This is a genomic window from Anoxybacillus kestanbolensis, assembly GCF_001996285.1.
GTDB classification, from domain to species: domain Bacteria; phylum Bacillota; class Bacilli; order Bacillales; family Anoxybacillaceae; genus Anoxybacillus; species Anoxybacillus kestanbolensis_A.
Genome location: NZ_MQAD01000010.1, coordinates 1 through 115,343 on the forward strand (window position 1 = coordinate 1; position 115,343 = coordinate 115,343).

Here is a 115,343-nt window from a genome sequence, read left to right on the forward strand (position 1 = left end):
CCGCTAACGAATCAAAAGCAAGCTTTCGATTCGTCCGCTCGACTTGCATGTATTAGGCACGCCGCCAGCGTTCGTCCTGAGCCAGGATCAAACTCTCCATAGAAAGTTTATATCTCTAGCTTTCACGCTGCTGTTTTGTTCAGTTTTCAAAGAACATCAAGCACAAGATATATCATACAAGAGCATATTGTTATTGTCAACACTTTTTTATAAAAAAATAAAATGACATGGACAATTGCCATTGTCATTTTATAATCTCTTCAATACACAAATCTTTTTCATGTTTCAGTGAAATGATTTGGTTTGTATCAATTATCTTAATCATCGGACACATAGGTAAATCTTGTTCGAAAAAGATGATTTCCCCAATTTGTTCATTTGATAATTTTACTTTTGCTCCTAAAGAAAGGGTCATTAAAAGCGACGCTAGCGCTTGAACGACAGAAAGATCGAATTTCCCAAAACAATCTTTATGAATTTGTTCAAACACCTTAAAAGGCGATTGCTTATTACGATAAGGTCGTTCAGAAATCATCGCATGATAAACATCTGCAACGGCAACAATTTTACTATAAGGGTGAATTTTTTCTTCTTGAACACTAAGTAAATATCCGCTGCCGTCATTTCGCTCATGATGTTGCAAAACGGCAAGTTTCACCCCTTCTTGTAATGCAGTAATCTTTTGAACCATTTTATATCCATAAACGGTATGTTGACGCATATCTTTATATTCCATCGGAGTAAGCGCTGCACTTTTGTGAAGTATTTTCGGGTCAACTTTTGCCATGCCACAATCACTTAATAACCCGGCAATTGCAATTTGACAATAGTCCCCTTTTGTATATTGCATTCTTTTCGCCAATGCACCTGAAAGAAGGCCGACTGTTACTGCATGATGAAATAAATACTCCGATTTTGTAGAGTAGTGATGAAAAAAGAGCAATTCTCTTTCTGATCCCAACACTTTTTCAAACAAAGGCATAAACATTTTACGTACTTTGCCAATATCAACAGGTAACCCAGCCTGCCACCCTTGAAACATTTGTTTATATTGTTGAACGACTTCTAAATATAACGTCAATATATCTTTATTGTCTGTAGCTTTTGTTTTCGGTACATCTTCTTGAACAATTTCACTGGGCCGAAATGTGCCGCCATCAACGAGAACTGACTGTACACGTACTTGGTCAACAAGAAATTTTTGTAGCACGATCAACAGTTTTGCGTTTAATACAGTATTTTTCGGAACGATGACACGATTCGATTTTCCGACAACGTCTTCTGCTAAAATGCATCCTTCTTGTAATTGAGCCGTTTTTACTAATAACACGTCTTTCTCCCCGCCTTTGTAAAGCATAGGGGGGAACCCCCCCTCTATTCTTCTTGCAATTGTTCTTTTTCTTCTTTTGGCACCTTTGCTACTGTTGCGACATACTCCTGCTCGTTTTCTTCATCAAGACGAATGAGTTTCACACCTTGTGTATTGCGTCCCATGACAGAAATATCGCTCACTGCCATGCGAATCATTACACCACTTGCGGTCATTAGCATTAAGTCTTCTTCGCCTGTAACTGTTTTGACAGCAACAACGTCTCCGTTCTTTTCAGTAATGTTACACGTCTTAATTCCTTTTCCTCCACGGCTTTGGACACGGTACTCTGAAGCTGGTGTCCGTTTTCCATAACCATTTCGCGTTACAATTAAAATTTCCTCGTCGCCATTCAAACTCTCCATACCAACGACTTCGTCACCCGGACATAACGTAATGGCTTTTACACCTGCAGCCGTCCGTCCCATGGAGCGGACATCTGTCTCTGGAAAACGAATTAACATTCCGTTTTTCGTCCCTACAATTATATGTTTATGACCATCTGTTAGTTTTACAGATATTAATTCATCACCTTCATGTAAATGAATAGCAATTAAACCATGGTTACGGATGTTAGCAAACGACGACAACGGAGAACGTTTAGCAGTCCCTTGCTTTGTTGTAAAAAATAAAAATGCGTCTTCTCGGAACTGTTCGATGGCAATAACTGTGTTAATCACTTCGTCTTTTTCAATGTTTAATAAGTTAACAATTGGAATGCCTTTTGCTGTTCGACTGAACTCTGGAATTTCGTATCCTTTTGCTTTATAAACTTTCCCTTTGTTTGTAAAAAATAAAACGATATCGTGTGTCGATGTAATAACTAAATGTTCAACAAAATCGTCCTCATTCGTATTCATCCCTTGAATGCCACGACCTCCACGTCGCTGGCTTCGGTATGTCGAAACTGGAAGACGTTTAATATATCCTCTATGCGTCAATGTAACAACGATATTTTCACGAGTAATTAAATCTTCATCGTCAATAGTTTCTAAACCGCCATTTACAATTTCTGTGCGACGATAATCGTTGAACTTCTCTTTAATTTCAAGCAATTCATCACGAATGATTTGTAAAACTTTTTGTTCATCGGCTAAAATGGCTTTTAAATGCGCAATGAGCTTGACTAATTCCTCATACTCTTGTTCAATTTTTTCACGCTCTAGTCCCGTTAAACGTTGTAAACGCATATCTAAAATAGCTTGCGCTTGCTTTTCGCTTAGCTGGAACTTTGTCATTAACCCTTCTTTTGCTACATCTACGGTCGCGGATTGACGAATGAGCTCAATCACTTCATCTAGGTGATCGAGGGCAATGCGTAGTCCTTCTAAAATATGGGCGCGAGCTTCCGCTTTGTTTAACTCAAACTGAGTTCGACGACGAATAACAATTTTTTGATGGTCTAAATAATGTTGTAAACATTGTTTTAAATTTAATACTTTCGGTTGCCCATCAACAAGCGCGAGCATATTGATACCAAAGCTCGTTTGTAAAGCCGTTTGTTTGTATAAATTGTTAAGTACGACATGAGCACTCACATCTCTTCGTACTTCAATAACGATACGCATACCGCTTCGATCGGATTCATCACGTAAATCTGTAATTCCGTCGATTTTCTTTTCGCGCACAAGTTCAGCAATCTTTTCAATTAACTTCGCTTTATTGACTTGATAAGGTAACTCACGGACGATAATCACTTCTTTTCCGTTCTCTTTTTGCTCGATCTCTGCTTTGGCACGCAACGTAATCGAACCTCGTCCTGTTTCATACGCTTTTCGTATACCGCCTCTCCCAATAATTTGCGCACCTGTCGGAAAATCAGGTCCTGGCAAATATTCCATCAATTCAGCAATCGTCATGTCGGGATCTTTCATCAGCTCCAATAAAGCGTCAATGACTTCTCCAAGTTGATGCGGCGGAATGTTTGTTGCCATCCCAACCGCAATCCCTGAAGATCCGTTCACAAGCAAATTCGGGAAACGAGCTGGCAAAACAATTGGCTCTCGTTCTGAACCGTCATAGTTGTCTTGGTAATCAATCGTGTCTTTGTTAATATCTCGCAACAGCTCCATCGAAATTTTCGACATTCTCGCTTCTGTATAGCGCATTGCTGCTGCAGCATCCCCGTCAATTGATCCGAAGTTTCCATGTCCATCTACAAGCATATATCGATAGTTGAAATCTTGTGCCATCCGCACCATCGTATCGTATACCGCTGCATCTCCGTGCGGATGATACTTCCCGATCACTTCACCGACAATACGTGCCGACTTTTTGTAAGGCTTGTCCGCCGTCATTCCTAAATCGTGCATTGCATATAAAATACGACGATGTACCGGCTTTAGACCGTCACGCACATCAGGGAGCGCGCGAGATACAATGACGCTCATCGCATAGTCAAGAAACGATGCACGCATTTCTTGACTAATACTCACTTCTTTTACTCGTTCAGACATACAACAACGAACCTCCCTTACTTACCAAAATAATAAAACAAGGGGAGGGTGAACAAACACTCTCCGACATGTTTAAATATCCAGGTTTTTTACATATTTAGCATTTTCTTCAATAAATTGTCTACGCGGCTCGACTTTGTCCCCCATTAAAATTTCGAACGTTTCGTCCGCCTCCATCGCATCTTGCAAACTCACTTTCAACAACGTTCTCGTTTCTGGATTCATTGTTGTTTCCCAAAGTTGTTCAGGATTCATCTCCCCAAGACCTTTATAACGTTGAATGACCGGTTTTGGTTGTTCAGGTAACCGCGTTAATATTTCTTCAAGTTGTCGATCACTATATGCATATTCGATTCGTTTTCCTTGCTGAATTTTATATAAAGGTGGTTGAGCGATGTAAACGTAGCCTTGTTCAATGACCTCGCGCATGTAGCGATAAAAAAATGTCAATAACAATGTGCGAATGTGTGCACCATCGACATCGGCGTCCGTCATAATAATGATCTTATGGTAACGAGCTTTTGTAATATCAAAATCTTCCCCGATTCCTGTGCCAAGAGCTGTAATAATCGCACGTACTTCATTGTTGGATAAAATTTTATCTAAACGTGATTTTTCAACGTTAATAATTTTTCCGCGCAACGGTAAAATCGCTTGGAAATGACGATCGCGTCCTTGTTTTGCAGAACCACCTGCCGAGTCTCCCTCAACAACATACAGTTCACATATCGCTGGGTCTCTCGATGAACAATCTGCCAATTTCCCAGGCAAACTTGATACTTCAAGGGCGTTTTTTCTTCTCGTTAATTCTCGCGCTCGCTTCGCTGCTAAACGTGCTCGAGAAGCTAAAATTCCTTTTTCAACGATTTTTTTTGCAACGGATGGATTCTCGAGTAAAAACTTCTCAAATTGTTCAGCAAAAATGGACTCTGTCGCCGTACGAGCATCACTATTTCCGAGTTTCGTCTTCGTTTGCCCCTCGAACTGTGGTGCTGGGTGTTTCACCGAGATGATGGCCGTTAATCCTTCCCGTACGTCCTCACCTGTTAAATTAGCATCTTGTTCTTTAAACATATTGTTTTTACGGCCATAATCATTAATAATTCGCGTCAGAGCTGTTTTAAACCCTAACTCGTGCGTACCACCTTCATGTGTATGAATGTTATTCGCAAATGAGTATATATTACTTGTATAACCATCGTTGTATTGTAGGGCAATTTCGACTTGAATCCCGTCTTTCTCCCCTTCAATATAAATTGGTTCCTCGTGAAGCGTTTCTTTTGTCCGATTTAAATGTTTAACGTATGAAGAAATTCCGCCTTCATAGTAGTATTCGTTGCGTCGCTTTTCACCGCGTCGATCTTCTAGCGTAATACGAATGCCTTTGTTTAAAAAAGCAAGCTCCCGTAAACGGTGCGCGAGTGTATCGTAATCATACTCCGTCGTTTCTGTAAAAATTTCCGGATCTGGCTTAAAATGAATCGTTGTTCCTGTCCGATCTGTCTCACCTACAACTTGTAAATCAGAACAAGGCACACCGCGCTTATATTTTTGATAGTGAATGTTTCCATCGCGATGTACATATACTTCTAGTTCTTCTGACAACGCATTAACAACAGACGCACCGACCCCATGCAAACCGCCAGATACTTTATATCCACCGCCGCCGAATTTCCCTCCAGCGTGCAACACAGTCATAATTACTTCAACAGCTGGTCTCCCCATTTTTTCATGAATGCCAACTGGAATCCCCCGACCGTTATCGATAACTGTAATGCTATTGTCTTCTTCAACAATGACGTTGATTTCCGTACAAAATCCAGCTAGCGCTTCATCAATACTGTTGTCGACAATTTCCCAAACGAGATGGTGTAATCCTTTCGGTCCAGTTGATCCGATATACATCCCCGGTCTTTTTCGTACTGCTTCTAATCCTTCGAGCACTTGAATTTGACTTTCATCATAAACAATTTGTTCCCTTTGTTCCATCGTCACTATTGATCACCTACGCTTTCCTTTTCGGACAATACGTCCGAGTTTGATAAACAACTATCGTCTCATCATTTGTCCCGAGACAACTTCGTACACATCTGCATCACGAATAACGCGATGCTCAATCCCATCTATGCTCGTTGTTGTTACGAATGTTTGCACTTTGCCTTGTATAGCATTTAACAAATGCGTTTGGCGAAAATCATCCAGTTCTGATAGGACATCGTCAAGTAAAAGAATAGGGTACTCTCCAATTTCCGAAAAAATTAAATCAATTTCAGCTAGTTTCAATGAAAGGGCCGTCGTTCGTTGTTGTCCTTGTGAACCGAACGTTTGTACATCCTTTCCGTTAATTGTGAACGATAAATCATCTCGATGTGGCCCGATAAGTGTTGTGCCTCGTTCGATTTCTTTTGTTTTTATTTGTGCGAACTTGTCGTTATACACTTCTACTATTCTCGACCATTGTTGTTTGTCTAATACATGAACCGAAGGACAATAGTGAATAGCTAATTGTTCATTACCTCGACTAATTTCAGCATGAATCGGTTTTGCCCACGTTTGTAATAATTCGATAAATTCGTATCTTTTAAGCGTGATCTTAGCTGCAAGTTCTACCAGTTGTTCTGTAAGCACATCAAGAAACGTTTCATCCGTCTGTTTTTTCGACTGAAGTAGTTTCAAATATTGATTTCTTTGTTGCAACACTTTTTGATATTGACCAAGCTCATGCATGTAAACAGGAGATACTTGACCGATCTCCATGTCGATAAAACGTCTTCGAATTTGTGGGCTCCCTTTTACAAGGTTTAAATCTTCTGGAGCAAACATGACGACGTTCATGTGCCCGACATATCTGCTTAACTTCGCCTGTTCAATATGATTGAGTTTTGCTTTCTTGCCTTTTTTTGACACAGTTAGTTGCAGAAAAATGGACCCGTTTTTCTTTCCTACTTTACCTTCTATTTTAGCATAATCTTCGTCCCAACGAATTAAATCTTTATCGTTCGTCGTTCGATGTGATTTCGCCATAGATAAAACATAAATGGATTCCATGATGTTCGTCTTACCTTGGGCATTTTCGCCTAAAATGACGTTTACTTTATTTTGAAATTGCCAACAACCTTGTTCATAATTGCGGTAGTTTTTTAAAGTTAATTGTTCCAAAAACAAAGGTGCTCCCACCTTCACGAACAAATCGTAAATGTACCGATTGTTTTGATGTCGACAACGTCCCCTACCTTCAGCTTTCGCCCGCGACGTTGTTCCTGCTCACCATTAACAAATACATCGTTTGTTTGTAAAAACCATTTCGCCATCCCACCTGTTGAGATGACGTTCGCTAGTTTTAAAAATTGTCCGAGTGTAATGGTTTCTGTTGAAATTTTTATTTCTTTCATCCATCATCCGCTCACTTTCTATAAAAAGTGTCCATTCTTTCATTGTACTAAAAAAGAAAGGTGAAGAAAAGGAAAGCTGCTAGTTCATCTAGCAGCTTTTAATATGTGCGCACAGGTAAAATTAATTGGAGCATCGAATCGTCATGAAGCGGACGAATTAAAAATGGTCGCATTGCACCAGTAAAACTAATTTTAATTTCTGTCCCTTCTAACGCTTTTAGTGCATCCATCATATATTTTGCGCTGAAAGAAATTTTTAATTCTTCTCCCTCAACTTGTTCACACTGCACTTCTTCAACCACTTTTCCGATTTCAGGTGAGTTCGAAGAAATTTCAACGATTTTGTCGGCTAGTGTCGATAAACGAACAACGTTGTTTCTTCCTTCACGCGCTAATAAAGATGCACGGTCGATCGCTTGTAGAAACTCCTTCGTTTTTACAATCACATCTGTCTGACTGTCTGTTGGAATAAGTCGAGACGTATCCGGATAGTTCCCGTCTAATAAACGTGAGAAAAACAACAAATGTTTTGTTTTGAATAATATTTGATTTTCTGTCACGACAATGTGCACAAGTTCATTCGACTCTTCGAGGATTTTATTTAGTTCGTTCAAGCTCTTTCCCGGAATGACGATATTGAAGTACGCTTCTGATTCCGTTTCTACTTTTGCTTTTCTCATAGCTAGCCGATGGCTATCTGTTGCAATACACGTCAGTTCATTATTTTCAATTCGCCAGTTTACACCTGTCAAGATCGGACGTGTTTCTGAAGTCGATACTGCGAATACAGTTTGACGAATTACATGTTTTAACAAATCAGCTGGAACTTTAAACATGTTTTCCTCTTGAATTTGTGGTAAGCGCGGATATTCCTCTGGATCCAATCCGTTTAAGTGAAATTCGGCTTTTCCGGAACGAATTGTTGTGACAAATTGATCTTTTACTTCGATTTGTACGGTTTCTTTCGGTAGTTTCCGAACAATTTCGCTAAAAAATCGTGCTTGGAGAACTACGCTTCCTTGTTTAATGACGTCAACAATAATACGATCCTTTTCCTCCGCTGGAATAAACGATTCAATCGAAATATCTGAATCGCTCCCTGTCAATGTAACTCCTTGCTCAGAAGCGACAATTTTAATTCCAGTCAAAATAGGAATGGTCGTTCGGGATGATACAGCTTTCATAACATCTTGCACGCTTCTCACTAAGTGCTCGCGATCGATAGTAACTTTCACAAAGAAAACCTCCCTAATTATTAATTATATTTTTTTAAAAAACTATTAATCATAATAATAGGCGCTGTGATTATGTGGATAAGTGAGTAAAACAAAGGAAGCACAGACTATCCACATGTGGACAGACTGTGCACAAACACAAAGTAGTTATTCACATTATTTCAGTTTCTCCATAATTTCTTTCAGCTGTTTTTGCAATTGAACGTCAGTCTGAATGAGAGCTGAAATTTTTTCATGGGCATGGATAACAGTCGTATGGTCACGCCCTCCAAATTCTTCACCAATTTTCGGGAGCGAACAGTCCGTCAGTTCGCGTGAAAGATACATTGCAATTTGTCTTGGAAAAGCAACAGATTTTGTCCGCTTTTTCGCCTTGAAATCTTCGAGTTTTACATTAAAATGCTCCCCGACAACGCGTTGAATATCTTGGATCGTAATAACTTTTGGTTTGGAGCTCGGAATAATATCTTTTAATGCTTCAGCTGCCAAATCTGCGTTAATTTCTTTATTAATTAAAGAAGAGTAAGCAACGACGCGAATGAGCGCCCCCTCTAATTCACGAATGTTCGAATCAATTTGATTAGCAATGTACAACATCACTTCGTTCGGTATGTCGAATCCTTCCGCTTTCGCTTTTTTGCGCAAAATAGCGATTCTTGTCTCTAAGTCAGGAGGGGTGATGTCTGTAATTAAGCCCCATTCAAAACGTGAACGAAGGCGGTCTTCTAACGTCGGAATTTCTTTTGGAGGTCGGTCACTCGATATAACAATTTGCTTACTTTCCTCGTGAAGCGTGTTAAATGTATGGAAAAACTCTTCTTGTGTTTGTTCTTTCCCAGCTAAAAACTGAATATCATCTATTAGTAACACGTCCACATTGCGATATTTGTTACGAAAATCATCCGGACGGTTGTCACGAATGGCATTAATAAATTCGTTTGTAAACTTTTCAGAAGATAGATAAACGACTTTCGCTGATGGGTTGTGTTCAAGAACGTAATGACCGATTGCGTGCATGAGGTGCGTCTTGCCTAGGCCTACACCACCATAAATGAAAAGGGGGTTGTATGCTTTGGCCGGTGCTTCTGCCACAGCTAAAGAGGCAGCATGAGCAAAGCGATTTCCAGATCCAATGACAAAAGTATCAAACGTATACTTCGGATTGAGCATGCTTTGTGGAAATTCTGTTTGTTCGTCATCGTGTTTGCGCGGTTTGCTTGTCGGCTTTAGAGCGAATTCTTCCGTTGTTTGATGATTAGGGATGGTACATTTAATCTTTAATTCTTCTCCGGTAATGTCATAAAGTGTTTGTTCGATCAGCCGGGTATAGCGAGATTCGAGCCAGTCTTTTGTAAATTCGTTTGGGACGGTAATAATAAGGATATCGCCCTTTAACGAATGTGCAGTCGTTGATTTTAACCATGTTTCAAAACTCGGTTTGCTAATTTTTTTCTCAATTTCGGCCAATGCTTTATTCCATAAGTCCGAAATATTTTCCACGCCGCTCTCCCTCCTTCTCCGCGCGGGTGTTTAACTTTTGTATAACTTTGTCTATAAAAAAATTTTTTTCGACAGTTTTCACCGATTGTGGACAAATATTTACACAGGATGTGGATGGGACTGTCCACACATTATCCACATTTTGTGGATAAAGAAAAAAATGCACACCATTATCCAGAGTAAAAACAACAATATAATAGCAGATAAATACATATGTTGCAACGGTTTTTAAAAATTATCCACAAAATAAAAAAGTTGTGAAAAAAATTTATCCACAAGGTTATAAGATGTGAAAAACTTGTCGATAAATGTTGTGGATACAGAAAAAGCGACAAAAAAATTATCCACATCCATAATCACAATATATTCAAAAAAAGATACTCCCGGAGTAGTTGACATTTCTCTAAATTTCTCACTATAATTAGAAAGACTGTCTTTTAACAGTTATTCCTCAGGGAGGTGTCATATATGAAAAGAACGTATCAGCCAAACAAACGGAAGCGCAGCAAAGTACACGGTTTCCGTGCACGTATGAGCACAAAGAACGGAAGAAAAGTTCTTGCTCGCCGTCGTCGTAAAGGAAGAAAAGTATTATCTGCATAGGCCACTGAACGATCAGTGGTCTTTTTTCTAACGGGAGTTACGATCGAGGTGTTATTGGAGCACATGAAAAAAAAATATCGCATTAAAAAAAATGACGAATTTCAAGAAGTGTTTAAAAAAGGTAAATCGGTAGCGAACCGACAGTTTGTTTTGTATGTTCTCGATAAACCAGAGCAACCGTATTTTCGCATCGGGTTGTCCGTTAGCAAGAAAATAGGGAAAGCGGTCGTTCGGAATCGTGTGAAGCGCTATATTCGCCAAGTATTTCAGGAAGAACGTGATCGAGTTCAAGTTGGAAAAGATTATGTGATCATCGCGCGAGTGCCGGTAGCTACAATGGAGTATGAAGAGGTGAGAAAAAGCTTAGTGCACGTCTTGAGACGGGCGAACGCTTTTTATTAAACGTTGAGTTGATTATATGTTAAAATGTTGTGAGGAATGCATTTACAGAGTAGGGAGGAAGAACGAGTGAAAAAAAGGCAAGTCGCATGGCTATTTTTACTTCTTGCTGTTGTGTTAGCAGGATGTACAGAAATCAATCAGCCAATTACTGCAGAAAGCAAAGGGTTTTGGAACGAGTATATCGTTTACCCACTGTCTTGGTTAATTACATATACATCTGAAATGTTTGGTTCTAATTATGGACTAGGTATTATCATCGTTACAATTCTCATTCGCTTAGCTATTTTGCCGCTAATGATTCAACAAACGAAGAGTTCAAAAGCAATGCAAGCGTTACAGCCTGAGCTACAGAAACTTCGAGAAAAATATAGCTCTAAGGATGCACAAACGCAGCAAAAACTTCAACAAGAGACAATGTTGCTTTTCCAAAAGCATGGCGTCAATCCGCTAGCCGGTTGTCTTCCAATACTCATTCAGATGCCGATTTTAATCGGTTTTTACCATGCAATCATGCGTACAGAGGAGATTGCACGTCATAACTTTTTATGGTTTGATTTAGGTGAGAAAGATCCGTTTTTTATTTTACCGCTTGTGGCGGGAATAACGACGTTTATTCAGCAAAAAATGATGATGGCCGGCATCGAGCAACAAAATCCACAGATGGTTATGCTCCTTTGGTTAATGCCAATTATGGTCGTTATATTTGCGATTAACTTCCCAGCAGCACTTTCACTTTATTGGGTAGTCGGTAACTTATTTATGATTGCACAAACGTACTTTATTAAAGGGCCGGAATTAAAAGCAACGAAACAAGCTGGGGGAACAGGAAAGTGAAACGAATCACGATGAGGGGCCAAACGGTAGAAGAGGCAGTGGACAAAGCGTTAGCGCAATTACATTTGTCGAAAGAAGCGGTCGATATTGTTGTTGTGCAACAAGAAAAAAAGCCGTTTCTTGGTTTGTTCGGTGGACAAGAAGCAATCGTGGAGATTGTGATCCGTCATCCGTTTGATTGTGTCAAATCGTTTTTAAAACATGTTATTGAGCAGATGGGTGTGCGTGTCCATCTCGCTTTCGAACAGAAAGATGAACATCTCGTCGTCTTGCTTTCAGGTCCAGAGGTTGCACGGGTGATTGGAAAGCATGGCCAAACGTTGAATGCGTTACAATTATTGGCGCAAGGAGTGTTAAATCGCTATACGGATCGTCCGCTTCGCGTTGTTATTGATGCGGAAGGATATCGAAAACGAAGAGAAGAAACACTTGTTCGTTTAGCGAAAAATATGGCGAAAAAAGCGATACAAACGGGGAAAGATATTTCGTTAGAACCGATGAGTGCATGGGAACGAAAAGTCATTCATACGGCGCTAAGTGATGACGATAGAATACAGACGTTTTCAGCTGGGACGGAACCGCATCGTCATGTCGTTATTTCACTAAAAAGATAAACATTCTCTAGGGGAAGTCGTTCCTAGAGAATTTTTTTTGTAAATTCAAACGCAGTGTGTATGTTGTTATTCACATGTGGATAAGTTAAAATTTATTTGATTACCATTGTGAATAAAACACGAATGATATAGATGTGGATAATTTTGTTTCAAGAAAGAAGGTGAATAGCGTGGAATTCGATACAATTGCAGCGATCTCGACCCCGATGGGTGAAGGGGCGATTGCTATCGTCCGTTTAAGCGGGGATGAAGCGATAAAAATTGTTGATCAACTGTTTGTTGGTGTAGGGGGAAAGAAGCTAAAAGACGTCCCATCTCATACAATTCATTATGGACACATAGTACATCCGGAGACGAAAGAAACGATTGAAGAAGTGATGGTTACGGTGATGAAGGCTCCGAAGACATTTACGCGTGAAGATGTTGTCGAAATTAACTGCCACGGGGGGCTCGTTTCCGTCAACCGCGTTCTTCAACTCGTGTTAGCGTATGGAGCTCGTCTAGCGCAACCTGGAGAATTTACAAAAAGAGCTTTTTTAAATGGGCGTATTGATTTATCCCAAGCAGAAGCGGTCATTGATCTTATTCGCGCCAAAACAGATCGTGCCATGGCTGTTGCATTGAATCAAATGGAAGGTCGTTTATCGAAACTGATTCGTCGCTTGCGCCAAACGATTTTAGAAACGTTGGCGCATGTCGAAGTAAATATTGACTATCCAGAATATGATGACGTCGAGGAAATGACGCATCGACTGTTGCTTGAGAAGGCAACAGAAGTGAAAAATGAAATTGAGCGGCTGTTACAAACGGCACAACAAGGAAAAGTGTTACGAGACGGACTAGCGACAGTGATTATCGGTCGTCCAAACGTTGGGAAATCATCGCTGTTAAACAGTTTAGCTCATGAAAATCGTGCGATCGTGACGGATATTCCAGGCACAACTCGTGATGTCATTGAGGAATATGTAAATGTTCGTGGTGTACCGCTCCGTTTGCTAGATACAGCGGGCATTCGTGAAACAGAAGACATTGTCGAACGTATTGGAGTCGAGCGGTCACGGAAAGTGTTAAAAGAAGCTGATTTAATTTTGCTCGTACTTAACTACAATGAGCCGCTAACAGTAGAAGATGAGCAGTTGTTTGAAGCGGTCAAAGGAATGGACGCCATTGTTGTTGTTAATAAAACAGACTTACCGAAGCGAATTGATATGGACCGAGTGAAGCAATTGGCGCAAGGATTACCAATTATTACGACATCTCTTTTAGAGGAAAGAGGGATCGAGCAACTTGAAGAGGCGATTGCCTCATTGTTTTTCAGTGGAGATGTAGAGGCGCGTGATTTAACATATGTATCAAACTCGCGTCATATTGCATTGTTGACGCAAGCAAAAAAAGCGATAGAAGAAGCGATTCACGGCATCGAAGCGGGGATGCCGATCGACATCGTGCAAATTGATTTAACGAGAGCATGGGAATTGTTAGGTGAAATCGTTGGAGATACGGTGCACGAAAGTTTGATTGATCAATTGTTTGCACAATTTTGTTTAGGAAAATAAGGAGGGTGTTTATGCATTACGAGGCAGGATCTTATGATGTTATCGTTGTCGGTGCCGGTCATGCCGGATGTGAAGCGGCGCTTGCTGCTGCACGCATGGGAGCAAGTACGCTAGTGATTACGCTCAATCTCGATATGATTGCTTTTATGCCATGTAACCCATCAATCGGCGGACCTGCAAAAGGGATTGTCGTTCGGGAAATTGACGCATTGGGCGGAGAAATGGGGAAAAACATCGACAAAACGCATATTCAAATGCGAATGTTGAACACAGGAAAAGGACCTGCGGTGCGAGCTTTGCGTGCACAAGCAGATAAATTTTTATATCAACAAGAAATGAAAAAGACGTTGGAAAACCAAGAGAATTTAACGTTATTACAAGGAAAAGTAGAAAAATTAATCGTAGAAGACGGTGTATGTAGAGGTGTCATTACGCATACAGGTGCTCGCTATTATGCTAAAGCTGTCGTTATTACGACAGGAACGTTTTTACGCGGTGAAATTATTATTGGTGACATTAAATATTCAAGCGGTCCGAACAATCAACAGCCATCGATTAAACTTTCAGAGCATTTAGAGGAACTTGGTTTTGAATTAGTTCGCTTTAAAACAGGAACACCACCGCGTGTAAATAGCCATACGATTGATTACAGCAAAACAGAAATTCAGCCGGGAGATGACGTGCCACGAGCGTTCTCCTATGAGACGAAACAATACATTACCGACCAACTTCCTTGTTGGCTCACTTATACGACAGAAGAAACGCACCGAATCATCGATGAAAATTTACATTTGTCACCGATGTATTCAGGAATGATTAAAGGGACAGGCCCGCGTTATTGTCCATCAATTGAAGATAAAATCGTCCGTTTTCATGATAAACCACGTCATCAAATTTTCCTTGAACCAGAAGGAAGACATACGCAGGAAGTATATGTACAAGGTTTATCGACAAGTTTGCCGGAGCATATTCAACGTCAAATGTTAGCGACAATACCGGGGCTAGAGAAGGCACAGCTCATGCGTGCTGGTTATGCGATTGAGTATGATGCTATCGTTCCAACACAGCTATGGCCAACGTTAGAAACAAAAGTTGTTCAACGATTATATACAGCAGGCCAAATTAACGGGACATCTGGATATGAAGAAGCAGCTGGTCAAGGGCTTATTGCCGGCATTAATGCCGCTTGTAAAGCGCTTGGAAAAGAGGAGTTAATTTTAAGCCGCTCAGAAGCATATATTGGTGTTTTAATTGATGACCTTGTGACAAAAGGAACGAACGAGCCATATCGCTTGCTAACATCACGTGCAGAATATCGTCTTTTATTACGTCACGACAATGCCGATTTACGTTTAACAGAAATTGGCTATAAAATTGGTTTAATTTCACAAGAGCGATATGAGAAGTTTGTCGCAAAGAAAGAAGCGATCGAAGCGGAAAAGAAACGCTTAAAATCTTACATCATTAAGCCAACCCCACAAGTACAACAACTTATTCGGGATGTCGGGGGAAGCGAGTTAAAAGACGGCATTCGCGCAGCTGACTTGTTAAAACGTCCAGAAATGACGTACGAGCACATTCAAATGATTGCACCAGCGGAACAGCCAATTGATCCTGAAGTAGCAGAACAAGTAGAAATTCAAATTAAATACGAAGGATACATTGAAAAATCGCTACAACAAGTTGAAAAATTAAAGAAAATGGAAAACAAAAAAATTCCAGAAGACATTGATTACGATGCGATTACAGGATTGGCGACAGAGGCGCGTCAAAAACTAAAACAAGTTCGTCCGCTTTCCATTGCACAAGCGTCACGCATTTCGGGAGTCAATCCGGCAGACATTTCGATTTTATTAGTGTATTTAGAGCAGGGAAAAATCGCACGTGTGTCAAATGAATAAAGAGGGATGAATGATGGATGTAAAGGTATTTCAACAAATGTTAGAGGAGAAAGGAATTTCGCTTTCTCCTCAACAACTTACTCAATTCGAAACATATTATCAATTGCTCGTTGAATGGAACGAGAAAATGAATTTAACGGCGATCACAGACGAAGAAGGCGTGTACTTGAAGCATTTTTTTGATTCCATCACACCTGCTTTTTATTATGATTTTTCGCAATCATTATCTATTTGCGATGTTGGAGCAGGGGCTGGTTTTCCGAGTATACCGCTAAAAATTTGCTTTCCTCATCTACATGTATCAATTGTTGATTCATTACAAAAACGAATCACATTTCTGAATCATTTAGCGGCACAACTTGGGCTTGAAGGAGTAGCCTTTTATCATGATCGCGCCGAGACGTTTGGACAAAAAAGTGTACGTGAGTCATTTGATGTCGTCATGGCTCGTGCTGTTGCTCGTTTATCTGTCTTAAGTGAGCTCTGTTTGCCACTTGTGAAAGTGGGAGGAACGTTTATTGCAATGAAAGGTGCATCAGCACAAGAAGAGCTTGAACAAGGAAAAACGGCTATTCGTGTGTTAGGTGGCGAAGTGGCGAAAGTCGAACAATTTTTATTGCCAATTGAAGAAAGTGAACGAGCAATCGTTTTTGTCGAGAAAAAAAGAAAAACACCGAAGAAATATCCACGCAAACCAGGGGTACCAAACAAGCTTCCGATTGAATGAATGTTTTGAGTTCTCAAAGGTGGTGTCAGGGGGAAATGAAGCATCCTTTTTCGCGATTTTTCAGCTTTGGTGAAAAAGAGCAAGAAGAAATTGTCATACCGAATGAAGAAATAAAACGAATCGCCATTTCACAAATTGTTCCAAACCGTTTTCAGCCGCGAACCATTTTTGTTGAAGATAAAATTGACGAACTTGCTCAAACGATTCGAACACATGGGATGATTCAACCGATTGTTGTTCGAGAATGCGAAGATGGAAAGTTCGAAATTATTGCCGGGGAACGAAGATGGCGGGCAGCACAAAAACTTGGTTGGACAGATATACCTGCCATTATTAAAAATTTAAATGATACGGAAACAGCCTCTGTCGCTTTAATTGAAAACCTACAGCGAGAAGAGCTAACTCCGATTGAAGAAGCGGTTGCTTATGCTCGTTTGCTAGAATTGCACAATTTAACGCAAGAAGCGTTAGCGCAACGGCTCGGAAAAGGACAATCAACGATCGCCAATAAACTTCGTTTATTAAAGCTGCCTCAAGAAGTGCAAGATGCATTGTTACAACGTCAAATTACAGAACGCCATGCGCGCGCTTTAATTGTTCTGAAAGATTACGACAAACAGTTAAAATTGCTTGAAGAGATTATTCAAAAGCAACTCAACGTGAAACAGACAGAAGATCGAGTCGCGAAAATGCTAGAAGAAAGCGACGATGAAAAGCGCCCGAAGCCGAAACGAAAATCGTTAAGCAAAGACATGCGCATCGCCGTCAATACGATTCGTCAGTCGTTGACGATGGTCGCTGATAGCGGTGTTGCGATCGATTCAGAAGAAGAAGAGTTTGAAGACTATTATCAAATTACCATCCGCATCCCGAAGAAACAAAAATAACACCTCATCCAAAATGACGATGAGGTTTTCTTTTTGTATATGAAAATATTGAAAAATTCGTGATACAATAAAAGTATTATAAGTAAAGGATGGGGAGCATTGTGGGGAAAATTATTGCGATTGCCAACCAAAAAGGCGGTGTTGGCAAAACGACAACAGCGGTAAATTTATCGGCTTGTTTAGCCCATATGGGAAAAAAGACGTTACTTGTCGATGTCGACCCGCAAGGAAATGCGACAAGCGGGATTGGTGTGGAAAAACATGACATCGAACAATGTGCATACGACTTATTAGTTGAGGAAGTAGATGTACGCCAAGTCATTCGTCCGACTAACATCGAACGATTGCACATCATTCCTGCCACAATCCAACTCGCGGGCGCTGAAATTGAACTTGTTCCAATTGTTTCGCGGGAAGTGCGCTTACAGAAAGCGTTAAACCCGATAAAAGATGTGTACGATTTTATTATTATTGATTGCCCGCCGTCGCTTGGACTGCTGACAATCAACGCTTTAACTTCAGCAGATACAGTATTGATCCCCGTTCAATGTGAATATTACGCATTGGAAGGACTGAGTCAACTATTAAATACAATTCGTCTCGTACAAAAACATTTAAATTCCAACTTACGCATTGAAGGTGTGTTGCTGACGATGTTTGATGCGCGTACAAATCTTGGTATTCAAGTCATTCAAGAAGTGAAAAAGTATTTTCGTGAAAAAGTGTATGAGACGATTATACCACGCAATGTTCGACTAAGTGAGGCGCCAAGCCACGGGAAGCCGATTATTTTGTACGATGCGAAATCACGGGGAGCGGAAGTATACGCGGATTTTGCGAAAGAGGTGATCGCGAATGGCTAAAGGGCTCGGGAAAGGCATACATGCGCTTTTTACGAATTTAGAAGCAGAAAAAGGGGAAACGGTTCAAGACATTGGAATTCAACAACTTCGTCCAAATCCATATCAACCGCGTAAAACGTTTCATGAACAAGCGCTAGAAGAATTAAAGCAATCCATTATGGAACATGGGATCATCCAGCCGCTTATCGTTCGCCAAACAATTAAGGGATATGAAATTGTCGTAGGTGAACGTCGCTTTCGAGCGGCACAACTAGCAGGATTAAAAACTGTCCCGGCCGTTGTACGTGAACTTTCGGATGAAAAAATGATGGAAATTGCATTGCTTGAAAATTTACAGCGTGAAGACTTAAATCCGATTGAGGAAGCGACAGCATATCAATTATTGCTTACAAAATGCAAATTGACGCAGGAAGAGTTGGCGAAACGATTAGGGAAGAGCCGTCCACATATTGCCAACCATCTACGTCTTCTTTCACTTCCAAGTGATGTGCAACAAATGATTGAAGAAGGTACATTATCGATGGGGCACGGTCGAGCATTACTTGCATTAAAAAACAAACAAAAACTTTCAGCGGTTATTGAACGAGTTATTCAACAATCGCTCAATGTTCGCCAACTTGAGGCGCTTATTCAACAATTGAATGAAAATGTTCCACGTGAAACATTGAAAAAGAAAGAAGAGAAAAATATATTTTTAACGCAAAGCGAAGCGCTGTTACGCGAACGGTTAGGAACGTCAGTATCCATTAAAAAACATCGAAAAAAAGGGAAAATTGAAATCGAATTTTTCTCGGAAGAAGATTTGACACGTATTTTGCAGTTGCTAAATGCATACGATGAATCGATTGAAGAATGAATAGGATGTGACATACGTTGGCTTTACTCGGTACGGTTGTGAACGGCATATGTATTCTTATTGGAGCACTGTTAGGGGCCATATTTCGGAATATTCCTGAACGCATAAAATCAACGGTAATGAGTGGGATTGGGCTTTCTGTCGTCGTTCTTGGTGTCAAAATGGGATTAGAAAGCAAGCAATTTTTAATTGTGATTATTAGTTTAGTTGTCGGTGGGGTATTAGGAGAAATATGGGACATTGAAGAAAAACTCGAAAGGCTAGGGAAATGGGTGGAGAAACGAGCAGGATATGGAGCAGAAGGAGCGATTTCTAAAGGATTTGTGAGCGCTACGCTCCTGTTTGTCGTCGGTTCGATGGCTATTGTCGGTGCGTTACATAGCGGGTTAAGAGGTGATCATCTCGTATTGTATACAAAGTCGATTTTGGACGGCTTTGCGAGCATCATCTTAACCGCTACGTTTGGCATCGGCGTTATTTTTTCCGCTATTCCTGTTGTCGTTTATCAAGGCTCCATCGCCTTAATGGCTACGCAAATCGATCGGTTCATTCCGCCAAGCGCCCTTGAGGCATTTATCGCTGAATCGACCGCGACAGGCGGAATTTTAATTGTTGCGATCGGATTGAACATGTTGAATCTTACATCTGTTCGTGTAGCGAACTTATTGCCAAGCATTTTAGTCAATGCCTTGATCGTTGCGTTTATGCATGTGTTATTCGAATAACTTATATTTCAGTTCGTTTGTCTGCAATGATGCAAGCCGCTGATGTTTCTTTAGTTGCATACCTGCTTCATAAATACCTGTGGCGATCGTTTCCGCCATACTCATGACTAAATGAAGTCTCGTGTTTTGTAATACGAAAAATTCCATAAATCCACTCACATTGACGATCCCAGTGATGTGAGCATCGCCGACAGAAGGGAGATTTTTATTGACAGCGGCACCTGGTTTGATCGGACCTTTTTCAATGGTAACCATCCCAACGTTTTTCACACGACCAAGGCAAGCATCGACAGCAATGATGAATGCGCGTTTATGTTGTTGGTGAATGTCTTTTAGTCTATCTTCTAAATTAACAGCATGAATCGGATCTTTTAACGTTCCATATACGTGAAAAGGCAATATCCCTTTTTGTTCAAGCATTGTGCCGACAAGTGGTCCGAGCGAATCGCCAGTTGAACGATCTGTACCGATACACATGATGACAATTGGTGTATGTGTAGAAGCTGGTAGTAAGCGTAAAATGGATGATGAAAGTTGAGCTGCCGCGTTTGGCTCATCGTAAAAAAATTTATTTTGCATATGTCCGTTCCCTCCTTCGATTCAATGACGTGGTAACAGTATACGGAAAAATGTGAATATATATACATTGAGTGTCGTAGAAAGTTCGTGCGCTACAAATGTAAGCAAAATACTGTTACAATAACTTATGCGCGGGCAAAGAAGCTTGTATAGGTGATTTTGCTACAACGGAGGTGGTTGGATGGAACAAATGAAGAAAATATACGGTCGTGTTGTTGAACAAATAGTAGAAGGTGACTGGCTCGTTACAGTCGGTGTCAATTTATTTAAAATTGTCACGATTGTTTTTTTTGCATCTATTTTGTTAAAAGTTATAAAATTAACGATTGCAAAGTTTTTTGCTGTCCGACAAAAAGCACCGATCCGCTTGTCTGAGCGAAGAGAAGCGACGTTAATGCGTTTGCTGAACAATATGGCGACGTATACCATTTACTTTATTACGTTTATGATGATTTTAGACGCTGTAGGCGTCAATATTCGTGCGATTCTAGCGGGAGCTGGAATCGTTGGATTAGCGGTTGGATTTGGGGCGCAAAACCTTGTTCGTGATATTATTACAGGATTTTTTATTATCCTTGAAGATCAGTTTGCCGTCGGAGATTATGTGCGCATCGGAACATTTGAAGGGCATGTTGAGGAAATCGGATTGCGCACAACGAAGTTAAAAAGTTTTACAGGTGAAGTGCACATTTTGCCAAATGGAACGATTACACAAGTGACAAACTTTTCTTTAAATAATAGTGTTGCTGTTGTTGATGTGAGCATTGCCTATGAAGGAGATTTAGAAAGGGCGGAAGCTGTTATTCGTGAAGTGCTAGAAGAAATGCCAAGCAAATATGAAGACATTGTGAGTACGCCAGAACTGTTAGGCGTTCAAAACTTAGGGCCGTCTGAAGTTGTCATGCGCATTACGTGTGAAACGAAGCCGATGCGCCATTGGCATATTGCCCGCGCCTTGCGAAAAGAAATTAAGCTTCGTTTGGACGAGTGTGGAATTGAAGCTCCGTTTCCTCGCTTAGTTCTTTATAATCGCGAACAGCAGGCAGAGCGTGCTTAAACAACAGAAAGGAGTGTGCTATATTGAATAAGGAGTATGGCATGCATGATATTGTTGAAATGAAAAAGGCGCATCCTTGCGGTACAAATCGTTGGAAAATCATTCGAATGGGCATGGATATTCGCATCAAATGCGAAGGATGTGGTCATAGCGTTTTGTTACCGCGGAAAGAATTTGAGAAAAAAATGAAAAAAGTGCTCGTAAAGCACGAGGAATAGACGAAGAGAGGAGTTTCATTATGGGTTTAACAGCAGGAATTGTTGGTCTTCCGAACGTCGGAAAATCAACGTTATTTAATGCAATCACAAAAGCGGGCGCTGAGTCTGCCAACTATCCGTTTTGTACGATCGAACCAAACGTTGGCATTGTTGAAGTGCCAGATGAGCGTCTAAAAACATTGACGGAATTATTTAATCCAAAACGTACGGTTCCAACTGTATTTGAGTTTACGGATATCGCAGGAATCGTGAAAGGCGCAAGTAAAGGCGAAGGATTAGGAAATAAGTTTTTATCGCACATCCGCCAAGTTGATGCCATTTGTCAAGTTGTGCGATGCTTTGCTGACGAAAATATTACGCATGTGGCGGGGAAAGTAGACCCGATTGCTGACATTGAAACAATTAACTTAGAACTTATTTTTGCTGATTTAGAGACGGTAGATAAGCGGATAGATCGCGTTGGGAAAATGGCAAAACAAAAAGATAAAGAAGCAGTATTTGAATATGACATTTTAAGTCGCTTGAAAGAAGCATTCGAAGCAGGAAAACCAGCTAGAACGCTTTCATTTACGGAAGAAGAAATGAAAGTCGTGAAGCAACTGCATTTATTAACGATCAAACCGATGTTATACGTCGCTAACGTCGGAGAAGAAGATTTAGCGGACCCGAACAGCAATGATTACGTGCAACAAGTAAAAGCATTTGCGAAAGAAGATAATGCAGAAGTCATCGTTGTATGTGCTAAAGTTGAGGCGGAGATGGCGGAGTTAGATGATGAAGAAAAAGAGTTATTTTTACAAGAACTTGGCATTGAACAATCAGGATTAGACCAACTTATTCGTGCATCATACAGCTTGCTCGGGCTTGCTACGTACTTCACAGCGGGCGAACAAGAAGTGCGGGCATGGACGTTCCGGAAAGGAATGAAAGCACCGCAATGTGCGGGAATTATTCACTCTGATTTTGAACGAGGATTTATTCGTGCAGAAACGGTATCATATGACGATTTAGTTGCGGCAGGATCGATGGCGGCTGCGCGTGAAGCAGGAAAAGTACGACTAGAAGGAAAAGATTATGAAGTGCAAGATGGCGATATTATTCATTTCCGTTTTAACGTCTAATCTTGCATATGGACGACGTTCATGATATAATCATCAAATGTGAGTAATGATATATTGCTCCTTGCTCTGTAGAGAGCCGTGTAGACCAAAAGGAGGTGACTGTGATGAGAAAGTACGAAATTATGTACATTATCCGTCCAAACATGGAAGAAGAAGCGAGAAAAGCAGTTGTTGAGCGTTTTAATAACGTGTTAACTGAAAATGGCGCAGAAATTACAAACGTAAAAGAATGGGGCAAGCGTCGTCTCGCTTATGAAATTGAAAAATTCCGTGACGGTTACTACATGATCTTAAATGTTGTTGCGAAGCCAGCAGCGGTTCAAGAGTTTGACCGTTTAGCGCGCATCAGCGAAGATATCATTCGTCATATCGTCGTGAAGGAAGAAGAATAATTTCCTCATGAATAGGAGTGGTTCTGATGATTAATCGCGTAATTCTCGTCGGAAGACTGACGAAAGATCCGGAATTACGCTATACTCCAAATGGAGTTGCTGTTGCCACGTTTACGCTAGCGGTGAATCGAACGTATACGAACCAACAAGGTGAACGTGAAACAGATTTTATTAACTGTATCGTTTGGCGCCGACAAGCTGAAAATGTGGCGAACTATTTGAAAAAAGGTAGTTTAGCTGGAGTGGAAGGTCGAATTCAAACGAGATCGTATGAAAACCAAGAAGGAAAACGAGTGTACGTAACAGAGGTTGTCGCCGATAGCGTGCAGTTTTTAGAGCCGCGAAGTGGCGGTGAACAGCGTGGCATGGCATCAGGCAGCTATGGCGAGCCGTTTCCATTTGGATCAAATCAGAACCCGAACCAAGGACGTAACAGCGGATTTAGTCGAATTGATGATGATCCATTTGCGAACGATGGACAACCAATCGACATATCGGATGATGATTTGCCGTTTTAATATACACACGATAAGTGAAGGGAGGATATACGATGGCAGGACGTAAAGGTGGACGCACAAAACGTCGTAAAGTTTGCTACTTTACAGCAAACGGAATTACGCACATCGACTACAAAGATGTGGACACATTAAAGAAATTCATTTCTGAGCGCGGTAAAATTTTACCTCGTCGCGTAACGGGTACGAGCGCGAAATATCAACGCAAATTAACAGTTGCGATCAAACGTGCTCGTCAAATGGCTTTATTACCATACGTTGCGGGCGAATAAAAAGAGAAAGCAGTAAGGGGGACGGAGCCTTACTGCTTTTTGCTTTCAAGGAGGGAAAAAGGTGAAAAACGCTCGTGTATTGACGGAAGGAGCTGTGCAACTCGCTATTTTTACGGTTCTCCTCTTGCTCAGTTTATACATGCCGGTGTTTGGAATGGTTACAACATTTTTTTTGGCAATTCCATTTCTTTTATTTACGATGCGCCATACATATAAAAACGGCTTGTTTTTACTTGCTGCATCATTTATTCCATCTATTTGGTTTGGTTCACTTTTCTCTGTTCCGATGACATTTATGTTTGCAAGTAGCGGAGTTGCGATGGGACATGTGTGGCAAAGAAAAGGTGGAAAATATGTCGTTTTGCTCGTTGGGACGCTTTCTTTTTTAGTGAGCATGATCATCATTTATGCAAGTTCTGTTTTGTTTTTCGATATTCACATTGGCAAACAAATTGAAGAAATAATGCAACAATCATTTCAAAGTGCACAAATAGTGTTAGAAAGAATCGGACAACCAGCAAATGAGCAATTCGAAAAAACAATGAGACAAACGATGGACATTGTTATTGACTTATTGCCGACTGCGTTCGTTTTCGCGGCTGCATGTTTTGCTTGGATTACTCAACAAGCTGCCTTGCCCATTTTAAAACGATTAAATATGCCGATTGGTAACTGGCAGCCGTTTCGCGAGCTCGTTTTACCGAAAAGTTTGTTATGGTACTATTTAGCGGTTATGCTTTTGTTATTTTTCCCAATCGAGCATGGTTCATTTCTTTATATTGCGTTGCTTAATTTGTTTCAAATTTTACAGCTACTTATGACCATTCAAGGATTCTCGTTCATTTTTTATTGGATGCATCAAAAAAATATTGGGCGTAAAGGAGCTATTGCGATTGTTGTTCTATCGCTATTTTTCCCTTTTTTACTTCACCTCGTGCGAATATTGGGTATAATTGATTTAGGATTTGATTTACGAAAGAAGCTGAAAGATTAATGACGCAAGGAGCTGACGTTCATGTCGAGTTTATATGAAAAGCAGAGGCATCGCTATCCCTTGTATGTTTTAATCGGTATTACGTTTGTACTGCTTATCATTGTTACGTATTTTGAATGGATGATTGGGATAGTCGCTGCTGTGCTCCTTGGCCCTACGTTATTTCACGTATTTCGATCGTATAAAGTTGCTCAAGAGGAAATTGAAGATTACATTTCTACTCTCTCTTACCGGATAAAAAAAGTTGGGGAAGAAGCGTTAATGGGGATGCCAATTGGTATTATGCTCATTAACGATGAGTTAGAAATTGAATGGACGAACTCTTTTTTATCTTCTTGTTTCGGAGTGGATACGCTCGTTGGGCAATCATTATATGATGTTGCTGAACAACTTGTTCCGCTTATAAAAACAGAGGCAACAGAAGAAGTCGTTACATTTCACGATCGAACGTTTAAAGCAATCATTCGCCGAGAAGAGCGATTGCTTTACTTTTTTGATATTACCGAGCAAGCACAATTGGAGAAAAAATACGAACAAGAAAAAATTGTATTAGGTGTCATTTTTCTTGATAATTACGACGATGTGACGCAAGGAATGGATGATCAAACGAAAAGCCAACTCAATAGTCAAGTGACATCTATCTTAAATAGATGGGCGAGCGAATATGGTCTATTTTTGAAACGGACGTCGTCGGATCGATTTGTTGCTGTGTTAAACGAACATATTTTACAGCAACTCGAAAAAAATAAATTTTCTATTTTAGATGAAGTGCGTGAGCAGACAGCGAAAAATCATGTGCCGTTAACACTAAGTATCGGAATAGGAACAAATTCCCCGTATTTGCCAGAACTCGGTACGTTAGCACAGTCTAGTTTAGATTTAGCGCTTGGACGCGGCGGTGATCAAGTCGCGATTAAACAACCGAATGGAAAAGTAAAATTTTATGGTGGCAAAACGAATCCGATGGAGAAACGGACAAGGGTTAGAGCTCGCGTTATATCACATGCATTGAAGGAGCTCATTTTAGAAAGTGAGCAAGTGTTTATTATGGGGCATAAATATCCTGATATGGATGCGATCGGTTCGGCGATCGGTATTTTAAAAGTGGCTCAAATGAATCAAAAGGAAGCGTTCATTGTGATTGATACAAGCCGTATTGACTCTGGGGTCCAACGTTTGCTAGAAGAAGTGAAAAAGCAGACAGAACTCTGGTCGCGTTTTATTTCTCCCGAGCAAGCATTAGAGTTGGCGACGGAAGATACGTTACTTGTTGTCGTAGATACGCATAAACCTTCGCTCGTTATAGAAGAACGGTTGTTGTTACGATTAGATCGGGTTGTTGTGATTGACCATCATCGTCGTGGCGAAGAGTTCATTGAAGATCCGATTCTCGTATATATGGAGCCATATGCTTCGTCTACATCAGAGCTCGTAACAGAATTGTTACAATATCAACCAAAGCGTTCAAAATTATCTATGCTCGAGGCAACAGCTTTGCTAGCAGGCATCGTTGTCGATACGAAAAGTTTCACATTACGCACAGGATCAAGAACGTTTGATGCAGCTTCATATTTACGCGCCCAAGGAGCGGACACGACACTTGTCCAAAAACTGTTAAAAGAAAATATTGAGCATTACATTAAGCGTGCTAAAATAATTGAGAACGCTATCATTGATGAGCACGGGTTTGCGATTGCAAAGGGAAGCGCCAATGAAACATATGATCCGGTTTTAATTGCTCAAGCAGCGGATACGCTATTATCTCTAAATGGTGTTGTCGCTTCGTTTGTTATTTCGAAGCGAAACGATCAAATGATCGGGATTAGTGCCCGTTCGTTAGGAGATGTGAATGTGCAGTTAATTATGGAAAAACTTGATGGTGGTGGTCATCTCACGAATGCGGCCACTCAGCTTGCCAATATTACAATCGATGAAGCAGAAAAGCGATTGAAGGAAGCCATTCGAGAATATATTGCAGGAGGTAAGGACACATGAAAGTGATCTTTTTAAAAGATGTGAAAGGAAAAGGAAAAAAAGGGGAAGTAAAAAACGTTGCTGATGGTTATGCGCAAAACTTTTTATTTAAACAAGGGTTAGCGATCGAGGCAACCCCAGCCAATTTAAAAGCATTAGAAGCCCAAAAAAATAAACAGAAGAAAGAAGCGGAAGAAGAATTAGCTCGCGCAAAAAAATTGAAAGAAAAAATTGATACGTTAACTGTTGAATTATTTGCGAAAGCTGGTGAAGGTGGTCGTCTATTCGGTTCAATTACGAGCAAGCAAATTGCGGAGGCGCTTCAGCAACAACATGATATTAAAATTGATAAACGAAAAATTGAATTAGATGACGCCATTCGAGCGCTTGGCTATACAAATGTACCAATTAAACTTCATCCAGAAGTAACTGCTACATTAAAAGTACATGTACAAGAGCAAAAGTAATGAAATGTGATTTTATGCCGGATTTTTTCCGTGCATATAATCACATTTTTCTTATGAGAAAGGACGGTGAGCGTACATGACAGACATATTTGCTGATCGACTCCCCCCACAAAATATCGAAGCTGAACAAGCTGTGCTCGGAGCGATTTTACTAGAGCCATCCGCGCTCACAACCGCTTCAGAAATATTAATTCCCGAAGATTTTTATCGAGCGGCACATCAAAAAATTTTCCGAACGATGTTACAACTATCTGATCGTGGCGAGCCCGTTGATTTAGTGACGGTTACATCGGAACTAGCAGATGCAAATGCGCTTGAAGAAGTAGGAGGCGTGTCATATTTAACAGAACTTGCCAATGCCGTTCCAACAGCGGCGAATGTGCACTATTATGCGAAAATTGTAGAGGAAAAATCTATTTTGCGCCGTTTAATTCGCACGGCTACATCGATTGCTCAAGACGGTTATACGCGCGAAGATGAAGTAGACGATGTGTTAAATGAAGCGGAGCGAAAAATTTTAGAAGTATCGCAACGAAAAAATACGACGGGATTTCAAAATATAAAAGATGTGCTTGTTCAAGCGTATGACAACATCGAAATGCTTCATAACCGAAAAGGTGAGATCACGGGAATTCCAACAGGTTTTATTGAACTTGATCGAATGACAGCAGGATTTCAACGAAGCGATTTTATTATTGTTGCTGCTCGTCCGTCTGTCGGGAAAACAGCGTTTGCATTAAATATTGCCCAAAATGTGGCGACACGTACAGGTGAGAACGTGGCAATTTTTAGCTTAGAGATGGGGGCACAGCAACTCGTCATGCGTATGCTTTGCGCAGAAGGAAACATTAACGCCCAAAACTTACGAACCGGCAAACTAACGCCAGAAGATTGGGGAAAGTTAACGATGGCGATGGGTAGTCTATCAAATGCTGGTATTTTTATTGACGATACGCCGAACATTCGTGTTAGTGAAATTCGTGCCAAATGCCGTCGCTTAAAACAAGAACAAGGACTTGGTATGATATTGATCGACTACTTGCAGCTCATTCAAGGAAGTGGACGCAATCGTGAAAATCGTCAACAAGAAGTATCGGAAATTTCCCGCTCGCTAAAAGCGCTAGCTCGTGAATTAGATGTTCCTGTTATCGCTTTATCTCAGCTTTCGCGTAGCGTGGAGCAACGTCAAGATAAGCGACCAATGATGTCTGACTTGCGCGAATCGGGAAGTATTGAACAAGACGCGGATATTGTTGCTTTTTTATATCGTGATGATTATTACGACAAAGAATCAGAAAACAAAAACATTATCGAAATTATTATTGCGAAACAACGGAACGGTCCTGTTGGTACTGTACAACTTGCTTTTGTAAAAGAGTACAACAAGTTTGTCAACTTAGAGCGCCGCTTCGATGATACGAACGTTCCACCGGGAGCGTAATGTATACGAATAAAAATAACATATAACTATATAAATGTTCGGTTTTTTGTTGATTTTTCATAGTTGATTTGGTACACTTACTATGTTTGGAATTGATGAAGCGGAGGTGCTCGCTATGTCTTCAGTTGTTGTTGTTGGAACACAATGGGGCGATGAGGGAAAAGGAAAGATTACAGACTTTTTATCACAGCATGCAGAAGTGATTGCGCGATATCAAGGTGGAAATAACGCCGGACATACGATTGTATTTAACGGCGAAAAGTATAAATTACATTTAATCCCTTCTGGTATTTTTTATAAAGATAAAATTTGTGTGATTGGAAATGGAATGGTTGTTGATCCGAAAGCGCTCGTGCAAGAATTAGCGTATTTGCATGAGCGTGGTGTAAGCACAGACAATTTACGCATTAGCAACCGTGCGCATGTCATTTTGCCTTATCACTTAAAGCTAGATGAAGTAGAAGAAGAGAGAAAAGGGGCTAATAAAATTGGGACGACGAAAAAAGGCATTGGCCCTGCTTATATGGACAAAGCCGCGCGTGTCGGCATTCGCATTGCAGATTTGCTTGATCGCGAAGTGTTTGAAGAAAAGTTAGCTCGTAACTTAGCTGAGAAAAATGTGCTTTTTGAAAAAGTGTACGGTGTAGAAGGGTTTCAGTTAGAACACATTCTTGATGAATATTACGAATACGGACAGCAAATTGCCAAATATGTTTGTGACACATCTGTCGTATTAAACGATGCACTTGATGAAGGACGCCGTGTTTTATTTGAAGGTGCTCAAGGCGTTATGTTAGATATCGACCAAGGTACGTACCCATTTGTTACGTCGTCAAATCCTGTTGCTGGTGGGGTTACCATTGGGGCTGGTGTTGGCCCGACAAAAATTAAACATGTTGTGGGGGTAGCGAAAGCATATACAACACGTGTTGGTGACGGTCCGTTTCCAACAGAGTTAAACAACGAAATTGGTGATCGTATTCGTGAAGTAGGTCGTGAATACGGAACGACAACCGGGCGTCCACGCCGTGTCGGTTGGTTTGATAGCGTCGTTGTTCGTCATGCGCGTCGTGTTAGTGGAATTACAGACTTATCATTAAACTCGATCGACGTGTTAACAGGTATTGAAACGTTGAAAATTTGTGTTGCTTATCGTTACAAAGGACAAATCATAGAGGAGTTTCCGGCGAGTTTGAAAGTATTAGCGGAATGTGAGCCGGTATATGAAGAATTGCCGGGATGGACGGAAGATATTACGGGTGTAAAAAGTTTAGACGAGCTTCCAGCTAATGCACGTCGTTATGTTGAGCGCATTTCGCAATTAACGGGTATTCCGCTTTCGATTTTCTCGGTCGGACCAGACCGCTCTCAAACGAATGTTGTCCGCAACGTATATGCATAAGAAAAAACGTCGATGACTCGTTCGTCGGCGTTTTTTTAAAAAAACTATTGTCTTATTACTAATTATATAATAGAATAATAGATGTCTGTTGAAATACGGTTCCGTGGTGTAGGGGTTAACATGCCTGCCTGTCACGCAGGAGATCGCGGGTTCGAATCCCGTCGGAACCGCCATTTTTATTGAAATAGCAATGCGATAAAAATTGGGAAGTCAGTTATACATATGGCTCGGTAGCTCAGTCGGTAGAGCACGTTCGAATTGGCTTCTGTGCCAAGGCCTCAGCGTACCGCTCGAACTGTATCTTGAGTAAGCAAACGGAGAGCGGGACGAAGGACGTTGTTTCAAGTGGAATAGTATGGTGGAGAAAATTGTTTATATGGCTCGGTAGCTCAGTCGGTAGAGCAAAGGACTGAAAATCCTTGTGTCGGCGGTTCGATTCCGTCCCGAGCCACTTGCAAGCATAGATACGTATATGTGTCTATGCTTTTTTGTTTTATAATGGTGACATGGTACACTATATGTAAATATGCCTTTGGGGGAGTGAACGTACATGGAAAAAAAAATTTTAGTTGTCGACGATGAAAAGCCAATTGCTGATATTTTGCAATTTAATTTAAGAAAAGAAGGGTACGACGTACATTGTGCATATGACGGTGTAGAAGCGCTGCAAAAAGTAGAAGACATTCAACCAGATTTAATTTTATTAGATATTATGCTACCTCAAAAAGATGGCATGGAAGTATGTCGTGAAATTCGTAAAAAATACGATATGCCTATTATTATGCTAACAGCAAAGGACTCTGAAATAGATAAAGTGCTTGGGCTAGAACTTGGCGCAGACGATTACGTGACGAAACCATTTAGCACACGCGAGCTGTTAGCGCGCGTCAAAGCGAATTTACGTCGCCACCAACAAAGACAAGAACAAGATGTAAAAGAAATGAGCGAAATAAAAATTGGTCCGCTCACGATTCACCCAGATGCTTACACGGTATCGAAACGAGGAGAACAAATTGAGTTAACCCATCGAGAATTTGAACTACTTCACTATTTAGCAAAGCATATCGGACAAGTGATGACGCGCGAACATTTACTGCAAACGGTATGGGGATATGACTATTTTGGCGATGTGCGTACCGTGGATGTCACCGTTCGACGTTTGCGTGAAAAAATCGAAGATAACCCTTCGCACCCGACATGGATTGTAACAAGACGAGGGGTCGGGTATTACTTACGAAATCCGGAACAGGAGTAACCGCATGAGAAAAGTGAGCATATTTCAATCGATTCATGTGAAATTTGCCTTGATTTACATTTTACTTATTTTAATTGCGATGCAAATTATTGGGGCTTATTTTGTACGTCAGTTGGAAGCGCAGCTTGTTGAAAACTTTAAAAATTCATTAAACGAGCGCGTTATTTTACTTGCTTATAACATTGAACAAGAAATGAACAAAGAACGCGATAAAAAGAGTCCGACGATCGAGGAAGAAATTCGTTCTATTTTACAAGACTTCGTTTCGCAAGATATTTCCGAAGTGCGCGTCATTGATCATAAAAGTAAAGTGTTAGGGACATCGAACCCATATAATCAAAATATTGTCGGAAAGCGCACGACAGACTTATTAATTAAACGAACGTTAGTGGCCGGTGAAATGACAGAAAAAATGCTCGTTGACCCGAAAACAGGTCATCGCATGTACATTTCTTCTACGCCTATTAAAGTGAAAAATGAAATTAAAGGGGCGATTTATGTCATCGCCTCGATGGAGAACGTTTTTGCGCAAATGAGGCAAATTAATAACATTTTAGCGACTGGAACGGGCATTGCTTTAGTCATTACGGCGTTATTAGGCATTTTATTAGCACAGACGATTACACGACCAATTTCAGATATGCGTAAACAAGCATTGGCAATGGCAAAAGGTAATTTTTCTCGAAAAGTAAAAGTGTATGGATACGATGAAATTGGACAACTCGCGCTCAGTTTTAACAACTTAACGAAAAAATTGCAAGAAGCGCAAGCAACGACAGAAGGAGAGCGACGTAAATTAGAATCGGTATTAACGCATATGACAGATGGGGTTATTGCAACAGACCGAAAAGGACGAATCATTTTAATTAACGATGCCGCCCTCAACATTTTAAATGTTTCACGTGAAACAGTGCTTTCAGCACCGATTGTGACGGTATTAGGATTAGATGAACAATATACGTTCGAAACGTTAATTGAAGAACGTGAAACGTTAATTTTAGACTTTAGTACGGACGACGAAATGTATATTTTGCGCGCTTCTTTATCTGTCATTCAAAAAGAAAAAGGGCTTGTGAATGGCTTAATTGTCGTACTGCATGACATTACAGAGCATGAAAAAATTGACCGTGATCGTCGCGAGTTTGTAGCCAATGTGTCCCATGAATTGCGAACGCCGTTAACAACGATGCGCAGTTATTTAGAGGCACTGGCGGACGGAGCGTGGCGAGATGAAGAAATTGCTCCGAGATTTATTGAAGTGACACAAAACGAAACAGAACGAATGATTCGTCTCGTTAACGATTTGTTACAGCTTTCTAAGCTCGACAGTAAAGACTATAAATTGAAAAAGACGCGCGTTCATTTTATTCCATATTTTCATAAAGTGATCGATCGATTTGAATTAACAAAAAAAGAAAACGTTTCGTTTGTTCGAGATTTTCCAAATGAGAAAATGATTGTGTATATGGATGAAGATAAAATTACCCAAGTGCTCGACAATATTATCTCTAACGCGTTGAAGTATTCTCCACAAGGAGGAACAATTACGTTTCGGGTGAAGAAAAAAGGCGAATATATTGAAGTGAGTGTAAAAGATGAAGGTGTCGGTATTCCGAAATCCGATTTATCGAAAATTTTTGAGCGTTTTTATCGTGTCGACAAGGCACGTTCGCGTAAACTAGGTGGAACAGGATTAGGTCTTGCGATTGCAAAAGAGGTTGTTGTTGCACATGGTGGGCGTATTTGGGCAGAAAGTCAAGAAAGAAAAGGGACAACCATTTACTTTACTTTGCCGATTGAACAACAGAAAAAAGGATGAAAACGATGAGATACGAAACGATCAAGTCAATTGTATTGACGATTCTTGTATGTACGAGCGTTTTTTTAACGTGGAGTTTATGGACGTATCAACCGAAATATGATTTCATCGAAAACGCAAAATACATTCAAAATGTTCCTGTCAGTAATGTCGCCGTTGATTATGGCACAGTCATTCAGCCTCGTTATATTTTCATTCATAAAAATGAACAACATTATGGGATAACACATCATTCGGACATTTATAAATTTATGAAAGAGATGAAAAATTGGACATTCGATCATTTCGAAAACATATCAAGCACGATAAAGAAAGAACAATTTCTTTCCTTTATCCGTGGAAAAGGAAAAATTGAAATTATTTATCCCGATGACATACCGATTGAAATGTATCGAACGATGTTTCAGTTTGAAGATCAAGATGTCGAAAAAGTTCAGTTCGATCGCATCATCATTCCGATGAATGAAAACGAAGGAGAGGTGACTGTCTATTTCGTATCTGTCAATGAAAAGCGTATATATAAAGCGGTTGTTCAAGATGCAGCAATCGAAAATTTGAAACAAACATATTATGCGCGGGCAGAACGTTATACCCCGTTTTTATCTTATGACATTAGCGAAACAAAATCGTTGTTTTTACCAGCGCGTCCGCTCGTATTAAACCGATTGCAATATTATATGGATGAGTTAAGTACAGATCGTTTTAAAGATGCATTATTTACAGACCCAAGTTTTGTGAAAAAAGATGTACTCAATTTTGGCGAGGAATACACAGATGGATCACGCTTAATGGACGTTGATTTATCTAAAAAATTACTGTTGTACGTCAATCCAGCAGCTCGTGGTGAAACACAAACGTTTGACCCAACTATTTTGCAAAAAAGTATTGATTTTGTGAACGATCATGGCGGTTGGACAGACACGTATTATTTTGATCGCTTAGACGAAAACGGGAGAAAAGTAACTTTTCGTTTGTTCGCCAATGGCTACCCTGTATTTAATCGTTACGGAATGGCGGAAATTGTGCAAATATGGGGGGAAAACGAGATTATAAATTACCAACGTCCGTTATTCACATTAGCGATTCCCGACCGCGTGAGTTTGCCAATTACACTTTCGTCTGGATATGAAGTCATCGATCAGTTGAAAAAACAAAAAAATATTCAACATGAATTTATTGACGACATTTCAATTGGCTACGAACTTGTTCGCGATTCAGAGCGAGAAAATATCGTCATTTTAGAACCATCTTGGTATTGTTTGTATAACGGAACGTGGCGGAAAATTGTGATGACGACAGATGAACGAAGAGGGGATATCATTGGATTGGAGTAAAACGAAAACCATTTTTATTATTACATTCCTCATTCTTGATATATTTTTAGGTTATCAATTTATCCAGAAAAAAAATAGTAGCCAGCTTGATGTCATTTTAGAAGCGACAATCGAGGAACAGCTCGAAGCGGATGGCATTACATATGTCGATTTACCAAAAGAGATCACAAAATCGACATATGTGAGTGGGAAAAGTAAAACATTCACAGAAGATGAAGTGAAAAAATTAACGAACCAACAAGTCGAAGCTGCAAATGAAACGGTGTTACAAGCCCACTTTATTCAGCCTGTTCCGCTACAAGATCCAAAGGATGGTTATCGCTTAACAGAGTTTTTAAAACAAAATATCATTGCAGGTGATCAATATACGTTTTGGAAATATGATGAGCATTTACAAGCGCTCATTTATTTTCAGCAATATGACGGAAAAACAATTTATAAAAATGTGAGCAGTATGTTACTTATTTATGTGAACGATCAAAATGAGATGGTCGGCTATGAACAAACGTTGCTCGTTGATTTAGAAAAAAACGAAAAAAAGCAAGAAATTTTACCAGCGATTAAAGCGTTAGAAACGTTGTATAAACGAAATTACTTAAAGCCGGGTGATCGCGTAACGAAAATTGATCTCGGCTATTATGCGCTCGTTCAGTTTACAGCTTCCCAGGTGTTAACGCCAACATGGCACGTTGTTGTGAACGGAAAAACAGATTATTATGTCAACGCCTTTGAAGGACAAGTCATTAGCGATGAAAATAAAGTGTTGGAGTGAATTAGATGAAGTTTAGTGTTTTAGCAAGCGGTAGCACAGGCAATGCTTTTTACGTAGAAACGAAACAAGAACGATTGCTTGTTGATGCTGGATTAAGCGGGAAACAATTAGAAAAACTATTTGCCGACATTGATCGTCATATTGAAGATATAACCGGTGTTTTAGTAACGCATGAACATAGCGACCATATTAAAGGACTAGGTGTGATCGCCCGTAAGTATTGCCTTCCGATTTATGCGAATGAAAAAACGTGGAGAGCGATGGAAGGTCTTATTGGTGATATCCCATCTGAACAAAAATTTATTTTTCCGACAGGTTCTGTTCGTACGTTCGGAGATTTGGATGTGGAATCGTTCGGTGTGTCTCACGATGCTGCAGAGCCGATGTTTTATGTGTTTCATTATGAAGGAAAAAAGTTAGCTCTCATTACAGATACAGGATATGTGAGTGAACGCATGAAAGGTGTCATTCGCCATGCCGATGTATTTGTATTTGAAAGTAACCATGATGTAGAAATGTTACGTATGGGAAAATATCCTTGGAACATTAAACGGCGTATTTTAAGCGATGTTGGACATGTATCGAATGAAGACGCAGGTCTCGCTCTAGCAGATGTCATTGGTGACAAAACAAAGCGCATTTATTTAGCGCATTTAAGCCAAGATAACAATATGAAAGAATTAGCACGCATGACGGTCGCTCAGACGCTTGAAAGAAAAGGGATCATTGTAGGGGAATCTTTTCAACTGTACGATACAGATCCGGCTCGTCCAACGGAGCTTATTTCTGTATAAATTTCATCGTTTTTTCACCAATATATTGTATGTATATCATTAGATTAGATAGTTAGGAAAAAAGAGTATTATAATGAAAAAGGGAGCAACATGTTATAAAGAAAGGACGGGTGAAAGATGGGTTATTATGATGATCATTATGAACATATTCGTCAAAAACAAAAAGGCAATCGTGGAGGAACGTTCTTAGCAGGTTTTGTTGGAGCTGTATTAGGTGGAATGCTTGTTATCGTTGCCGTTCCTTCTTTAGTGAAATGGGACGTGCTTCCTTATCATGTTGAACAAACGGAAGAAAAACAGACAACGGTGACGGAGCAACCAAAAGTAGATAAAAGTGTAGCTGTCGATGTTGTGACTCAAGTAACAAAAGCGGTGAATAAAGTATCGGATGCTGTTGTTGGCATTGTCAATATTCAAGAGGCGAGCTTTTGGTCGGAAGGTGGAGAAGCGGGAACTGGTTCGGGAGTCATTTATAAAAAAGAAGGAAACAAAGCATATATTGTTACCAACCATCACGTCGTTGAAGGAGCAAGTCGTGTGGAAGTGAGCTTAAGCGACGGAACAAAGGTGCCAGCGCGATTGCTTGGGAGCGATGTGTGGACGGATTTAGCTGTATTAGAAATCGATGCGAAACATGTCACAAAAGTAGCTGAATTTGGCAACTCCGACGTCATAAAAGTAGGAGAACCGGTCATTGCGGTCGGAAACCCACTTGGCTTGCAATTTGCAGGTTCTGTGACGCAAGGAATTATTTCTGGAGTAAATCGTACGATTCCGATCGACATTGATCGCGACGGTATTCCAGATTGGCATGCCGAAGTACTACAAACAGACGCTGCCATTAACCCAGGAAACAGCGGGGGCGCACTCGTAAATATCGAAGGTCAAGTCATTGGAATCAACTCGATGAAAATTGCGCAAGAAGCTGTGGAAGGAATCGGATTATCGATTCCAATCAATTACGCTAAGCCAGTTATCGCTGACTTAGAAAAATTCGGACAAGTTCGTCGTCCGTACATGGGAGTGGAACTTCGCTCATTAAGTGACATCCCGGCATACCATTGGCAACAGACACTTCATTTGCCAGCAAGCGTCAAAGAAGGAGTAGCGATCTTACAAGTCGTACCGGGATCACCTGCTGCGCAAGCTGGATTGCGTGAATTTGATGTCATCGTTGCGTTAGATGATGAAAAAATCGCCGATGTGGTTGAATTAAGAAAGCATTTATATAATCGCAAACAAATTGGTGATACGATGAAAGTGACATTTTATCGCGATGGTAAAAAACAAACGGTGACATTAAAATTAGCGAAACAATCGTTGTAACGAAACGACAGGGGAGACCTGTCGTTTCATTCATGAACAAGGGGTGATGGGACGTGTGGAAATGTTGTGAACAACATGTTGAACTGGCAATTGATATGTATGTGGATGAAAAACAACAAGCACCAGAAATATCAACAACACCTGTGGATAAAAAAGAAGAATTATGCGATTTTTGTAAACAACGAGCTACATATATAGTAGGGAACTAATGTTTCTACACAATATGTGGATTTGTGTTGTGGATATGTGGATAAATCTTGTGGATATCATGTTTGTAAAGTGGGGATCACTTGTGAATATATACATTATTGCTGTGGGTAAACTGAAAGAAAAATATTTAAAACAAGGGATTGAAGAATATACGAAACGATTATCAGCCTATGCGAAAGTCGACATCATTGAAGTAGCAGATGAAAAAGCGCCAGAGCAGTTAAGTGAACAACAAATGGAGCTCGTCAAGAAGAAAGAAGGTGAGCGTATTTTAGCAAAAGTGACAGATGATATGCACGTGATTGCTTTAGCGATTGATGGAAAAATGATGTCATCTGAACAGTTTGCTCAAACGCTTGATCGGTTAGCGACATACGGAAAAAGCAAGATTGCTTTTATTATCGGTGGGTCACTAGGCTTAAGCGACGACGTCATGAAACGAGCAAACGAATCGCTCTCGTTTTCAAAAATGACATTTCCTCATCAACTCATGCGCCTCATTTTAACCGAGCAAATTTACCGCGCTTTTCGGATTAATCGTGGAGAACCGTATCATAAGTAAAATAAGCGGCCGAATCCAGCCGCTTATTTTACCCCTTTCATAAAGCTTTCAATTTTTGGTGAGATGATGAAAAGAATGACGCTAAAGGCGATGGCGATTCCACCGATCGTTCCGAAATAAGCCATTTCTGTTTCTGGTGTATAAAACTTTACGATTTGCGCGTTAATCGCTTGAGCGGCTGCGCTTGATAAAAACCATAAGCTCATCGTTTGAGCTGAAAATGCCGCTGGAGCGAGCTTTGTCGTTGCCGATAAGCCGACCGGTGATAAACATAGCTCACCAAACACAACGATTAAGTAGCTTAGCACGAGCCAAAGAGGGCTCACTAATGAGTCGTTTCCACCGAGATAAGCCGGCAATAAAATGACGACAAACGATAACCCAGCAAACAATAAAGCTAAAGAAAATTTCTTTGGAATGGATGGTTGTTTATCTCCTAGCTTCACCCATAGCCAAGCGAAAATCGGCGCAAACGTAATAACAAACAACGGATTCAACGATTGGAACCAAGCTGGTGAAAGATCGATACCAGCAAAATGTAACTGCGTTCGTTTATCTGCATACGTTGCTAAAATAGTGGAACCTTGTTCTTGAATCGACCAAAACATCGCTGATGCGATGAATAACGGGATATAAGCAATAATGCGTGAACGTTCCACATCTGTCGTTTTCGGACTACGATACATCACGACGAAATAAATCGTTGGAATGACGATACCGAAAATGCCAACGAGTGAGACGAACAAATCGATCGTTAATACATTCATTGATGAGCCGATGAAAACGAGTAAAGCGATGATCGCTGCGCCAATTGCTCCCCATGTGAACACTTTTTTCTTTTCATCTGCAGATAATGGGTTTGGTACATGCGTTCCCGCAAGACCGAGATTTTTCTTTTTCGTTGCGACAAATACGAGAAGTCCGAAAAACATTCCGATCGCGGCAATCCCAAAACCGAGATGGAAATTATATTTCATGCCAACCGTTCCGACAACGAGCGGAGCTAAAAAGGCACCGAGGTTAATCCCCATGTAGAAAATGCTAAACCCCGCATCGCGACGGTGGTCCCCTTCAGCATATAAATCTCCAACGACGCTTGAAACGTTTGGTTTAAGCAATCCTGTCCCAAGAACGATTAACACCATCGAAACAAAAAACATTGTCACACTTCCCGGAACAGCTAGAGCAATGTGACCGAGCATAATTAAAATGCCCCCGTAAAACACAGCTTTTGCCGTTCCAAACAATCGGTCAGCAACCCATCCGCCAATGATTCCTGACATATAAACGAGAGAACCGTAAATCGACATAATTGCTAGAGCAGTCGTTTGATCCAGCCCTAAACCGCCCTTTGATACTTCATAGTACATGTAAAACACGAGAATGGCGCGCATGCCATAGTAGGAGAAGCGCTCCCAAAACTCCGTAAAAAATAATGTAAAAAGTCCTTTTGGGTGGCCGAAAAAGCCGCGTTGGGGAACGCTCTCGATCATTCGTTGTCTGCTTTGTGACATAACGAAACCCCTTCCATTTTTGAAAATAATAATTTTTATTTTCTGTATTTTCTATATGAAGCCAATCCTTAGTAATAAAAAGGCTTCACAAATAATGATTTTAAAACAATATACAGATTAAGTAAATAAAAAAAATTCTAAAATAATATAAGAGGATAGCTTTTCGCCATCCTCTTATTTGCGATGCATTTTAAACTGTAAAAATAATTCATTGTAATAGGCAAGCATGCTTTTTCCGAGGTTTTCATACACTTCCAGTTTATTAGCTAGTTGTTCGCTCGGATAAAAACGTTCGTCTTCAACGACTTCTTTCGGCAAATATTCGAGCGCTTTTTTATTTGGTGTCGAGTAGCCAACGTATTCGGCATTTTGGGCTGCATTTTTCGGATCAAGCATAAAATTAATGAATTGATGGGCTCCTTCAATGTTTTTTGCCGTCTTTGGAATAACCATATTATCAAACCATAAGTTTGTTCCTTCTTTTGGGATGACATAATCGAGTCGCTCGTTTTCCCACATGATTTCTGCCGCATCCCCTGACCAAACGATACCGATCGCTGCTTCTTCGTTCGCAAGTAGCATTTTAATTTCGTCTCCGACAATCGCTTTTACGTTTGGCGTGAGGGCATCTAGTTTTTGTTTTGCTTGTTGTAAATGAGTTTTGTTCGTATCATTTAAGGAATAATGCAAACTATTTAACGCCATGCCGATAATTTCACGTGCGCCGTCAACAAGCAAAATTTCATTTTTAAACGCCGGATCCCATAAATCGTTCCAACTCGTTATTTCCTTTCCACCAAGTAGGGCACGGTTATAGATGATGCCGACCGTTCCCCAAAAGTAAGGAATGGAATATTGATTCCCTGGATCAAACGATAAGTTAAGAAAACGCTCATCAATATAGCGTAAATTTGGGATTTTTGCATGATCGATCGGGAGCAACAATCCTTCTTCTTTCATTTTACTGATGGCATATTCTGAAGGAACAGCGACATCGAATGTCGCGCCGCCTTGGGAAATTTTCGTCATCATCGCTTCATTTGAATCAAACGTTTGATAAATGACTTTGAGACCTGTTTCTTTTTCAAATTTTTTAATAAGCGCAGGATCAATATAATCGCCCCAGTTATAAATCGTTAACGTGTTGTTTCCTCCATACCCTTCGGATGATTCGATCGTTTTTGTCACATAAAGCAAACTAAAAGTAATGAGCCAAACAAGCAAAAAAAGCGACAGTACTTTTTTCATTTTTTTCCCCCCTTTACGCTAGCACGTTGTGTCATTATGTAATACACAACGACGAGGAAAAGCGTAAATAAGAAAAGAAGGGTAGATAAAGCGTTAACGGATAAAGAAATCCCTTGGCGTGCACGTGAATAAATTTCGACAGATAATGTTGAGAAACCATTTCCTGTTACGAAAAACGTAACCGCAAAATCATCGAGTGAATATGTGAGCGCCATGAAAAAACCAGCAAAAATGCCCGGTGTCACGTACGGGAGAACGACTCTCGTCAATACGTTCCATTCGTTTGCCCCTAAGTCGCGTGCTGCGTCAATTAATGTTGGGCTCATTTCTTGTAGCTTCGGTAATACCATTAACACGACAATCGGGATGCTGAAAGCAATGTGCGACAAAAGAACGGACGTAAATCCGAGTTGAATGCCAGCAATCGTAAACAAGATTAGAAACGATGCCCCAATAATAACGTCAGGGCTGACAATTAAGATGTTATTTAACGTAAGCAACGTTTGTTTCCAACGATGCTTCGCATAATAAATGGCGATGGCGCCAAATACGCCAATGATTGTCGCAAGCGATGATGACAATAAGGCGATAATAATCGTATGCAATACAATAATGAGCAGGCGTGTGTCGTCAAACACTTCTTTATACCAATCAAGTGTAAACGATTCGAAATGGTGCATCGTCCCGCCGCTATTAAACGAATAGTAAATTAAATAAAAAATAGGCATGTATAATATAAAAAAGACAAATGCTAAATAGAGGCGAGAAATTTTCATTGTCTCACCCCCCATTTTTTATTTCCTGTGATCGCCATAATGCTAGCCATAGCGATCATTAAAAAGACAGCGATTGTCGCACCCATTCCCCAGTTTTGCGTCACGAGAAAATGTTGCTCAACCGCGGTGCCGAGCGTAATGACGCGGTTTCCAGCGATCAGTCTCGTCAACATAAAGAGCGAGAGCGACGGAATGAACACTGCTTGACAGCCTGCTTTCACGCCATCAAGCGTAAGCGGAAAAATGACGCGACGAAATGTCGTCCATCCGCTTGCTCCTAAGTCGCGCGCTGCATCGATCAAAGAAGGGTTTAATTTTTCAAGCGCATTAAAAATCGGCAAAATCATAAACGGGATAAAAATATAAACAGATACAAAAACAAAACTAAAGTCCGTAAACAATAGTTGTTTCGTTCCAATTCCAATCGTTTCAAGCAGTGCATTGACAGCTCCGTACGTGCCGAACAGTCCGAGGAAAGCGTATGCTTTTAACAACAAATTGACCCATGTCGGCAAAATAATAAGCAACAACCATAACTGCTTATGCTTCGTTTTTGTCAACAAATATGCGGTTGGATAAGCAATAACAAGCGAGATTGCTGTAATGACAAAAGCATACCAAAACGAGTTTAGCGTCATTCGTAAGTAAACAGGTGTGAAAAAAGTTTCATAGTTAACGAACGAGAAATTCCCTTCAATATCGAAAAACGAATAATAAACGATAAGAATGATCGGTGCAATAACAAACAATGCGATCCATAACCAATACGGAACAGCATAAGCGTAGCGGCGCATATTATTCACCTCCACTCCGCTTCATGACATGAATCGCTTCTGGTTCAAAATGAAGGCCGATTTCTTCCCCAATTTCTGCTTTTTTTGTCGAGTGAACGAGCCACTCGTTCCCATACGCATCATAACAACAAAGCTCATAATGCACACCACGGAATAAAACAGAATCGACGCGCACACGCAATTTGCCACGCTCAACAGTTGTTAACTCTAAATCTTCAGGACGAATAACAATGTCGACGCGTTCGTTTTTCGCAAAACCGCGATCAACGCATGTAAATTGTTGATTAGCAAATTCCACAACAAAATCGTCCATCATCACCCCAGTAATAATATTTGATTCCCCAATAAAATCAGCAACGAAACGGTTGACAGGTTCATCATAAATGTCTTTTGGTGTGCCACGTTGTTCAATCTTCCCTTTATTTAATACGAAAATTTCATCCGACATCGCAAGCGCTTCTTCTTGATCGTGAGTAACGAAAATAAACGTAATGCCAAGTCTTCGTTGTAATTCACGCAACTCATATTGCATTTCTGTTCGAAGCTTTAAATCGAGCGCAGAAAGCGGTTCATCTAGCAACAGTACGTCCGGTTCGTTGACGATCGCGCGGGCGATGGCGACACGTTGTCGTTGTCCACCTGACATTTCATGAATCGCGCGCTGTTCATAGCCTTCCAAGTTGACGAAACGGAGCGCCTCTTTCACTTTTCGTTCAATGTCTGCCTCCGGTATTTTTTTAATACGTAAGCCAAAAGCGACGTTTTCAAATACGTTTAAGTGAGGAAAAAGTGCGTAATCTTGAAACACCGTATTCACTCGTCGTTTGTTTGAAGGCACGTGGTTTATCCGTTGGCCATGAAAATAAATATCGCCTTTTGTCGGCTCGATAAACCCAGCAATTAACCGGAGAATGGTCGTTTTTCCGCAGCCGGACGGACCAAGAAGCGTATAAAACTTCCCGCGCTCCATTTCAAAGCTCACATCATCGAGCACAGGAGCATCATCATCGTATCGTTTTGTGACATGTTCAAAGCGAATGATGACACGATCATCCATCTTTTTTATCTCACCTCATTTTTCGCATGTTTAAGTTTATTATGAATGATCGGCCTATATTGAGCAACTTTTTTTCGCTATTGGAGAACGCCATAATTAACGATTTCAACGGTCGGACGAATGTTGACGTCCGCCTTCGCAAATGCTTTTGCCCAGCTTTTTTGTTTTTTAAATGCTTCGTACTCATAAGCGCGAGCGTATAAGCCGAATCCGATCGGATCGACTTCATATGTTTGCATTTTTTTACAATTGACTCAAGCTGTTTTTGTATTTCTTTGGCGAGCAATTTTTCAACTTTCTCCTTAATCTTTTTTCATATTTAGGTACGTTGTAGATTCCGTTAAGACGGCGCTTAATTTCATACGCACATCAAAACGAAATGTTCCGTGTTGAAACGACGGTTTATATGAAACATCGCCATATTCAATAGAGATGCTTACGTATTCCGTTCGTTTTGTTAATGTTTTAATTGGTGACGTAAGTGAGGTTGTCGGTTTGACACGCTTTTGCAATATCGCAAAATATGGGCTTTCTTTTTGTAATAACGAGCCGACATATTTTCGTTTCTCATTAAATAAAGCGATCCCGCCTGCGACGAGATCCCCTTTATATACTTTCATCATCGGCGCAAAAGGCGTTTGAGCGCGATCAATCGATAAACGACGAAATTGAAGAAGATTGATTTTTGTCGTTTGCTTCCCTTTATCAGCTGTCAGCAATACGTCTCGAATGGCGACAGATAGACGAGGCTTATCATCAGGCCGAATGTACATTAAATTTTTTAACGGGCCGTCAAAAACGATAAAGTTCGCAGTAGTTGAGTTTTTCGGATCACGATATAACACGTCGTGGAACGCGTTCGCGCGATTCGCCGACCGTTAACAATAAATTGAGCGGAATAATCCCGTAATGGGACGAAAGAGCCGCAATGTAAGCTGACGGTAAAAAATCGCCATGAAAAAGGCAAGCAGGCGCAGTAAGCGTAAAAACGAAGCGATCATCCAACGTGTACTATAGTCATTTCGCACGTTTCAATAAACCTTTGGTGCGATCCTTTCAGCGATGATTCAATTTGCGGTTCAGTGATCGCTCGTTGCGGCCATCCTTGTGTATCCAAAACAGCAATACGCGGTTATCGCCATCGAGCAATAGCGCGGTTTCTCCTTGAAACACATGTTGAATGACGTGTTCCCATTTTGTCGTATATGATTTCGACCCGATCGGCAATTGAATGTCCGTCGTCTCTTCAATTTGTTTCGTTTCAAATAAAAGCGGATCAATAATGTTATTGTTAATCGAATTTTTATCAACGAGCGTGTTGAGGTATACGAGCAATGCTCTTTTCTTCGGCTCGCCAATCCATATATGACAATAAATGAGGTCGGGAGTTTTTGTGAAATAGTCACGCAACGTTTGTTCATTCATATCAAGCGAATGCGTAAGCGTTTGTTGTATGCTGTTCATCATTCATCCCCTTCAAGCTGTCGAAGTGGTTCAGTTGCTGGCCCTTCTAGTACTTTTCCGCTGAAAGAGAAGCGTGAACCGTGACAAGGACAGTCCCATGACCGTTCGCTATTATTCCATTCGAGTTCACATCCCATATGTGTACATGTCGTATCGACGACATATAGCCTTCCTTGTTCGTCGCGGTATGCACCTGCCCGTTTTCCGTCTACATTGACTACAGCTCCTTCTCCTGGCGATATGTCGCGAGGGGTACGAAGGGCGTATTCAAGCTTTCCGATTAAGAAGTGTTTCGCGACATCGATTCCTTCCGTCAGTAAGTGATTGAGTGATGGATCAGCGACAAAGCGTGACGGGGCAAACAGTTGAGCGTAACGATTTTCTTTTTGTAACGCTAAATCGGCTAACAGATGAGCAGCAACTGTACTTGTCGTCATGCCCCATTTACGATATCCTGTCGCGACAAGTATGTGTGGAAGGCTTGTGCGAATCGGACCGATGTATGGGAGATTGTCTAGTGTGACAAGATCTTGCGCCGACCAGCGATATTGCACGTCCGACAATCCGAATATATGTTTTGAAAATGATTGTAACGCTTCATAGTGACGAATCATGTTGGTTCCTTGTCCGACTTTATGTGACTCGCCACCAACGAAAAGAAGAGGTTTTCCGTCTATCATCGTATATCGCAACGATCGCTTTGGCTCATTTGCGCTTAAATACATGCCTTGCAATCGTTCATGCGACTCGACTGCAATGACGTATGATCGTTCTGCATGCAGTCGTGCGAAGTAAAAAGCAGGATCGAAAAACGGAAAATGAGTACAAATGACAACGGTGTCACAAGTGATCGTTGCTCCATTTTTCGTTTGTACAACCGGTCTTGTCGATGTCTCAATATGTTGTGCAACGGTTTGTTCATAAAAAGATGCCCCATGTTTGACAGCGAGTTCCACTAATGTTTTTAAATAATGGAGCGGATGGAATTGCGCTTGGTTGCGCATCATGATTGCACCTTGAACGGAAAAAGGAAGCGACAGTTGATCGACATATGCTCCGTCAATGCCGATCGTTTCATATGCTTTCCATTCCGCCTCGAGCTTATATAATTGCGTTTCTTCAGTCGTATATATGTATGCATCTTCTAGCGATACGTCGCAATGCATATCGTTTTCTTTTATTGTTTGCAAAATAAACTGTATTGCCTCGCTATTTGCTTCGTAATATTGACGAGCGCTATCCTCACCGAAGTGAGCAATCAGCTCATGATAAATGAGATCATGCTGGGCAGTTATTTTTGCCGTCGTATGCCCTGTTGTGCCGTGACATAGCCGATTTGCTTCGATGACGGCGACACGCACGCCTTGTTTAGCGAGCAAATAAGCGGTTGTAATACCTGTTATTCCTCCACCAATAATCGCTACATCCGTTTCAATCGGTTGCGTCAAAGATGGAAAAGACGGAAGCGTTGTTGTTTGTAGCCAATACGATTGAGATAACTTTGGTAAAGACATGTTTTTGTTCCTCCATACCCATGTTTTTCTTAATTTTCCCCAAATCGAAAAGTTTATGATGAACATTTGCAAAGATGATAAAATGGAAATAGACGAGTATCGAAACGTTTTAATAACATAACGTAAGAGGGAGAGTTAAAGTGAATAAAGATGCAAATATTCGTTTACAAGATAACGTCGTGTTAGAACATTATGGGCTTAATGAGCTGCATTTAGAATCTGTTCGCCATTATCGCGAACAATTTGCAAAAGTGAAACCAAACCACCCGTGGAACGGATTAGAAACAAAAGATTTTTTATATAAAATCGGCGCATGGGGAAAAATACGAGACACAAACAAAGAGGGACTCACACTCGCAGGACTTCTTATGTTTAGCGAAGAGCGAATGATTACAGAAGTTTTACCACAATACTTTTTAGAGTATCGTGAATATGGAGATGATGAGCTGCATTGGTCAAACCGTTTTACTTCACAGGACGGAACATGGTCGGGAAATATTTATGATTTTTATTTTAAAGTGATGCACGAGGTCAACGACGTATCACAAGTTGAAAAAGACGCTGTCCATGAAGCGTTAATGAATGCAATCGTCCATGCTGATTATAGCGGTGATGGAGGGATTATTGTTGAACGGCAGCGATCATGTATTCAAATGTCTAACCCTGGTTTGTTTGGTATTCCTTTAGAACAAGCAAATAGTGGTGGAGTCAGCTATTTGCGCAATCCAAATATGTTTAAAATGTTTATTTACATTCAGTTTTGTAAACGTGCTGGAGTCGGTTTAAAAACGATGGAGACAATTTACTCACAACAATTTGCTGTTGAGCAATATGATTTTCAAAAACGAACGGTTGTTACATTGCCTATTGTGTCCTTCCCAGAAAGACACGACTATATAAATGAGATCGAGGTATTGAGTGATTGGATGGGCGATGCACCATTATCAAACTCCATAAATAAAGAAAACAACTCCTATAATAACGACCAAAACTCCGTAAATAATGAGTTTGAGTCCGTAAATAAAGACCCAAACTCCTTAAATATTGAAATAAACCCCGTAAATAAAGTGCTTGACTCCATAAATAAAAAGGATAGCTCCGTAAATAAAGATGATAACTCCGTAAACATCTCATTCAACTCCGTAAATAAATTGGATGAGGAAGAAGAAAGAAATATCGATCAGGAGCTATGGAGCATTGCTGAAATTGCGCGTAAGAAAAAAAGACTTGCACCGGCTAAGATGGAAGAAGTCATTTTGCAGTTATGTGCCCGTCGACCATTAATGTTAAAACAGTTATCCCATTTACTAGATCGAACGCCAGACGGATTGCGCAATAATTATTTAGGAAAGCTATTAGCGGAAGGGAAAATGCGCTTAAAGTATCCAGATCAACCAAATCATCCAAAACAAGCGTATATAACGAATAAGTAATATTCATGATTTGTTCAATATTTCACAATTTAAATTAGGGAAAAGAATGTTACAATGATGGTAACAAAAGAAAAGTTGAGGTGACAGCTGATGCTTATATGCGAATGGAGAAACTTTTCCACAGATGCGGAAACATATACATTGGAGCTATTCGAAGAAATGATTGGTGATGAATTTGAAGCAATGATGTTTGAAGATGATCAAGAAATTCCTTCTTATATATGGACAGTAAATTATGTCGTCATTGTTAAGCGGAATACGCGTATGTACAACGATATTTCTTTTACAAAAATTCCACGCAATCCAGTATGTGAGTAACCGTCTTCTTCATGAGAAGCGGTTCTCTTATACAATACAATTGCTCAATATTTCACAAAGTTGACACACACAAACAAAGCCTAATTCACTAAAATAAAAATGTGAAAACAATCACATTTTTATTTTCAACTAATTTGTGAAGTTTTTCACAAAAATGATTATGGGAGGGGCTTATATGGCTGTGGAGGAAAAAGTATTAGACCAAAAGAAAGAAGTTACGAAAATGATTGATACGCTTGTAGCCAATGCGCAAAAAGCGTTAAAAGCGTTTCGTGACTATGATCAAGAGACGATCGATCATATCGTCAAGCAAATGGCGTTAGCTGGGCTTGATAAACATATGTATTTAGCGAAACTAGCCATTGAAGAAACAAAGCGCGGTGTATATGAAGATAAAATCATTAAAAATATTTTTGCGACAGAATATATTTACCATAACATTAAATACGATAAAACCGTCGGCGTTATTCGCGAAAATGAACAGGAAGGCATCATTGAAATTGCTGAGCCTGTTGGCGTTATCGCCGGGGTAACCCCAGTCACGAACCCGACTTCAACAACAATGTTTAAAGCGCTCATTTCTATTAAAACGCGCAATCCAATCATTTTTGCGTTCCACCCATCCGCTCAAACATGCAGCAGTGAAGCGGCACGCATTTTACGGGATGCGGCGATTGCTGCAGGTGCGCCAGAACATTGTATTCAATGGATTGAAACTCCTTCTGTCGAAGCGACGCAACAATTGATGCATCACCCTGGTGTTTCACTCATTCTTGCGACAGGTGGAGCAGGCATGGTGAAAGCGGCATATAGCTCAGGAAAACCAGCGTTAGGGGTCGGACCTGGTAACGTACCTTGTTATATTGAAAAAACAGCAAACATTAAACGTGCGGTGAACGATCTCATTTTGTCCAAAACGTTTGATAACGGGATGATTTGTGCATCGGAGCAAGCGGTCATTATTGATAAAGAGATTTATGATGCGGTGAAAAACGAAATGATCGCAAATAAGTGCTATTTCTTAAATGAAGAAGAAAAGAAAAAAGTTGAAAAGCTTGTCATCAATGAAAATACGTGTGCAGTCAATCCGAATATCGTCGGTAAACCAGCGTATGAAATCGCAAAAATGGCAGGCGTTGATGTACCAGTTGATACAAAAATTCTCGTAGCCGAGTTAAAAAGCGTCGGTCCTCAAGAACCGCTTTCTCGTGAAAAATTAAGTCCGGTATTGGCTTGTTATAAGGTGAATAGCACAGAAGAAGGATTAAAGCGGGCAGAAGAAATGCTTGAATTTGGTGGACTTGGCCACTCCGCTGTCATTCATTCGGAAAATCAAGACGTCATTCTTGAATTCGGTAAGCGAATGAAGGTGGGACGAATTATTTCGAACGCGCCATCTTCACAAGGAGCGATCGGGGACATTTATAACGCATACATTCCGTCGTTGACGCTCGGTTGCGGTACGTTTGGAGGCAACTCCGTTTCGACAAACGTCGGTGCGACACATTTAATTAATATTAAAAAATTAGCGAGAAGGAATGTAAACATGCAATGGTTTAAAGTTCCACCAAAAATTTATTTTGAAAAACATGCGACACAATATTTAGCGAAAATGCCAAACATCTCACGTGCCTTTATCGTTACAGACCCAGACATGGTGAAGCTCGGCTATGTTGATAAAGTGTTATACTATTTGCGTAAACGTCCAGATTATGTGCATTGCGAAATTTTCTCGGAAGTGGAACCAGATCCATCGATTGAAACAGTGATGAAAGGTGCCGACATGATGCATGCGTTCCAGCCAGACGTCATCATCGCGCTCGGCGGTGGTTCGGCGATGGACGCGGCGAAAGCGATGTGGTTGTTCTATGAACATCCAAATACCGACTTTAATGGCTTAAAACAAAAGTTTTTAGATATTCGTAAACGCGTATTTAAATATCCAAAACTCGGTCAAAAAGCGCAATTTGTCGCGATTCCAACAACATCTGGTACAGGTTCAGAAGTGACATCGTTTGCGGTCATTACAGATAAGAAAAATAACGTCAAATATCCGCTTGCTGATTATGAGTTAACACCAGATGTCGCCATCGTTGACCCACAATTCGTCATGACGATGCCAAAACATATTACAGCGGATACAGGTATGGACGTATTAACACATGCGATTGAAGCGTACGTATCGAACATGGCAAACGACTATACAGACGGATTAGCATTAAAAGCGATTCAACTCGTCTTTGAATACTTGCCGCGCGCATATAAAAACGGCAACGATGAAGTCGCGCGTGAAAAAATGCATAACGCATCAACGATCGCTGGTATGGCATTTGCGAACGCATTTTTAGGCATTAACCATAGTTTAGCGCATAAACTTGGGGCAGAATTCCATATCCCACACGGACGTGCGAACACAATTTTAATGCCGCATGTCATTCGTTACAACGCGCAAAAACCGAAGAAGTTTACAGCGTTTCCGAAGTATGAACATTTCGTCGCTGATGAGCGTTATGCTCAAATTGCTCGCCTGCTTGGCTTGCCAGCAAAAACGACAGAAGAAGGTGTCGAAAGCCTTGTTCAAGCAATCATTAAGCTAGCGAAAGAACTCGATATGCCGCTAAGCATCGCAGCTACAGGTGTGAAAAAAGAAGAGTTTGAAAGCAAAGTCGATCAACTCGCTGAACTAGCTTTTGAAGATCAATGTACAACAGCTAATCCAAAATTACCGTTAGTCAGCGATCTTGCCGACATTTATCGCCAAGCGTATAAGGGGGTTTAAGAGGATAAGGGACGTCCGATGAAGGATGTCCCTTCCTTTTGTTTATGGTACACTAATAGAGGAAAGTGAGGGACGGATCATGAAACAAGCAAAGACGAATGCTGTGCGCATGCTCGATCGTGCACGTGTACCATATGAACTGTTTACTTACGATTATACGGATGGACAAATTGATGGAATATCGGTTGCGAAAAAAATTGGGCAACGTGAAGAACTAGTGTATAAAACGCTTGTCACAAAAGGGGCAAGCGGTCAACTTTACGTATTCGTCATCCCTGTCGCAGCAGAGCTAGATTTGAAAAAAGCGGCGAATATTGTCGGTGAAAAAAGCGTGCATATGTTGCCTGTGGCAGACATCGAAAAAATGACAGGGTATGTGCGTGGCGGTTGCTCGCCCATTGGGATGAAAAAACTATATGCGACATATGTCGACGAATCGGCGCTTTTGCACGAGCAAATCATTGTGAGCGCAGGAAAAATTGGCATGCAAATGAAGCTTTCTGTTCAAGACTTATTAAAGTTGACAAATGGGAAAACCGCACATGTCATTAAAGCGTAGGAGGGTTGTCGCATGCGAATGGCAAAAGAGGAAGAACAGCAATGGTTAGCACAACGTATAGAAGAAGGATTGTTAACTGACGACAATCGCTTGCTTTGGGAAATGATTTTGCCAAGTCGCTTAAAGCGCATGTACGATGTGCTAAGCGAACGAACAAGATATATCACCATTTTGACGGAAGCGGTTGATGACCCGCACAATCAAGCCGCGGTGTTACGTTCAGCCGAGGCGTTCGGTATTCAAGACGTTCATGTCGTCACCGGAGCGGCTCCATTTGAACCGAATAAATGGGTGACGCGACATGCGGACAAGTGGCTCAATGTGCATAAACATTCATCGATTGAACAGGCCATCCGCCATCTCCAACAAAACGGCTATCAAGTATATGCAAGCTATTTAGGAGAAGGAACAATTCCGCTTGAACAAATTGACGTAGCGAAGCCGACAGTGCTTTTGTTCGGAAATGAGCATCGTGGTGTATCAGAAGAGGCGCTTGCTTTGGCAGATGGAAAGTTCGTCATTCCGATGAATGGATTTGTGCAAAGTTTCAATATTTCCGTTGCAGCAGCTATTTCTCTTTACGATGTGACGAAGCGAGCAAAACAAGTGGCAGGGGAGCGTTATCATTTGTCGCTAGCGGAAAAGAAAGAAATATATGAACATTGGATGAAGCTTTCGCTTAGCCCGCGGCTAAGAAAAATGGTGGAAAGTCAAATGGGAGGACGCAATGATTGAAGCAGTTATTTTTGATTTAGATGGCGTCATTGCAGATACGGTTGAGCTATATTATATCGCGACAAAACGTGTCGCCGATGAAATTGGGGTACCGTTTGATCGACAGCTCAATCAAAAGCTACAAGGCATGAGCAGACAGGCGATGGTCGAGGCGCTTCTCGGTGAAACAGTACATGAATGGACAGAAGAAGAAAAACGAGCCCTTGGCGACCGCCGTGGCCAATATTATCGGGAGTTGATCGAGCAATTGTCGCCAAACGACGTGTTGCCGGGGATGTTGGCGCTTCTTTGCGACATTCAGCGCGACGGTGTCCCGATGGCGCTCGCATCGTCAAGCTCAAACGCACGTACGGTTGTCGAACGGCTTGGCGTACGTTCTTTTTTTGACGTCATTGTCGATGTGAAAACAATTACGCGCATGAAGCCAGATCCAGAAATTTTTTTAACAGCTGCGGAAGAGCTTCATGTCGATCCGTCTTGTTGTATTGCCATTGAGGACGGAGAGGCAGGCATGAAAGCAATTAAGCAAACAAATATGTTTTCCGTTGGTATCGGAGCTCATTTAGCTCCGCTGTCGCCTGATTGGCTCGTTCAGCGGACAACACAATTGACGTGGGGCGAGTTAAAACAACGGTTTATGCAAAGAGCTGGTCAATGACGACCAGCTTATTTTACGCCTAATATTTGTTTTGCTTTTTCAACACTTTCTTCTGATGGTGTCGGGATGCCTTCAAGCGGATACGTCAGTCCAAGTGCTTTCCATTTGTAAACGCCGAGTTGATGATACGGAAGCACCTCAATTTTTTCGACGTTGCGCAACGTACGAATGAAGTCAGCTAAGCGATGCAAATCTTCTTCATCGTCTGTGATGGTTGGAACGAGCACATGGCGAATCCAGACGGGTACGTTTCGTTCTGATAATAGACGTGCAAAAGCTAAAATATGTTCGTTCGTTTTTCCTGTTAGTTTTCGATGTTTTTTTTCGTCGATATGTTTTAAATCTAGCAAAATTAAATCCGTATATTGAAGCAATTTATCAAGCTTTTGTTGGAACGATGCCTCCGTCGTATAACATCCGCCAGACGAATCAATCGTTGTATGAATGCCAAGCTGTTTACAGCGACGGAATAGTTCCGTTAAAAAGTCGATTTGTAAAAGCGGTTCGCCACCGCTGACCGTTATTCCACCACCGGATGCCTGCATAAAAGGCAAGTATGTTTGGGCATCAGCGATGATTTCATCAACAGACATTTGTCTTCCTTTGCCAATTTCCCACGTATCTGCGTTGTGGCAATATTGACAACGCAATAAACACCCTTGTGTAAAAATGACGTAACGAATACCAGGACCGTCAACTGTTCCGCACGATTCGACTGAATGAATAAATCCGTTCATGATGTTTTCCTCCTAGGTAGAAAGCTCCCACGCATCGTGGGAGCTTCCGTTACATTGTTTCATGGAACGTCCGATTAATGACGTCAATTTGTTGTTCACGTGTTAATTTAATAAAGTTGACCGCATAACCTGATACGCGAATCGTTAGTTGCGGATATTTTTCAGGATGTTCCATCGCGTCGAGCAACGTTTCGCGGTTAAAGACGTTGACGTTCAAGTGATGACCGCGTTTCAGTGCATAACCATCTAAAATGGCGACAAGGTTTTGAATGCGTGTCGCGTCATCTTTACCGAGCGCTTTTGGCACGATTGAGAACGTATTTGAAATGCCGTCCAATGCATATTCATACGGTAATTTTGCGACAGAGCTTAATGACGCAAGCGCTCCTTTTGTGTCGCGACCGTGCAATGGGTTAGCGCCAGGTGCAAACGGTTCGCCTGCGCGGCGGCCGTCAGGTGTATTTCCTGTCTTTTTCCCATAGACGACGTTTGACGTGATTGTTAAGATCGATGTTGTATGTTTTGAATCGCGGTACGTTTTATGTTTGCGCAATTTTGTCATAAAGCGTTCAACAATATCGACAGCAATCGAATCTACACGATCATCGTTGTTACCGTATTTCGGGAAGTCGCCTTCAATTTCAAAGTCGATAGCTAAGCCGTTTTCGTCGCGAATCGTTTTTACTTTTGCATATTTCATTGCGCTCAATGAGTCGGCGACAACAGAAAGGCCGGCGATTCCCGTTGCCATTGTACGCATGACATGTGTGTCGTGGAGCGCCATTTCAATGCGCTCATAACAATATTTATCGTGCATGTAATGGATGACATTTAATGTATTAATATACAATTCAGCAAGCCATTCCATGACGTTGTCAAATTTGCGCATCACTTCATCGTAATCTAAGTATTCAGATGTGATTGGCGCAAATTCTGGACCGATTTGCACTTTTAGTTTTTCGTCAATGCCGCCGTTAATCGCATATAATAATGCTTTCGCAAGGTTTGCGCGCGCGCCGAAAAATTGCATTTGTTTGCCGATGCGCATGGCGGATACGCAGCACGCAATGCCGTAGTCATCGCCGAACTCAGGGCGCATTAAATCGTCATTTTCATATTGGATAGAGCTTGTTTGAATCGACATTTTCGCGCAATATTTTTTGAACGCTTCTGGCAATTGTGTGGACCAAAGCACCGTTAAGTTTGGTTCCGGTGCAGGCCCTAAGTTGTCGAGCGTATGCAGGAAGCGGAACGAGTTTTTCGTCACAAGCGGACGGCCGTCAACCGCGACACCGCCGATCGACTCGGTTACCCACGTCGGGTCGCCGCTAAATAGCTCATTATATTCTGGTGTTCGCGCGAATTTGACGAGGCGTAACTTCATAACGAAATGGTCAACGAGCTCTTGTGCTTCCCGTTCTGTTAATGCCCCTTCTTGCAAGTCGCGTTCGATATAAATATCTAAAAACGTAGAAACGCGACCTAAACTCATTGCTGCACCGTTTTGTTCTTTAATCGCCGCAAGATAAGCGAAATATAACCATTGGAACGCTTCGTGTGCGTTGCGCGCCGGCTTTGAAATATCGTAGCCGTAGCTTGCCGCCATTTCTTTTAGTTCTTGGAGGGCGCGAATTTGTTCAGCTAATTCTTCGCGGAGACGAATGATATCTTCACTCATTGTACGCGCGCCTGTGTTGCGTAAATCTTTTTTCTTCTCTTCAATTAAGCGATCGACACCGTATAACGCGACGCGGCGATAGTCTCCGATAATGCGACCGCGTCCATAGGCGTCAGGAAGCCCTGTAATGATGCCTGCTTTGCGCGCCGCTTTCATTTCGTCCGTATACACGTCAAATACGCCTTGGTTATGCGTTTTCCGATATTGTGTGAAAATTTTCTTTACTTCGTCGCTCACCTGGTAACCGTATGCTTCGCATGCTTGTTCAGCCATACGAATGCCCCCAAATGGCATGAGCGCTCGCTTAAATGGCTGATCTGTTTGAAAACCGACAACTTTTTCAAGTTCCCTGTTTAAATAGCCTGGTCCGTGCGACGTGATGGTCGATATAATTTCTGTATCCATGTTGAGAACGCCGCCTTTTTCGCGTTCAAGTTTTGAAAGTTCCATCACTTGTTCCCAAAGTGTTTTTGTCGCTTCCGTTGGACCTTGTAAAAACGATTCATCCCCTGTGTAAACGGTTACGTTATTTAAAATAAAATCGCGAACGTCAATTTCTTTTTTCCACTTATCGCCTTTGAACGTTCTCCAAGCGTCCATTAAAGCTTCGTTCACAGTAAGTAGCGCCATCATAATCTCCTCCCAATCATTAAGGAATAGTAACCCCCTATATAAAGAATACTACTTTATTACACGCACGGGAGAATAAAGTGTTGAAAAATTTGTGAAAGATTGAGCGAAAACATTTTTTAAAATAAAGATTTTTCAAAAAATTATTTTTATAAAATTTGTTGCATAAAAAATAAAAAGCTGATAATATGTGAAACATAGAGAGCATAACATGTTTATACACAAGCGTTTATTATTTTACAGCAAATAGTAAGGGGGAGTAACAATGATAAAAAAAGGAATGATTGCAACACTTGTTTTTATACTTATGTTTGCGCTTGTCGGATGCGGCGGTTCGACAGAAAAAACGGAAACAACAGAAAAGAAAATTACCGTTGTAACAGATGCAGCATTTGCCCCGTTTGAATATATGGATAAAGGAGAAATTGTCGGATTTGATGTCGACTTATTAAAAGCAGTCATGGAAGAAGCAGGGTTAGAATATGAATTAAAAAATATCGGCTGGGATCCACTGTTTGCGGCCATTCAAGGAAAGACAGCAGATATGGCCGTTTCGGGCATTACGATTAACGACGATCGGAAAAAAACATACGACTTCTCTATTCCGTACTTTGAATCGACACATATGATTCTCGTGAAAGAAGGAAGTTCAATTAAAAGCGCGAAAGATTTACAAGGAAAAGTAGTCGGAGTGCAAAATGGTACAACTGGACAAACGGCGGTTGAAAAAATTTTAGGAAAAGAGAATCCAAATATTAAAAAGTTTGAGAATTCAGTCGTTGCGATTATGGATTTATTAAACGGTGGTGTCGAGGCGGTTGTGACAGATAATGCTGTTGCGAACGAATATGTGAAAAACAACCCAGATGCGAAAATTGTAGCATTTGAAGATCCAGATCATTTTGAATCTGAATTTTACGGTTTCATGTTCCCGAAAGGTAGCGAGCTCAAACAAAAAGTAGACGAAGCGTTGAAAAAAGTCATTGAAAATGGCACGTATACAGAAATTTATAAAAAGTGGTTTGGCACAGAACCGAATATTGAATCATTACAACAACAGCAATAACGTCGACGAAAAATTGCGTAACTGTAGACAGTTACGCAATTTTTACAGGAAGAAAGGTGAGGGATGATGGATTTTCGTTTCAACATGATTGTAGAATATGCCCCGTTTTTTTTGAAAGGGGTATTATGGACGATCGGCTTATCTTTGATCGGTATCCTTTTCGGAACGATTCTCGGCTTGGCGATTGGGCTTGGGAAAATGGTTCAAAATCGTCTTGTTCGTTTGCCGTTTGATTGGTACGTTCATTTTTTCCGTGGCACGCCATTATTTGTACAAATTTTACTTATTCATTTTGGTGTGATGCCTATTTTTACCTCTCAACCGAATCCGCTCGTATCTGGCGCGATTTCGTTATCTTTAAATGCCGCTGCGTATATCGCAGAAATTTTTCGGGCCGGCATTCAATCGATCGATCGTGGTCAAATGGAAGCAGCTCGCTCGCTCGGTATGACACATGTGCAAGCGATGCGTTACATTATTTTGCCACAAGCGATCAAGCGCATGATTCCGCCGCTTGGCAACGAATTTGTCGTTCTTATTAAAGATTCATCACTTGCAGCAATTATTGCGGCACCTGAGCTTATGTATTGGGGACGAGCGATGCAAGGGCAATATTATCGCGTCTGGGAACCGTACTTAACGGTTGCGCTTATTTATTTAGTGCTCACCCTTTCAGTAAGCAAGTTGCTACACCGGTTAGAAAGAAGGTATGATGCATGATTAAAGTCACAAATCTGAAAAAATCATACGGATCACTACAAGTGTTAAAAGGTATTGACGCACACATTCGTGAAAAAGAAGTGGTCGTTGTCATCGGTCCGTCTGGATCGGGAAAGTCGACATTTTTACGTTGTTTAAACATGTTGGAAGATTTTGATGAGGGGGATATCGTCGTTGACGGATTTCATTTGAAAGATCCGAAAACGGATTTAAATAAAGTGCGTGAAGAAGTCGGCATGGTGTTTCAACGATTTAATTTATTTCCGCATATGACGGTACTTCATAATATTACACTCGCCCCGATGAAAGTGCGCAAATGGTCGAAAGAAAAAGCGACAGAAAAGGCGATGCAATTGCTTGCGAAAGTCGGTTTACAAGATAAAGCGCACGTATATCCGGATTCTTTATCAGGCGGACAGGCACAGCGTGTAGCGATCGCTCGTGCGCTCGCGATGGAGCCGAAGGTGATGTTGTTTGACGAGCCGACGTCTGCGCTCGACCCCGAAATGGTCGGGGAAGTGCTTGCCGTCATGAAACAACTGGCAAAAGAAGGAATGACAATGGTCGTCGTGACGCATGAAATGGGATTTGCTCGTGAAGTTGGGGATCGCGTTCTCTTTATGGACGGTGGAGTAATCGTCGAAGAAGGAACGCCACAACAAATTTTTGATGCGCCACAACATGAGCGAACGAAGTCGTTTTTATCGAAAGTGTTATAAGAAAAAGGTGTCCCGTTTGTCAGGACACCTTTTTCTTTATGCTAACAATTGTTTATCTAACGCTACTTCGACAGGAACGTAATCGTAACCGAGGTCGCGTGCGACTGCTTCGTATGTGATTTCTCCGTTTGCTACGTTTACACCAAGACGTAATGCCGGGTTATCTGCAACAGCTTTGTGTACACCTTTATTTGCGATTTGTAGTGCGTATGGCATTGTGACGTTTGTCAATGCGAGTGTAGATGTGCGTGGAACCGCCCCCGGCATGTTCGCGACTGCATAGTGAACGACGCCGTGCTTCACGTATGTTGGGTTGTCGTGTGTTGTCACATGGTCGCTCGTTTCCACAATGCCACCTTGGTCGATCGCTACGTCAACGATGACCGAGCCTGGTTGCATCGCTTTTACCATTTCTTCTGTCACAAGTTTTGGCGCTTTTGCTCCTGGGATTAATACGGCACCGATCACAAGGTCAGACTCCGCAACAGCTTGTGCGATGTTCATTGGATTAGACATAAGCGTATTAATTTGGCTTCCGAAAATATCGTCAAGTTCACGTAAACGTTCTGCGCTTAAGTCGATAATCGTTACGTTTGCACCTAAGCCGATCGCCACTTTTGCAGCGTTTGTTCCGACGACACCGCCACCAATAATTGTCACTTTTCCACGACTAACGCCAGGAACGCCTGAAAGAAGAATTCCTTTTCCGCCTTTTGGTTTTTCAAGGAATTGTGCGCCAATTTGTGCTGCCATGCGTCCTGCTACTTCGCTCATCGGTGTTAAAAGTGGCAATGTACGACCAACTTGTACTGTTTCATAAGCGATCGCAATGACACCTTTTTCTTTCAATGCACGTGCCAACTCTGGCTCAGCAGCAAGATGTAAGTATGTGAATATCACTAATCCTGGACGGAAATACTCGTATTCGCTCGGTAGCGGCTCTTTTACTTTCATCACCATATCTGCTTGTGCCCAAACGTCTGCAGCGTGCTCAATGATTTGCGCCCCTGCCTGAACGTAATCTTCATTCGTGAAACCGCTTCCAATTCCTGCATCTTTCTCAATGATAACAGTATGTCCATTGCTGACAAATGACATAACGCCAGCTGGCGTAATCGCTACGCGATTTTCGTTATTTTTAATTTCCTTTGGAACACCAATAATCATGTGCTGTTTCCCCCTTCATGTTGTCTTTCATTATTATTTACAGTATAAATGTTTTTTATCATTTGTTGTTTGTTTAGAAAAGAAAAAGAAAAAACGAGCTTTTGTGGAAATCCACAAAAGCTATGTTGCCCGATATTTGTCTAATTTCATATCGATATATAGTTTCACTTTTTCGCTCATGTTTCCTAGGTCGATGTTTCCGATTTCACTAATTCGCTTTAGCCGATAAGCAAGCGTATTCGGGTGAATATTGAGCATTTTCGCCGTTTCATTGACGTTGCTGTCACAGTCGAGATACGTTTCGATCGTCTCAACTAAGTTTGTATGATGCTGTGCATCGTATTGTTTCAGCTTTTCGAGTGCTGCGTTGTGGAAATCCCCATGTCGTTTTTTCTCAAAAAGTAAATCGAAAAACTGATACATGCCGAGATGTTGGTAACTTTGAACATCGGCAAGTTGATGAGGAAATGCGCGCTTCATTTTTAATACGGTTTGTGCTTCTTCGTAGCTTTTAGCAATTTTTGTATAGCACTCATATACATTTCCGAATGCTCCCATCATAATGTCAACGCGAAATCGTTCTTTCATTTGCGTCATAAATGAACGGAAAAATCGTTCAATATGCGCTTCACCGTAGACGTTCGAACTTGGCGCAACGAGCACAATTAAGCGCTGACGATCAATCGTATAAAGCGGAATAGCGAGTTGTTGTGTCGTTTTTAATAAGTAATCAATTTGCCGCTCTACTTGCGTTTGAATGTGTTGTTGAAATTGAAAAATGCCGACAGAAAAAAACGGATACACATGTACGTTTAGTTGATGGCATTGTTCAACGATGTCATGGGGAGATGAAAAATGTCCGGTGAGTAGTTTCCAAAAAAACTCTTGAATGCGCTCTTCTTTTTTATGTTTGCGAATTTGTAATTGCAACAATAAATTTTTTGCTGCTTTCGCTGCTTGTTTTAACAAATCAAACTGATGTTCTGTCCACGGCTCATTCATTTCAATTGCCCAAATAAATCCGAGCACCTCTTTATTTTTCCAAATCGAGATAGCGATGCGATTGCCTAGCCCTACTTCTGAAATTTCAGCGACACGAACAGGCTCCTCACTTTGTAAAAGTTTTGGAATCACCCCTTCGCGCCACAAACTATTAATGACGCGCTCTGGCACACGACGATGAATGATGGTCGCTGTACGGGCGGGATCGGTATAATGCTCATGTCCACTGTAAGCAATTAAGCGATGGTTTGCATCTTCAATCGTAATCGGACATTGCAATAACTCGCTCACACGATCGGCAAACTCCTCTAAACTTTCAAAATGAGTGGCAAAAGGATTCATGACATCCACTCCGTTTCTTACGTTGTTTTACGATTATTGTAGCATATTGACAAATGAAAGAGCTTACCTTAATCTACAAGTGAGAAAGTCGTATATTGTGGGATTGTGACTGCGTTGCAGGCAAGACCTAAAACGGATGAAGGAAGGTTTCTTTCTTGCGTTTTAGGTCTTTTATTTTTTATCCAAATAATTCCTAAGGAAGGAGATATTTCAAATGTTTCGCTTGTTTCGTAAGCGTGAAGAGGTCATTGTTTCTCCGTTAACAGGAAATGTACGATCGCTTGAAAATGTTCCAGACCCTGTGTTTGCCCAGAAAATGATGGGCGATGGTTTTGCGATTGAACCAACAGATGGCGTTGTTGTTTCACCGATCCATGGAGAAGTAGTGCAAGTGTTCCCAACAAAACATGCTGTTGGTTTACGTTCGGATCAAGGATTAGAAATTCTTATTCACGTTGGCATTGATACAGTTCATATGCATGGAGAAGGATTTGAAGCGTACGTGAAAGCAGGGGATCGTGTGAAGGCTGGGGATTTACTTTTGTCGTTTGACTTGACGCTTGTGCAACAAAAGGCGAAAAGTTCCCTTACCCCAGTAGTGATTACAAACGGGGAGGTGGTAAACGAGTGTCATCGAGAGCATATAGAACAAGCAGAAAGAGGAAGTACTGTTTTAATGAAAGTGAAATTGAAATAATATATATGTGATAAAACAATCGGTGTTAAGGGGACGAAGATGACGTTGCGAATCCATAAAATTTTGAACAATAACGCTGTCGTTGTATTGGATGAAGGGCAAGAGAAAATTGTAATGGGACCGGGAATTGCTTTTCAAAAAAAGAAAAATGATATTGTACCTCGTGCAAAAATCGAAAAAATTTTTGTGATGGAAGAAGAGAATGAAAAGTTCCAAGAGTTGTTACGTACCCTTCCAGAAGAGCACATTGATATCGCGGAAGAAATTATTAGCTATGCAGAAGGACAGCTGCAGGCACCGTTGAATAACCACATTCACATTGCATTGACAGACCATTTATCATTTGCGATTGAACGCATTCAGCAAGGGTATCAAATTCAAAATAAATTGTTAAATGAAATTAAAGTGCTGTATAAGAAAGAGTACCAAATTGGTCTTTGGGCAAAGCAGCTTATTCGCGACCGTCTCGGTATTGACATTCCGGATGATGAAGTTGCCCATATTGCTCTTCATATTCATACAGCGAAAATGGACGCAGCTAGCATGAACAGAACGTTAAAACAAACCACTTTAATTCGAGAAATGATCGATTTGATGAAACAAACATTACATGTTCATATTGATGAAGAAGGAATATCTTACCAAAGACTTGTGACACATTTGCGCTTCGCACTGAACCGAATTGAAAATGGTGAGTTGTTTCATTCGATGGATGAAGAGATGTTAACGCTCATTCAAACGAAATACGAAAGAGAGTTTGCATGCGCTGTTGCGATGGCTGAATATGCAAAAAAGGAATACGGAATCCAATTTCCTGTCACCGAGTTAGCTTATATTACGCTACATATTCAACGCTTAACCACAAAATAATCATTTTGTAGAATGTTGACGAATTTTGAATGATAAGCTAAAATGAAAGCGCATAAAAAATGAAATATCGTAGGATTGTGACTGCATAAGCAGGCAAGACCTAAAATGTACGACCATGTTTAAAAAGCATTCGTATGTACATTTTAGGTCTTTTTGTTTTTATCATCTTTATACGAGGAGGAACTTATATGAATTATGAACTCGTCACAAAGCAACTTTTGTCCTTGCTTGGTGGAAAAGAAAATGTCATTAGTGCGGTTCATTGTGCAACTCGTCTTCGTCTTGTGCTAAAAGACGAAAAGAAAGTGGACCAACAAGCAATTGAACAACTTGATGGGGTAAAAGGTGCATTTTCTAGTTCCGGTCAGTATCAAATTATTTTTGGTACAGGTGTTGTCAACAAAGTATACGAACAGTTTGTCAAAGAAGCAGGTTTACAAAACGTAAGTGCTGATGTGCACCAAGAAGCAGTCAAGCAAAAAATGAATCCGCTGGCTCGTCTTGCGAAAACGTTATCAAATATTTTTGTTCCAATTATTCCGGCTATTGTAGCTAGCGGATTGCTTATGGGATTGCTTGGGATGATGAAGGCATTTAAATGGGTAGCGCCAGATAGTGCATGGATTGTATTACTTGATATGTTCTCAAGTGCGGCTTTCATTATTTTGCCGATCTTAATTGGTTATAGTGCTGCGAAAGAATTTGGGGGAAACCCGTTTCTAGGAGCAGTGATCGGGGGAATTATGACCCATCCTGCTTTGTTGAATCCTTGGGGGTTAGGAAGTGCTGAACCAGAGTATTTGCATTTCCTCGGCTTTGATATCGCAATGATTGGATATCAAGGAACGGTCATTCCAATTTTGCTTGCAACATATGTCATGAGTAAAATCGAAAAAAGCTTGCGCAAAGTCGTTCCACACGCAGTCGACTTACTTGTTACACCATTTATTACAGTTATTTTAACAGGCTTCACTGCGATTTTAGTCATTGGTCCACTTGGAAATATAGTTGGGAAAGGAATTACAACAACGTTAAACTTCGTATATGACACAGGTGGAGCGCTTGCAGGCCTCATTTTCGGTGGTCTGTATTCGATGATTGTAATTACAGGTGTTCATCATAGTTTCCATGCGATCGAAGCCGGATTACTTGCGGATATTGGTAAAAACTATTTATTGCCTATTTGGTCAATGGCAAACGTTGCTCAAGGTGGAGCGGGTTTAGCAGTATTTTTAAAATCAAAACGGACGAAAACGAAGGAAATCGCTTTGCCAGCTGCATTTTCCGCTTTTCTCGGCATTACTGAACCTGTTATTTTTGGGATTAACTTAAAATATCGAAAACCGTTTATTGCAGCAGCTATTGGTGGTGCTGTCGGTGGAGCGTATGTTGTATTTACAAACGTTGTCGCAAACGCGTACGGATTAACTGGTATTCCAATGATTGCGATCGTGGCACCGATGGGGATGGCGAACTTAATAAACTATTTAATCGGCTTTGCAATTGCAGTTGGTACAGCGTTTGTGGCAACATGGATATTAGGATTTAAAGAAGAATAAGAGGCGAGCGAATACTCGCCTTTTTTTGTAGGAGGGAATAACGATGAAGAAAGGAATTATTAGTCTTGGTGAAGCGTTAATCGATTTTATTCCGCTCGATGCAACAAATCAGGCTTACCAAAAAAGTCCTGGTGGGGCGCCAGCGAATGTCGCGGTCGGTGTCGCACGGCTTGGCATACCATCGACATTTGTTGGAAAAGTCGGATGTGACGTACTCGGTGTTTTTTTGAAAGAAACGCTCGATGAATACGGTGTCAACACAACTTCGCTTCAATTTAGTGACGATGTTCGTACCGGTGTTGTTTTTGTGACATTAGCCGAAAACGGAGAACGGAGCTTTGATTTTTACATTAACCCGAGCGCTGATCGCTTTTTGTGCGAAGAAGAAATTGATGAGTCGTTATTTCGGACACATCGCATTCTTCATTTTGGTTCGATCTCACTCATTAGTGAGCCAGCACGAAGCGCGACAAAGCGGGCTGTTATGTTAGCTAAAGAAAATGGAATGATCGTCTCGTATGACCCGAATTTACGTCTCGGTCTGTGGGAAAGCGAACAACAAGCTCGCCAAATGATTGTGTCGATGTTACCAGAAGCGGATGTACTTAAAATTTCTGAAGAAGAGTTGACATTCATTACAGGAGAGCAAGATATCCAAAAAGGTATTGATGCCCTTGCCCTATACAATATTCCCCTCATCGTTGTTACGCTAGGAGAGAATGGTAGTTATGCGTTTACGAAAGAAGGATCCGTATTTACGCCAGCGCTTAAAGTAGAGGCGGTTGATACGACAGGGGCAGGAGATGCGTTTGTTTCCGGTATGCTTTATTGCTTGCATGAGCGAGAAGGGGCGATCGACGACTTGTCGCTTGCGGAAGTTGAACAAATGGCGCGTTTTGCGAGTGTTTCAGGGGCGCTAGCTGCATCAACAAAAGGGGCGATGACAGCTTTACCGACGCGTGATGAAGTCGAACGAATTTTACGAGAAGGTTGGTCGAGATGAAATCATTGAACGAAAAAAAACAAATACAGCTCGCGGAAGAAGAAATAAAAAAATATGCTTCAATTGTTGAAAGTGACCCAAATCGTTTGCGTTATCATTTAATGCCTCCTGTCGGATTAATGAACGATCCAAATGGACTGATTTATTGGAAAGGGACGTACCATGTGTTTTATCAGTGGATGCCGTTTCAAACGACACATGGAGCAAAATTTTGGGGACATTATACATCGCATGACTTTGTTCATTGGGAAAGACAAGCGCCTGCATTAGCTCCAAGCGAATGGTTTGATCGAAACGGTTGCTACTCTGGAAGCGCCGTGGACAATGATGGTGTACTTACACTTTTTTATACAGGGAATGTCAAAGGCGATGACGGAACACGCCATACGTATCAATGTATGGCAATATCAAGTGACGGCCTTCACTTTGAAAAAAAGGGGGTTGTTGTTCATCTCCCAGACGGTTACACGGCTCATTTTCGTGACCCAAAAGTGTGGAAGCATGAAAACAAGTGGTATATGGTGATTGGCGCACAGAGCGAGCAATTAGATGGAAAGGCAGTATTATTTCGCTCTGATGATCTCATGCATTGGGAGCATATCGGTGCTATAGCAGGAGGAGAGGACGGGAACTTTGGGTACATGTGGGAGTGCCCAGATGTATTCCGTTTGGGTGGAAAAGATGTTCTCATCGTCTGTCCACAAGGATTACAACCAGAAGGTATGCATTACCAAAACGTATATCAAGCAGGATATTTTGTTGGACAGTTAAATTATGAAACAGGACAATATGTACACGGTACATTTACTGAGCTGGATCGAGGGTTTGAATTTTATGCGCCACAAACGATGGTCGACGAGCATGGGCGTCGTGTGATGATTGCTTGGATGGGGGTACCAGATCAAGACGAAGATCAGCACCCGACAATTGCTTATCGATGGGTACATGCATTGACATTACCGCGTGAACTCGTTTTAATCGGAGATAAATTATATCAGCGTCCGATTGAGCAGTTGCAGTTGCTTCGGAGTGACGAAGTTCACCATCCAAATGTATTCTTGCAGAAGGAAGTTAGACAATTTGATGGTGTAAAAGGAAAAACGATTGAACTGCTACTTAAACATATCGATGGTAAAGGCGTTTTATCCATTCATATACAAAACAATGTTTCATTCTCATATGATTTTGAACAAAAAGTTGCGACGTTAGAGAGAGAAAGCTTTGCTCGAAATGGCATGAAAGAGAAACGACAATGTTTATTATCACAATTACACACGATTCACATGTTTATCGATACGTCGTCTATTGAAATTTTCTTAAATGATGGAGAAGAAGTATTTACGGCACGGTTTTTCACGAAAGAAGAAAATGAACATATCTCATTTCAGACAAATGCAGAAGCTTCGTTTCATTTATCTAAATGGAAATTATGTTAAAACTTTTGCTTGTCAAATGTTCAACTGCTTTCGTATGATGAAAGAAAAGGGAGTATTCCTTCAAATATGGAAGGTTGCTCCTTTTTTCAGTCAATAATAAAAGGTGATGAAGCGATGGAGCAAGATAAGCTAAAAAAAGTCGTTGAAGCAGCGAAATTGTATTATTTACTAGACTACAATCAAAACGATATTGCGAAAAAGCTTGGTGTATCGCGGCCGACGGTGTCGCGTTTACTACAACAAGCAAAGGAAGAAGGGATTGTAGAAATTAAAATTAACGATCCGGCTGAAGATATTCAACAGCTAGCAAAACAACTTGAACAAAAGTTCAATCTAAAAAAAGCAATTGTTGTGTCGGTCCCTGAACATCAAGATGGCATTATTAAAAAATATTTAGGAAAAGAAGCGGCAGAATATTTACGGTCGATCGTCAAAGACGGCGATGTGATCGGTGTCACATGGGGAACAACGTTATATCACGTCGCATTACAGCTAAGGCATAAACACGTCAAAGATGTGAAAGTTGTGCAATTAAAAGGTGGCGTCAGTTTGTCGGAAACGAATACGTTCGCTTCTGATATTTTACATTTGTTTGGAAGCGCATTCAATGCAACGGTACATCACTTGCCTCTCCCGGCCATCGTCGATCATGTCGTTGTCAAGCAAGCGATGGAAGCGGATCGCCACATTCGTAAAATTCTCGATCTTGGACGACAAGCGAATATTGCTGTATTTACGATTGGACCAATTAAATCGGAGTCGCTATTGTTCCAGCTTGGTTATTTTACAGAAGAAGATTTGCAAACGATTTATTCAAAAGCAGCCGGTGACATTTGTTCACGCTTTTTTGATCAAAACGGAAAGCTATGTAGCGAGGAGTTAAATGCCCGCACGCTTGGCATTGAGTTAGAAGAGTTGAAAAATAAGGAATACTCGATTGTGATTGCGGGAGGTATTCATAAAGTTGCTGGCATATACGGAGCATTGAAAGGAAAATATGCAAACGTATTAGTAACAGATCAATTTACTGCCGAATGTTTGTTAGAAAAAGAATAAAGGAAAGGGAAGAGGGGGAAAAGAATAAAAGCCCCCTTTATTTATGTAAAAAGGAAGAAAGATTTAGCGAAACCATGAATTTTCTTTTACATTTGTTCATGTTAACGTTTACATACGTTCATTTTCTTGTTATATTGATTACGTAACAAAAAAACTTATTAGGAGTGTGCAACATGAATATCGTTTGGGGACTTGTTGGTATCTTTGTTGTTCTTGGGATTGCTTTTCTTTTTTCAAATAACCGCAAGGCGATTAATCCACGAACGATTTTAGGTGGTCTTGCGATTCAAGTGTCTTTTGCGTTTATCGTTTTAAAGTGGGAAGCAGGAAAAGCTACATTGCAATGGTTAACGGATAGTGTGACGAACATTATTAACTATGCGAACGAAGGAATTAACTTTTTGTTCGGTGGTGTGTTTGCGGCAGAAGGAATCGGATTCGTCTTTGCGTTCCAAGTGTTGCCTGTCGTCATTTTCTTCTCAGCATTAATTTCTGTTCTCTACTACATTGGGGTGATGCAGTGGATCATTAAAATGATCGGTGGCCCGCTCGCGAAATTGCTTGGGACGAGCAAAGCGGAGTCAATGTCAGCAGCAGCAAACATTTTCGTCGGTCAAACGGAAGCGCCGCTTGTCATTCGTCCGTATTTGTCCAAAATGACACAATCTGAATTGTTTGCAGTTATGACGGGAGGATTAGCGTCTGTTGCTGGTTCTGTTCTTGTCGGTTACTCGCTTTTAGGTGTTCCGCTTGAATATTTGCTTGCGGCAAGCTTCATGGCTGCCCCAGCCGGATTAGTTATGGCGAAAATGATCGTGCCTGAAACGGAGCCGATTAAAGAAGATGAACAGTTTGAAATGGAAAAAGATGAACAATCGACAAACGTCATCGATGCGGCTGCGCGCGGTGCAAGCGACGGTTTAAAGTTAGCATTAAATATCGGTGCGATGTTGTTAGCGTTTATCGCCCTTATTGCTTTAATTAACGGATTGCTCAGCGGAATCGGTAACTTGTTTAATTACGATGGGTTAACGCTTGAGAAAATTTTAGGTTTCTTATTTGCGCCTATTGCATTTGCGATTGGTGTGCCGTGGTCTGAAGCAGTAACAGCTGGTGGGTTTATCGGCCAAAAATTGATTTTAAACGAATTCGTCGCTTATTCATCTTTTGCACCACAAATTCCAGATTTATCAGTGAAAACAGTAGCTGTAATTAGCTTTGCACTATGTGGATTTGCTAATATTTCTTCGATGGGAATTTTACTTGGTGGTTTAGGAAGCTTAGCGCCAAATCGTCGTAGCGATATTGCACGCATGGGCTTAAAAGCTGTCCTTGCCGGGATGCTCGCTTCGCTGTTAAGTGCATCCATTGCGGGTATGTTTATTTAACGACGAAGCGCCTCGCGCACTTCGATCACTTCTAATTTTAAGGGGGAATGAATGATGAACATTGCTAGCATGATCGATCATACGTTATTAAAGCCAGAAACGACGAAAGCGCAAATTGAAAAGTTGGTAGAAGAAGCGAAAAAGTACGAATTTGCATCTGTATGCGTAAATCCAACGTGGGTAAAATTTGTGGCTGAACGTTTGCAAGGAACAAAAGTAAAAGTATGTACTGTCATTGGCTTCCCGTTAGGAGCAACAACTCCAGAAGTAAAAGCATTTGAAACGAAACAAGTGATTGAAAACGGTGCGCAAGAAGTCGATATGGTCATCAACATCGGTGCGTTAAAAGATGGTGACGATGATCTTGTAGAGCGCGACATTCGTGCTGTTGTCGAGGCTGCAAAAGGAAAAGCGTTAACAAAAGTTATTATTGAAACGGCGTTGTTAACAGATGAAGAAAAAGTGCGCGCATGCGAAATTGCTGTTCGCGCTGGTGCAGATTTTGTGAAAACATCGACAGGATTCGCAAGCGGTGGGGCAACAGTAGAAGACGTTGCATTAATGCGCAAAACAGTTGGTCCAAACGTTGGAGTGAAAGCGTCTGGTGGTGTGCGTAGTGCGGCAGATGCAAAAGCGATGATTGATGCAGGTGCAAACCGTATCGGTACAAGTTCTGGACCAGCGATTATGGAAGGAACAACTTCAAACGAAGCATACTAATGGAGGAATTGACCGATGAAAGAAGTAGTACTTAGCTTACTTGCTGGGCTTGTTGTTGGGATTTTATTTAAATTTTTACGTTTGCCATTGCCAGCCCCGCCTGTATTGGCAGGAATGATGGGGGTATTTGGCGTATATTTAGGTGGCGTCGTTGCCGATTGGTTAATGAAGACGTTTTTTAACTAAACAGCCCAAGAAGGGATGATCGACAATGAGTAAACAGCGGTTAATTGAAGCGGCAAAACAAGCGAGAGAACGGGCGTACGTTCCGTATTCCAAGTTTAAAGTTGGAGCAGCGCTATTAACGAAAGATGGGAAAGTGTATGGAGGTTGCAACATCGAAAACGCATCATACGGTTTATGTAACTGTGCTGAACGTACAGCTTTATTTAAAGCGTACTCAGAAGGAGACCATGAGTATGCGATGTTAGCTGTTGTTGCGGATACAGAGCGTCCTGTTCCGCCATGTGGCGCATGCCGTCAAGTCATTGTTGAATTGTGTGACCCGAATATGCCTGTTATTTTAGCCAATATGAAAGGCGATGTACAGGAAACGACGGTGAAAGAACTTCTCCCTGGAGCTTTTTTAAAAGAAGATTTGCGATAAGCGTCGGCTTTTCCGACGCTTTTTGCATTGATACATAACAAAAAAGGAAATATAATCGTGTAGAGGATAATTTGACAGCTGACAACGGAGGGGTGACATGAGTCAAGATGTATCAAGAAACAAGTTGCTTTGGATCGCGGGGCTTGGATGGTTGTTTGATGCGATGGATGTTGGGATGCTTTCATTCATTCTTGCGGCTTTGCAAAAGGAATGGGGATTAACAGCTGAGCAAATGGGTTGGATTGGGAGCATGAACTCGATCGGTATGGCCGTCGGTGCTCTTGTGTTCGGATTGTTAGCTGATCGTATCGGTCGAAAGCAAGTATTTATTATTACGCTTTTATTATTTTCGATCGGAAGCGGCTTATCTGCTTTTGCGACAACGTTAACGGTATTTTTAATTTTACGCTTTTTTATCGGTATGGGACTTGGCGGTGAACTTCCGGTTGCTTCCACGCTCGTATCGGAAAGCGTACCCGCTCATGAGCGCGGGAAAGTTGTCGTTTTATTAGAAAGCTTTTGGGCAGGTGGCTGGCTATTAGCTGCGCTTATTTCCTTTTTCGTTATTCCTGCATATGGATGGCAAATGGCGCTCATTTTAGGGGCTTTACCTGCGTTATACGCCATTTATTTGCGTATTAACTTGCCCGATTCACAAAAGTTTATTGCGGTAAAAACGGCAGAGCGTCGTTCTGTTTGGCGCAATATCGCAGACGTATGGGCAAAACCTTATGCGAAGCAAACGACGATGCTTTGGATTTTATGGTTTGCGGTCGTCTTTTCGTACTACGGCATGTTTTTATGGCTGCCGAGCGTGATGGTGATGAAAGGATTTAGTTTAATTAAAAGCTTTGAATATGTGCTAATTATGACGTTGGCACAGTTGCCGGGCTATTTTAGCGTGGCTTGGTTGATTGAACGCATCGGAAGAAAAGCGGTGCTCATTATTTATTTAGTTGGGACAGCGTTAAGCGCTTATTTCTTCGGAAATGCCGAGTCGGTTGCGATGTTAGTGACGTTTGGAGCGCTGTTATCATTCTTTAATCTCGGCGCATGGGGAGCGCTTTATGCCTACACGCCAGAACAATACCCAACGGTTATTCGCGCGACAGGGGCAGGCATGGCAGCTTCATTCGGACGCATCGGGGGCATTTTAGGACCGCTTCTTGTCGGTTATTTAGTTGCACAAAACGTGTCGATGACGATGATTTTTGCGATTTTTTGCGTCGCCATTTTTATCGGTGTACTCGCCGTTCTTTTTCTCGGGAAAGAAACGAAACAACAAGAACTCGCATAATTGTACAAAAAGAAGCTATAATGGTATCATTGTAGCTTCTTTAATTTTTGAAAGGAGACATGTCATTTGGGTGTTTCTGTAGTCATTGCAACATATAACCGACTACTTCCATTAGCGGAATTGTTAGAGTCATTAAGTAAACAAACGTATAAGCCAACGCAAGTGATTATTGTTAACGATGGAGGTTCATCTGTACAAGTTGCGGTTGATGCATATCCTGAGCTCCCGATCGAACTCATTGAATTGCAAGAAAACGTCGGGCATGTTGAAGCGCGGAATATCGGTGTGCGTGTAGCAACAGAAGATTTTATCATGCTTTGTGATGACGACGATTTACTATTGCCGTGCCATATGGAGCGAATGATCGCGAATATGAATGATGCGGATTTTGTATATTCGGACGTAGAAATTTTTCATTATCGCACGGAAAATGGTATGCGTATACCGACCGATCGCTTTTTATTTGCATATGAATATGATTTACAAGCAATGCGTACATTTTCGACGTATGTTCCTTCAGGGAGCATGTATCGGCGCACCATTCATGATGTAATCGGGTATTTTGATTCATACGTTCATAATTATTGGGATTGGGATTTCTTTTTACGTGTAGCGAAAGAGTTTTGTGTCAAACGCGTACCGACAGCGAGTGTTCTTTATGCTTTTTCCAATGAAGGAGATCATTTATCGAAACAAATGAATGAAACGAGACAAATGTATTTAAACCGATTAAGTGAAAAACATGGGTTGGGTGATTTACCGACGAAAAACTTTTGGCTCCTTTTATCAGAGCCGGATGTGCAAAAACGGCAAGCAAAGAGTGAAGTCATATGGGATGGTGAACCGTTTCGTTCGCGGCTCGCTCATCTCGTTCGTCGCTAGGAGGGAGCGGGATGTATTGGTGGAGCATCCAGCAATTATTTGTTTTACTTTTGTTGTCACCACTTCTTGTTCGACATGTGTTTGATGGACGGATCGCATTATTTTTATCATTTATTTGTTTCGCTTTCTTAACTGTTGTATTTGCAGAATATATCGTCAAGAAAAAAAGGAAACAAAAGTGGATTTTTGTCGTTGCAGTATTATTTAATGTTCTCCTTTTGCTTAGTTTCACTTTTATAACGTGAGAAAGCAGAGTCGCTGTGCAGGCTCTGTTTTTTTATTAGTGAAAAAGGAATAAAAGAGGTGTATGTCGAAAAACTAAGATGGTTCGATAGTTCCTACTTGACAAATAAACATTCCTATATGATAATTTATATCGCATTGTAATTGTTATAATTTTATTATTGTTTCAGTCATAAATTTCGAATGACTGGGACAAGCTATGCATATGCAAAAAAAATACAACGAGGAGGATGATTCACAATGCCATTAGTAGGAAAACAAATTCAACCATTTAAAGCGATGGCGTATCATAACGGTGATTTTATCGAGGTAACAGAAGAAAATCTAAAAGGAAAATGGAGCGTTGTTTGCTTCTATCCAGCAGACTTTACGTTCGTTTGCCCAACAGAATTAGAAGATTTACAAAACGAATATCCGAAATTAAAAGAGCTTGGTGTTGAAGTATACTCTGTTTCAACAGATACACACTTCACGCATAAAGCATGGCACGATCATTCGCCAGCTATTAGCAAAATTGAATACGTAATGATCGGCGACCCTTCACAAAAATTATCACGCATGTTCGAAGTGCTTGATGAAGAAACAGGTCTTGCGCAACGCGGTACGTTCATTATCGATCCAGATGGCGTTATTCAAGCAGTTGAAATTAACGCTGACGGCATTGGTCGCGACGCAAGCACAATTGTAAACAAAATTAAAGCAGCACAATACGTGCGCAACAATCCTGGCGAAGTATGCCCAGCAAAATGGCAAGAAGGCAGAGAAACGCTTAAGCCAAGCCTTGACCTTGTAGGCAAAATTTAAGGAGGCTTATGTCAATGATATTGGATGCGGAAATTAAAGCACAGCTCGCCCAATATCTACAATTGATGGAAAATGACATTGTGTTAAAAGTGAGCGCGGGAGACGATAAAGTTTCCCGCGATATGCTTGCTTTAGTCGATGAGCTTGCGACAATGTCATCGAAAATCAAAGTAGAGAAAACAACGCTAGAAAGAACACCAAGTTTTAGCATCAATCGCGTTGGTGAAGATACAGGCGTTGTATTCGCGGGCGTGCCTTTAGGACATGAATTTACTTCTCTCGTGCTTGCGTTGCTTCAAGTGAGTGGAAGACCACCAAAAGTCGATCAAGCGGTCATTGATCAAATTAAAGGTTTACAAGGAACGTACCGTTTTGAAACATACGTCAGCTTAACGTGCCATAACTGTCCGGACGTCGTTCAAGCATTAAACGTCATGAGCGTACTAAATCCGAATGTTTCACATACGATGATTGATGGAGCAGCATTTAAAGAAGAAGTCGAACAAAAAGACGTGATGGCGGTGCCAACTGTCTTTTTAAACGGTGAACCGTTCGCAAGCGGACGCATGTCGCTTGAGGAAATTCTTGCGAAGTTAGGAAGCACACCGGATGCCTCTACTTTTGCAGAAAAAGACCCATTTGATGTGCTTGTCATCGGTGGTGGACCTGCTGGTGCAACAGCAGCGATTTATGCAGCGCGTAAAGGCATTCGTACAGGAATCGTTGCCGAGCGCTTCGGTGGTCAAATTTTAGACACGTTAGGTATTGAAAACTTTATTAGCGTCAAATATACAGAAGGTCCGAAGCTCGCGGCAAGCCTTGAAGAACATGTGAAACATTACAATGTTGACATTATGAACTTGCAGCGTGCGAAACGGTTGGAAAAGAAAGACCTCATTGAAGTTGAACTTGAAAACGGCGCCGTTTTAAAAAGTAAAGCGGTCATTATCGCGACAGGTGCGCGTTGGCGCAATCTCGGCGTCCCTGGCGAAGCGGAGTTCAAAAATAAAGGGGTTGCTTACTGCCCGCATTGCGACGGTCCGTTGTTCGAAGGAAAGCATGTCGCGGTCATTGGCGGTGGTAACTCTGGGGTCGAAGCGGCAATTGACCTGGCGGGAATTGCTAAGCATGTGACCGTTCTTGAGTTTGCGCCAGAATTAAAAGCGGATGCTGTGTTGCAAGATCGTTTGTACAGCTTACCGAACGTAACAGTCATTAAAAATGCGCAAACGAAAGAAATTACAGGTACAGACAAAGTAAACGGTCTCACATATATTGATCGCGCAACAGGCGAAGAGCACCATATTGAACTTCAAGGTGTATTCGTGCAAATCGGGCTTGTACCGAATACAGAATGGTTAGAAGGAACGGTAGAGCGCAATCGCTTCGGTGAAATTATCGTCGATAAACGCGGTGCAACAAACGTTCCTGGCGTCTTCGCTGCTGGCGATTGTACAGATAGCGCATATAAACAGATTATCATTTCCATGGGCTCAGGTGCAACAGCTTCTTTAGGTGCGTTTGACTACTTAATTCGAAATTAACCATTCTCCACTCCCTTGACGCTCGTATTGTCGTTTGATACAATATTAGCCAAACGAAATACAGGTGCAACGATGAAAGATGGATAGTAGCTAAGATCGTTCTTTTATAGCGAGCTAGGGGCGGTGGAAGCCTAGCAAAGACGCTTAGCGAAACGGCAGTCTGGAGTTGCTTCACGCAAAAAGTGGATGCGTTACGCATCAACTAGGGTGGAACCGCGGGAGTTACGCTCTCGTCCCTAGGCGAAAGGCCTAAGGACGAGAGCGTTTTTTTGTTTACACTTCATAAGAGGAGGATGAAATATGTCGGTAACGATGGATCAAATTGTGGCACATGCGAAACATCGCGGTTTTGTTTTTCCTGGCTCAGAAATTTACGGCGGGTTAGCGAATACGTGGGATTACGGTCCGTTAGGGACAGAATTAAAAAACAATATTAAGCGCGCATGGTGGAAAAAGTTTGTCCAACAATCGCCGTACAATGTCGGATTAGATGCAGCGATTTTAATGAATCCGCGCACGTGGGAAGCGTCAGGTCATTTAGGGAATTTCAACGATCCGATGATTGACTGTAAACAATGTAAAGCGCGTCACCGGGCAGACAAACTTATTGAAAGCGCCCTTGAAGCGAAAGGCATTGAAATGGTTGTCGATGGGCTACCATTTGAAAAAATGGAGCAGCTCATTCAAGAGCACGACATCGCTTGTCCGGATTGCGGCAGTCGCGACTTTACGAACATTCGCCAATTTAACTTAATGTTTAAAACGTTCCAAGGTGTGACGGAATCGAGCGCGAACGAAATTTATCTTCGTCCTGAAACGGCACAAGGCATTTTTGTAAACTTTAAAAACGTGCAGCGGACGATGCGCAAAAAATTGCCGTTTGGTATTGCGCAAATCGGAAAAAGTTTTCGGAACGAAATTACACCAGGAAACTTCACATTCCGTACGCGCGAATTTGAGCAAATGGAGCTTGAATTTTTCTGCAAGCCGGGCGAGGAATTGCAATGGTTTGATTATTGGAAACAATATTGCGAACAGTGGCTTTTATCGCTTGGCATGAAGCGTGAAAACATTCGTTTGCGCGATCATTCTGAAGATGAACTATCTCACTACAGCAACGCGACAACAGATATTGAATATAAGTTCCCGTTCGGTTGGGGCGAGCTATGGGGCGTTGCATCGCGCACCGATTACGATTTGCGCCGTCATATGGAATATTCAGGAGAAGATTTCCATTACCTCGATCAAGAGACGAATGAGCGTTTCATTCCGTACTGCATTGAACCTTCACTCGGTGCAGACCGCGTGACGCTTGCCTTTATGATTGATGCATATGAAGAAGAACAACTTGCAGATGGCACGACGCGCACCGTTATGCATCTTCACCCAGCATTAGCGCCGTACAAGGCCGCCGTATTGCCGTTGTCGAAAAAGTTATCAGAAGGTGCACGTGCTATTTTTGAACAGCTTTCCCAGCACTTCATGGTCGATTACGACGAGTCTGGTTCGATCGGAAAACGATATCGCCGTCAAGATGAAATCGGAACACCGTTCTGTATTACGTATGATTTCGACTCAGAACAAGATCAAATGGTAACTGTGCGTGATCGCGACACGATGGAACAAACACGCATTCCAATCGCACAATTAAAAGACTTTTTAGAAGAAAAAATTCAGTTTTAAGCAAAAACAGGCTATCCTATCGTTAGGGTAGCCTTTATGTTAGGAAGGAGTGAAACGATGAGCATATTGAAAAATGATTGGGCGCCTCTATTAGAAGAGGAATTTCAAAAGCCGTATTATTTGAAGTTGCGTCAGTTTTTAAAAGAAGAATATCGCACGAAAACGATTTATCCCGATATGCACGATATTTTCAACGCTCTTCATTACACGCCATATGCCGATGTGAAAGTCGTTATTTTAGGCCAAGATCCGTATCATGGACCGAATCAAGCGCACGGATTAAGTTTTTCTGTTAAACCGGGCGTCCCTTTACCTCCGTCGTTATTAAACATCTTTAAAGAATTACACGATGATCTCGGCTGTTACATACCGAACAATGGCTATTTGTTAAAATGGGCGAAGCAAGGGGTATTATTGTTAAATACGGTATTAACGGTACGGCAAGGGGAAGCAAACTCGCACAAAGGAAAAGGATGGGAACATTTCACGGATCGTGTCATTGAACTTGTGAATGAAAAGACGGAGCCGGTCGTCTTTATTTTATGGGGGCGTCATGCGCAAGCGAAAAAAGCGCTCATTACAAATAGACATCATTATCTTATTGAAGCCCCGCATCCGAGCCCACTTTCAGCCGCGCGAGGCTTTTTCGGCAGCCGCCCGTTTTCGAAAACGAACGCGTTTTTACAACAAATAGGGAGAGAGACGATTGATTGGCAAATCGAAAACATTTGATACACGAATAAACTGTTATGCATGCAAACATTTTTACGTCACGTGGGACCCACAGCTGCCGCGCGGTTGTCGTGCGTTCGGTTTCAAAAGTGCTACGCTCCCTTCCATTGTCGTGAAACAATCGTCTGGTACGCCGTGCATGAAGTTTGCTAAAAAAGAAAATAAGGGGAACGGATGAGTTCATCGCGCTCCATCGTCGTTTCTGTCGTCGCGATGATGGTAGCCATTATCGCAGGCACAGTAGGATCTATGTTCTCAGAACAATTATCTTTTTTTGATGCGCTTTGGCTGACAGTTGTCACCATTTTAACGGTTGGTATGCTGTTCCACAAACATTTTATGGAAAATTGTTTACCCTCATCATTATTCCAGTCGGCATCAGCATCGTCACATACGCGACAGAGGTGGTCGTTTCTATGATGATGGAAGGCGAATTTTCAAAAACGGTACGGAGGCGAAAAATGAAAAAGAAAATCGAGATGATGGCAAATCATATTATCGTATGCGGATTTTGGCGCGTTGGCGAACAAGTGGTGCGCTAGCTTGTCAAAAATGGGACACGTGTCGTTGTTATTGAGCGAAACACGGATTGGCTTGAGGAAATGGACGATCCTATTCCGTACGTCAAAGGGGATGCGACAGAAGACGACGTATTGATCGCGGCAGGCATTGAACGGGCGGCTGGCTTAATTGCCGCGTTGCCATCTGATGCTGATAACGTCTTTATTGCTTTAACAGCAAAAGGAATAAACCGCGACATTCAAGTTGTCGCGTGTGCCGAGCGGCCAGCGCATGGCGATGACGGTATTAAAGCCAGTTACTGTCGATTATGTTGATACGATTTTTCACGACCGTACCGAACAATACGCCATTGAGGAAGTAAAGATTGAGCCTCATTCTTCATTTGTTCATACGTCTGTCGGCGATCAAGCGGTAAAGACGCGCTTTCGAGTGACGATTATTGCTATTCAGCGACAGGACGCCATCATTGGGAACCCGCCCCCAGATGAGCGGTTTTGCGCGGGCGACATCGTCATCGTCTTTGGGGAAAAACGAGCGTTAGAAGCGTTTGAACAGGCGGTAAACAAAAAGTAAGCAGCCACATCGGCTGCTTACTGTAATGCATAAATTCTCGCTTCGTGTGGGCGCATATGAAGCGTCGTTCCTTCTTCTTTGACGTCTGTATAGTTGCCGAGCAAGAGATGGTGGCTTGCAGAGCTGAGCTCTTCTGGCAATGTATATACGTTGTCGCTGTCGCAATGATTTAAAACGATCAGCCAGCGAACGCCATCGAGCTCGCGTGTATAGGCATAAATATACGGCTCATTTTCTGAAAGATCGCAGAACGTGCCGTACACCATGACTGGATTTTGTTTGCGTAATTGAATAAGCTTTTTATAGTAGTAGTACACCGAGTTTGGATCCGCTAACGCTTGTTTCACGTTAATTTCTTTATAATTCGGATTCACTTTTAACCAAGGCGTTCCCGTCGTAAATCCTGCATGTTCGCTATCGTCCCATTGCATTGGTGTGCGCGAGTTATCGCGGCTCAATAGCTGCAAGCTTTCTAGCACTTCTTTCGGATCGCGACCTTTCGCGACTTCTTCCGCATATTTGTTTTTCATCGCAATGTCGTTATAGTCATCAATTGAGTCAAATTTGACGCCCGTCATGCCGATTTCTTCTCCTTGATAAATGTATGGCGTTCCAGGCAACGTATGCACGAGCGTAGCGAGCAATTTCGCTGATTCAACTCGAAATTGTTTGTCGTTTCCGTAGCGCGTCACTTGTCGCGTATGGTCGTGGTTGTTTAAAAATTGTGAGTTCCATCCTTTCCCCCACAACCCTTCATACCAACGTTTTTGAATTTGTTTAAAGCGAATCGGATCCCATGTCGGCATTTCGTCACATACTTCAAAATGGAACAGTGTATGTAGCTCGTTTCGGTCTTCCCCGACATATTTTAAGCCTTCTTCTGGCGATACGAAAGCAACTTCCCCGACGGTAAAAATGTCATAATGTTTAAGTACTTTGTCGTGCATTTCTTGTAAATACTCGTGCACGCCCGGATTGTTTGTTAAATAGCGAATGTCATACGGATTTTCTGCGTCCGGAAATCCGTCTGGCTTCGCTAATAAAGCAATCGCATCTAAACGGAATCCGTCGATGCCTTTATCTAACCAAAAGCGCATCATTTTATAAATTTCTTCACGAACTTCTTTATTTTCCCAATTCAAATCTGGTTGTTCAACTGCAAAGGAATGGAAGTAGTATTGCCCTGTTTTTTCATCGTATTCCCATGCGGACGGTGTAAAGTACGAACGCCAGTTGTTTGGCTTGTCACGCCATATGTACCAATCGCGCTTCGGGTTGTCTTTTGACGAACGCGACTCAATAAACCAAGGATGTTGATCGGATGTATGGTTTACGACAAGGTCCATAATTAATTTCATTCCACGTTGATGCACTTCGTGAAGCAGGCGATCAAACGTCTCCATATCCCCTGCTTTATCCATAATGCGATAATAGTCTGAAATGTCGTATCCGTTATCTTTATCTGGTGACTCGTAGCACGGATTGAGCCAAATGACATCGACCCCTAAATCGTGAATGTAATCGAGCTTTTGAATGAGTCCTTCTAAATCGCCGTATCCATCGCCGTTTGAATCAAAAAAGCTTCGCCAATATACTTGGTATACGACAGCTTCTTTCCACCATGTCCGTTTCATTTGTTGTCACTCCTTTGTCCAATTAAAGCGTTTTCAATTTGAAAAGTTGCTATGTATAAGATACCATTGTTGTAAAGGAAAAAGAAGTAGGGAGTGAAAACGTTTTGGACATATCGGTGACAAATGTATTAACAAAGATCGAAGAAGAAATCGCACAGGCGAAGCAGTCGTCCTCACCGCAGGCGATGCGTGAGCATATATATGCGGTTCGCGCATTGTGCGATGTCATTTTACAACAACGATCACAAAATGTGACGGCGATTACGATACCGCAGCCGACAACAACTGAACGATTAGATATCGATGCTGAAGCGAACGGACCATCATTACTTGATTTTTAGGGGGAATTAACATGAAAATATTTACAATTATCGCTTCCATTAGCGCAGCATTATGTGTCGCGCTCGGTGCATTCGGAGCGCATGTGCTCGAAGGGAGAATTCCAGAGCGATATATAGACACGTGGCAAAAAGCGGTGCAATACCAAATGTTCCATACGGTTGGTTTATTTCTCGTTGCGTTGTTTGCGACAAAATGGCCGAACGTGACGCCGGTTGGATGGTTTATGCTTGTAGGGATCGTGTTATTTTCAGGTAGTTTATATGTGCTAAGCTTAACACAAATCAAAATACTTGGAGCGATTACGCCGATTGGAGGCGTGTCGTTTATTATCGCTTGGTTACTTTTAGCGTATACTGCGATCAAACATATGTAAAACGAGGCGCGTTGGACGCCTCGTTTTTAACGTGGAGCATATGTGCTTAATCCGACACCTGGTGCAAATGGATATTCATAATTAATTTCTTCATCAAATGTCACATAGTCGAGATAAATCATCGGCAATAAATAGCGCATGCCTGTTTGTGGATCACTTAAAATAAGATGGTCGCGTCCAGCTGCTTCAACGACGCCGCGGAAAATTTTCGCATTCCATTCACGATTGTTTTCAAACGTCATATAAACTGTGGCGATCTTACCTTTGTTTAGGCGCAAAATGTTTTCAATGTACGACTCTTCAATCGGGAGCATCCCCGGTAGCGGCTGGCTTGCGGTCGTTGGTGTTTGCATCGCTCCCGTTTGGGGCGTAAACGTTGGTGTAGGCAACCCAAATGGATATGTTGGCATTTGGTACGGATAGTAGTAAGGATATGCATAATAAGGAACTTGTTGTCTTTCTTCACTCATACTAATCCCTCCCTTAAATTAATATACGCGTGGACAATCCGAGCGAGTTGGCGCGTAAAAACAATGAGATTTGAAGCGACCGGTATTCCATTGATTAAACCATCGTGGTGGACAAGGACCATCTGGTCGGAAAAACCAAAGCGCATTCGTTGCTGGATGAAATCGCTCACCGCGAATGACGCGCCGGGCAAGGCGCATGTCTTCTTCGCGGGCACGTTGATAAAAATACCCCTTTTGTACAGCTTCAAATCCCCCAGGACTTTGGAATACCATTTGTCGAATGGTACGCAGTCCCTTAAAATCTAGACAGTTTGCGATGACTCGATTAATTCCTACGTTCCCTACCATAAGCATGCCGAGTTGTCCATCTCCTTCTGCCTCTGCGCGCATGAGACGCGCAAGCAATTTGACATCTTCTTCTGTATATGCAACAACAGCCATCCCTTCACCTCGCTTTATGGAAATCGCTATTAGCCTATGATGAAACATGCGAAAATGTGAGGAAAGTCGTCATTGTTATATGTATGAAGCACATCATAAAAAAAGACCTCCAAATCGGAGGCCTATACATGTAAAAACGATTGTATTTTTTCCTTTGGCAAAATGTTGCCGACAAAGAACGAGCCGAATTCACCAAATCTTGCGCTCACTTCATCAAATCGCATTTCGTATACGAGCTTCTTAAATTGAAGTACATCGTTTGAAAAGAGCGTGACGCCCCATTCATAGTCGTCAAAGCCGACCGAACCCGTAATGATTTGTACGACTTTTCCAGCGTATTTTCTACCCGTCATGCCGTGTGCGCGCATTAAATTGCGGCGTTCTTCCATCGGAAGCATGTACCAATTATCATTTCCTTGACGACGCTTGTCCATTGGATAGAAGCATACGTGATTTGTTTTCGGTAAAGTCGGATATAAACGGCGGCGCACTTCTGGGTTTTCATACGGATCGCCAGCTTCTGCCGGCAAATAGTTGCTTAGCTCAACGACAGAAACGTATGAATACGCAGGGATGAGATATTCAGCAAGCTTTGTTTTGTTGATTGCTGTTTCAATTTCGTGAAGTTCTTCCATCGTTGGACGTAAAAGCATAAACATGATATCTGCTTTTTGCCCCATAATCGTGTAAATGGCGTGACTTCCCTCTTTAGCCGCTTCCGTTGTTTCCCATTTTTCCACTAGCGTTAAAAACTCATGAATTGCTTCTTGACGCTCATCATTTGAGAGCGTTTTCCAAGCCACCCAATCAATTGTGCGAAAATCATGAAGACAATACCAACCGTCTAACGTTTGCGCTGCTTCGCTCATGTCCAACACTCCTTTTGTTATGTACTACCGAAATTGTATCATATGCGTTTCGTTTATGCCAAACGCACTATTTGAATCGTTTATAAATAAGAAAAGCAATAACAATAACGATGCCGCCGACGATCGTGATTGTTGTAAAATGCTGTTCAATAAATGTTTTCGCTTGCGCACCTAAGATGAAAATAATGAGCCCTTCAGCGAAAAAGCGCGCTCCGCGGCCGATGAACGACCAAAAAAGCAACGTGCGAATGCTGACGTTTGAAATGCCTGAGAAAATGGTAAATACTTTATACGGAATAGGTGTAAATCCTGCGATGACAATCGCCATCGCTCCGTATTGTTGAAAGTATTGCTCGACTTTGTCCATTTTTTCATCAGAAATCAAATAGCGCAAAACCGGTCTGCCAAATTTTTTCCCGATGTACCATCCAAGCAAGGCGCCAAGTACGGAAGCGACGGTCGTTAAAAACGAAAACCATAATGCTTTCTCCGGCTGCGCGAGGCTTAACGGAATTAATAACACATCAGGCGGGATAGGGAAAAAAGAAGATTCCGTAAATGAAACGATAACTAAACCAATGACGCCAAACTCAAGCAACCATTGTTCAAGGTGATGAATCCATTGTGACATACGTAACGCTCCTTTGTTTTGTACATATTCCTTAACAAATATATCACTTTTTAGGCGATATATCACTCAGTTTAAAAAACAGAATTGTTATAAAAAAAAGACTATTTTCGTTTGCGGCGTAATTCATTGCTTTTCGTCTCAATAAGAGTATTCTAATAGATAGACGAATTTTTTTAAACTAAGGAGGAACATTTCGTGAGTGATTTATTTGCAGCCTTAAAACAAAAGGTGGCAGGGAAAAATGTAACGATCGTGTTTCCAGAAGGATTAGATGAACGTATTTTAACAGCTGTCGGACGTCTAGCGGCAGAAAATGTATTACAGCCGATTGTCATCGGCGATCAAGAAGCTGTCGTTCAAAAGGCGAAAGAGCTCGGCTTGACGTTGGAAAAAGTAGAAATCGTTGATCCGCGCTCATATGAAGGAATGGATGAAATGGTGGCGGCTTTCATTGAACGCCGAAAAGGGAAAGTCACAGAAGAAGATGCTCGCAACATTTTACTTGGTGAAAACTATTTTGGCACAATGCTCGTCTATATGGGAAAAGCGCACGGTCTTGTTAGCGGCGCCGCGCATTCGACGGCAGATACTGTACGTCCCGCGCTACAAATTATTAAGACGAAACCGGGCATTCGTAAAACGTCTGGCGTATTCATCATGGTGCGTGGCGATGAGAAATATGTATTTGCCGATTGTGCGATTAACATTGCACCAGATAGCCAAGATTTAGCAGAAATCGCTGTAGAGAGTGCACAAACAGCGAAAATGTTTGATATTGAGCCGCGTGTAGCGATGCTTAGCTTCTCAACGAAAGGATCAGCGAAATCGCCAGAAACAGAAAAAGTGATCGAGGCGGTGCGCATCGCAAAAGAAATGGCGCCGGAGTTAACGCTTGATGGCGAGTTTCAATTTGATGCCGCGTTCGTTCCATCTGTGGCGAAAAAGAAAGCGCCAGATTCCGTTATTCAAGGTGATGCGAACGTCTTTATTTTCCCAAGTTTAGAAGCAGGAAATATCGGCTATAAAATTGCTCAACGTCTCGGCAATTTTGAAGCAGTTGGTCCAATTTTACAAGGATTAAATCAGCCAGTAAACGATTTATCCCGCGGATGCAACGCCGAAGATGTATACAAATTATCACTTATCACAGCAGCGCAGGCGCTTGCGGCGATGGAATGATGAGCGAATTGTTGCAACAACAAACGTGGCGAGTGATCGATCATACGAGCCTCGGGCCATCGTTTGATGCGAAGCAGTCATTTGCGTTTGATGATGCGCTTTGTGAATCGGTTGGTCGCGGTCAGTCACAGCCGGTTGTTCGCTTATGGGTGCATCATCAGACGGTTGTGCTCGGCATTCAAGATACGAAATTGCCGTACATTGAAAAAGGACTCGCCTACTTACATGAACAAGGTTGGCGTACGATCGTTCGCAACTCTGGTGGGTTGGCGGTCGTATTAGATGAAGGGGTTTTAAACGTTTCGCTTATTTTTCCTGATACAAAAAAAGGAATTGATATTGATCGAGGATATGAAGCGATGGCGACACTCATTGCACGCATGTTGCCAGAAGCACGCGTGCAAGCAGGGGAAGTTGTTGGCTCGTATTGTCCGGGAAGTTTTGATTTAAGCATTGATGGAAAAAAGTTTGCGGGCATTTCACAGCGCCGCATTCGAGGCGGTGTTGCCGTGCAAGTATATATATGTGCAAACGAAAGCGGCGCAACACGAGCGGAGTTTATTCGTCAGTTTTATGAGCGAGCGTTGGCGGGAGAACAAACGAAGTTTACGTATCCGACAATCGTTCCACATACGATGGCATCATTAAGTGAACTGCTCGGTAAAGAAATGACTGTTTCAGCGCTGATCATCCGACTATATGAAGCGCTCCAAGCGTTTGGAAGTAGGCTCGAGCCATCATCGCTCACCCCGGAAGAGTGGGAGCGATATTACATGTATTTTCAGCGTATGATTGACCGAAACGAGACGATGTTGCCGAAATAAAAAAGCTGTCCGATGTGACAGCTTTTTTACTCGGCAATCTTTTCGATTTTTTCTAAATTTCCGTTGCGGTCCATTTTGAAAATAGGGGGCTTAAACTCATCTTCTGAAATTTCCATTTGTCTTGCACGGTTAATGATGCGTGCCATCGTTCCGTAATCTTCGCGTAATTCTTCATTTTCTTTTTGAAGTTTTGTAAATTGTTGTTCTAGTTGTTTATATTGTTGTTGTAGTTGTTCGAGCTCAAGTTTTAGCTGCTTATTTTCTACTAGCGCTGTTTCTTGACCGATATACGATTGTTTTAAAGAGTGCAAAAAAGCAATGACATGGTCAAGCGTTAACTGACTTGTTTCGACATGTTCATATTCATTCGCCTGCACTTCTAACGGTTCCATTCCTAACTCTTCAAGCGAAGGTACAGGAGGTGTATAAAGCGGCCGTTTTCGCAACGCATGTTTATTTCCAAGTGCGCGTTGCCGTTGTTTACGGAACTTCTTTGCCATTTGTAACGATTCTTCGTACTGTTGACGCACGACTGCATTCCAGCGAAACCCGCATGCCGCTGACGTGCGGTTTAATTTATCGCCCACTTCTTCAAACGCATTTAACTGCGTGCTCCCTTCGCGCACATGGCGCAACACCGTTTCAGCTAGCAATAAATCTTCTTCTTCAGTCCAAGCATCTTGTCGTTTTTTTGTCATGAAAAAAACTCCTTTCACATTCTTTTACTTTCATAATCACCAAAAAACAAGAAAGATATACTATTTTTCAAAGGAAATAGATGTAGCTTGCATTGTTCGCGTATACGCGTTAGAATACTCGTTAGCGAAAAGGAGTGAGGACGTTATGCAAAATGAATTTCGCGTCTGTGACGATTGCCAAGCAACAAACTTAAAAACGTTGTTGCCAAGGTTAAAAAAGTTGGATCCGAACGCCACGATTGAAATCGGTTGCCAATCATATTGCGGTCCGGGTCGAAAAAAAGTGTTTGCGTTCGTCAACAATCGCCCTGTATCAGCGATGACGGAAGATGAATTAATAGAAAAGATTGCTGCGAAGTTGAAAAAATAAAAAATCGCCTTTGTGTTCGAAGGTGATTTTTTTCTTTATTTCAGGAAAAAGGAAGTCTTTGTTTTTTACAAAGAACGCTCTATAATAAAGCTATGTTATGAACGGAAGAGAGGGAGAAGGATTGTATCCCAACGAAAAATTAAGCGAAGAGAAAGTGTTTAAAGATCCGGTGCATCGGTATGTGCATGTGCGTGATAAAGTTATTTGGGATTTAATTGGTACAAAAGAATTTCAACGGTTGCGCCGCATTAAACAGCTCGGTACGACGTATTTGACGTTTCACGGCGCGGAGCATAGTCGCTTTAATCATTCACTTGGTGTCTATGAAATTGTCCGTCGCATCGTTGACGATGTGTTCGCCGGCCGACCGGATTGGGATGAAAACGAGCGCTTGCTTTGTTTATGCGCTGCGCTTTTGCACGATTTAGGACATGGACCGTTTTCGCATTCGTTTGAAAAAGTGTTTCATCTTGATCATGAACAATTTACGCGCGCAATTATTTTAGGCGATACGGAAGTAAATGCGGTGCTCCGTCGCGTATCGTTTGATTTTCCGAAAAAAGTGGCGGAAGTCATTGCGAAGACGTACGAAAATAAGCTTGTCGTTAGCCTCATTTCAAGCCAAATTGACGCCGATCGTATGGACTATTTATTGCGCGATGCGTACTATACAGGCGTCAGTTACGGGCATTTTGATATGGAACGTATTTTGCGTGTCATGCGTCCCCGCGAAGAGCAAGTCGTCATTAAACGAAGCGGCATGCATGCGGTAGAAGATTATATTATGAGCCGATATCAAATGTATTGGCAAGTATATTTCCATCCCGTCACGCGTAGCGCCGAAGTCATTTTAACGAAAATTTTGCACCGTGCGAAACATTTATATTTAGCTGGTTATACATTTCAAACACCTCCTGTTCATTTCCAATCTCTTTTTCATGGAAATATGCAACTAGAAGACTACTTGAAACTAGATGAAGCGGTAACATTATATTATTTTCAACAATGGCAAGATGAACGAGATACGATTTTAAGCGATTTATGCTGTCGCTTTATGCATCGTAATTTATTTAAATACGTCGAATTTCAACCGACGAATGAGGAAATGAAAAAGCTAGTGGAATTGACGACGTTGTTTAAAAAAGCAGGCATTGACCCGGATTATTATTTAGTCGTTGATTCTTCATCGGATCTTCCTTACGATTTTTACCGACCGGGAGAAGAAGAGGAGAGGCTTCCGATTTATTTGTTAATGCCGAATGGGGAGTTGCGTGAATTATCGCGGGAATCGACGATTGTTGATGCGATTTCCGGGAAACGGCGCACCGATCATAAATTATACTTTCCGCAAGATTTTCTCGATGATTTATCGACAAAACGAAACGTGAAGAAAAAAATTAAACAACTTTTATATGAATAGGAGATGAGGGCGTTGCTTTTCGAGCATGCGAAAATGTTGAAAGCGTTAGCAGCAGTAGGGGAAATTGTCGGTCGAAAAAAACTACAAAAAATGATTTACATTGCGAAAAAGATGAAGTTTCCTTTTTATGAAAAGTTCGACTTTCATTTTTACGGTCCGTATTCGGAAGAATTGACGTTGCGTATGGAAGAGTTATGTAACGTTGGCTTTGTGCAAGAAATGAAAGAAAAAAAAGGCGGGTACTATCAATATCGTTACGTGTTGACGGAAGCGGGCGAGCAGTTTTTGACGCACTATCATTTGGACATGCCTGATTTAGACGTTTGTTTACGCAGTTTAAATGAACAAAGTGCAAGATTTTTAGAGCTAGTTTCGACGATTTTATATTTTGAAGATTTAAGTAAAGATGAAGTGAAAGAAAAAGTATTTACATTAAAAAGCAAACAGCGGTATACGGAAGAAGAAATAGAGGAAGCGTACCGTTATATTGAGCAGTTGCGCGAACAAGCGTACATAAAAAGCTGACCCGTTATGGTCAGCTTTCGTCGCTTAATCGTTTGCCACCAATCGCATAATGATTTTTCGACATTTCTTCAATAAAGACGACAATTTTTTCTTTCGGTGCACCTGTCGTTTCCGCAACGGCTTCTGTTACTTTCTCAACGAGCGCTCGTTTCTGTTCTTCTGTGCGTCCTTCAAGCATTTTTACTGTTACATATGGCATGGCCACCGCCCCTTTCCTCTTCATTCGACAATCGTTATTATACCATTCATCGACCGTTCTCAGTAGTGCTTTCCCTTGTTTTTCGTGTATAATAATCAAAAAATAAAAACGTTTGAAAAGGAGAAGAAACGTGGACCAATTTTTAGCATATCCGCTTCGAGAAATACCGTATGTTGTATTGGCGCTTGCGCTTGCATTTTCTGTTCATGAATTTGCGCACGCATACGTGGCGTATAAATTTGGCGATCCGACGGCAAAACAACAAGGGAGGCTGACGTTGTCGCCGCTCGCCCATTTAGACATATTAGGGACGTTGCTTATTTTCATTGCCGGATTTGGTTGGGCGCGTCCGGTGCCGGTCAATCGTGGCTATTTCCGTCATCCACGTGTGGCGGGTATTCTCGTTTCTGTCGCTGGCCCGCTCAGCAATTTGTTGCTTGCGGCTATCGGTTTTGCTTTATGGTATGGAATGATTCGCATCGGCATATTTGACTTTATTCCAATATGGTTTCGAGACGGGTTGTATCAGTTTTTTGAAATTTATATCGGATTGAATATTTTACTGTTCGTTTTTAACTTATTGCCGTTTCCTCCGCTTGACGGGTATCGCATCATCGAAGATTTAGCGCCGATGCATATACGTGCAAAAATGACACAATTTGAAAATTATGGAGCGCTCATTTTTTTAATTCTCATTTTCACGCCATTAGATCAATATACGATTCGACCAATTTTCCACGTAGCCATTCCAACGGTTGCTCAATGGCTACAAGACATATTTTCAACGCTCATTTTATGATGAAAGGATGAACGATCGTGGAAGAGAAAAAAAAGCCGATGTTTAACATTATTAAAAAAGAGCCGAAAGTGCACGGAACGTTTGGTACAGGGGTGCTTAGTTTGGCGAACGTTTCTCCTGTCATTATCGATGTTGAAGCAGGCGAAGCGTTTATTGATATGGGAGCGATGCATGCGCGCAGCGTCGTAGAGAAAGGCATTAAGTTCACACCAAATCGTGATGAAGTGCCAAACGGCAAGCCTTATTGGCTCGTCTGGGTAACGATTGATCAGGCGGAAGAAGGGGCGTATTATGCCGGGGTGACAGCATGCGAAATGACGGTCGATCGTGCGGCGCGTCGTGGATATAAATCGCTTCCTGAGCATGTGAACCGCATGGACAAATCATTAAAGCGTCATATTATTGTCGATCATATGGATGCGCGGTCAAAAGAGGTGTTAGCTTCGTTTTTACAACAACATAACCGCGACATGTGGGAACGCTCAAGCGAGGAGTTAAAACGTCAGCTTCAAAATCATGGATAAAATGTGACGGTTTTGTGAACGAAAACCTATGTATACTTGTCGTTGAGTGGGAAAAGGAGTAAACTAAAAGTACAAATGTAACACATGATAAAACTAGGACGCATAAACGCCCAAGCATACTCGCTTGGGCGTTTATGTTTAAAACCAATCAAACAACCGTTTTAACCACGAATCTTTTTCCTTTTTCTTTTTCTTCTTTTTCTTTTCCGCTGGATGGTCCTTGCAGTAGTCGGTCGGTTCTGTACCGACGACATAGTAGCTTAACCGTTTGATCGGACAAGCGGTTGTCGCAAGTTTCCCACTATGAGGATCGACATATACGCCAACGACGCCTTCTGGCGGTTCGAATGTCGCGACTTTTCTTCCGCGTAAACTATCTTCCATAAAATTGACCCAAATATGTTTGGCGTATTGTTTTTCGTCTGTGCGATCAATCGTTTCATCTCGGTCATATCCCGTCCAAACAGCTGTGACAAGTTGCGGCGTGAAACCGATCATCCAACTATCTGTTTTCGTCGTCCCCGATTTTCCAGCATATGGTCGAGTCATGCGTGACATAATCGACTGTCCTGTCACCGAAGCATAGTCATTTAATGTCGGATCAAACATGCCGGTCATTAAATGCGTCGTCACAAAAGCAAGTGCAGGATCGAGTATTTGTTCATCGTTTGATTGTTGTTCGTATAGCACTTTTCCTTCGAAGTTTGTCACTTTTTTAATAAATACAGGTTCGACCTTTTTTCCACCGTTGGCGATAATGCTGTAGGCGCGTGCCATATCCATCACCTTAACGGGCGACGTCCCGAGCGCAAGCGATGGCACTTGTTTCAGTTTGCTTGTAATGCCAAGTTGTTTGGCGATGGCGACAAGCTTGTCTTGTCCGAGCAACAAATGCGTTTTTACGGCATAGACGTTGTCAGATAAGGCAATCGCTTGAGCGAGTGTAATTGTATCGTTCGCGTAATAGTTGTTAAAGTTGCGCGGTGCATATGTCGAACCGTCTTCAAGTGTAAACGTCGTTGGTTCGCTACGTAACAACGTTGATGGGGTAAACCCATGTTGTAGCGCGACATAATATAAAAACGGCTTGAATGTAGAGCCAGGTTGACGTTTTGCTTGTGTTGCCCGATTAAATGGACTTTTCTCATAGTCACGCCCTCCGACAAGTGCTTTCACTTCACCTGTTTTCGGCTCCATCGCGACAAGCGCCACTTGAATGTTAGACTGCGAATGAATCGTTTCTTTTATTTTTGCTTCTGCGATTGCTTGCATGTCGATATCGAGCGTTGTATACACACGCAATCCGCCCATTTCAATCGTTTCTTCATCAAATCCGAGTTTTGTTTTTAACATTTGTTTGACCGCATCTTGAAAATACGGGGCGATCGTTTTTGTTTTCATATGCTCGCCGTTTGAAAAATGAAGCGGTTCATTTGCTGCTTTTTCGGCTTCTTTCTCGGATAAAAATTTTGCCTCGACCATCGAATGTAAGACAATGCGTTGCCGTTTTTTTGCTCGTTCCATATCCACAAGCGGCGAATAGTAGCTCGGGCCTTTCGGAATGCCTGCGAGCATCGCTGCTTCCGCTACGGTTAAATCGCGGGCCGATTTTCCGAAATAAAAGTTGGCGGCTGCCTCAATGCCGTATACACCATGTCCGTAATAAATGGTGTTTAAATATCCTTCTAAAATGTCGTTTTTTTCGTAGTTTGCTTCCAGTTGAATCGTATACAGTGCTTCTTGTATTTTTCGCCACCACGTTTTTTCGTAGCTTAAAAATAAGTTGCGGGCATATTGTTGAGTAATTGTGCTTGCTCCTTGCACTTTTTTCATCGCTTTAATATCTGCGACGATCGCCCCAGCGATGCGCTTCAAGTCGAAACCGTAGTGGTCAAAAAATTTTCGATCTTCCACCGCAATCGTCGCTTCAATGGCGTGTTGAGACATATCGGATAGTTTTATCCAATATCTTTTTCCTCCGTAATGATTTTCACCAATTTTCGTTCCGTCTTCTGCATAAAAAATTGTGGATTGCGGAACGGCTAAAGGGGGAGGGCCTTTCCATTTCGCAAATATAATAAGCCCGGCGATCGTGAGTGTGCATAACAAGCTAGCAACAAAAGCGAACAAAAGAAAGAGTCGCATATATTTAAACGTTCGTTTCCATCGTTCGATGGCAATCGTCTCCATAGCCATCACCTCATTTTTTACGTTTACAATTTAGTATAAAAACATTTTTATTTTTTTAAACGTTTTCTAGCAATTTTTACTTGAAATTTTGCTAGATTGCTCTATACTTTTTCATGTTTAGCATTTTATTTTTTGGGCATGATAAGCGGTGCATTATTGACGAAAGGGTGTTCAATATGGAACTTTGGTTTACTGAAAAACAGACGGACAACTTTGGGATTACAGCACGAATTAAACGCACTTTACATACAGAGCAAACGGAATTCCAAAAGCTCGATATGGTCGAAACAGAAGAATTCGGGAACATGCTTATTTTAGACGGAATGGTGATGACAACGCAAAAAGATGAGTTCGTCTATCATGAAATGGTGGCGCACGTTCCGTTATTTACGCATCCAAATCCAGAAAACGTTCTTGTTGTTGGTGGCGGAGACGGCGGTGTCATTCGTGAAGTGTTAAAGCATCCGAGCGTGAAAAAAGCGACGCTTGTTGAAATTGACGGCAAAGTGATCGAGTATTCGAAAAAATATTTGCCAGAAATCGCCGGTCAATTGGACGACCCACGCGTTGAAGTGAAAGTAGATGACGGCTTTATGCATATTGCGCAAAGTGAAAATAAATATGACGTCATTATGGTTGACTCGACAGAACCTGTTGGCCCAGCGGTGAATTTATTTACAAAAGGGTTTTATGCAGGCATTGCGAAAGCGTTAAAAGAAGACGGTATTTTTGTTGCGCAAACAGACAACCCTTGGTTTAAAGCAGATTTAATTCGCACCGTTCAACGTGATGTGCGCGAAATTTTCCCGATTACGCGTTTATATATCGCAAACATTCCGACGTACCCAAGCGGTATGTGGACGTTCACCCTCGGTTCGAAAAAGTATGATCCGCTTGAAGTAAGCGATGACCGTTTCCATGACATCGAAACGAAATATTACACAAAACAGCTTCATAAAGCATGCTTCGTATTGCCGAAATTTGTTGAAGACTTAGTGAAGTAAGGAGAGAAAACGATGCGATTTGATGAAGCGTATTCTGGCAACGTATTTATTAAGAGCCACCCAAATTTTGAAGAAAGTCAGGCGGTTATTTATGGAATGCCAATGGACTGGACAGTGAGCTATCGCCCAGGTTCTCGCTTCGGTCCAGCGCGCATTCGCGAAGTGTCGATCGGGCTTGAAGAATATAGTCCATATTTAGACCGCGAGCTTGATGAAGTGAAATATTTTGATGCGGGTGATATTCCTTTACCGTTCGGTAACGCTCAGCGCAGTTTAGACATGATTGAACAGTTTGTCGATCGTATATTGGAAGCTGGAAAGTTTCCGCTCGGTCTTGGCGGCGAGCATTTAGTGTCTTGGCCAGTTATGAAAGCGGTATATAAGAAATATCCAGACTTAGCAATTATTCATATGGATGCGCACACAGATTTACGCGAACATTACGAGGGTGAACCGTTGTCGCACTCGACGCCAATTCGTAAAATTGCTGAGCTGATCGGACCGAAAAATGTATATTCTTTCGGTATCCGTTCTGGAATGAAAGAAGAATTTGAATGGGCGAAACAAAACGGGATGTATATTGCGAAATTTGACGTACTTGAGCCGTTAAAAGAGGTGCTTCCAACGCTTGCAGGCCGCCCGGTATATGTGACAATCGACATTGACGTATTAGATCCAGCGCATGCGCCGGGAACAGGAACTGTTGATGCAGGAGGCATTACATCGAAAGAGCTATTAGCTGCGATTCATGCGATTGCGCGCTCCGATGTGCGCGTTGTCGGAGCAGATTTAGTCGAAGTTGCGCCTGTATATGATCACTCTGAACAAACAGCCAACACAGCAAGCAAACTCGTGCGCGAAATGCTTCTCGGTTGGGTAAAATAAAGACAAAAATCCCTGTCCGCGCGACAGGGATTTTTTTTCATAAAAGTATTGCCAACATCATACATTGAAAGTAACATTTACATGATGGAAACGTTTGAAAGGAGGTGAGAAAAATGGGTATTCGATTGATTAAAATTTCGGCTGTTTATTTCGCAATTGGCGTCTGTTTAGGGCTTTATATGTCGATGACGCACGTTTTTACATTTACACCTGTCCACGTCCATATTAACTTGCTCGGTTGGACGGCGTTGACGCTTGCTGGCATTTTATATCATTTATTCCCTCATATTGCGGAAACAAAAACAGCGAAAGCACACTTTTGGCTTCATAACATCGGATTACCAGCGATGATGATCGGTTTAGCGTTTGTCGTTTCTGGAAATGAAGCATTCATTCCGCTCACAGCGATCGGAGGTACTCTTGTGACGCTCGCGGTGCTCGTGTTTGCATGGAATGTATTAAAAAACTTAAAGCAAGCGTAACCTGTTCGGCGGTCTCTAAAAAGAGGCCGCCTATTGCATGTATGCGCCTCTTTTTCTATACTTATCTACAGTCACAACAACAGCGAGGATGTGGGGAAGGTGAACGGAGTACCGATACAGCTAAAGCAGGTGACAGAAATTCGCGACGGTGCACGAAAAGAAATTGTTGTCATTGAGGCAAATGGTTTATACTACTTAAAAGGAGACGCAACGTATGTAACGTTTGAAGAGACGTATGAAGGAGAAACGATCAAAAACGTCGTGAAAATTGCCAATGATGAAGTCGTCGTTCTCCGTTCCGGTGCGATCTCGATGCGACATACGTTTCGCAAGCAGTCGGAAACGATCGGCACGTACGAAAGCCCGATGGCGCGCTGGGAAATGAAAACAAAAACAGAACAAGTGCTGTATCAGTATAACGAGAAAACGAAAAAAGGGCAGTTGTTTTTTTCTTACATACTCCATTTATCAGGGAAACACGTTGGTCGTCATACGGTGACGATTTCGTTTAAGGAGGCAAAAAAATGAACATTGTTGAACAAATGAAACAAAAGTTAAAAGAAGAAATCAGGGAAGCAGTCATTCGCTCAGGAGTCGCGACAGAAGCGGACGTTCCAAACATCATTTTAGAGACGCCAAAAGATAAAGCGCACGGCGACTATTCAACAAACGTTGCGATGCAACTCGCGCGCGTTGCAAAAAAGGCACCACGCATGATTGCGGAAGACATTGTACGCCATTTTAACGGTGAAGCTGTGTTCGTGAAAAAAGTGGACATTGCTGGACCAGGGTTTATTAATTTTTACATGGACAATCGCTATTTAACAGAACTCGTTCCAACCATTTTACAAGCAGGGGACGCATACGGTGAAACAAACGTCGGCAACGGTCAAAAAGTGCAAGTTGAGTTCGTCTCCGCAAACCCGACAGGTAGTTTGCACTTAGGTCACGCACGTGGAGCAGCGGTTGGTGATTCGTTATGCAACATTTTGAAAAAAGCAGGTTTTGACGTCACGCGAGAATATTACATTAACGACGCCGGAAACCAAATTGCTAACTTAGCCAAGTCGGTCGAAGCGCGCTATTTTCAAGCGCTTGGCATTGATAAAGATATGCCAGAAGACGGCTACTTCGGTGAAGATATTATTGAACTAGGGAAAAAATTAGCAGAAGAACATGGCGACAAGTTTGTCGCGCTCGATGAACAAGAGCGACTTCAACAGTTTCGCGAGTACGGATTAGCGTTTGAAATGGATAAAATTAAAAAAGATTTAGCGGACTTCCGCGTCACGTTTGACGTATGGTATTCGGAAACGTCTCTTTACCATAACGGAAAAATCGAAAAGGCGCTTGAGACATTGCGCGAAAAAGGACATATTTACGAACAAGATGGCGCGACATGGTTCCGTTCGACGACATTCGGTGACGACAAAGACCGCGTGCTCATCAAACAAGATGGCACGTACACATATTTATTGCCAGATATTGCGTATCATCAAGATAAACTTGAGCGCGGGTTTGAAAAAATTATTAACATTTGGGGAGCCGATCATCACGGTTACATTCCGCGCATGAAGGCGGCGATCGCTGCGCTCGGATACGACCCTGATGTATTAGAAGTTGAAATTATTCAGCTTGTCAGCTTGTATCAAAACGGTGAAAAAGTGCGCATGAGCAAGCGGACAGGAAAGGCTGTTACGTTGCGCGACTTAATGGAAGAAGTCGGACTAGACGCCACGCGCTATTTCTTTGCGATGCGCTCATCGGATACGCATTTAGATTTTGATATGGACTTAGCGGTGTCGCAATCGAATGAAAACCCTGTGTACTATGCGCAATATGCTCATGCACGTGTATGCAGCATGCTTCGTCAAGGTGAAGAACAAGGATTATCTTATGATGGGCAACTCTCTTTCACATACGAATTAGCGGAAAAAGAAATCGACTTATTGAAAAAACTCGGAGAGTTTCCTTCAGCTGTTGCGGAAGCAGCGGTGAAACGTTCACCACATCGCATGACGAACTACATTTTTGATCTTGCTTCAGCGTTGCATAGTTTTTACAACGCGGAAAAAGTGCTTGATGCAACGAATGTTGAAAAAAGCCGCGCTCGCCTGGCGCTTATGAAAGCTGTACAAATTACATTGAAAAATGCGTTAGCGCTTGTTGGTGTACATGCACCGGAAAAAATGTAATGCAAAAGAGGGTGTCCTCAATAGGGCACCCTTTCTCATTACAACAATGGAGACATCAAAGTCGCAACGCCTTCTTTTAGTCGGTCAAGCCAAGGCAGCTTGCGAAAATATTCCGCTGTCAATAATGTAGATGTGTCGATGTCGCGAGCGATCGTTTGTTTCACATATTGAATGAACGGTTTGTCATATATGTAACAATTCATTTCGTAGTTGATGAACAAACTGCGATGATCGAAATTCGCTGTGCCGATATTACATATATCGTCATCGATGACAATTACTTTTGCATGGTAAAACCCGTTATAAAACTGATAAATACGAGCTCCTGCGCGAAGAAGCTGACGAAAATAAGGAAATGAAGCTTCTTTGACAAACGGATGATCCGCTTGCATCGGGGCAATAATGGTTAGTTGAACACCTCGTTTCATCGCTTTCAAAAGAGCGTTCATCAATTTTTGGCTCGGAATGAAATACGGGGTACCGATCAAGATTTCCCTTTTCGCCTGTTCGATCAGTTGAATAAACTCATCCTCCAAATATGCTCCATCTGTCGGAAGAAAGCGGTGTTTCACCGTTCCTTTTTGAAGGGGTGGAAAATACCGTTCATCATCTCCAAACGATTGCCCAGTCGCTTTTTTCCAATCTTCTTGGAATTGTCGCTGCAAATCATGAACCCCTTCTCCCATAATTTTCAAATGATAGTCGCGCCAATGGCCAAACTTCGGATCTTGACCAATATATTCTTTTCCGACGTTAAACCCACCTAAATAGCCAACTTTTCCATCAATAACGGTAATTTTTCGGTGATTTCGTTCGTTCAATTTGTAGAAAAAAAACGGCAATGTTGGACGATTCGCAAAGGCAAATTGCCCGCTTTTTTGTCGGAGGGATGACGGTAGCCCGAAACTGCCAACCCAATCAACAAGTAGACGCACTTCTACTCCTTCATTTACTTTTTGCTCAAGTAAAGAAAAAAATCGTTGCCCGATTTCATCATTGCGTACGATGTAAAATAAAATGTGAATATGATGTTTCGCTTGCTCTAATTGCGCGAAATAGTCTTCAAACAACGTTTCACCCGTCGTAAATAGCGTGATGTCGCTTTGTCGTTCGACACCGATTTTTTTTCGTGCTGTCGTTTTTGACACTTTATCGCCCCATTTATAATCGAGCAAAAGAAGAAACAATAAAATAATAGCAACTATGAGCCAGCGCATGCCCCCACTCCTTTCATTGTTGTAGTTTTCCCAAAAAGAAAATAAAAAATGAGAAAAAATATTGACTGAATGCTCATTCATTATATAATGAAAGTAAGTTTGTTCAGAAAATTTATTTTATTTTTACAACAAAGGGGGAAGGGTATTGTGCTTTGGTTGAACTGGATTGTTTTTTTACTTGTGACAGCGTACGCCGTTCATTTGTTTGTGTATCTCGTGAAAACGCGCATTGCGTATATTAAGTTAGGGAAAAAAGTTGAGTTTGATGGAAAAGTGAAAGAGCGTCTACAAAACATATGGGTGAACGTCTTTGGGCAAAAAAAGCTGTTAAAAGACAAAAAAAGCGGCATTATTCACGTCATGTTCTTTTACGGCTTTATTCTCGTTCAGTTTGGTGCCATTGATTTCATTATTAAAGGGCTTGTGCCAGGGGCGCACTTGCCGCTCGGGCCACTTTATCCAGCGTTTACGTTTTTCCAAGAAATTGTCACATTGCTTATTTTAGTGGCGGTGTTATGGGCGTTTTATCGCCGTTACATCGAAAAGCTCGTCCGTTTAAAACGTGATTTCAAAGCAGGACTTGTCCTTATTTTTATCGGTGGACTAATGCTTTCGGTGTTATTCGGTAACGGTATGGGACGCATTTGGCATAACGAAGGATCATCATGGAGCGAACCTGTCGCTTCTGCCATTGCGCTTGCGTTTAGTTGGGTAGGCGAAACAGGAGCAGCGGCGTTGTTTTTTGTCGCTTGGTGGGTGCATTTGCTTATTTTATTAACGTTTTTAGTGTACGTGCCACAATCAAAACACGCCCATTTAATCGCCGGACCAGTTAACGTCTTTTTCAGCCGATTAACGAGACCGAAACTTGAAAAAATCAACTTTGAAGATGAGACACAAGAATCGTTTGGCGTCGGGAAAATTGAAGACTTTAAGCAAACGCAACTTATCGATTTATATGCCTGTGTCGAGTGCGGGCGCTGTACGAACATGTGCCCAGCAACGGGGACAGGGAAAATGTTATCACCGATGGATCTTATTTTAAAGTTGCGCGACCATTTAACAGAAAAAGGTGCAGCCATTACATCGAAAGCTCCTTGGGTGCCGACGTTTGCGTTTGCGAACACAAAAGGAAACCAGCTCGCTTTTATGGCACAAGGAATGCAAGAACAAGCCGCAACGATTGAAATGCCGAACTTAATTGGCGATGTCATTACGGAAGAAGAAATTTGGGCATGTACGACGTGTCGCAACTGTGAAGACCAATGCCCAGTTATGAATGAACATGTCGATAAAATTATTGATTTGCGTCGTTACCTCGTATTAACAGAAGGAAAGTTAAACCCAGATGCACAACGGGCGATGACAAATATCGAACGTCAAGGAAACCCATGGGGACTCAATCGCAAAGAAAAAGAAAATTGGCGCGAGTTGCGTGAAGATGTCCGCATTCCGACAGTAAAAGAAATGCAAAAAGCAGGGGAAGAATTCGAATATTTATTCTGGGTTGGTTCGATGGGTTCGTTCGATAATCGAAGCCAAAAAATTGCGTTAGCCTTTGCGCGTCTATTAAATGAAGCAGGCGTGAAATTTGCGATTTTAGGAAACAAGGAGAAAAACTCGGGCGATACGCCACGCCGTTTAGGAAACGAATTTTTATTCCAAGAATTAGCGACAGCCAATATTGCCGAATTTGAAAAAGCGGGCGTGAAAAAAATTGTGACGATCGACCCGCATGCGTATAACACATTCAAAAACGAATATCCAGATTTCGGCTTTGAAGCGGAAGTATATCACCATACGGAGTTACTAGCAAAGCTTGTTGAAGAAGGTCGTCTTGTCCCGAAATATGAAGTAAACGAAGTCGTGACATTCCATGATTCATGTTATTTAGGTCGATATAACGACGTATACGATGCACCGCGTCAAATTTTGAAAGCGATTCCGGGCGTGAAACTTGTTGAAATGGCACGCCATCGCGAAACAGGCATGTGTTGTGGCGCTGGTGGCGGATTAATGTGGATGGAAGAAACAACAGGCACCCGCATTAACGTCGCGCGCACAGAACAGGCGCTAGAAGTGAATCCGACAGTTATTAGCTCTGGCTGTCCGTACTGCTTAACAATGCTATCAGATGGTACGAAAGCAAAAGAAGTAGAAGAAAAAGTTGGCACGTATGATGTGGCGGAGTTGTTAGAAAAGGCGGTATTTGGACCTGTTCATTAAAAATTCTAAAAAAAATAAATAGTTTTATTTTTAAGATATTTTCAGTATAATGAAAGCAATAGGAAGGTGTGCGGCTTGTCGTGCGCCTTCTTTGCCCGTCCATCATTGAACGAGCGTTCGCTCAATATTTTTGAAAGGGCTTTCTTATAACGAAAAGGGGGAGAAACATGGGGAAAACGGTCATTGTTAGTGGGGTACGTACACCTTTCGGAAAGTTTGGTGGCAGTTTAAGCGCATTGAGCGCAGCGCAGCTTGGAGGTATTGCGATCAAAGAGGCGCTCGTGCGCGCAAATGTTAGTGCAGAAGATGTCGATGAAGTCGTATTTGGCACCGTATTGCAGGGTGGACAAGGACAACTTCCATCGCGGCAAGCAGCGAGAGAAGCGGGGATTCCGTGGGAGACAAAAACCGAAACGATTAATAAAGTGTGCGCCTCAGGGATGCGTAGCGTCACGCTCGGTGATCAAATCATTCGTGCTGGAGATGCGGACGTCATCGTTGCAGGTGGAATGGAATCGATGAGCAATGCGCCGTATATATTACCGAAAGCACGTTGGGGATTGCGTATGGGCGACTCGACGGTGAAAGATTTAATGGTCTATGATGGATTGACATGCAGTTTTACAGGTGTGCATATGGGTATTTACGGAAGTGAAACAGCAAAAGAGTTAGGCATTACGCGCGAAGAACAAGACCGCTGGGCGTATCGCAGCCATCAATTAGCGATTGCGGCGATCGAAAGCGGCAAATTTGCTGAAGAAATCGTCCCTGTTTCTATTCCACAACGAAAAGGGGAACCGATCACCGTAGCGGTGGATGAATCACCGCGTAAGGATACATCGCTTGAAAAATTAGCGAAACTGGCGCCCGTATTTGATCCAACAGGCACGATTACAGCAGGCAATGCGCCGGGGGTAAACGATGGAGCAGCTGCGCTCGTATTAATGAGCGAAGAGCGCGCGCAAAAAGAAGGGCTCACGCCACTTGCGACAATTGTAGCCCATACGGCGATTGCCATTGAAGCGAAAGATTTTCCGAAAACACCAGGCATCGTCATCAACGAATTGTTGCGTAAAACAGGCAAAACCGTAAACGACATTGACTTATTTGAAATTAACGAAGCGTTTGCTGCTGTCGCTTTAGCAAGCATGAAAATTGCTGACTTGCCAGAAGAAAAAGTAAATGTAAACGGCGGTGCCATTGCGCTTGGGCATCCGATCGGAGCGAGCGGAGCGCGCATTATGATTACGTTAATTCATGAATTGAAACGTCGCGGAGGCGGCCTTGGCATTGCAGCGATTTGTAGCGGTGGCGGTCAAGGCGATGCAATAATGATTGAAGTTCATTAATGGGGGATGGGGACATGAAAAAAGTGATGGTTGTTGGCGCAGGCCAAATGGGATCAGGAATTGCCCAAGTGTGCGCAACGGCAGGGTATGATGTCATTTTAAATGATGTCAACGAAGAGCGTGTACAATGGGGGCTCAACAATATTGCAAAAAGCATCAATAAATTTGTTGAAAAAGGAACGTTAAGTGAACAACAGCGCGATGAAGCAATGGGTCGCATTCGTACATCGACAAATTTGCAAGATGGAAGCGATGTCGATGTCGTCATTGAAGCTGTTGTTGAAAATATGGATGTGAAAACAGCACTGTTTGCACAACTAGACGAAATTACACCTTCGCATGCCATTCTAGCAACAAATACGTCCTCTTTACCGATTACAGAAATTGCCGCAGCAACGAAACGACCAGAAAAAGTCATTGGCATGCATTTTATGAATCCGGTACCAATTATGAAACTTGTCGAAATTATTCGCGGTCTTGCGACGGCTGACGAAGTGTATGAAGCGATTGAGCAAATGACAAAAACGTTAGGAAAAGTACCGGTTGAAGTGAACGACTTCCCAGGGTTTGTTTCCAATCGTGTATTAATGCCGATGATTAACGAAGCGATTTATTGTTTATACGAAGGCGTTGCCACAAAGGAAGCGATCGACGAAGTGATGAAGCTCGGAATGAATCATCCGATGGGACCGCTCACTTTAGCGGATTTTATTGGCTTAGATACGTGTTTATACATTATGGAAGTGCTTCATGATGGGCTTGGTGACGATAAATACCGCCCATGTCCGCTTTTACGCAAATATGTGAAAGCGGGTTGGCTCGGACGAAAAACAGGGCGAGGATTTTACACGTACGAATAAAGGAGTTGACACCATGAATTTTCATTTTACAGAAGAACAACAAATGATGCGTCAAATGGTGCGCGAGTTTGCAGCAAATGAAATTGCACCGTTCGTCGAGCATATGGAGCGCGGAGAGTTTCCGCGCCCTATCCTTAAAAAAATGGCGGAGCTTGGGTTAATGGGCATTACCGTTCCTGAACAATACGGTGGAGCGGGGATGGATTTTACATCATATATCATTGCGATACATGAAATTTCAAAAGTGAGCGCAACCGTTGGAGTCATTTTATCTGTCCATACGTCTGTCGGCACCAATCCGATTTTATATTTTGGAACGGAAGAGCAAAAGCAAAAATATGTGCCGAAGCTAGCGAGCGGGGAATATTTAGGGGCGTTTTGCTTAACGGAGCCAGGGGCAGGATCGGATGCGGCAAGCTTAAAAACGACAGCTATTCGCGACGGCGATCATTACGTATTAAACGGCTCGAAAGTATTTATTACCAATGGTGGAGAAGCGGACACGTACATCGTATTTGCCCGTACAAATCCAGAAGAAAAAGGAAGTAAAGGAGTAAGCGCATTTATCGTTGAAAAACATACCCCAGGTCTTGTCATCGGAAAAGACGAGAAAAAAATGGGGCTTCACGGATCGCGCACCGTTCAATTATCGTTTGAAGATATGCGCGTACCAGCAGAAAATTTGCTCGGTCAAGAAGGCGATGGCTTTAAAATCGCGATGGCTAATTTAGATAGCGGTCGCATCGGAATTGCAGCGCAATCGCTCGGCATTGCGGAAGCAGCGCTTGAACATGCGACGAATTATGCGAAAGAACGCATTCAATTCGGTAAGCCAATTGCAGAACAACAAGGCGTTGCTTTTAAACTAGCCGATATGGCCACGAACGTTGAAGCGGCTAAACTGCTTGTTTATCGTGCAGCGTTTTTACGCTCAAACGGTATGCCATGTGGAAAAGAAGCGTCGATGGCGAAGCTTTTTGCATCGAAAACGGCGATGGAAAACGCCATTGAAGCGGTACAAATTTTCGGAGGCAACGGTTATACCGAAGACTATCCGGTTGAACGATTATTCCGCGATGCGAAAGTATGTGAAATTTACGAAGGAACGAGCGAAATTCAGCGGCTCGTCATTAGTAAACATTTGTTTAGGGGGATGGGGAAATGAACTTTCAATTAAGCGAAGAGCATGAAATGATACGAAAAATGGTGCGCGACTTTGCGAAAAACGAAGTTGCACCAACCGCAGCAGAACGCGATGAAGAAGAACGTTTTGATCGCGACATTTTTAATAAAATGGCAGATCTCGGTTTGACGGGCATCCCATGGCCAGAGGAATACGGCGGTATCGGTAGCGACTATTTGGCATACGTCATCGCGGTGGAGGAGCTTTCAAAGGTATGCGCATCGACGGGAGTGACGCTTTCTGCTCACATTTCATTAGCAAGTTGGCCAATTTATAAATTTGGGACAGAACAACAAAAACAAACGTATTTACGAGCACTAGCGACAGGGGAAAAGCTTGGGGCGTACGGTTTATCTGAGCCGGGTGCAGGTTCTGACGTGTCAGCGATGAAAACGCGTGCGGTGCGTGATGGTGATCATTACGTATTAAACGGTTCAAAAGTATGGATTACAAACGGTGGAGAAGCGGACATTTATGTCGTTTTTGCGGTGACAGATCCAGAGAAAAAGCACCGCGGCATTAGCGCATTTATTGTTGAGAAAGGAACGCCTGGTTTTTCGATCGGGAAAAAAGAGAAAAAGCTCGGCATTCGTTCATCGCCAACAACGGAGCTCATTTTTGAAGATTGTCGCATTCCGAAAGAAAATTTGCTCGGTGAAGAAGGAGAAGGATTTAAAATTGCGATGATGACGCTTGATGGCGGTCGGAATGGTATCGCAGCGCAGGCGGTTGGCATCGCGCAAGGGGCGTTAGATGCAGCGGTAGAATATGCGAAAGGACGTATTCAATTCGGCAAGCCAATTGCAGAACAACAAGGCATTGCCTTTAAACTAGCTGACATGGCAACTGCTATTGAAGCTGCTCGTTTACTAACGTATCAAGCGGCGTGGCTTGAATCAAACGGTTTACCGTACGGAAAAGAATCTGCGATGGCGAAATTGTTTGCAGGGGATACAGCAATGAAAGTCACCGTGGAGGCAGTACAAATTTTCGGTGGCTACGGTTATACGAAAGACTATCCAGTCGAACGGTTTATGCGCGATGCAAAAATTACGCAAATTTATGAAGGCACGCAAGAAATTCAACGCATCGTCATTTCAAGAATGTTGACGAAATAGGAGTGATGTGATGAAAAAACGTGAAGTGCCCGCGTCTGTGAAAGACGAACGGCTTGTGAAAAAAAGGCGTAATCAAATGATAAAAGGGGCGATTTCGCTATTTAAGCAAAAGGGGTTTCATCAAACGACGACGCGCGAAATTGCCCGCGCTTCTGGCTTTAGCATCGGAACGTTATACGAATACATTCGCAAAAAAGAAGATGTCCTTTATTTAGTGTGCGATCGGATTTACGATGAAGTGCGCGATCGTATGGAGCAAGCAATCGATACGACAAAAGGGGATTTAGACGGTTTAAAATTAGCGATTGATTACTATTTCCGTGTCGTTGACGAGCTGCAAGACGAAGTGCTCGTCATGTATCAAGAGGCAAAGTCGCTCGGCAAAGAATCGCTTCCGTATGTGCTTAATAAAGAATTGCAAATGGTTGCGATGTTCGAACATATTTTACGACGTTGCGTAGACAATGGGGTATTTTCATTAACGGAACGAGAAATTCAATTGTTTGCACATAACATTTTCGTTCTCGGTCAAATGTGGGGATTCCGTCGTTGGGCGTTGAAAAAAATGTATACGCTCGATGAATATATTGAATTGCAAACAAAGCTATTGCTTGAAGGCATTATGAAGCGGTAGCGAAAGGGGATGGGAGAAACATGGCTCACATTTATCGTCCAAAACATCACGTTCGCTTTGTGACGGCGTCTAGTTTATTTGATGGGCACGATGCAGCCATTAACATTATGCGTCGCATTTTACAAGCAAGCGGAGCGGAGGTCATTCATCTCGGCCATAACCGCTCCGTTGAGGAAATTGTGAACGCCGCCATTCAAGAAGATGTACAAGGAATTGCGGTATCTTCATATCAAGGCGGCCATATGGAGTTTTTTAAATATATGTACGACTTATTACAACAGCGTGGCGCAGGGCATATTCGCATTTACGGCGGTGGCGGTGGCGTCATTATTCCAAGGGAAATAAAAGAGTTGCACGAATACGGCATCGCCCGCATTTTCTCACCAGAAGACGGGCGTCGCTATGGATTGCAAGGAATGATTAACATCATGATGGAAGAATGTGATTTTCCGACCGTCAAGGAAATTACCGATGAAGTAGAGCGATTAGCGAACGGGGACGTTCAAGCGGTGGCGCGCTTAATTACCGTATGCGAAAATCGCGTCAATACTCATAGCGAAGTTGCCGCTACAACGGAAGCGGTTTTGCAACAAGTGAAAGCGATGGCGAAACGCGTACCAGTTATCGGAATTACCGGAACCGGTGGTGCGGGAAAAAGTTCGCTTACTGATGAGCTTGTGCGTCGTTTTTTAAACGAAATTCCCGAGAAAAAAGTGGCGATTTTATCGGTTGACCCGACGAAGCAAAAAACGGGCGGTGCGTTGCTTGGGGATCGCATTCGTATGAACGCCATTTCTTCTCCGCGCGTATATATGCGCAGCTTAGCAACGCGTAGTTCACGTTCGGAATTGTCGCTTGCCATTCAAGACGCGATTGAAGTCGTGAAAGCAGCGGGTTTTGACTTAGTGATTGTGGAAACGAGCGGCATCGGACAAGGGGATGCAGCAATTAAAGATATTTGCGATATTGCGATGTACGTCATGACGAGCGAATTTGGCGCCCCATCTCAGCTTGAAAAAATTGATATGATCGACTATGCCGATCTCATCGTCATTAATAAATTTGAGCGCAAAGGGTCAGAAGATGCGAAGCGTCAAGTACAGAAGCAATATCAGCGAAGCCACCAATTATTTGATCGCGACGTAAGCGAAATGCCTGTATTCGGCACGATCGCAAGCCAATTTAACGATCCGGGAACAAATACGTTATTTGTCGCATTAGTCGACTTAATTAATGAGCGAATGGGCACGAATTGGACGACGACGTTGCAAAAAGTCGATCATGTTGAAAAACAAAACGTCATTATCCCGAACGAACGCCGCCATTATTTGCGTGAAATTGCCGATACGATCCGTCAATATCATAAGCGCGTCAATGAACAATGTGAAATTGCTCGCCGCGTATTTCAGCTCGAAGGCGCTATCGAAACGATGAATGAGCGCTATCATGAACAAGCATTATCAGCCTTGCAAGAGGCCAAGCGATCATATGAAGAAAAATTAACGCCAGAGTCAAGAAAACTATTAGCTTCATGGGAAGATGTCAAAAAGAAATATGCCGCTAAAGAGTTTGTGACGAAAGTGCGCGATAAAGAAATCGTCACCCCGCTCACAACGAAAAGTTTAGCAGGTTTAGATATTCCAAAAGTCGCGTTACCAAAGTTTAAAGATTACGGAGAAATTTTACGATGGCTTTATAAGGAAAATGTGCCAGGTGTATTCCCGTTTACAGCAGGTGTGTTCCCGTTTAAACGACAAGAGGAAGATCCGAAGCGGCAATTTGCAGGAGAAGGTACGCCAGAGCGAACGAATCGGCGCTTCCATTACTTATGCAAAGACGATCCGGCGAAACGGTTAAGCACCGCCTTCGACTCTGTGACGTTATATGGAGAAGACCCGAATGAACGTCCAGACATTTTCGGGAAAATTGGCGAAAGCGGCGTAAGCGTTTGTACGTTAGACGATATGAAAAAGCTATACAAAGGATTTGATTTATGCGACCCACTTACATCCGTATCGATGACAATTAACGGTCCTGCGCCGATCATTTTAGCGATGTTTATGAATACGGCGATCGATCAACAAGTAGAGAAAAAAGAAGCAGAGCTTGGGCGAAAGTTGACGAAAGAAGAATATGAGCAAGTGAAAGCGCAAACGTTACAGACGGTACGCGGAACAGTTCAAGCGGATATTTTAAAAGAGGATCAAGGACAAAATACGTGCATCTTCTCAACGGAATTTGCGTTGCGTATGATGGGGGACATTCAACAATATTTCATTGACAATCGCGTTCGTAACTATTATTCTGTGTCGATTTCAGGCTACCACATTGCCGAAGCAGGCGCAAACCCGATTACGCAATTGGCATTTACGCTAGCAAACGGTTTTACGTACGTGGAATATTATTTAAGCCGAGGCATGCATATTGATGATTTTGCGCCAAACTTATCATTTTTCTTCAGCAACGGTCTCGATCCAGAATATACTGTCATCGGTCGCGTAGCCCGACGCATTTGGGCGGTTGCGATGCGTGAAAAATACGGGGCAAATGAACGAAGTCAAAAGTTGAAATATCATGTCCAAACATCAGGACGTTCGCTTCACGCGCAAGAAATTGACTTTAACGACATTCGTACAACACTACAGGCGCTTATGGCGCTTCATGATAACTGTAACTCATTGCATACGAACGCCTACGATGAGGCGATCACAACACCGACCGAAGAGTCTGTTCGTCGCGCGATGGCGATTCAGCTCATCATTACAAAAGAGCATGGATTAACGAAAAACGAAAATCCGCTACAAGGTTCATTTATTATCGAAGAATTAACCGACTTAGTGGAAGAGGCGGTATTAAAAGAGTTTGAGCGCCTTGATGAGCGCGGTGGCGTACTTGGCGCGATGGAAATGCAATATCAACGCGGTAAAATCCAAGATGAATCGATGTATTATGAAATGAAAAAACATAGCGGAGAACTGCCGATCATCGGGGTAAACACATATTTAAACCCGAACGCAGCGGTTGAAGAAGAAATTGAAAGCCTACAGCTTGCACGCGCATCATACGAAGAAAAGCAATTACAACTTGAAAACTTACGCAAATTCCATGAAGAACATAAAGACGAAGTGGAAGCGGCGCTCGCTCGTTTAAAACATGTCGCAGTAAGCGGTGGCAACATTTTTGCTGAGTTGATGGAAACAGTCAAAGTAGCAAGCTTAGGACAAATTACGAAAGCGTTGTATGAAGTCGGTGGACAATATCGCCGCAATATGTAATGTCGGGGGATGTCCCGACATTTTTTTTGGGCAACCGTCTAGCATAAAGTAAATGAATTTGTTTATAATGAATGGTATGGATTTTTGTTGTTTTCATACGTTGGAGAAAGGGAGTGCGGAAAGTGAGTTTGGAGCAATACTCTCAAGAACAATTGCGAGAGATGTCTTTCGTCGAACTTGCGTATTTGCTATTGTGTGAGAAAAAACAGACGGTGTCATTTCAAGAGATGGTCGAGCAACTCGTCGCGATGAAAGGGCTATCTGAAAGTGAAGTAAGCGCACGACTAGCGCAGTTTTATACAGATTTAAACGTCGACGGCCGGTTTATTTGTGTTGGGGAAACGGCTTGGGGCTTACGCTCGTGGTATCCGTATGATCAAACAGAAGACGAAGCGGTGCCTGTAGAACGCGTGAAGAAGAAGAAAAAAGTGGCGGATGACTTTGATGACTTTGATGACATGGTCGATGAGGACGAATTAGTATATGACGATTTAGATGAGGAATTATTGGACGACGAAGAATTGTTAGACGACGATTTTGAATTAGATGAAGACGAAGAAGTGATTGACGACTTATTAGACGAAGAACTAGATTTAGATGATGAACCGATTGATGAAGAGCTAGATGTCGTCGATGAAGAATTAGAGTTAGAAGAAGATGAGGAATTATAACCTTGACTTTTTACCTCGATATATGTAGAATTCTGTTTGGGCTCTTTTCATAGAGATACGTTCGCTCCCTTACATATTTGTAAGCGGAGCGTTTTTATTTTTCCCCGAATTCGCACACACTGTAACTATTCCAAATGAATCGAGGGGGAAGGTCATGACAAAATATATTTTTGTAACAGGTGGCGTCGTATCATCGCTTGGGAAAGGAATTACGGCTGCTTCACTTGGTCGCTTACTAAAAAATCGCGGCTTGAAAGTGACCATTCAAAAATTTGATCCGTACATTAACGTTGACCCAGGAACGATGAGTCCGTATCAACATGGAGAAGTGTTTGTCACAGATGACGGGGCAGAAACGGACTTAGATTTAGGTCATTACGAGCGCTTTATTGACATTAATTTAAACAAATACAGCAACGTCACAACAGGAAAAATTTATTCCACCGTATTGAAAAAAGAACGTCGCGGCGATTATTTAGGAGGAACGGTACAAGTCATTCCGCACATTACGAACGAAATTAAAGAGCGTGTGTTTAGGGCAGGACGTGAGACGAATGCGGATGTTGTTATTACTGAAATCGGTGGAACGGTTGGCGACATTGAATCTCTTCCGTTTTTAGAGGCCATTCGTCAAATTAAAAGCGATGTCGGTCGCGACAATGTGATGTACATTCATTGTACACTTGTGCCGTATATTAAAGCGGCAGGTGAAATGAAAACGAAACCGACGCAACATAGCGTCAAAGAATTGCGCAGCTTAGGCATTCAGCCAAACGTCATCGTCGTGCGCACAGAAATGCCGATGTCTCAAGATATGAAAGATAAAATTGCTTTGTTCTGCGACATCGATCCGAAAGCGGTTATTGAAGCGCGCGATGCCGATACGCTATACGCTGTACCGCTTATGCTTCAAGAACAAAAATTAGATCAAATTGTTTGTGAACATTTAAAACTAAACTGCAACGAACCGGATATGACAGAGTGGGTTGCGCTTGTTGAAAAAGTGCGCAACTTATCAAACAAAACGACGATTGCGCTCGTTGGAAAATATGTTGAACTACAAGATGCGTATATTTCTGTCGTCGAAGCGTTACGTCATGCAGGATATGCCTTTGATGCTGACATCGATATTCGTTGGATTAACTCCGAGCATGTCGATCGAAACAACGTCGCTCAGTTGCTTCAAGGGGTAAACGGTATTCTCGTTCCGGGCGGATTCGGCGACCGAGGTATTGAAGGGAAAATTGAGGCGATTCGCTATGCGCGTGAACAACGCATCCCATTCCTTGGCATTTGTTTAGGCATGCAACTGGCGTCTGTCGAGTTCGCTCGTCATGTCGTCGGCTTAAAAGGTGCGCATTCAGCGGAAATCGATCCAAGCACACCGCATCCAATTATTGACTTATTGCCAGAACAAAAGGACATTGAAGATTTAGGTGGAACGCTTCGCCTCGGCTTATATCCGTGCAAGCTTGTGGAAGGAACGAAAGCGTACGACGCATATCAAGATGAGGTCATTTATGAACGTCATCGCCATCGTTATGAGTTTAACAATGAGTACCGTACGATGATGGAGGAAAATGGTTTCGTCTTTTCAGGTACAAGCCCAGATGGCCGTCTTGTCGAAATTATCGAGTTGAAAGATCACCCATGGTTCGTTGCGGCGCAGTTTCATCCAGAATTTACATCTCGTCCGACGCGTCCACAGCCGCTTTTCCGCGAATTTATTCGCGCATCGTTGCAAAAATAAAGGAGGATGTCCGATATGGGCATCCTCTTACTCGTATTCTGTGACAATTTCTTGCGTCATGAGCGCTAAACTATGATAAGCGAATAAAGCGGCAATCGCAGAAGGAAAACCAACGCGTGTACCATCTTCTGTTGGAACGAGCGACTGTTTTAAACATAAATCAATATGCACGTCGACGTAATCAACAAGTGTTTGTGTCGTTTCTTCTATGATGGATGACATACCGATCGTCCATATGTTTTGTTCTTGAAGTTGTTTAGCGATGCGAATCGCTTCTTCATTTGTACAAAAGCGTGAAACGATGAGCACGCGATCAGCGGTTGTTACTTCGTTTATATCTAGCCGTTTTACGTTTGGTAGCTTTTCAGCTCCATAAAGCGCCTCCGCAACAACTGCTTCCATTTCATCGATGCCGTAAATAAAAATCGTTCCGTTACTAATGACTGCTTGTGCAAGTAAGCGGGCAGCATCTTCAAACTGCTCCTCTTCTTGTGCGCTTATTCGTTGAAACACTCCAGCAAGCTGTGTCGATAATATTTTTAACATGGTGAATCCCCTTTTCATGCGACGTTGTCTATGGTGTTCATTATATTAAAAAATAAAAAAATGATCAAAATTCGAACATGAAGCAGGATAAATGGTAAAAATTTCGAAATAATGATACGATAATAAAAATAGGAGCTTTACATATGAAAAAAGAGAAAATAGAGGTGTTGATATGGCGGGGAAGATTTTAATTGTGGACGACCAGTTTGGCATTCGTATTTTATTAAACGAAGTGTTTCAAAAAGAAGGATACGAAACGTATCAGGCAGCCAATGGTGTTCAGGCACTTGATTTATTTGCGCAACATTCTCCAGACTTAGTGTTGTTAGATATGAAAATCCCAGGCATGGATGGGGTTGAAATTTTAAAGAAAATGAAAGAGATGAATGAAAATGTTAAAGTTATCGTCATGACGGCCTACGGTGAACTAGATATGATTCATGAGACGAAAAAGCTCGGTGCGCTGACTCATTTTGCGAAACCTTTTGACATAGACGATATGCGTGATGCAGTGAAAAAATATATCGGTTAACCATTGACAGTTTTTTGAACTTTTTTCACAAAGTTTCGTCCGTTTCAGTGAATAATGTTGATGTGTGGAAACAAAGTTTGTTATTCTTATAATGTACATACTATTCGATGTCGTCTTGTATAAATTTGTCGTATTTTGGTCATTGTACATGTGAAAGGCGCTTTCGGATAGTGAACAATGGCTACATTTAAGGAGGATTTAACGATGCCTTTAGTTTCAATGACGGAAATGCTTAAGCAAGCATTGGCGGGTAAGTATGCGGTCGGTCAATTCAATATTAACAACTTAGAATGGACACAAGCGATTTTAGCGGCGGCAGAAGAAGAGAAATCTCCTGTCATTCTTGGTGTGTCTGAAGGAGCAGCTCGCTACATGGGCGGCTTTAAAACTGTCGTGAACATGGTGAAAGGGTTAATGGAAGACATGAACATTACTGTTCCTGTCGCTATTCACCTTGATCACGGTTCAAGCTTTGAAAAATGTAAAGCAGCGATCGACGCTGGATTTACATCAGTCATGATCGATGCATCGCATCATCCGTTTGAAGAAAACGTTGAAATTACATCAGAAGTTGTCGAGTACGCTCATGCACGTGGCGTATCGGTTGAAGCGGAGCTCGGGACTGTTGGTGGACAAGAAGATGATGTGGTGGCAGAAGGGATCATTTATGCAAATCCAGATGAGTGTGAAGAGCTTGTGGAGCGCACAGGCATTGACTGTTTAGCGCCAGCGCTCGGTTCTGTACACGGTCCATACAAAGGAGAACCGAAATTAGGTTTTAAAGAGATGGAAGAAATTCGCGATCGTACAGGCGTACCGCTCGTATTACACGGTGGCACAGGTATTCCGACAGAACAAATTCAACGTGCTATTTCGCTCGGTACATCAAAAATTAACGTCAATACAGAAAACCAAATGGCGTTTACAAAAGTGGTGCGCGAAGTATTAGCAAAAGATGAAAAAGTGTACGATCCGCGCAAATTCCTCGGCCCTGGCCGCGATGCGATTAAAGAAACAGTGATTGGCAAAATGCGCGAATTCGGTTCTTCCGGCAAAGCGTTGTAAGGCAAGCCGCACCGTTTCAGCCTTGCTGAAGCGGGCGGTTTTGTTTCATTCCAATTTTGAAAGCGTTTAGGAGGTTGAAAATTATGAAATTTTTTATTGATACAGCGAACATTGATGAAATTCGCCACGCCCATGAACTTGGCATTTTAGCGGGAGTAACGACAAACCCGAGCCTCGTCGCAAAAGAAAACGTATCGTTCCACGATCGTCTTCGTGAAATTACTTCTCTCGTTTCAGGCTCCGTTAGCGCTGAGGTGATTGCAACAGATGCAGAAGGAATGATTGCAGAAGGAGAAGAGTTAGCGAAAATCGCGCCAAACATTACAATTAAAGTGCCGATGACGCCAGAAGGACTCAAAGCGGTTAAAGTATTTAGCGAAAAAGGTATTAAAACAAACGTGACCCTTGTCTTTAGTGCCAACCAAGCGTTATTAGCGGCACGCGCCGGTGCGACGTACGTATCGCCGTTTTTAGGCCGTTTAGACGATATCGGTCATAACGGTTTAGACTTAATTGAAACGATCGCTAACATTTTTGCGATTCACGACATCGACACAGAGATTATCGCTGCGTCCATTCGTCATCCACAACATGTGACCGAAGCGGCATTAAAAGGAGCGCACATTGCGACCGTTCCTTACAATGTACTTATGCAACTATTTAAACATCCGTTAACAGACCAAGGCATCGAAAAGTTTTTAGCAGACTGGAACAAAGCAAATCAAAAATAATAAAGCAGTTTTCCGTCGCATTTTATGACTTGCTTTGCGAGAAGGGAGACGTATATGGAAAAGTTAAAAATCGTTGGCGGTGACCTCCTTCAAGGTTCCGTGCGCATTAGTGGAGCGAAAAATAGCGCCGTCGCGCTCATTCCAGCCGCTATTTTAGCAAACTCACCTGTAGTCATTGAAGGATTGCCGAACATTTCAGATGTTCATGTGCTCGGACAATTAATCGAAGAAATTGGCGGTGCTTTTCATTTCGATGAAAACGAAGTCGTCATCGATCCGTCACATATCGTTTCTATGCCTTTGCCGAACGGAAAAGTAAAAAAATTACGCGCTTCCTATTACTTGATGGGTGCGATGCTTGGACGTTTTAAAAAAGCGGTCATCGGTCTTCCCGGTGGTTGCCATTTAGGGCCGCGCCCAATTGACCAGCACATCAAGGGCTTTGAGGCGCTTGGGGCGAAAGTGACAAACGAACAAGGTGCCATTTATTTACGGGCGGAAGAGCTTCGCGGGGCACGCATTTATTTGGACGTCGTTAGCGTGGGGGCGACAATTAACATTATGTTAGCTGCCGTCTTGGCGAAAGGGAGAACGATTATTGAAAATGCGGCAAAAGAGCCAGAAATTATTGACGTTGCGACGCTATTGACAAACATGGGTGCGCGCATTAAAGGGGCAGGAACAGACGTCATTCGTATTGACGGCGTGGAACAGTTGCACGGTTGCCGCCATTCCATTATTCCGGATCGCATTGAAGCGGGAACGTATATGATTATCGGTGCGGCTATGGGGAAAGAAATGATTATTGACAACGTCATTCCGCAACATTTAGAAGCTGTCATTGCGAAAATGCGCGAGATGGGCGTTGTTGTCGAAACGAGCGATGACCAAATTTTTGTTGCGACGAAAGAACATCTTCGTGCTGTCGATATTAAAACGCTCGTTTACCCTGGTTTTCCGACCGATTTACAACAGCCATTCACTTCACTATTAACGAAAGCGTCTGGGACGAGCATTGTGACAGATACAATTTATAGCGCCCGATTTAAACATATCGATGAGTTGCGGCGCATGAATGCGAACGTAAAAGTCGAAGGGCGTTCAGCGATCATTACAGGTCCATCCCGACTGCAAGGAGCGAAAGTGCGTGCGACCGATTTGCGTGCAGGAGCTGCACTTGTG

119 protein-coding genes, 2 tRNA genes, 1 rRNA gene, 1 pseudogene and 1 other annotated feature (1 of these 124 running past the window's edge) are annotated in these 115,343 nt (G+C 42.0%); of the genes and pseudogenes, 90 read left to right on the plus strand and 33 right to left on the minus strand.

Going from position 1 to position 115,343, the window contains the following annotated elements; genetic code table 11:
• The 8 genes from BO219_RS07515 to dnaA form a co-directional block, all read right to left on the minus strand.
• Positions 1-103, minus strand: a 16S ribosomal RNA gene (locus BO219_RS07515); the annotation flags it as partial.
• Between the two features lie 141 nt (positions 104-244).
• Positions 245-1,357: an HD-GYP domain-containing protein gene (locus tag BO219_RS07520; RefSeq protein ID WP_077429079.1), complete on the minus strand. Its 1,113-nt coding sequence runs from the start codon at positions 1,355-1,357 to the stop codon at positions 245-247.
• A gap of 17 nt (positions 1,358-1,374) precedes the next feature.
• The gene (gene gyrA, locus BO219_RS07525; RefSeq protein ID WP_077429080.1) at positions 1,375-3,825 is read right to left on the minus strand and encodes a DNA gyrase subunit A; all 2,451 of its coding nucleotides are present in this window, start codon (positions 3,823-3,825) and stop codon (positions 1,375-1,377) included.
• A 72-nt stretch (positions 3,826-3,897) separates the two neighbouring features.
• Positions 3,898-5,814: a DNA topoisomerase (ATP-hydrolyzing) subunit B gene (gyrB, locus tag BO219_RS07530; RefSeq protein ID WP_077429185.1), complete on the minus strand. Its 1,917-nt coding sequence runs from the start codon at positions 5,812-5,814 to the stop codon at positions 3,898-3,900.
• A gap of 60 nt (positions 5,815-5,874) precedes the next feature.
• A complete protein-coding gene (gene recF, locus BO219_RS07535; protein WP_035020227.1) occupies positions 5,875-6,990 on the minus strand; it encodes a DNA replication/repair protein RecF in 1,116 nt (371 codons plus the stop codon).
• A gap of 14 nt (positions 6,991-7,004) precedes the next feature.
• Entirely contained in the window at positions 7,005-7,217 is a 213-nt protein-coding gene (gene yaaA / locus BO219_RS07540; protein ID WP_004888458.1) for a S4 domain-containing protein YaaA, read from the minus strand.
• Positions 7,218-7,315: 98 nt separating this feature from the next.
• Positions 7,316-8,452, minus strand: a complete 1,137-nt coding sequence (dnaN, locus tag BO219_RS07545) for a DNA polymerase III subunit beta (RefSeq protein ID WP_077429081.1) — start codon at positions 8,450-8,452, stop codon at positions 7,316-7,318.
• Positions 8,453-8,608: 156 nt separating this feature from the next.
• Entirely contained in the window at positions 8,609-9,952 is a 1,344-nt protein-coding gene (gene dnaA, locus BO219_RS07550; RefSeq protein WP_077429082.1) for a chromosomal replication initiator protein DnaA, read from the minus strand.
• 468 nt (positions 9,953-10,420) lie between these two features.
• Here dnaA and rpmH point away from each other — a divergent pair, with 468 nt between their 5' ends.
• From rpmH to BO219_RS07605, 11 genes are all read left to right on the plus strand, one after another.
• Positions 10,421-10,555 (plus strand): 50S ribosomal protein L34, encoded by a 135-nt coding sequence (rpmH, locus tag BO219_RS07555; protein WP_003397591.1) that lies wholly within the window; start codon positions 10,421-10,423, stop codon positions 10,553-10,555.
• Positions 10,556-10,618: 63 nt separating this feature from the next.
• Positions 10,619-10,957 carry a ribonuclease P protein component gene (gene rnpA, locus BO219_RS07560; protein WP_077429083.1) on the plus strand — a complete coding sequence of 113 codons (339 nt, stop codon included), beginning with the start codon at positions 10,619-10,621 and terminating at the stop codon, positions 10,955-10,957.
• A 66-nt stretch (positions 10,958-11,023) separates the two neighbouring features.
• A complete protein-coding gene (gene spoIIIJ / locus BO219_RS07565) occupies positions 11,024-11,791 on the plus strand; it encodes a YidC family membrane integrase SpoIIIJ (protein WP_198936672.1) in 768 nt (255 codons plus the stop codon).
• Entirely contained in the window at positions 11,788-12,405 is a 618-nt protein-coding gene (gene jag / locus BO219_RS07570) for an RNA-binding cell elongation regulator Jag/EloR (protein ID WP_077429085.1), read from the plus strand. The genes spoIIIJ and jag overlap by 4 nt, the downstream gene beginning before the upstream one ends.
• Before the next feature lie 170 nt (positions 12,406-12,575).
• Positions 12,576-13,961, plus strand: coding sequence for a tRNA uridine-5-carboxymethylaminomethyl(34) synthesis GTPase MnmE (mnmE, locus tag BO219_RS07575; RefSeq protein ID WP_004893260.1), 1,386 nt, complete (start codon positions 12,576-12,578; stop codon positions 13,959-13,961).
• 11 nt (positions 13,962-13,972) lie between these two features.
• Positions 13,973-15,862 carry a tRNA uridine-5-carboxymethylaminomethyl(34) synthesis enzyme MnmG gene (gene mnmG, locus BO219_RS07580; RefSeq protein WP_077429086.1) on the plus strand — a complete coding sequence of 630 codons (1,890 nt, stop codon included), beginning with the start codon at positions 13,973-13,975 and terminating at the stop codon, positions 15,860-15,862.
• A gap of 13 nt (positions 15,863-15,875) precedes the next feature.
• Positions 15,876-16,589, plus strand: a complete 714-nt coding sequence (gene rsmG, locus BO219_RS07585; RefSeq protein WP_004893258.1) for a 16S rRNA (guanine(527)-N(7))-methyltransferase RsmG — start codon at positions 15,876-15,878, stop codon at positions 16,587-16,589.
• Between the two features lie 35 nt (positions 16,590-16,624).
• Positions 16,625-17,476 carry a nucleoid occlusion protein gene (gene noc / locus BO219_RS07590; RefSeq protein ID WP_077429087.1) on the plus strand — a complete coding sequence of 284 codons (852 nt, stop codon included), beginning with the start codon at positions 16,625-16,627 and terminating at the stop codon, positions 17,474-17,476.
• A gap of 101 nt (positions 17,477-17,577) precedes the next feature.
• Positions 17,578-18,339 (plus strand): ParA family protein, encoded by a 762-nt coding sequence (locus BO219_RS07595; RefSeq protein ID WP_077429088.1) that lies wholly within the window; start codon positions 17,578-17,580, stop codon positions 18,337-18,339.
• Entirely contained in the window at positions 18,332-19,195 is an 864-nt protein-coding gene (locus BO219_RS07600) for a ParB/RepB/Spo0J family partition protein (protein ID WP_077429089.1), read from the plus strand. The genes BO219_RS07595 and BO219_RS07600 overlap by 8 nt, the downstream gene beginning before the upstream one ends.
• 17 nt (positions 19,196-19,212) lie before the next feature.
• Positions 19,213-19,920, plus strand: a complete 708-nt coding sequence (locus BO219_RS07605; protein WP_077429090.1) for a DUF554 domain-containing protein — start codon at positions 19,213-19,215, stop codon at positions 19,918-19,920.
• Here BO219_RS07605 and yyaC read toward each other — a convergent pair.
• On the minus strand, positions 19,909-20,499 hold the full coding sequence (yyaC, locus tag BO219_RS07610) for a spore protease YyaC (protein ID WP_077429091.1): 591 nt from the start codon (positions 20,497-20,499) through the stop codon (positions 19,909-19,911). The genes BO219_RS07605 and yyaC overlap by 12 nt on opposite strands.
• Before the next feature lie 181 nt (positions 20,500-20,680).
• On the opposite strand from yyaC, the gene BO219_RS07615 reads away from it, so the two are divergent.
• The 21 genes from BO219_RS07615 (at position 20,681) to rlmH (ending at position 38,424) form a co-directional block, all read left to right on the plus strand.
• A complete protein-coding gene (locus tag BO219_RS07615) occupies positions 20,681-21,556 on the plus strand; it encodes a mechanosensitive ion channel family protein (protein WP_077429092.1) in 876 nt (291 codons plus the stop codon).
• 41 nt (positions 21,557-21,597) lie between these two features.
• Positions 21,598-21,774 (plus strand): DUF951 domain-containing protein, encoded by a 177-nt coding sequence (locus BO219_RS07620; RefSeq protein ID WP_198525516.1) that lies wholly within the window; start codon positions 21,598-21,600, stop codon positions 21,772-21,774.
• A 20-nt stretch (positions 21,775-21,794) separates the two neighbouring features.
• The gene (gene ychF, locus BO219_RS07625; protein ID WP_077429093.1) at positions 21,795-22,895 is read left to right on the plus strand and encodes a redox-regulated ATPase YchF; all 1,101 of its coding nucleotides are present in this window, start codon (positions 21,795-21,797) and stop codon (positions 22,893-22,895) included.
• Between the two features lie 104 nt (positions 22,896-22,999).
• On the plus strand, positions 23,000-23,287 hold the full coding sequence (rpsF, locus tag BO219_RS07630; RefSeq protein ID WP_009361077.1) for a 30S ribosomal protein S6: 288 nt from the start codon (positions 23,000-23,002) through the stop codon (positions 23,285-23,287).
• A gap of 26 nt (positions 23,288-23,313) precedes the next feature.
• Positions 23,314-23,805, plus strand: a complete 492-nt coding sequence (ssb, locus tag BO219_RS07635; protein ID WP_077429094.1) for a single-stranded DNA-binding protein — start codon at positions 23,314-23,316, stop codon at positions 23,803-23,805.
• Between the two features lie 32 nt (positions 23,806-23,837).
• The gene (rpsR, locus tag BO219_RS07640) at positions 23,838-24,074 is read left to right on the plus strand and encodes a 30S ribosomal protein S18 (RefSeq protein ID WP_077429095.1); all 237 of its coding nucleotides are present in this window, start codon (positions 23,838-23,840) and stop codon (positions 24,072-24,074) included.
• 61 nt (positions 24,075-24,135) lie between these two features.
• The gene (locus BO219_RS07645; protein ID WP_077429096.1) at positions 24,136-25,068 is read left to right on the plus strand and encodes a YybS family protein; all 933 of its coding nucleotides are present in this window, start codon (positions 24,136-24,138) and stop codon (positions 25,066-25,068) included.
• Positions 25,069-25,089: 21 nt separating this feature from the next.
• A complete protein-coding gene (locus BO219_RS07650) occupies positions 25,090-27,063 on the plus strand; it encodes a DHH family phosphoesterase (protein ID WP_077429097.1) in 1,974 nt (657 codons plus the stop codon).
• Positions 27,060-27,509 (plus strand): 50S ribosomal protein L9, encoded by a 450-nt coding sequence (gene rplI / locus BO219_RS07655; RefSeq protein WP_006321121.1) that lies wholly within the window; start codon positions 27,060-27,062, stop codon positions 27,507-27,509. Before BO219_RS07650 ends, rplI begins: the two co-directional genes overlap by 4 nt.
• Before the next feature lie 76 nt (positions 27,510-27,585).
• A complete protein-coding gene (gene dnaB / locus BO219_RS07660) occupies positions 27,586-28,950 on the plus strand; it encodes a replicative DNA helicase (RefSeq protein ID WP_006321119.1) in 1,365 nt (454 codons plus the stop codon).
• A gap of 115 nt (positions 28,951-29,065) precedes the next feature.
• Positions 29,066-30,352, plus strand: a complete 1,287-nt coding sequence (locus tag BO219_RS07665) for an adenylosuccinate synthase (RefSeq protein WP_041639210.1) — start codon at positions 29,066-29,068, stop codon at positions 30,350-30,352.
• 97 nt (positions 30,353-30,449) lie between these two features.
• A tRNA-Asp gene (locus BO219_RS07670) sits at positions 30,450-30,525 on the plus strand.
• Between the two features lie 205 nt (positions 30,526-30,730).
• Positions 30,731-30,803: transfer RNA gene (locus BO219_RS07675), tRNA-Phe, on the plus strand.
• A 99-nt stretch (positions 30,804-30,902) separates the two neighbouring features.
• A complete protein-coding gene (yycF, locus tag BO219_RS07680; protein WP_077429098.1) occupies positions 30,903-31,607 on the plus strand; it encodes a response regulator YycF in 705 nt (234 codons plus the stop codon).
• Positions 31,608-31,611: 4 nt separating this feature from the next.
• Positions 31,612-33,426 (plus strand): cell wall metabolism sensor histidine kinase WalK, encoded by a 1,815-nt coding sequence (walK, locus tag BO219_RS07685; RefSeq protein WP_077429099.1) that lies wholly within the window; start codon positions 31,612-31,614, stop codon positions 33,424-33,426.
• A gap of 5 nt (positions 33,427-33,431) precedes the next feature.
• Entirely contained in the window at positions 33,432-34,760 is a 1,329-nt protein-coding gene (locus tag BO219_RS07690) for a YycH family regulatory protein (protein ID WP_077429100.1), read from the plus strand.
• Positions 34,747-35,532, plus strand: a complete 786-nt coding sequence (locus BO219_RS07695; protein ID WP_077429101.1) for a two-component system regulatory protein YycI — start codon at positions 34,747-34,749, stop codon at positions 35,530-35,532. The genes BO219_RS07690 and BO219_RS07695 overlap by 14 nt, the downstream gene beginning before the upstream one ends.
• A 5-nt stretch (positions 35,533-35,537) precedes the next feature.
• Positions 35,538-36,326 (plus strand): MBL fold metallo-hydrolase, encoded by a 789-nt coding sequence (locus BO219_RS07700; RefSeq protein ID WP_077429102.1) that lies wholly within the window; start codon positions 35,538-35,540, stop codon positions 36,324-36,326.
• A 117-nt stretch (positions 36,327-36,443) separates the two neighbouring features.
• Positions 36,444-37,652 (plus strand): S1C family serine protease, encoded by a 1,209-nt coding sequence (locus tag BO219_RS07705; protein ID WP_077429103.1) that lies wholly within the window; start codon positions 36,444-36,446, stop codon positions 37,650-37,652.
• Positions 37,653-37,705: 53 nt separating this feature from the next.
• Positions 37,706-37,861, plus strand: a complete 156-nt coding sequence (locus tag BO219_RS07710; RefSeq protein WP_077429104.1) for a CxxH/CxxC protein — start codon at positions 37,706-37,708, stop codon at positions 37,859-37,861.
• A gap of 83 nt (positions 37,862-37,944) precedes the next feature.
• On the plus strand, positions 37,945-38,424 hold the full coding sequence (gene rlmH, locus BO219_RS07715; RefSeq protein ID WP_171700447.1) for a 23S rRNA (pseudouridine(1915)-N(3))-methyltransferase RlmH: 480 nt from the start codon (positions 37,945-37,947) through the stop codon (positions 38,422-38,424).
• Between the two features lie 23 nt (positions 38,425-38,447).
• On the opposite strand, the gene BO219_RS07720 is transcribed toward rlmH, so the two are convergent.
• The 10 genes and pseudogenes from BO219_RS07720 to BO219_RS07755 form a co-directional block, all read right to left on the minus strand.
• Entirely contained in the window at positions 38,448-39,938 is a 1,491-nt protein-coding gene (locus BO219_RS07720; RefSeq protein WP_077429106.1) for a peptide MFS transporter, read from the minus strand.
• Positions 39,939-40,112: 174 nt separating this feature from the next.
• Positions 40,113-41,186 carry an ABC transporter substrate-binding protein gene (locus BO219_RS07725; protein WP_077429107.1) on the minus strand — a complete coding sequence of 358 codons (1,074 nt, stop codon included), beginning with the start codon at positions 41,184-41,186 and terminating at the stop codon, positions 40,113-40,115.
• Positions 41,183-41,962 (minus strand): ABC transporter permease, encoded by a 780-nt coding sequence (locus BO219_RS07730; protein WP_006321096.1) that lies wholly within the window; start codon positions 41,960-41,962, stop codon positions 41,183-41,185. Before BO219_RS07730 ends, BO219_RS07725 begins: the two co-directional genes overlap by 4 nt.
• Complete coding sequence (locus BO219_RS07735) at positions 41,959-42,756, minus strand: ABC transporter permease (protein ID WP_077429108.1); 798 nt, start codon at positions 42,754-42,756, stop codon at positions 41,959-41,961. The genes BO219_RS07730 and BO219_RS07735 overlap by 4 nt, the downstream gene beginning before the upstream one ends.
• A gap of 1 nt (position 42,757) precedes the next feature.
• The gene (locus BO219_RS07740) at positions 42,758-43,813 is read right to left on the minus strand and encodes an ABC transporter ATP-binding protein (protein WP_077429109.1); all 1,056 of its coding nucleotides are present in this window, start codon (positions 43,811-43,813) and stop codon (positions 42,758-42,760) included.
• Between the two features lie 77 nt (positions 43,814-43,890).
• Positions 43,891-44,658, minus strand: a pseudogene (locus BO219_RS14950) (Ger(x)C family spore germination C-terminal domain-containing protein).
• A gap of 33 nt (positions 44,659-44,691) precedes the next feature.
• Entirely contained in the window at positions 44,692-44,841 is a 150-nt protein-coding gene (locus tag BO219_RS14800) for a spore germination protein (RefSeq protein WP_230403163.1), read from the minus strand.
• Positions 44,811-44,900 (minus strand): hypothetical protein, encoded by a 90-nt coding sequence (locus BO219_RS14955; RefSeq protein ID WP_230403167.1) that lies wholly within the window; start codon positions 44,898-44,900, stop codon positions 44,811-44,813. The genes BO219_RS14800 and BO219_RS14955 overlap by 31 nt, the downstream gene beginning before the upstream one ends.
• Entirely contained in the window at positions 44,870-45,277 is a 408-nt protein-coding gene (locus BO219_RS07750; RefSeq protein WP_230403164.1) for a spore germination protein, read from the minus strand. The genes BO219_RS14955 and BO219_RS07750 overlap by 31 nt, the downstream gene beginning before the upstream one ends.
• Entirely contained in the window at positions 45,277-46,791 is a 1,515-nt protein-coding gene (locus tag BO219_RS07755; protein WP_077429110.1) for an FAD-dependent oxidoreductase, read from the minus strand. Before BO219_RS07755 ends, BO219_RS07750 begins: the two co-directional genes overlap by 1 nt.
• A 140-nt stretch (positions 46,792-46,931) precedes the next feature.
• Here BO219_RS07755 and BO219_RS07760 point away from each other — a divergent pair, with 140 nt between their 5' ends.
• The 6 genes from BO219_RS07760 (at position 46,932) to pgmB (ending at position 53,273) form a co-directional block, all read left to right on the plus strand.
• On the plus strand, positions 46,932-48,224 hold the full coding sequence (locus tag BO219_RS07760; protein WP_077429111.1) for a transcriptional regulator: 1,293 nt from the start codon (positions 46,932-46,934) through the stop codon (positions 48,222-48,224).
• A 90-nt stretch (positions 48,225-48,314) separates the two neighbouring features.
• Positions 48,315-48,542: a hypothetical protein gene (locus tag BO219_RS07765; protein WP_006321087.1), complete on the plus strand. Its 228-nt coding sequence runs from the start codon at positions 48,315-48,317 to the stop codon at positions 48,540-48,542.
• A gap of 175 nt (positions 48,543-48,717) precedes the next feature.
• Positions 48,718-51,321 (plus strand): bifunctional acetaldehyde-CoA/alcohol dehydrogenase, encoded by a 2,604-nt coding sequence (gene adhE, locus BO219_RS07770; protein WP_077429112.1) that lies wholly within the window; start codon positions 48,718-48,720, stop codon positions 51,319-51,321.
• Between the two features lie 79 nt (positions 51,322-51,400).
• Entirely contained in the window at positions 51,401-51,880 is a 480-nt protein-coding gene (gene ybaK / locus BO219_RS07775) for a Cys-tRNA(Pro) deacylase (protein ID WP_077429113.1), read from the plus strand.
• Positions 51,881-51,898: 18 nt separating this feature from the next.
• Positions 51,899-52,615 carry a TrmH family RNA methyltransferase gene (locus BO219_RS07780; RefSeq protein WP_077429186.1) on the plus strand — a complete coding sequence of 239 codons (717 nt, stop codon included), beginning with the start codon at positions 51,899-51,901 and terminating at the stop codon, positions 52,613-52,615.
• Positions 52,608-53,273, plus strand: coding sequence for a beta-phosphoglucomutase (gene pgmB / locus BO219_RS07785; RefSeq protein WP_077429114.1), 666 nt, complete (start codon positions 52,608-52,610; stop codon positions 53,271-53,273). Before BO219_RS07780 ends, pgmB begins: the two co-directional genes overlap by 8 nt.
• Before the next feature lie 8 nt (positions 53,274-53,281).
• Here pgmB and pflA read toward each other — a convergent pair whose 3' ends face one another.
• Positions 53,282-54,013, minus strand: a complete 732-nt coding sequence (gene pflA, locus BO219_RS07790) for a pyruvate formate-lyase-activating protein (protein ID WP_171700463.1) — start codon at positions 54,011-54,013, stop codon at positions 53,282-53,284.
• 46 nt (positions 54,014-54,059) lie between these two features.
• On the minus strand, positions 54,060-56,288 hold the full coding sequence (pflB, locus tag BO219_RS07795; RefSeq protein ID WP_420807100.1) for a formate C-acetyltransferase: 2,229 nt from the start codon (positions 56,286-56,288) through the stop codon (positions 54,060-54,062).
• 295 nt (positions 56,289-56,583) lie between these two features.
• On the opposite strand from pflB, the gene BO219_RS07800 reads away from it, so the two are divergent.
• From BO219_RS07800 to BO219_RS07810, 3 genes are all read left to right on the plus strand, one after another.
• Positions 56,584-57,384, plus strand: a complete 801-nt coding sequence (locus tag BO219_RS07800) for a basic amino acid ABC transporter substrate-binding protein (RefSeq protein WP_077429117.1) — start codon at positions 56,584-56,586, stop codon at positions 57,382-57,384.
• Positions 57,385-57,450: 66 nt separating this feature from the next.
• Positions 57,451-58,104 carry an amino acid ABC transporter permease gene (locus tag BO219_RS07805; RefSeq protein ID WP_077429118.1) on the plus strand — a complete coding sequence of 218 codons (654 nt, stop codon included), beginning with the start codon at positions 57,451-57,453 and terminating at the stop codon, positions 58,102-58,104.
• Positions 58,101-58,823: an amino acid ABC transporter ATP-binding protein gene (locus BO219_RS07810; protein WP_077429119.1), complete on the plus strand. Its 723-nt coding sequence runs from the start codon at positions 58,101-58,103 to the stop codon at positions 58,821-58,823. Before BO219_RS07805 ends, BO219_RS07810 begins: the two co-directional genes overlap by 4 nt.
• Before the next feature lie 36 nt (positions 58,824-58,859).
• Here the strand turns inward: BO219_RS07810 and ald are convergent, their stop codons facing one another.
• Together ald and BO219_RS07820 are read right to left on the minus strand one after the other, a co-directional pair.
• Positions 58,860-59,990: an alanine dehydrogenase gene (gene ald / locus BO219_RS07815; protein WP_077429120.1), complete on the minus strand. Its 1,131-nt coding sequence runs from the start codon at positions 59,988-59,990 to the stop codon at positions 58,860-58,862.
• Positions 59,991-60,110: 120 nt separating this feature from the next.
• Positions 60,111-61,334 (minus strand): PucR family transcriptional regulator, encoded by a 1,224-nt coding sequence (locus BO219_RS07820; protein ID WP_077429121.1) that lies wholly within the window; start codon positions 61,332-61,334, stop codon positions 60,111-60,113.
• Positions 61,335-61,548: 214 nt separating this feature from the next.
• On the opposite strand from BO219_RS07820, the gene BO219_RS07825 reads away from it, so the two are divergent.
• From BO219_RS07825 to BO219_RS14815, 22 genes are all read left to right on the plus strand, one after another.
• A complete protein-coding gene (locus tag BO219_RS07825; protein WP_006321069.1) occupies positions 61,549-62,031 on the plus strand; it encodes a PTS sugar transporter subunit IIA in 483 nt (160 codons plus the stop codon).
• Positions 62,032-62,070: 39 nt separating this feature from the next.
• Positions 62,071-62,901, plus strand: a complete 831-nt coding sequence (locus BO219_RS07830) for a PRD domain-containing protein (RefSeq protein ID WP_077429122.1) — start codon at positions 62,071-62,073, stop codon at positions 62,899-62,901.
• Positions 62,902-63,089: 188 nt separating this feature from the next.
• Entirely contained in the window at positions 63,090-64,460 is a 1,371-nt protein-coding gene (locus tag BO219_RS07835) for a sucrose-specific PTS transporter subunit IIBC (RefSeq protein WP_077429123.1), read from the plus strand.
• A 43-nt stretch (positions 64,461-64,503) separates the two neighbouring features.
• Complete coding sequence (locus BO219_RS07840; protein WP_198936673.1) at positions 64,504-65,463, plus strand: aminoimidazole riboside kinase; 960 nt, start codon at positions 64,504-64,506, stop codon at positions 65,461-65,463.
• Positions 65,460-66,899, plus strand: a complete 1,440-nt coding sequence (locus tag BO219_RS07845; protein ID WP_198936674.1) for a glycoside hydrolase family 32 protein — start codon at positions 65,460-65,462, stop codon at positions 66,897-66,899. The genes BO219_RS07840 and BO219_RS07845 overlap by 4 nt, the downstream gene beginning before the upstream one ends.
• Before the next feature lie 114 nt (positions 66,900-67,013).
• Positions 67,014-67,955, plus strand: coding sequence for a sugar-binding transcriptional regulator (locus BO219_RS07850; protein ID WP_077429126.1), 942 nt, complete (start codon positions 67,014-67,016; stop codon positions 67,953-67,955).
• 173 nt (positions 67,956-68,128) lie between these two features.
• Complete coding sequence (locus BO219_RS07855; RefSeq protein ID WP_077429127.1) at positions 68,129-69,343, plus strand: NupC/NupG family nucleoside CNT transporter; 1,215 nt, start codon at positions 68,129-68,131, stop codon at positions 69,341-69,343.
• A gap of 54 nt (positions 69,344-69,397) precedes the next feature.
• A complete protein-coding gene (gene deoC / locus BO219_RS07860; RefSeq protein ID WP_077429187.1) occupies positions 69,398-70,063 on the plus strand; it encodes a deoxyribose-phosphate aldolase in 666 nt (221 codons plus the stop codon).
• Positions 70,064-70,078: 15 nt separating this feature from the next.
• Complete coding sequence (locus BO219_RS07865) at positions 70,079-70,249, plus strand: XapX domain-containing protein (RefSeq protein WP_077429128.1); 171 nt, start codon at positions 70,079-70,081, stop codon at positions 70,247-70,249.
• Positions 70,250-70,274: 25 nt separating this feature from the next.
• A complete protein-coding gene (locus BO219_RS07870) occupies positions 70,275-70,670 on the plus strand; it encodes a cytidine deaminase (protein ID WP_077429129.1) in 396 nt (131 codons plus the stop codon).
• A 97-nt stretch (positions 70,671-70,767) separates the two neighbouring features.
• Positions 70,768-71,967, plus strand: coding sequence for an MFS transporter (locus tag BO219_RS07875; protein ID WP_077429130.1), 1,200 nt, complete (start codon positions 70,768-70,770; stop codon positions 71,965-71,967).
• A 66-nt stretch (positions 71,968-72,033) separates the two neighbouring features.
• Positions 72,034-72,849, plus strand: coding sequence for a glycosyltransferase family 2 protein (locus BO219_RS07880; RefSeq protein ID WP_077429131.1), 816 nt, complete (start codon positions 72,034-72,036; stop codon positions 72,847-72,849).
• A gap of 11 nt (positions 72,850-72,860) precedes the next feature.
• Positions 72,861-73,094 (plus strand): hypothetical protein, encoded by a 234-nt coding sequence (locus tag BO219_RS07885; protein ID WP_021094365.1) that lies wholly within the window; start codon positions 72,861-72,863, stop codon positions 73,092-73,094.
• A gap of 238 nt (positions 73,095-73,332) precedes the next feature.
• Positions 73,333-73,896: an alkyl hydroperoxide reductase subunit C gene (gene ahpC, locus BO219_RS07890; RefSeq protein WP_021094364.1), complete on the plus strand. Its 564-nt coding sequence runs from the start codon at positions 73,333-73,335 to the stop codon at positions 73,894-73,896.
• 14 nt (positions 73,897-73,910) lie between these two features.
• Positions 73,911-75,440: an alkyl hydroperoxide reductase subunit F gene (gene ahpF / locus BO219_RS07895; RefSeq protein WP_077429132.1), complete on the plus strand. Its 1,530-nt coding sequence runs from the start codon at positions 73,911-73,913 to the stop codon at positions 75,438-75,440.
• 63 nt (positions 75,441-75,503) lie between these two features.
• Positions 75,504-75,681, plus strand: a binding site (T-box leader).
• 59 nt (positions 75,682-75,740) lie between these two features.
• A complete protein-coding gene (locus BO219_RS07900) occupies positions 75,741-77,123 on the plus strand; it encodes a glycine--tRNA ligase (protein WP_077429133.1) in 1,383 nt (460 codons plus the stop codon).
• A 57-nt stretch (positions 77,124-77,180) separates the two neighbouring features.
• Entirely contained in the window at positions 77,181-77,855 is a 675-nt protein-coding gene (locus BO219_RS07905; protein WP_077429134.1) for a uracil-DNA glycosylase, read from the plus strand.
• Positions 77,830-78,033, plus strand: coding sequence for a uracil-DNA glycosylase (locus BO219_RS07910; protein WP_077429135.1), 204 nt, complete (start codon positions 77,830-77,832; stop codon positions 78,031-78,033). The genes BO219_RS07905 and BO219_RS07910 overlap by 26 nt, the downstream gene beginning before the upstream one ends.
• The gene (locus BO219_RS14805) at positions 78,030-78,275 is read left to right on the plus strand and encodes an ion channel (RefSeq protein WP_226373792.1); all 246 of its coding nucleotides are present in this window, start codon (positions 78,030-78,032) and stop codon (positions 78,273-78,275) included. The genes BO219_RS07910 and BO219_RS14805 overlap by 4 nt, the downstream gene beginning before the upstream one ends.
• On the plus strand, positions 78,203-78,397 hold the full coding sequence (locus BO219_RS15065) for a potassium channel family protein (protein ID WP_338021175.1): 195 nt from the start codon (positions 78,203-78,205) through the stop codon (positions 78,395-78,397). The genes BO219_RS14805 and BO219_RS15065 overlap by 73 nt, the downstream gene beginning before the upstream one ends.
• A 60-nt stretch (positions 78,398-78,457) precedes the next feature.
• A complete protein-coding gene (locus BO219_RS14810) occupies positions 78,458-78,691 on the plus strand; it encodes an NAD-binding protein (protein ID WP_230403165.1) in 234 nt (77 codons plus the stop codon).
• Positions 78,648-78,950, plus strand: coding sequence for a cation:proton antiporter regulatory subunit (locus tag BO219_RS14815; RefSeq protein ID WP_226373793.1), 303 nt, complete (start codon positions 78,648-78,650; stop codon positions 78,948-78,950). Before BO219_RS14810 ends, BO219_RS14815 begins: the two co-directional genes overlap by 44 nt.
• 17 nt (positions 78,951-78,967) lie before the next feature.
• Here BO219_RS14815 and BO219_RS07920 read toward each other — a convergent pair whose 3' ends face one another.
• Positions 78,968-80,584: a glycoside hydrolase family 13 protein gene (locus BO219_RS07920; protein ID WP_077429136.1), complete on the minus strand. Its 1,617-nt coding sequence runs from the start codon at positions 80,582-80,584 to the stop codon at positions 78,968-78,970.
• Positions 80,585-80,688: 104 nt separating this feature from the next.
• Here BO219_RS07920 and BO219_RS07925 point away from each other — a divergent pair, with 104 nt between their 5' ends.
• Positions 80,689-80,925: a YwdI family protein gene (locus BO219_RS07925; protein WP_035020177.1), complete on the plus strand. Its 237-nt coding sequence runs from the start codon at positions 80,689-80,691 to the stop codon at positions 80,923-80,925.
• Between the two features lie 11 nt (positions 80,926-80,936).
• Positions 80,937-81,299 carry a DUF423 domain-containing protein gene (locus BO219_RS07930; protein WP_077429137.1) on the plus strand — a complete coding sequence of 121 codons (363 nt, stop codon included), beginning with the start codon at positions 80,937-80,939 and terminating at the stop codon, positions 81,297-81,299.
• Between the two features lie 26 nt (positions 81,300-81,325).
• On the opposite strand, the gene gerQ is transcribed toward BO219_RS07930, so the two are convergent.
• The 4 genes from gerQ to BO219_RS07950 all read right to left on the minus strand — a co-directional run bounded on the left by gerQ (position 81,326) and on the right by BO219_RS07950 (position 83,710).
• Entirely contained in the window at positions 81,326-81,769 is a 444-nt protein-coding gene (gene gerQ / locus BO219_RS07935; protein ID WP_077429138.1) for a spore coat protein GerQ, read from the minus strand.
• Between the two features lie 18 nt (positions 81,770-81,787).
• Positions 81,788-82,210: a cell wall hydrolase gene (locus BO219_RS07940; RefSeq protein WP_077429139.1), complete on the minus strand. Its 423-nt coding sequence runs from the start codon at positions 82,208-82,210 to the stop codon at positions 81,788-81,790.
• A gap of 122 nt (positions 82,211-82,332) precedes the next feature.
• Positions 82,333-83,079 (minus strand): hydrogen peroxide-dependent heme synthase, encoded by a 747-nt coding sequence (gene hemQ / locus BO219_RS07945; protein WP_077429140.1) that lies wholly within the window; start codon positions 83,077-83,079, stop codon positions 82,333-82,335.
• A gap of 67 nt (positions 83,080-83,146) precedes the next feature.
• Complete coding sequence (locus tag BO219_RS07950) at positions 83,147-83,710, minus strand: YqaA family protein (RefSeq protein WP_077429141.1); 564 nt, start codon at positions 83,708-83,710, stop codon at positions 83,147-83,149.
• A 195-nt stretch (positions 83,711-83,905) separates the two neighbouring features.
• Between BO219_RS07950 and pta the strand changes: the two genes are divergently transcribed.
• Both pta and lipL read left to right on the plus strand, forming a co-directional pair.
• The gene (gene pta / locus BO219_RS07955; RefSeq protein WP_077429142.1) at positions 83,906-84,889 is read left to right on the plus strand and encodes a phosphate acetyltransferase; all 984 of its coding nucleotides are present in this window, start codon (positions 83,906-83,908) and stop codon (positions 84,887-84,889) included.
• Positions 84,886-85,713 carry an octanoyl-[GcvH]:protein N-octanoyltransferase gene (gene lipL / locus BO219_RS07960; protein ID WP_198936675.1) on the plus strand — a complete coding sequence of 276 codons (828 nt, stop codon included), beginning with the start codon at positions 84,886-84,888 and terminating at the stop codon, positions 85,711-85,713. The genes pta and lipL overlap by 4 nt, the downstream gene beginning before the upstream one ends.
• Before the next feature lie 26 nt (positions 85,714-85,739).
• On the opposite strand, the gene BO219_RS07965 is transcribed toward lipL, so the two are convergent.
• Complete coding sequence (locus BO219_RS07965) at positions 85,740-86,411, minus strand: RsfA family transcriptional regulator (RefSeq protein WP_077429144.1); 672 nt, start codon at positions 86,409-86,411, stop codon at positions 85,740-85,742.
• A 145-nt stretch (positions 86,412-86,556) separates the two neighbouring features.
• Between BO219_RS07965 and BO219_RS07970 the strand changes: the two genes are divergently transcribed.
• From BO219_RS07970 to BO219_RS07980, 3 genes are all read left to right on the plus strand, one after another.
• Positions 86,557-86,781, plus strand: coding sequence for a YuzB family protein (locus tag BO219_RS07970; protein ID WP_003397078.1), 225 nt, complete (start codon positions 86,557-86,559; stop codon positions 86,779-86,781).
• 97 nt (positions 86,782-86,878) lie between these two features.
• Entirely contained in the window at positions 86,879-88,201 is a 1,323-nt protein-coding gene (locus BO219_RS07975) for an HD domain-containing protein (RefSeq protein WP_077429145.1), read from the plus strand.
• A 12-nt stretch (positions 88,202-88,213) separates the two neighbouring features.
• Positions 88,214-88,726 (plus strand): YwgA family protein, encoded by a 513-nt coding sequence (locus tag BO219_RS07980; RefSeq protein ID WP_143271280.1) that lies wholly within the window; start codon positions 88,214-88,216, stop codon positions 88,724-88,726.
• Positions 88,727-88,736: 10 nt separating this feature from the next.
• Here the strand turns inward: BO219_RS07980 and BO219_RS07985 are convergent, their stop codons facing one another.
• A complete protein-coding gene (locus tag BO219_RS07985) occupies positions 88,737-88,925 on the minus strand; it encodes a 2-hydroxymuconate tautomerase (RefSeq protein WP_003397075.1) in 189 nt (62 codons plus the stop codon).
• A 130-nt stretch (positions 88,926-89,055) separates the two neighbouring features.
• On the opposite strand from BO219_RS07985, the gene BO219_RS07990 reads away from it, so the two are divergent.
• Both BO219_RS07990 and BO219_RS07995 read left to right on the plus strand, forming a co-directional pair.
• Positions 89,056-89,724: a site-2 protease family protein gene (locus tag BO219_RS07990; RefSeq protein ID WP_077429147.1), complete on the plus strand. Its 669-nt coding sequence runs from the start codon at positions 89,056-89,058 to the stop codon at positions 89,722-89,724.
• Between the two features lie 17 nt (positions 89,725-89,741).
• Positions 89,742-90,248: a YwhD family protein gene (locus tag BO219_RS07995; RefSeq protein ID WP_012576228.1), complete on the plus strand. Its 507-nt coding sequence runs from the start codon at positions 89,742-89,744 to the stop codon at positions 90,246-90,248.
• A gap of 138 nt (positions 90,249-90,386) precedes the next feature.
• Here BO219_RS07995 and BO219_RS08000 read toward each other — a convergent pair whose 3' ends face one another.
• Positions 90,387-92,438, minus strand: coding sequence for a transglycosylase domain-containing protein (locus BO219_RS08000; RefSeq protein ID WP_077429148.1), 2,052 nt, complete (start codon positions 92,436-92,438; stop codon positions 90,387-90,389).
• Between the two features lie 176 nt (positions 92,439-92,614).
• On the opposite strand from BO219_RS08000, the gene speE reads away from it, so the two are divergent.
• From speE to argS, 5 genes are all read left to right on the plus strand, one after another.
• Positions 92,615-93,442, plus strand: a complete 828-nt coding sequence (gene speE / locus BO219_RS08005) for a polyamine aminopropyltransferase (protein ID WP_004893116.1) — start codon at positions 92,615-92,617, stop codon at positions 93,440-93,442.
• 12 nt (positions 93,443-93,454) lie between these two features.
• Positions 93,455-94,327: an agmatinase gene (gene speB / locus BO219_RS08010; protein ID WP_004893113.1), complete on the plus strand. Its 873-nt coding sequence runs from the start codon at positions 93,455-93,457 to the stop codon at positions 94,325-94,327.
• Between the two features lie 113 nt (positions 94,328-94,440).
• The gene (locus BO219_RS08015) at positions 94,441-94,809 is read left to right on the plus strand and encodes a hypothetical protein (RefSeq protein WP_006321005.1); all 369 of its coding nucleotides are present in this window, start codon (positions 94,441-94,443) and stop codon (positions 94,807-94,809) included.
• Positions 94,810-94,899: 90 nt separating this feature from the next.
• Positions 94,900-95,337, plus strand: coding sequence for a YwiB family protein (locus BO219_RS08020; protein ID WP_077429149.1), 438 nt, complete (start codon positions 94,900-94,902; stop codon positions 95,335-95,337).
• Positions 95,334-97,004: an arginine--tRNA ligase gene (argS, locus tag BO219_RS08025; RefSeq protein WP_077429150.1), complete on the plus strand. Its 1,671-nt coding sequence runs from the start codon at positions 95,334-95,336 to the stop codon at positions 97,002-97,004. The genes BO219_RS08020 and argS overlap by 4 nt, the downstream gene beginning before the upstream one ends.
• 38 nt (positions 97,005-97,042) lie before the next feature.
• Here the strand turns inward: argS and cls are convergent, their stop codons facing one another.
• On the minus strand, positions 97,043-98,221 hold the full coding sequence (gene cls / locus BO219_RS08030; RefSeq protein WP_171700134.1) for a cardiolipin synthase: 1,179 nt from the start codon (positions 98,219-98,221) through the stop codon (positions 97,043-97,045).
• A gap of 87 nt (positions 98,222-98,308) precedes the next feature.
• Here cls and BO219_RS08035 point away from each other — a divergent pair, with 87 nt between their 5' ends.
• From BO219_RS08035 to BO219_RS08075, 9 genes are all read left to right on the plus strand, one after another.
• On the plus strand, positions 98,309-100,447 hold the full coding sequence (locus BO219_RS08035; protein ID WP_077429152.1) for a (Fe-S)-binding protein: 2,139 nt from the start codon (positions 98,309-98,311) through the stop codon (positions 100,445-100,447).
• Between the two features lie 167 nt (positions 100,448-100,614).
• Positions 100,615-101,796, plus strand: a complete 1,182-nt coding sequence (locus BO219_RS08040) for an acetyl-CoA C-acetyltransferase (protein WP_077429153.1) — start codon at positions 100,615-100,617, stop codon at positions 101,794-101,796.
• Positions 101,797-101,810: 14 nt separating this feature from the next.
• Positions 101,811-102,656 (plus strand): 3-hydroxybutyryl-CoA dehydrogenase, encoded by an 846-nt coding sequence (locus tag BO219_RS08045; protein ID WP_230403166.1) that lies wholly within the window; start codon positions 101,811-101,813, stop codon positions 102,654-102,656.
• Positions 102,657-102,669: 13 nt separating this feature from the next.
• Positions 102,670-103,821: an acyl-CoA dehydrogenase gene (locus tag BO219_RS08050; protein WP_077429154.1), complete on the plus strand. Its 1,152-nt coding sequence runs from the start codon at positions 102,670-102,672 to the stop codon at positions 103,819-103,821.
• Positions 103,818-104,957 carry an acyl-CoA dehydrogenase gene (locus tag BO219_RS08055; RefSeq protein WP_006320994.1) on the plus strand — a complete coding sequence of 380 codons (1,140 nt, stop codon included), beginning with the start codon at positions 103,818-103,820 and terminating at the stop codon, positions 104,955-104,957. The genes BO219_RS08050 and BO219_RS08055 overlap by 4 nt, the downstream gene beginning before the upstream one ends.
• A gap of 10 nt (positions 104,958-104,967) precedes the next feature.
• Positions 104,968-105,591: a TetR/AcrR family transcriptional regulator gene (locus BO219_RS08060; RefSeq protein ID WP_035020162.1), complete on the plus strand. Its 624-nt coding sequence runs from the start codon at positions 104,968-104,970 to the stop codon at positions 105,589-105,591.
• Between the two features lie 20 nt (positions 105,592-105,611).
• Positions 105,612-108,866, plus strand: a complete 3,255-nt coding sequence (icmF, locus tag BO219_RS08065) for a fused isobutyryl-CoA mutase/GTPase IcmF (protein ID WP_077429155.1) — start codon at positions 105,612-105,614, stop codon at positions 108,864-108,866.
• A gap of 71 nt (positions 108,867-108,937) precedes the next feature.
• Positions 108,938-109,537, plus strand: a complete 600-nt coding sequence (rpoE, locus tag BO219_RS08070) for a DNA-directed RNA polymerase subunit delta (protein WP_077429156.1) — start codon at positions 108,938-108,940, stop codon at positions 109,535-109,537.
• Positions 109,538-109,691: 154 nt separating this feature from the next.
• Positions 109,692-111,287 carry a CTP synthase gene (locus BO219_RS08075; RefSeq protein WP_077429157.1) on the plus strand — a complete coding sequence of 532 codons (1,596 nt, stop codon included), beginning with the start codon at positions 109,692-109,694 and terminating at the stop codon, positions 111,285-111,287.
• Positions 111,288-111,314: 27 nt separating this feature from the next.
• Here BO219_RS08075 and BO219_RS08080 read toward each other — a convergent pair whose 3' ends face one another.
• Positions 111,315-111,833 carry a DUF2529 domain-containing protein gene (locus tag BO219_RS08080; protein ID WP_077429158.1) on the minus strand — a complete coding sequence of 173 codons (519 nt, stop codon included), beginning with the start codon at positions 111,831-111,833 and terminating at the stop codon, positions 111,315-111,317.
• A 172-nt stretch (positions 111,834-112,005) separates the two neighbouring features.
• Between BO219_RS08080 and BO219_RS08085 the strand changes: the two genes are divergently transcribed.
• The 4 genes from BO219_RS08085 to BO219_RS08100 form a co-directional block, all read left to right on the plus strand.
• Positions 112,006-112,365, plus strand: coding sequence for a response regulator (locus BO219_RS08085; protein ID WP_006320988.1), 360 nt, complete (start codon positions 112,006-112,008; stop codon positions 112,363-112,365).
• A 204-nt stretch (positions 112,366-112,569) separates the two neighbouring features.
• Entirely contained in the window at positions 112,570-113,430 is an 861-nt protein-coding gene (locus tag BO219_RS08090) for a class II fructose-bisphosphate aldolase (RefSeq protein ID WP_077429159.1), read from the plus strand.
• A gap of 83 nt (positions 113,431-113,513) precedes the next feature.
• Positions 113,514-114,161, plus strand: a complete 648-nt coding sequence (fsa, locus tag BO219_RS08095) for a fructose-6-phosphate aldolase (RefSeq protein ID WP_035020152.1) — start codon at positions 113,514-113,516, stop codon at positions 114,159-114,161.
• 54 nt (positions 114,162-114,215) lie between these two features.
• On the plus strand, positions 114,216-115,343 hold the 5' portion of the coding sequence (locus BO219_RS08100; protein WP_077429160.1) for a UDP-N-acetylglucosamine 1-carboxyvinyltransferase. 159 nt of this gene lie beyond the right edge of the window; 1,128 of the gene's 1,287 nt are visible here — the first part of the coding sequence; the start codon lies at positions 114,216-114,218; the stop codon falls past the right edge of the window.

Bases quoted from the DNA above. Each gene is read 5' to 3' on its own strand.
- BO219_RS07520 (WP_077429079.1), bottom strand. From the start codon at position 1,357: ATGCTTTACAAAGGCGGGGAGAAAGACGTGTTATTAGTAAAAACGGCT.
- gyrA (WP_077429080.1), bottom strand. From the start codon at position 3,825: ATGTCTGAACGAGTAAAAGAAGTGAGTATTAGTCAAGAAATGCGTGCA.
- gyrB (WP_077429185.1), bottom strand. From the start codon at position 5,814: ATGGAACAAAGGGAACAAATTGTTTATGATGAAAGTCAAATTCAAGTG.
- yaaA (WP_004888458.1), bottom strand. From the start codon at position 7,217: ATGAAAGAAATAAAAATTTCAACAGAAACCATTACACTCGGACAATTT.
- rpmH (WP_003397591.1), top strand. From the start codon at position 10,421: ATGAAAAGAACGTATCAGCCAAACAAACGGAAGCGCAGCAAAGTACAC.
- rnpA (WP_077429083.1), top strand. From the start codon at position 10,619: ATGAAAAAAAAATATCGCATTAAAAAAAATGACGAATTTCAAGAAGTG.
- mnmG (WP_077429086.1), top strand. From the start codon at position 13,973: ATGCATTACGAGGCAGGATCTTATGATGTTATCGTTGTCGGTGCCGGT.
- rsmG (WP_004893258.1), top strand. From the start codon at position 15,876: ATGGATGTAAAGGTATTTCAACAAATGTTAGAGGAGAAAGGAATTTCG.
- noc (WP_077429087.1), top strand. From the start codon at position 16,625: ATGAAGCATCCTTTTTCGCGATTTTTCAGCTTTGGTGAAAAAGAGCAA.
- BO219_RS07600 (WP_077429089.1), top strand. From the start codon at position 18,332: ATGGCTAAAGGGCTCGGGAAAGGCATACATGCGCTTTTTACGAATTTA.
- yyaC (WP_077429091.1), bottom strand. From the start codon at position 20,499: ATGCAAAATAAATTTTTTTACGATGAGCCAAACGCGGCAGCTCAACTT.
- BO219_RS07615 (WP_077429092.1), top strand. From the start codon at position 20,681: ATGGAACAAATGAAGAAAATATACGGTCGTGTTGTTGAACAAATAGTA.
- BO219_RS07620 (WP_198525516.1), top strand. From the start codon at position 21,598: ATGCATGATATTGTTGAAATGAAAAAGGCGCATCCTTGCGGTACAAAT.
- ychF (WP_077429093.1), top strand. From the start codon at position 21,795: ATGGGTTTAACAGCAGGAATTGTTGGTCTTCCGAACGTCGGAAAATCA.
- rpsF (WP_009361077.1), top strand. From the start codon at position 23,000: ATGAGAAAGTACGAAATTATGTACATTATCCGTCCAAACATGGAAGAA.
- ssb (WP_077429094.1), top strand. From the start codon at position 23,314: ATGATTAATCGCGTAATTCTCGTCGGAAGACTGACGAAAGATCCGGAA.
- rpsR (WP_077429095.1), top strand. From the start codon at position 23,838: ATGGCAGGACGTAAAGGTGGACGCACAAAACGTCGTAAAGTTTGCTAC.
- BO219_RS07650 (WP_077429097.1), top strand. From the start codon at position 25,090: ATGTCGAGTTTATATGAAAAGCAGAGGCATCGCTATCCCTTGTATGTT.
- rplI (WP_006321121.1), top strand. From the start codon at position 27,060: ATGAAAGTGATCTTTTTAAAAGATGTGAAAGGAAAAGGAAAAAAAGGG.
- dnaB (WP_006321119.1), top strand. From the start codon at position 27,586: ATGACAGACATATTTGCTGATCGACTCCCCCCACAAAATATCGAAGCT.
- BO219_RS07665 (WP_041639210.1), top strand. From the start codon at position 29,066: ATGTCTTCAGTTGTTGTTGTTGGAACACAATGGGGCGATGAGGGAAAA.
- yycF (WP_077429098.1), top strand. From the start codon at position 30,903: ATGGAAAAAAAAATTTTAGTTGTCGACGATGAAAAGCCAATTGCTGAT.
- walK (WP_077429099.1), top strand. From the start codon at position 31,612: ATGAGAAAAGTGAGCATATTTCAATCGATTCATGTGAAATTTGCCTTG.
- BO219_RS07690 (WP_077429100.1), top strand. From the start codon at position 33,432: ATGAGATACGAAACGATCAAGTCAATTGTATTGACGATTCTTGTATGT.
- BO219_RS07700 (WP_077429102.1), top strand. From the start codon at position 35,538: ATGAAGTTTAGTGTTTTAGCAAGCGGTAGCACAGGCAATGCTTTTTAC.
- BO219_RS07705 (WP_077429103.1), top strand. From the start codon at position 36,444: ATGGGTTATTATGATGATCATTATGAACATATTCGTCAAAAACAAAAA.
- BO219_RS07720 (WP_077429106.1), bottom strand. From the start codon at position 39,938: ATGTCACAAAGCAGACAACGAATGATCGAGAGCGTTCCCCAACGCGGC.
- BO219_RS07725 (WP_077429107.1), bottom strand. From the start codon at position 41,186: ATGAAAAAAGTACTGTCGCTTTTTTTGCTTGTTTGGCTCATTACTTTT.
- BO219_RS07730 (WP_006321096.1), bottom strand. From the start codon at position 41,962: ATGAAAATTTCTCGCCTCTATTTAGCATTTGTCTTTTTTATATTATAC.
- BO219_RS07735 (WP_077429108.1), bottom strand. From the start codon at position 42,756: ATGCGCCGCTACGCTTATGCTGTTCCGTATTGGTTATGGATCGCATTG.
- BO219_RS07740 (WP_077429109.1), bottom strand. From the start codon at position 43,813: ATGGATGATCGTGTCATCATTCGCTTTGAACATGTCACAAAACGATAC.
- BO219_RS07750 (WP_230403164.1), bottom strand. From the start codon at position 45,277: ATGAACAGCATACAACAAACGCTTACGCATTCGCTTGATATGAATGAA.
- BO219_RS07755 (WP_077429110.1), bottom strand. From the start codon at position 46,791: ATGTCTTTACCAAAGTTATCTCAATCGTATTGGCTACAAACAACAACG.
- BO219_RS07765 (WP_006321087.1), top strand. From the start codon at position 48,315: ATGCTTATATGCGAATGGAGAAACTTTTCCACAGATGCGGAAACATAT.
- adhE (WP_077429112.1), top strand. From the start codon at position 48,718: ATGGCTGTGGAGGAAAAAGTATTAGACCAAAAGAAAGAAGTTACGAAA.
- ybaK (WP_077429113.1), top strand. From the start codon at position 51,401: ATGAAACAAGCAAAGACGAATGCTGTGCGCATGCTCGATCGTGCACGT.
- BO219_RS07780 (WP_077429186.1), top strand. From the start codon at position 51,899: ATGGCAAAAGAGGAAGAACAGCAATGGTTAGCACAACGTATAGAAGAA.
- pgmB (WP_077429114.1), top strand. From the start codon at position 52,608: ATGATTGAAGCAGTTATTTTTGATTTAGATGGCGTCATTGCAGATACG.
- pflB (WP_420807100.1), bottom strand. From the start codon at position 56,288: ATGGACGCTTGGAGAACGTTCAAAGGCGATAAGTGGAAAAAAGAAATT.
- BO219_RS07800 (WP_077429117.1), top strand. From the start codon at position 56,584: ATGATAAAAAAAGGAATGATTGCAACACTTGTTTTTATACTTATGTTT.
- BO219_RS07805 (WP_077429118.1), top strand. From the start codon at position 57,451: ATGGATTTTCGTTTCAACATGATTGTAGAATATGCCCCGTTTTTTTTG.
- BO219_RS07810 (WP_077429119.1), top strand. From the start codon at position 58,101: ATGATTAAAGTCACAAATCTGAAAAAATCATACGGATCACTACAAGTG.
- ald (WP_077429120.1), bottom strand. From the start codon at position 59,990: ATGATTATTGGTGTTCCAAAGGAAATTAAAAATAACGAAAATCGCGTA.
- BO219_RS07820 (WP_077429121.1), bottom strand. From the start codon at position 61,334: ATGAATCCTTTTGCCACTCATTTTGAAAGTTTAGAGGAGTTTGCCGAT.
- BO219_RS07825 (WP_006321069.1), top strand. From the start codon at position 61,549: ATGTTTCGCTTGTTTCGTAAGCGTGAAGAGGTCATTGTTTCTCCGTTA.
- BO219_RS07830 (WP_077429122.1), top strand. From the start codon at position 62,071: ATGACGTTGCGAATCCATAAAATTTTGAACAATAACGCTGTCGTTGTA.
- BO219_RS07835 (WP_077429123.1), top strand. From the start codon at position 63,090: ATGAATTATGAACTCGTCACAAAGCAACTTTTGTCCTTGCTTGGTGGA.
- BO219_RS07840 (WP_198936673.1), top strand. From the start codon at position 64,504: ATGAAGAAAGGAATTATTAGTCTTGGTGAAGCGTTAATCGATTTTATT.
- BO219_RS07845 (WP_198936674.1), top strand. From the start codon at position 65,460: ATGAAATCATTGAACGAAAAAAAACAAATACAGCTCGCGGAAGAAGAA.
- BO219_RS07850 (WP_077429126.1), top strand. From the start codon at position 67,014: ATGGAGCAAGATAAGCTAAAAAAAGTCGTTGAAGCAGCGAAATTGTAT.
- BO219_RS07855 (WP_077429127.1), top strand. From the start codon at position 68,129: ATGAATATCGTTTGGGGACTTGTTGGTATCTTTGTTGTTCTTGGGATT.
- deoC (WP_077429187.1), top strand. From the start codon at position 69,398: ATGAACATTGCTAGCATGATCGATCATACGTTATTAAAGCCAGAAACG.
- BO219_RS07865 (WP_077429128.1), top strand. From the start codon at position 70,079: ATGAAAGAAGTAGTACTTAGCTTACTTGCTGGGCTTGTTGTTGGGATT.
- BO219_RS07870 (WP_077429129.1), top strand. From the start codon at position 70,275: ATGAGTAAACAGCGGTTAATTGAAGCGGCAAAACAAGCGAGAGAACGG.
- BO219_RS07875 (WP_077429130.1), top strand. From the start codon at position 70,768: ATGAGTCAAGATGTATCAAGAAACAAGTTGCTTTGGATCGCGGGGCTT.
- BO219_RS07885 (WP_021094365.1), top strand. From the start codon at position 72,861: ATGTATTGGTGGAGCATCCAGCAATTATTTGTTTTACTTTTGTTGTCA.
- ahpC (WP_021094364.1), top strand. From the start codon at position 73,333: ATGCCATTAGTAGGAAAACAAATTCAACCATTTAAAGCGATGGCGTAT.
- ahpF (WP_077429132.1), top strand. From the start codon at position 73,911: ATGATATTGGATGCGGAAATTAAAGCACAGCTCGCCCAATATCTACAA.
- BO219_RS07900 (WP_077429133.1), top strand. From the start codon at position 75,741: ATGTCGGTAACGATGGATCAAATTGTGGCACATGCGAAACATCGCGGT.
- BO219_RS07905 (WP_077429134.1), top strand. From the start codon at position 77,181: ATGAGCATATTGAAAAATGATTGGGCGCCTCTATTAGAAGAGGAATTT.
- BO219_RS14805 (WP_226373792.1), top strand. From the start codon at position 78,030: ATGAGTTCATCGCGCTCCATCGTCGTTTCTGTCGTCGCGATGATGGTA.
- BO219_RS14810 (WP_230403165.1), top strand. From the start codon at position 78,458: ATGGACGATCCTATTCCGTACGTCAAAGGGGATGCGACAGAAGACGAC.
- BO219_RS14815 (WP_226373793.1), top strand. From the start codon at position 78,648: ATGGCGATGACGGTATTAAAGCCAGTTACTGTCGATTATGTTGATACG.
- BO219_RS07920 (WP_077429136.1), bottom strand. From the start codon at position 80,584: ATGAAACGGACATGGTGGAAAGAAGCTGTCGTATACCAAGTATATTGG.
- BO219_RS07930 (WP_077429137.1), top strand. From the start codon at position 80,937: ATGAAAATATTTACAATTATCGCTTCCATTAGCGCAGCATTATGTGTC.
- gerQ (WP_077429138.1), bottom strand. From the start codon at position 81,769: ATGAGTGAAGAAAGACAACAAGTTCCTTATTATGCATATCCTTACTAC.
- BO219_RS07940 (WP_077429139.1), bottom strand. From the start codon at position 82,210: ATGGCTGTTGTTGCATATACAGAAGAAGATGTCAAATTGCTTGCGCGT.
- hemQ (WP_077429140.1), bottom strand. From the start codon at position 83,079: ATGAGCGAAGCAGCGCAAACGTTAGACGGTTGGTATTGTCTTCATGAT.
- BO219_RS07950 (WP_077429141.1), bottom strand. From the start codon at position 83,710: ATGTCACAATGGATTCATCACCTTGAACAATGGTTGCTTGAGTTTGGC.
- lipL (WP_198936675.1), top strand. From the start codon at position 84,886: ATGATGAGCGAATTGTTGCAACAACAAACGTGGCGAGTGATCGATCAT.
- BO219_RS07965 (WP_077429144.1), bottom strand. From the start codon at position 86,411: ATGACAAAAAAACGACAAGATGCTTGGACTGAAGAAGAAGATTTATTG.
- BO219_RS07970 (WP_003397078.1), top strand. From the start codon at position 86,557: ATGCAAAATGAATTTCGCGTCTGTGACGATTGCCAAGCAACAAACTTA.
- BO219_RS07975 (WP_077429145.1), top strand. From the start codon at position 86,879: ATGAACGGAAGAGAGGGAGAAGGATTGTATCCCAACGAAAAATTAAGC.
- BO219_RS07985 (WP_003397075.1), bottom strand. From the start codon at position 88,925: ATGCCATATGTAACAGTAAAAATGCTTGAAGGACGCACAGAAGAACAG.
- BO219_RS08000 (WP_077429148.1), bottom strand. From the start codon at position 92,438: ATGGAGACGATTGCCATCGAACGATGGAAACGAACGTTTAAATATATG.
- speE (WP_004893116.1), top strand. From the start codon at position 92,615: ATGGAACTTTGGTTTACTGAAAAACAGACGGACAACTTTGGGATTACA.
- speB (WP_004893113.1), top strand. From the start codon at position 93,455: ATGCGATTTGATGAAGCGTATTCTGGCAACGTATTTATTAAGAGCCAC.
- BO219_RS08015 (WP_006321005.1), top strand. From the start codon at position 94,441: ATGGGTATTCGATTGATTAAAATTTCGGCTGTTTATTTCGCAATTGGC.
- argS (WP_077429150.1), top strand. From the start codon at position 95,334: ATGAACATTGTTGAACAAATGAAACAAAAGTTAAAAGAAGAAATCAGG.
- cls (WP_171700134.1), bottom strand. From the start codon at position 98,221: ATGCGCTGGCTCATAGTTGCTATTATTTTATTGTTTCTTCTTTTGCTC.
- BO219_RS08035 (WP_077429152.1), top strand. From the start codon at position 98,309: ATGAAAGTAAGTTTGTTCAGAAAATTTATTTTATTTTTACAACAAAGG.
- BO219_RS08040 (WP_077429153.1), top strand. From the start codon at position 100,615: ATGGGGAAAACGGTCATTGTTAGTGGGGTACGTACACCTTTCGGAAAG.
- BO219_RS08045 (WP_230403166.1), top strand. From the start codon at position 101,811: ATGAAAAAAGTGATGGTTGTTGGCGCAGGCCAAATGGGATCAGGAATT.
- BO219_RS08050 (WP_077429154.1), top strand. From the start codon at position 102,670: ATGAATTTTCATTTTACAGAAGAACAACAAATGATGCGTCAAATGGTG.
- BO219_RS08055 (WP_006320994.1), top strand. From the start codon at position 103,818: ATGAACTTTCAATTAAGCGAAGAGCATGAAATGATACGAAAAATGGTG.
- BO219_RS08060 (WP_035020162.1), top strand. From the start codon at position 104,968: ATGAAAAAACGTGAAGTGCCCGCGTCTGTGAAAGACGAACGGCTTGTG.
- icmF (WP_077429155.1), top strand. From the start codon at position 105,612: ATGGCTCACATTTATCGTCCAAAACATCACGTTCGCTTTGTGACGGCG.
- rpoE (WP_077429156.1), top strand. From the start codon at position 108,938: ATGGTATGGATTTTTGTTGTTTTCATACGTTGGAGAAAGGGAGTGCGG.
- BO219_RS08075 (WP_077429157.1), top strand. From the start codon at position 109,692: ATGACAAAATATATTTTTGTAACAGGTGGCGTCGTATCATCGCTTGGG.
- BO219_RS08080 (WP_077429158.1), bottom strand. From the start codon at position 111,833: ATGTTAAAAATATTATCGACACAGCTTGCTGGAGTGTTTCAACGAATA.
- BO219_RS08085 (WP_006320988.1), top strand. From the start codon at position 112,006: ATGGCGGGGAAGATTTTAATTGTGGACGACCAGTTTGGCATTCGTATT.
- BO219_RS08090 (WP_077429159.1), top strand. From the start codon at position 112,570: ATGCCTTTAGTTTCAATGACGGAAATGCTTAAGCAAGCATTGGCGGGT.
- fsa (WP_035020152.1), top strand. From the start codon at position 113,514: ATGAAATTTTTTATTGATACAGCGAACATTGATGAAATTCGCCACGCC.